At 42.4% G+C, this 87,740-nt stretch carries 76 protein-coding genes, 1 tRNA gene and 1 pseudogene (1 of these 78 only partly in view); 26 read left to right on the forward strand and 52 right to left on the reverse strand.

Annotation, left to right across the window (positions count from 1 at the left end):
• The 8 genes from PR799_RS15230 to PR799_RS15265 form a co-directional block, all read right to left on the reverse strand.
• A protein-coding gene (locus PR799_RS15230; RefSeq protein WP_154627904.1) for a fatty acid desaturase family protein crosses the window boundary here: on the reverse strand, positions 1-470 show its beginning. The gene continues 637 nt to the left of window position 1, outside the view; the window shows 470 of its 1,107 coding nt (coding positions 1-470); its start codon is at positions 468-470; its stop codon lies beyond the left edge, outside the window.
• The gene (locus PR799_RS15235; protein WP_272522636.1) at positions 457-1,581 is read right to left on the reverse strand and encodes a sterol desaturase family protein; all 1,125 of its coding nucleotides are present in this window, start codon (positions 1,579-1,581) and stop codon (positions 457-459) included. Before PR799_RS15235 ends, PR799_RS15230 begins: the two co-directional genes overlap by 14 nt.
• Positions 1,578-2,207, reverse strand: a complete 630-nt coding sequence (locus tag PR799_RS15240; RefSeq protein WP_272522637.1) for a phosphatase PAP2 family protein — start codon at positions 2,205-2,207, stop codon at positions 1,578-1,580. Before PR799_RS15240 ends, PR799_RS15235 begins: the two co-directional genes overlap by 4 nt.
• Positions 2,204-3,481 carry a F390 synthetase-related protein gene (locus tag PR799_RS15245; RefSeq protein ID WP_272522638.1) on the reverse strand — a complete coding sequence of 426 codons (1,278 nt, stop codon included), beginning with the start codon at positions 3,479-3,481 and terminating at the stop codon, positions 2,204-2,206. The genes PR799_RS15240 and PR799_RS15245 overlap by 4 nt, the downstream gene beginning before the upstream one ends.
• Entirely contained in the window at positions 3,478-4,278 is an 801-nt protein-coding gene (locus PR799_RS15250; RefSeq protein WP_272522639.1) for an MBL fold metallo-hydrolase, read from the reverse strand. Before PR799_RS15250 ends, PR799_RS15245 begins: the two co-directional genes overlap by 4 nt.
• On the reverse strand, positions 4,275-5,282 hold the full coding sequence (locus PR799_RS15255; protein WP_272522640.1) for an NAD-dependent epimerase/dehydratase family protein: 1,008 nt from the start codon (positions 5,280-5,282) through the stop codon (positions 4,275-4,277). The genes PR799_RS15250 and PR799_RS15255 overlap by 4 nt, the downstream gene beginning before the upstream one ends.
• Positions 5,279-6,277 carry a 3-oxoacyl-[acyl-carrier-protein] synthase III C-terminal domain-containing protein gene (locus PR799_RS15260; protein ID WP_272522641.1) on the reverse strand — a complete coding sequence of 333 codons (999 nt, stop codon included), beginning with the start codon at positions 6,275-6,277 and terminating at the stop codon, positions 5,279-5,281. The genes PR799_RS15255 and PR799_RS15260 overlap by 4 nt, the downstream gene beginning before the upstream one ends.
• Positions 6,278-6,423: 146 nt before the next feature.
• Positions 6,424-7,563, reverse strand: a complete 1,140-nt coding sequence (locus PR799_RS15265) for a glycerate kinase family protein (RefSeq protein WP_272522642.1) — start codon at positions 7,561-7,563, stop codon at positions 6,424-6,426.
• A gap of 534 nt (positions 7,564-8,097) precedes the next feature.
• On the opposite strand from PR799_RS15265, the gene PR799_RS15270 reads away from it, so the two are divergent.
• From PR799_RS15270 to PR799_RS15285, 4 genes are all read left to right on the forward strand, one after another.
• On the forward strand, positions 8,098-8,391 hold the full coding sequence (locus PR799_RS15270; RefSeq protein WP_154603522.1) for a helix-turn-helix domain-containing protein: 294 nt from the start codon (positions 8,098-8,100) through the stop codon (positions 8,389-8,391).
• A 191-nt stretch (positions 8,392-8,582) separates the two neighbouring features.
• Entirely contained in the window at positions 8,583-9,155 is a 573-nt protein-coding gene (dicD, locus tag PR799_RS15275) for a division control transcriptional repressor DicD (RefSeq protein WP_442959925.1), read from the forward strand.
• Between the two features lie 126 nt (positions 9,156-9,281).
• Positions 9,282-9,357 (forward strand) — tRNA-Phe (locus PR799_RS15280).
• A 272-nt stretch (positions 9,358-9,629) separates the two neighbouring features.
• Entirely contained in the window at positions 9,630-9,875 is a 246-nt protein-coding gene (locus PR799_RS15285; protein WP_442959924.1) for an Arm DNA-binding domain-containing protein, read from the forward strand.
• Positions 9,876-10,142: 267 nt separating this feature from the next.
• Here PR799_RS15285 and PR799_RS15290 read toward each other — a convergent pair whose 3' ends face one another.
• From PR799_RS15290 to PR799_RS15325, 8 genes are read right to left on the reverse strand one after another with little or no spacing between them, the layout of a single operon-like run.
• On the reverse strand, positions 10,143-11,261 hold the full coding sequence (locus PR799_RS15290) for a hypothetical protein (RefSeq protein WP_272522644.1): 1,119 nt from the start codon (positions 11,259-11,261) through the stop codon (positions 10,143-10,145).
• A 34-nt stretch (positions 11,262-11,295) separates the two neighbouring features.
• A complete protein-coding gene (locus tag PR799_RS15295) occupies positions 11,296-13,881 on the reverse strand; it encodes a fimbria/pilus outer membrane usher protein (protein ID WP_272522645.1) in 2,586 nt (861 codons plus the stop codon).
• Positions 13,882-13,901: 20 nt separating this feature from the next.
• Complete coding sequence (locus PR799_RS15300; protein ID WP_272522646.1) at positions 13,902-14,654, reverse strand: fimbrial biogenesis chaperone; 753 nt, start codon at positions 14,652-14,654, stop codon at positions 13,902-13,904.
• Entirely contained in the window at positions 14,651-15,334 is a 684-nt protein-coding gene (locus PR799_RS15305; RefSeq protein WP_272522647.1) for a fimbrial biogenesis chaperone, read from the reverse strand. Before PR799_RS15305 ends, PR799_RS15300 begins: the two co-directional genes overlap by 4 nt.
• A gap of 10 nt (positions 15,335-15,344) precedes the next feature.
• Positions 15,345-15,914, reverse strand: coding sequence for a fimbrial protein (locus tag PR799_RS15310; protein ID WP_272522648.1), 570 nt, complete (start codon positions 15,912-15,914; stop codon positions 15,345-15,347).
• Complete coding sequence (locus tag PR799_RS15315) at positions 15,880-16,434, reverse strand: fimbrial protein (RefSeq protein WP_272522649.1); 555 nt, start codon at positions 16,432-16,434, stop codon at positions 15,880-15,882. The genes PR799_RS15310 and PR799_RS15315 overlap by 35 nt, the downstream gene beginning before the upstream one ends.
• Complete coding sequence (locus PR799_RS15320) at positions 16,409-17,107, reverse strand: fimbrial biogenesis chaperone (protein WP_272522650.1); 699 nt, start codon at positions 17,105-17,107, stop codon at positions 16,409-16,411. The genes PR799_RS15315 and PR799_RS15320 overlap by 26 nt, the downstream gene beginning before the upstream one ends.
• A gap of 46 nt (positions 17,108-17,153) precedes the next feature.
• Positions 17,154-17,732 (reverse strand): fimbrial protein, encoded by a 579-nt coding sequence (locus tag PR799_RS15325; RefSeq protein WP_272522651.1) that lies wholly within the window; start codon positions 17,730-17,732, stop codon positions 17,154-17,156.
• A 1,337-nt stretch (positions 17,733-19,069) separates the two neighbouring features.
• Between PR799_RS15325 and PR799_RS15330 the strand changes: the two are divergent.
• A pseudogene (locus PR799_RS15330) lies at positions 19,070-19,168 on the forward strand (DUF932 domain-containing protein); the annotation flags it as partial.
• A 128-nt stretch (positions 19,169-19,296) separates the two neighbouring features.
• Here the strand turns inward: PR799_RS15330 and PR799_RS15335 are convergent.
• Both PR799_RS15335 and PR799_RS15340 read right to left on the reverse strand, forming a co-directional pair.
• Positions 19,297-20,220, reverse strand: a complete 924-nt coding sequence (locus PR799_RS15335; RefSeq protein ID WP_272522652.1) for an aminoimidazole riboside kinase — start codon at positions 20,218-20,220, stop codon at positions 19,297-19,299.
• Between the two features lie 39 nt (positions 20,221-20,259).
• The gene (locus PR799_RS15340; protein WP_272522653.1) at positions 20,260-21,255 is read right to left on the reverse strand and encodes a LacI family DNA-binding transcriptional regulator; all 996 of its coding nucleotides are present in this window, start codon (positions 21,253-21,255) and stop codon (positions 20,260-20,262) included.
• 235 nt (positions 21,256-21,490) lie between these two features.
• Between PR799_RS15340 and PR799_RS15345 the strand changes: the two genes are divergently transcribed.
• The 6 genes from PR799_RS15345 to pta all read left to right on the forward strand — a co-directional run bounded on the left by PR799_RS15345 (position 21,491) and on the right by pta (position 32,178).
• On the forward strand, positions 21,491-22,753 hold the full coding sequence (locus PR799_RS15345) for an MFS transporter (protein ID WP_272522654.1): 1,263 nt from the start codon (positions 21,491-21,493) through the stop codon (positions 22,751-22,753).
• Positions 22,750-24,195 carry a glycoside hydrolase family 32 protein gene (locus PR799_RS15350; RefSeq protein ID WP_272522655.1) on the forward strand — a complete coding sequence of 482 codons (1,446 nt, stop codon included), beginning with the start codon at positions 22,750-22,752 and terminating at the stop codon, positions 24,193-24,195. Before PR799_RS15345 ends, PR799_RS15350 begins: the two co-directional genes overlap by 4 nt.
• A 312-nt stretch (positions 24,196-24,507) precedes the next feature.
• A complete protein-coding gene (locus PR799_RS15355; protein ID WP_154603528.1) occupies positions 24,508-25,248 on the forward strand; it encodes a MurR/RpiR family transcriptional regulator in 741 nt (246 codons plus the stop codon).
• A 282-nt stretch (positions 25,249-25,530) separates the two neighbouring features.
• Entirely contained in the window at positions 25,531-27,087 is a 1,557-nt protein-coding gene (locus PR799_RS15360) for a PTS transporter subunit EIIC (protein WP_006658525.1), read from the forward strand.
• A gap of 11 nt (positions 27,088-27,098) precedes the next feature.
• On the forward strand, positions 27,099-28,469 hold the full coding sequence (locus tag PR799_RS15365) for a class-II fumarase/aspartase family protein (protein WP_272522656.1): 1,371 nt from the start codon (positions 27,099-27,101) through the stop codon (positions 28,467-28,469).
• Positions 28,470-28,944: 475 nt separating this feature from the next.
• Positions 28,945-32,178 (forward strand): autotransporter Pta, encoded by a 3,234-nt coding sequence (gene pta, locus PR799_RS15370; RefSeq protein ID WP_272522657.1) that lies wholly within the window; start codon positions 28,945-28,947, stop codon positions 32,176-32,178.
• A 347-nt stretch (positions 32,179-32,525) separates the two neighbouring features.
• Here the strand turns inward: pta and ugpQ are convergent, their stop codons facing one another.
• The 6 genes from ugpQ to PR799_RS15400 form a co-directional block, all read right to left on the reverse strand.
• A complete protein-coding gene (ugpQ, locus tag PR799_RS15375) occupies positions 32,526-33,269 on the reverse strand; it encodes a glycerophosphodiester phosphodiesterase (protein WP_272522658.1) in 744 nt (247 codons plus the stop codon).
• A complete protein-coding gene (locus tag PR799_RS15380) occupies positions 33,266-34,336 on the reverse strand; it encodes a sn-glycerol-3-phosphate import ATP-binding protein UgpC (RefSeq protein ID WP_272522659.1) in 1,071 nt (356 codons plus the stop codon). The genes ugpQ and PR799_RS15380 overlap by 4 nt, the downstream gene beginning before the upstream one ends.
• Before the next feature lie 2 nt (positions 34,337-34,338).
• Entirely contained in the window at positions 34,339-35,184 is an 846-nt protein-coding gene (ugpE, locus tag PR799_RS15385; protein WP_154627837.1) for a sn-glycerol-3-phosphate ABC transporter permease UgpE, read from the reverse strand.
• Positions 35,181-36,068: a sn-glycerol-3-phosphate ABC transporter permease UgpA gene (gene ugpA, locus PR799_RS15390; protein WP_154627839.1), complete on the reverse strand. Its 888-nt coding sequence runs from the start codon at positions 36,066-36,068 to the stop codon at positions 35,181-35,183. The genes ugpE and ugpA overlap by 4 nt, the downstream gene beginning before the upstream one ends.
• Positions 36,069-36,137: 69 nt before the next feature.
• The gene (ugpB, locus tag PR799_RS15395) at positions 36,138-37,451 is read right to left on the reverse strand and encodes a sn-glycerol-3-phosphate ABC transporter substrate-binding protein UgpB (protein WP_272522660.1); all 1,314 of its coding nucleotides are present in this window, start codon (positions 37,449-37,451) and stop codon (positions 36,138-36,140) included.
• A gap of 629 nt (positions 37,452-38,080) precedes the next feature.
• Positions 38,081-39,652, reverse strand: a complete 1,572-nt coding sequence (locus tag PR799_RS15400) for an AbgT family transporter (protein WP_272522661.1) — start codon at positions 39,650-39,652, stop codon at positions 38,081-38,083.
• Positions 39,653-40,109: 457 nt separating this feature from the next.
• Between PR799_RS15400 and PR799_RS15405 the strand changes: the two genes are divergently transcribed.
• Entirely contained in the window at positions 40,110-40,478 is a 369-nt protein-coding gene (locus tag PR799_RS15405) for a DUF1992 domain-containing protein (RefSeq protein WP_036949565.1), read from the forward strand.
• Positions 40,479-40,485: 7 nt separating this feature from the next.
• Here PR799_RS15405 and PR799_RS15410 read toward each other — a convergent pair whose 3' ends face one another.
• From PR799_RS15410 to PR799_RS15495, 18 genes are all read right to left on the reverse strand, one after another.
• A complete protein-coding gene (locus PR799_RS15410) occupies positions 40,486-41,187 on the reverse strand; it encodes a helix-turn-helix transcriptional regulator (protein ID WP_272522662.1) in 702 nt (233 codons plus the stop codon).
• Positions 41,188-41,257: 70 nt separating this feature from the next.
• Complete coding sequence (locus PR799_RS15415; protein WP_154627846.1) at positions 41,258-41,593, reverse strand: tRNA-binding protein; 336 nt, start codon at positions 41,591-41,593, stop codon at positions 41,258-41,260.
• A gap of 162 nt (positions 41,594-41,755) precedes the next feature.
• On the reverse strand, positions 41,756-42,082 hold the full coding sequence (locus PR799_RS15420) for a DMT family transporter (RefSeq protein WP_036949254.1): 327 nt from the start codon (positions 42,080-42,082) through the stop codon (positions 41,756-41,758).
• 18 nt (positions 42,083-42,100) lie between these two features.
• Positions 42,101-42,514: a DMT family transporter gene (locus tag PR799_RS15425; protein WP_154627847.1), complete on the reverse strand. Its 414-nt coding sequence runs from the start codon at positions 42,512-42,514 to the stop codon at positions 42,101-42,103.
• Between the two features lie 52 nt (positions 42,515-42,566).
• The gene (locus tag PR799_RS15430; RefSeq protein ID WP_272522663.1) at positions 42,567-43,250 is read right to left on the reverse strand and encodes a hypothetical protein; all 684 of its coding nucleotides are present in this window, start codon (positions 43,248-43,250) and stop codon (positions 42,567-42,569) included.
• A 22-nt stretch (positions 43,251-43,272) separates the two neighbouring features.
• Positions 43,273-43,917 carry a phosphate propanoyltransferase gene (pduL, locus tag PR799_RS15435; RefSeq protein ID WP_154627850.1) on the reverse strand — a complete coding sequence of 215 codons (645 nt, stop codon included), beginning with the start codon at positions 43,915-43,917 and terminating at the stop codon, positions 43,273-43,275.
• The gene (locus PR799_RS15440) at positions 43,914-44,306 is read right to left on the reverse strand and encodes a BMC domain-containing protein (RefSeq protein WP_154627851.1); all 393 of its coding nucleotides are present in this window, start codon (positions 44,304-44,306) and stop codon (positions 43,914-43,916) included. The genes pduL and PR799_RS15440 overlap by 4 nt, the downstream gene beginning before the upstream one ends.
• Positions 44,307-44,319: 13 nt before the next feature.
• The gene (gene cutD, locus PR799_RS15445) at positions 44,320-45,270 is read right to left on the reverse strand and encodes a choline TMA-lyase-activating enzyme (protein WP_154603192.1); all 951 of its coding nucleotides are present in this window, start codon (positions 45,268-45,270) and stop codon (positions 44,320-44,322) included.
• An 83-nt stretch (positions 45,271-45,353) separates the two neighbouring features.
• Entirely contained in the window at positions 45,354-48,785 is a 3,432-nt protein-coding gene (gene cutC / locus PR799_RS15450) for a choline trimethylamine-lyase (protein ID WP_272522665.1), read from the reverse strand.
• A gap of 59 nt (positions 48,786-48,844) precedes the next feature.
• The gene (locus tag PR799_RS15455) at positions 48,845-49,975 is read right to left on the reverse strand and encodes a 1-propanol dehydrogenase PduQ (RefSeq protein ID WP_036949247.1); all 1,131 of its coding nucleotides are present in this window, start codon (positions 49,973-49,975) and stop codon (positions 48,845-48,847) included.
• Between the two features lie 7 nt (positions 49,976-49,982).
• On the reverse strand, positions 49,983-50,246 hold the full coding sequence (locus PR799_RS15460; protein ID WP_036949246.1) for a EutN/CcmL family microcompartment protein: 264 nt from the start codon (positions 50,244-50,246) through the stop codon (positions 49,983-49,985).
• Between the two features lie 25 nt (positions 50,247-50,271).
• Positions 50,272-51,909 carry an acetaldehyde dehydrogenase (acetylating) gene (locus PR799_RS15465; RefSeq protein ID WP_272522668.1) on the reverse strand — a complete coding sequence of 546 codons (1,638 nt, stop codon included), beginning with the start codon at positions 51,907-51,909 and terminating at the stop codon, positions 50,272-50,274.
• 69 nt (positions 51,910-51,978) lie between these two features.
• Positions 51,979-52,257 carry a BMC domain-containing protein gene (locus tag PR799_RS15470; protein ID WP_006658501.1) on the reverse strand — a complete coding sequence of 93 codons (279 nt, stop codon included), beginning with the start codon at positions 52,255-52,257 and terminating at the stop codon, positions 51,979-51,981.
• A 15-nt stretch (positions 52,258-52,272) separates the two neighbouring features.
• Positions 52,273-52,557 carry a BMC domain-containing protein gene (locus tag PR799_RS15475; RefSeq protein ID WP_006658500.1) on the reverse strand — a complete coding sequence of 95 codons (285 nt, stop codon included), beginning with the start codon at positions 52,555-52,557 and terminating at the stop codon, positions 52,273-52,275.
• A gap of 16 nt (positions 52,558-52,573) precedes the next feature.
• The gene (locus PR799_RS15480) at positions 52,574-52,852 is read right to left on the reverse strand and encodes a BMC domain-containing protein (protein WP_004249182.1); all 279 of its coding nucleotides are present in this window, start codon (positions 52,850-52,852) and stop codon (positions 52,574-52,576) included.
• Positions 52,853-53,472: 620 nt separating this feature from the next.
• Entirely contained in the window at positions 53,473-53,973 is a 501-nt protein-coding gene (locus PR799_RS15485; RefSeq protein ID WP_272522669.1) for a FidL-like protein, read from the reverse strand.
• Positions 53,970-54,812, reverse strand: coding sequence for a transcriptional regulator (locus PR799_RS15490; protein WP_154627855.1), 843 nt, complete (start codon positions 54,810-54,812; stop codon positions 53,970-53,972). The genes PR799_RS15485 and PR799_RS15490 overlap by 4 nt, the downstream gene beginning before the upstream one ends.
• Before the next feature lie 42 nt (positions 54,813-54,854).
• Positions 54,855-55,427 (reverse strand): TetR/AcrR family transcriptional regulator, encoded by a 573-nt coding sequence (locus tag PR799_RS15495; protein WP_132496453.1) that lies wholly within the window; start codon positions 55,425-55,427, stop codon positions 54,855-54,857.
• Between the two features lie 316 nt (positions 55,428-55,743).
• Here PR799_RS15495 and PR799_RS15500 point away from each other — a divergent pair, with 316 nt between their 5' ends.
• Positions 55,744-56,301, forward strand: coding sequence for an NADPH-dependent FMN reductase (locus tag PR799_RS15500; RefSeq protein WP_154627857.1), 558 nt, complete (start codon positions 55,744-55,746; stop codon positions 56,299-56,301).
• Between the two features lie 73 nt (positions 56,302-56,374).
• On the opposite strand, the gene potD is transcribed toward PR799_RS15500, so the two are convergent.
• The 4 genes from potD to potA form a co-directional block, all read right to left on the reverse strand.
• Entirely contained in the window at positions 56,375-57,424 is a 1,050-nt protein-coding gene (potD, locus tag PR799_RS15505) for a spermidine/putrescine ABC transporter substrate-binding protein PotD (protein WP_154627858.1), read from the reverse strand.
• A gap of 119 nt (positions 57,425-57,543) precedes the next feature.
• Entirely contained in the window at positions 57,544-58,347 is an 804-nt protein-coding gene (potC, locus tag PR799_RS15510; protein ID WP_036949236.1) for a spermidine/putrescine ABC transporter permease PotC, read from the reverse strand.
• Positions 58,344-59,207, reverse strand: a complete 864-nt coding sequence (potB, locus tag PR799_RS15515; RefSeq protein WP_036949234.1) for a spermidine/putrescine ABC transporter permease PotB — start codon at positions 59,205-59,207, stop codon at positions 58,344-58,346. Before potB ends, potC begins: the two co-directional genes overlap by 4 nt.
• Positions 59,194-60,303, reverse strand: coding sequence for a spermidine/putrescine ABC transporter ATP-binding protein PotA (potA, locus tag PR799_RS15520; RefSeq protein WP_272522670.1), 1,110 nt, complete (start codon positions 60,301-60,303; stop codon positions 59,194-59,196). Before potA ends, potB begins: the two co-directional genes overlap by 14 nt.
• An 816-nt stretch (positions 60,304-61,119) precedes the next feature.
• On the opposite strand from potA, the gene PR799_RS15525 reads away from it, so the two are divergent.
• Entirely contained in the window at positions 61,120-62,766 is a 1,647-nt protein-coding gene (locus PR799_RS15525) for a fumarate hydratase (protein WP_154627861.1), read from the forward strand.
• Between the two features lie 86 nt (positions 62,767-62,852).
• Here PR799_RS15525 and PR799_RS15530 read toward each other — a convergent pair whose 3' ends face one another.
• Both PR799_RS15530 and araD read right to left on the reverse strand, forming a co-directional pair.
• Entirely contained in the window at positions 62,853-64,205 is a 1,353-nt protein-coding gene (locus tag PR799_RS15530; protein WP_272522671.1) for a polysaccharide deacetylase family protein, read from the reverse strand.
• Between the two features lie 300 nt (positions 64,206-64,505).
• Positions 64,506-65,204, reverse strand: a complete 699-nt coding sequence (gene araD / locus PR799_RS15535; protein ID WP_154627863.1) for an L-ribulose-5-phosphate 4-epimerase — start codon at positions 65,202-65,204, stop codon at positions 64,506-64,508.
• Between the two features lie 536 nt (positions 65,205-65,740).
• Between araD and PR799_RS15540 the strand changes: the two genes are divergently transcribed.
• The 10 genes from PR799_RS15540 to PR799_RS15585 all read left to right on the forward strand — a co-directional run bounded on the left by PR799_RS15540 (position 65,741) and on the right by PR799_RS15585 (position 78,504).
• Complete coding sequence (locus tag PR799_RS15540; RefSeq protein ID WP_154627864.1) at positions 65,741-66,553, forward strand: DeoR/GlpR family DNA-binding transcription regulator; 813 nt, start codon at positions 65,741-65,743, stop codon at positions 66,551-66,553.
• A gap of 239 nt (positions 66,554-66,792) precedes the next feature.
• Positions 66,793-67,785: a substrate-binding domain-containing protein gene (locus tag PR799_RS15545; RefSeq protein ID WP_036949290.1), complete on the forward strand. Its 993-nt coding sequence runs from the start codon at positions 66,793-66,795 to the stop codon at positions 67,783-67,785.
• Between the two features lie 142 nt (positions 67,786-67,927).
• Complete coding sequence (locus PR799_RS15550; RefSeq protein WP_154603179.1) at positions 67,928-69,433, forward strand: sugar ABC transporter ATP-binding protein; 1,506 nt, start codon at positions 67,928-67,930, stop codon at positions 69,431-69,433.
• The gene (locus tag PR799_RS15555; protein ID WP_211886965.1) at positions 69,426-70,415 is read left to right on the forward strand and encodes an ABC transporter permease; all 990 of its coding nucleotides are present in this window, start codon (positions 69,426-69,428) and stop codon (positions 70,413-70,415) included. Before PR799_RS15550 ends, PR799_RS15555 begins: the two co-directional genes overlap by 8 nt.
• 13 nt (positions 70,416-70,428) lie before the next feature.
• A complete protein-coding gene (locus PR799_RS15560; RefSeq protein WP_036949222.1) occupies positions 70,429-71,463 on the forward strand; it encodes an ABC transporter permease in 1,035 nt (344 codons plus the stop codon).
• Between the two features lie 17 nt (positions 71,464-71,480).
• Complete coding sequence (locus PR799_RS15565; RefSeq protein ID WP_154603180.1) at positions 71,481-72,350, forward strand: L-ribulose-5-phosphate 3-epimerase; 870 nt, start codon at positions 71,481-71,483, stop codon at positions 72,348-72,350.
• Positions 72,351-72,360: 10 nt separating this feature from the next.
• Complete coding sequence (locus PR799_RS15570) at positions 72,361-73,833, forward strand: FGGY-family carbohydrate kinase (protein ID WP_272522673.1); 1,473 nt, start codon at positions 72,361-72,363, stop codon at positions 73,831-73,833.
• A 992-nt stretch (positions 73,834-74,825) separates the two neighbouring features.
• Positions 74,826-76,244, forward strand: a complete 1,419-nt coding sequence (locus PR799_RS15575) for an NAD(P)/FAD-dependent oxidoreductase (protein ID WP_272522674.1) — start codon at positions 74,826-74,828, stop codon at positions 76,242-76,244.
• Positions 76,245-76,328: 84 nt separating this feature from the next.
• Complete coding sequence (locus PR799_RS15580) at positions 76,329-76,832, forward strand: RidA family protein (protein WP_036949217.1); 504 nt, start codon at positions 76,329-76,331, stop codon at positions 76,830-76,832.
• Positions 76,833-77,037: 205 nt separating this feature from the next.
• Positions 77,038-78,504 carry a hypothetical protein gene (locus PR799_RS15585; RefSeq protein ID WP_272522676.1) on the forward strand — a complete coding sequence of 489 codons (1,467 nt, stop codon included), beginning with the start codon at positions 77,038-77,040 and terminating at the stop codon, positions 78,502-78,504.
• Between the two features lie 37 nt (positions 78,505-78,541).
• Here the strand turns inward: PR799_RS15585 and PR799_RS15590 are convergent, their stop codons facing one another.
• Genes PR799_RS15590 through PR799_RS15605 form a run of 4 tightly spaced genes read right to left on the reverse strand, consistent with a single transcriptional unit; the run spans position 78,542 to position 82,230 of the window.
• Positions 78,542-79,297, reverse strand: coding sequence for an iron ABC transporter ATP-binding protein (locus tag PR799_RS15590; RefSeq protein ID WP_272522677.1), 756 nt, complete (start codon positions 79,295-79,297; stop codon positions 78,542-78,544).
• A 1-nt stretch (position 79,298) separates the two neighbouring features.
• Positions 79,299-80,282, reverse strand: a complete 984-nt coding sequence (locus PR799_RS15595) for an iron chelate uptake ABC transporter family permease subunit (protein ID WP_272522678.1) — start codon at positions 80,280-80,282, stop codon at positions 79,299-79,301.
• Complete coding sequence (locus PR799_RS15600) at positions 80,269-81,231, reverse strand: ABC transporter permease (protein WP_224059313.1); 963 nt, start codon at positions 81,229-81,231, stop codon at positions 80,269-80,271. The genes PR799_RS15595 and PR799_RS15600 overlap by 14 nt, the downstream gene beginning before the upstream one ends.
• A gap of 3 nt (positions 81,232-81,234) precedes the next feature.
• On the reverse strand, positions 81,235-82,230 hold the full coding sequence (locus PR799_RS15605; protein ID WP_272522679.1) for a siderophore ABC transporter substrate-binding protein: 996 nt from the start codon (positions 82,228-82,230) through the stop codon (positions 81,235-81,237).
• A 204-nt stretch (positions 82,231-82,434) separates the two neighbouring features.
• On the opposite strand from PR799_RS15605, the gene glgP reads away from it, so the two are divergent.
• Positions 82,435-86,142 carry a glycogen/starch/alpha-glucan family phosphorylase gene (glgP, locus tag PR799_RS15610; protein WP_272522681.1) on the forward strand — a complete coding sequence of 1,236 codons (3,708 nt, stop codon included), beginning with the start codon at positions 82,435-82,437 and terminating at the stop codon, positions 86,140-86,142.
• A 393-nt stretch (positions 86,143-86,535) separates the two neighbouring features.
• Positions 86,536-87,740: ESPR-type extended signal peptide-containing protein (locus tag PR799_RS15615; RefSeq protein ID WP_272522682.1), on the forward strand; the 1,205-nt coding region annotated here is incomplete at its 3' end.

Here is an 87,740-nt window from a genome sequence, read left to right on the forward strand (position 1 = left end):
TGGTATGGGGTTTGGCGCAATAAAAAATTCTCTTCAATATCCAGATCATAATCACGGACATTAGTATGGGAATGGTGAAAAACAATGTGCCGCACACGCCAACAATCGGGATCTAACCCTAAAGGAATAGTCACCCAAAAGTTCACAATCCGGTTAAGCGCCCCTCGCTGAAAAACAGCGTTGTGGGAAGCATCGTGCACCATATTAATCGCCAGCAATAAGGCAAAGAAAATAAACAGTGGGTAACCAATAAAAAAAGCCACACTCCCTTGAGAGCTCAGCATAACAAAATAAGCGCTAAAACAAGCAATAACCAATAACGCACTTTTCAGGAAGGCTTTTCCATTCGCAAAGCGGTGCTCCCCACATTCTTGCAAGTATCCGTTTGCGGCCCGCTGTAATTCACGATGGAAAGCAAGGTCATCTTTCTGACGAAACGCCAGCGGAGGTAATGGGCTAGGCTTGAACATCATCGCTATCCACAACAGTTGATCCAATGCCGATGAGCACACACACACTGTGTAGCCATAACAGTGTGCTAGCCACCAGCCAGAATGGCGTCAACCAACCTGCAATGATGATCAATAACAGCGTCATACTGGCAACCGCAAACCAGCTCCATTTTCCCCAACCATAACCGCTCGATAAGCCAGACAACGCAACAGTCCCCGCCGCCAGCAGCAGAAATAACCCAACTTGCTCAAGGGTCGTTCCATTAAAACCGTACCCATAGCGATACACATAGCCAATCACCAACGTGAACAGCAGCAATGTCCCACCCACTAGCCCTATTTTTCCGGTGTGATACCGAGGAGAATGGTTCGGTTTATTCACTTTTTTCACACCCAAGATACGCAAAAATGGGCGATTACTGTCAATCAGTGGGTTTTCGGTAGCAGCTTCTCCGCCGATACCGTATTGATGCGGCGTTTCAGGGGATTCAGAAAACGTCCCAAATAGCTTGTCCCAAATAATGAAACTGCCGCCAAAGTTACGATTGGCGTATCCGCCCGTTTTAATATGGTGAACCCGATGATGATGCGGTGTCACCATCCACGCTTCCAACCATTTAAAACGGGGAATTAACCCACTGTGGTTAAAAAATTGAATGGTGTAATGAAGCACAGATACCGTCATAAAGACGGTGAGCGGCACGCCCATCAACGCCAATAACAGAAAGAACGGAATCGAAGTGAGTGAGGAATACCACGAATTACGTACCCCTAACGAGAGATTAAAATGCTCCCCTTGATGGTGCACCACATGCACGGCCCACAAAAGACGGTAACGATGGTGCAAACGATGCAGCCAATAAAAACCTAAATCCCAAGCGATTAACGTAAACAACCACACCAGCCACATTGGCCAGCTATCGGTAAGACCAAAAGAAAAATGCGTGACCACAAAACCGTAGCAAAATAACTCTAACCCACGGAATAACCACAGCATGATATGCCCAGAATTAAGGTTAAAAACCACATCTTGCCAACTGAATGAAACGCGCTTTTGGCGAGCAATAATCAGCGCCTCCACCATCACAATCAACACCATAAAGATAATGGGAAATGTCAGTTCATTCATCGCACTCTCCGTGACGGATTAGCCGCCAATAAGCGAAACGTCAGTAAACGAACAACCGTTATCGCTATCCACGCACAAGCCGCGCCGCCAACCACATCAATAAACAGGTGCCGCTTCAGCATTAAGACAGAAAAAATAATCATCAACGCCCACAATAGCCACAAGAGGTTTCTCAAAAATTGGTCTTTTCGACACAAAGCCCTCCATGCAATTAACGTCAACGACACGTGGAGCGAAGGCAGCATATTTTGCGACGTATCCACCTGCAATAACCCGGCAAGCACCAGCTGAGTCAACCCGCTGCCTATATTTTGAGGAAATTCGGCTGTGGTTGGATAAATCAGATATACCGTGCCAGATAGCATCGCACAGAGGATCATCTGCCACATTAACGGCTTCACTTTTTCTGCGTGACTCAGCAGATAACCGCAAGGAATAAAAAGGAAAAAAGAGAGATAAAGCCATACCGCATTTGGCGAATAACCGATGGCATCATCAATCAGTGTGGGGGAAATGACATGCGCGGAAGAGTAAATATGCCCCGTCAAAGAGTAAATAAACCCAACACATCCCCAACCTAATAGTAAATACCCCACACGCTGCCATACTGACATCGACGTTATCATGACGCCTCCCGCGTGATCCGCCGACGTTTGATTGCCATTACGGTCACGGGCAAGGCTGTGTTGAGTTGCCAATGAAGATGCTCAGTCACTGCGCCTTGCAGTTCAAAGTAGTCAGTTAGTGCTTGCTTACATGCTAACAAAGCCGCGTCTTCACAATCCGCGGATAAGGTGAATAACTGCCCTTGTTGATGAAGTCGGTAATCTGCTTCCGTTGGTAAAGTATTACATATCACTCGGTTACAGGCGTCCGCAAACAGGGTTATTGGCTCACCTTGTTGGTTGGCTAACACCAATTGATCATCGCTACGCCCTTCGATGCGTTCAATAGCTATTTGCGCATCGCCGCAGGGGCATGGGGTCTCTCTAACGACCAAGATATCATCCAGTTGATAGCGCACAATGGGCTGAGTTTGCCGCGTAAAATCGGTGATAATCGGTGAAAAACGGCGCTCATCAATCCACTGTTTTTCAATATGCAAAAAAGCTTCATTCAGATGCAATGTGCCATGAGGGCAGGTGCAACCAAGAAAACCTTCCGTCGCTTGGTACACTTCGCCAACATCTGAAAAAACAGCTTTTAGCTGTGCTTTATCATCTGCATTTAGCACTTCCGCCACTGATATCACCCTTTTTGGGGTTAGTGAGCACTCATTTCGCTGCTGGCGTTTTGCGATTTCCACCAGCACCTGAGCAGGAGCAACAATAATGGTAGGCTGCCATTGATTAAGTACAGCGAGGTGTTCATCGAAATCCCCCAGCAAGTCGTAAAAGCGAAATGAGAGCCAGCGATTATTCACACTTTCGTATAAGTTATTGTTTGCACGTAGAAACAGTGCAACGCGTTCCCCTGCAAATAATCCATCCGGCAGCATTTTAGCAAGCATGGTTCCCGACCAGCGAGCTTGCTCGTCAGGGCTGACCACAAATACCCCGCGCTTTCCTGATGTCCCAGACGATAGCCCCACACTGAATTTTCCCACTGTTGGGGAGAAATCTCGGGAAGATTCACTCTGTTTTGCGCAGGCAAGCAGCTCATCCACTTTCAGCCCTTGGGTATTCATGCGGTCAAAATGCTGCATCATCAAGGCTTTATTCATCACAGGCCACTGAGTAAGTGCTTGCTCACAATATGCCGAAAAATAGGGACTGCGCCGTAAAAAACGCTGAGTAAATGCCGACAATTTTCGCTGTTGATATCCTTCTAGCGCTGCACGATCCGTAAAACGCAGTCGGCGAGCCTGCCAGTAATGCCACAGAATTTTCAGCAGTTTCACAGCTCGCCCTCATGACACAGTTGGATCGGTATCTGGCGTTTATCAATCTGATGCAATTTATTGAGCGTATCGTAATAGGCTTGGCGGTCATCCATAATTAAATTCGCTACCGCCATTGGTCCGCGTAATTCTCGGTAATTCGTTGGTGACCATGCCGCATCCCCCGCCAGCAAGATCCAGCCGTCATCCGTCGCGACACACAGCCCTGTATGCCCCGCGGCATGACCCGGCAGCGGTACTGCAATTAAGGTTTTTTCAGGGTTTATTGCATAACCAAATCCTAATTCGGCTAAAGCTTCGGGCAGCTCAATATGCTCAAAACCTTCATAAAACCGCGCTCTTTCTTCGAAATCTTCGGGTATCAATCCGCGCACAAAGGCTTTACGTAATGCGGAAAATCCGGTTAAGTCACGGTTTTTTTGCCACCCTTCCCCCGAACAGATCAACGGTACAGAGGGGAAATCCCGCAACCCCGCAATATGGTCACCATGGAAATGAGAAATAATCACCCCAGTAATATCAGCGGGCGTGATGCCATCTGCCTTGAGCTGAGAAACGAGAGCATCTTTGGTATCAAAATAAACAGGCGTAACCGCACGATACAGCCGCATAATCCCCTCACGGGTATGGTCATAAAAGTGGTCTGCATACCCCGTATCAAATAGCCAGCGCTGACCATGCCCCTCAATCAGCCATGCCCGCGCGGGGAATTTACACGCTTTCATACTGGCACCTTTGAGGGCAACACAACCGGGATGGGTGCAATATCCCACTTCAAAGACCCGAATGTTCATCATGGTTTGCCCTCTTGATTTTCGTTAAGCCATTTTGCTGTGCGTGCAATGCCCTGCGCCATGGAATAGCGAGGGTGGTAACCGAGTTCCTGCTGAGCGCATTCATTATTTAAAATCATCGTGAAATAAGCAGCACCGAGGCTATAACGGGTTAATAACGGCTCTTTTCGCTGCATAATCGCCAATTTTTCTAAGCAGAATGCCACACCGTATAATAGCGAATAAGGGGCTGATTTAATCTGACACGCCGTTCCAGTTTGTTCAAACAGCATTCTTAATGTCGTGGCTAACGGTTGAGGATCTTGGTTGGTGATATTAAATATCGAGCCACTTTTTAACGGTTTTTCGGTTGCCAACATCATGGCATCCACCACATTTTCAACGTAGGTCAAATCGAAGGCATTTTTGCCCCCTGCCGGCAGTACCAATTTGCCATGGCGGGTGCGGACTTGTGCCATCAAACGCGGCAATAAAACCCGATCATGAGGCCCAAATAATCCTCTAGGGCGCAAAATCACAAAGGTGGTTGAAGGATAATTCGGCACTATCTTGGCAATTTCTTGCTCGGCAAGGAACTTCGTTCGCGCATAATCATTGGCAAATTGCGTGTTATTCGTTGATTCGAAAATATTGTGCTGGTGAGTAAAATTAAAATAGATAGCTGGTGTGGAGATATGCACAAACCGCTCGATGCCCTGCTCTGCCGCGGTCTGCGCCAAGGTTTTGGTTGCTTGCCAATTAATGGCTTCAAATGTTTCACGCGCACCCCATGGCGCCGACAGTGCGGCGCAGTGCCAAACTGCCTGACACCCTGCCATCAATTCGTGCGCGGTTTCAGGGGTCAACTGTGCTAATTCAACGGGAATAAATACCGCCCCTGCATCCGTTAATTCCTGACCAATAACCAAATCACGCCCGCAAGCTACCACCTGATGCCCATCACGTAGCAAGATTTCTGTGGCATTGCGCCCAAGCCCACTGGTCGCGCCTGTCACTAAAATTTTCATGGGATCAAAACCAAGGCTGATAACGCCAAACCGGCTGCGGTTCCTACCAACATTACGTGGGATTTACCATAAAAACGGTCGGTGATAATGGCTTCATGTAGCGCGGAAGGAATTGATGCCGCCACTTGGTTGCCATGTGTGGCATAGATATCGACTAACTGTTCGGCTGTGACACCAAGACGTTTACGCATATGTTCCAAGGATAAGTGGCTCGCTTGATGGGGAACCACCGTGTCTATCTGCGCTAAGGTCACTCCCGCTTGAGACAGTATTCTCTCCATAAAATCCTCAACCATGGCGGATGCCATCTTGAATAGCGGTTTGCCTTTCATGTGGAATAAGAAATCGCTCGGCTCCATACCTGAGCGTGGATTACGGCGAGTCCCCCCCGCACGAATTTCACAGAGATCTAATCCTTCAGGATAGGTTTCCAAGCGAAATGCCAAAATGCCACTATGCCCATCACCGTGCTCAACAAGTGTACAAGCTGCGCCATCACCAAAGATCAGCGAAGATTCTTCATGCTCCCAATCGATCCCACGAGAAGCAATATCCGCAGAGACAATCGCAATTCGACGATACTGATGGGTTGCGAGTAGCCCACCCGCGATTTGCAATGCCGATAAATAACTCACACAGCTCGCATTCACATCAAAGCAGGCAATACCCGAATGAAGTGCTGAACTTGCAAGAATATGAGCTGCGCTACAAGGTAGGGCTTGAACGGGAATAGCCGAGGCACAAATCAAGGCATCCACTGAAGCAGGATCAATATGGTGGCGAGTTAATGCATCGTGAATTGCTGCTGCAGCTAATTCAGCTTGGCTATCCGTATTGGATGCATGGTAGCGCCAGCGGATCCCTGAGCGCTTTTCAACGTAACCGTTCGGCTTATTTAGCTGCTTATCCAAATCCATCGACAATATTTTATGTGTGGGTAGTGCGATGCCAGAAGCAATAATTTTCAGTGGCACAAACGTGTTGGGGTTAAGCATTTTTTACCTATTCTTGTAGTTTATTGCTTTATTACCCTTTCATTTATCAAATAACTCGTCGTCATGGTATCGGAAAAAGTGCATATAAAATAAATATTGGATAAGTTAGCTTATTTTCCATCAAATAAATGCGCTTCGCTTTTATTTCAAAGATGGCGCCCCATATTCAATACTCGAGCCACATTGAATGCTGTATTTTCTAAGTTTTCTGCACCCTGCTTAAGTGCCTCACTAAGCGAAGACAATCTTGGAAGAATACTAAATACCGCTGTTACACCTTCTTGGTGCAGCCCTTCCACCCCATCCCCTAACACACCACTTAATGCAATAACCGGAACCTGATGTTTTGCCGCGAGTCTCGCAATACCAAGAGGCGCTTTTCCGCCAGCAGTCTGCCCATCCATGCTACCTTCACCGATGATCACCAAATCGGCATCTTGTAAGTGTTGCTCAAACGCTAAAGCGTCCATCACAATCTCAATACCGGATTTAAGCTCACCGCCGAGTAGCGCAGCTGCTGCAACAGCAATCCCCCCCGCCGCGCCGCCACCAGCAAGATAACGATAGTCAGTCCCCGTTAACTGCTGAAGAAGCGCCGCAAACTGATTTAATCCGTTGTCCAACTCAGCCACCATTTCTGGCGTTGCCCCTTTTTGTGGACCAAAAACCGCCGCAGAGCCATGTTCCCCAACCAATGGGTTACTCACATCGCAAGCAATGTCGATTTTGCACTGAGATACACGCAGATCAAGCTGCTGAATATCGATATGCGCTATCTGCGAAAGGATATTACCTGTGCTTCCCAGTAATTGATGATTTTCATCATAAAACCGGACTCCCAGCGCCTGTAACATACCGACACCCCCATCCACTGTGGCGCTGCCGCCAATCCCTAGAATAATCCGCTCAACCCCTAGAGCAAGCGCATTGGCTATCAGCTCTCCCGTACCATAACTGTTCGTCAACATCGGGTTTCGCTTGGCTATAGGCACTAACATCAACCCACTGGCTTGCGCCATTTCAATCACCGCTGTCTTACTTTCAGCTAATAGTCCATAATAAGCCATGACAGGGAGTCCCAAAGGACCTGCCACGGTAACTGGTATTTTTTCGCCGTGCTGTGCCGCAATCAGCGCATCCACCGTTCCTTCTCCGCCATCAGCCACTGGCAGCGAAATATATTCCGCGTCAGGAAACACGCGTTGAAAGCCTTTTATCACTGATTGAGCTGCAAGCTCGGCGCTCATGCTCTCTTTAAAAGAATCAGGTGCAATGATAATTTTCATTAATCAGCATTCCTTATTTGCACGATGTCATATTTATTCTTATTTCTATAAACTATTTAAAATAATGCCGATAATCAATAAACAAATCTGTATATTTATGACGAAGTAAATATAAATCTTTCTCTCGAAACATATTTATGAATAATATATATATAAGTGTAACAGCCCATTACCTAATTCATACTTCATTATTATTTTTTGCATTATTTTTATAGAAAATAAGTCAGTAATTATCGCCATAATAAACCAATCAAAACCCCATAATCCAGATTATTGAGCTAATTAAATTAAAATAATCAAACATAAGACCCATAATCCTTCAGGATCTTACTCACTAACTGAGTGATCGAAATAGCTATTAACTATCGAAAATAGCCTATCAATCCGTCATAAATATTGGTAATTAGTTTAACTTAGCGGTTAAATACGCCTAAATTGATATAGTCAATTTTCGACTACTCTCGCCAATTAAAGATAATAATATTTAATTATCTTTGAATACTATTATCTCAATAAAACTCGCATGGAGGGATCATGCTAGCTAATCAACAATTCGATAACCATGAAGTATCCACTTACATTGGTTCATTTCTTAAACGACGACGTAAAGTTGTTGGGCTCACGGGCGCTGAACTCGCTTCTCGTTTAAGCATCAGCCAACAACAGATTTCTCGATATGAGCGAGGTGTCAATGCGATTACTATTCAAAATCTTTTGGGAATTTTGCATGCTTTAGAATTAAAAAAGCACGATATTGATGAGTTCCTACAAAATATTTTCAATTTTTATCATATCGATATTGATATGGAGAATAAGTTGTTTAACTAGGAATTAGTTTCTACTAAACAACTCGTTAGGTATAGAGAGGGTAACGCCTCTCTGCCTCTTCACTCTCTGGCTTCCCCGTAATTCCCCTCAACCTTCCTCATACTTGTGACAAAATCAACGCCTATAAATCAACTTTGAACATTGCTATGATGGAAAAATTAGCAAATCTTGTGATGGAGATAACGATGAGTATCCAGCGCGACACTATTTTGAGCCATGCGTTAAACCAGTTAGAGAAACAGGGGTTATCCGCCTCGACAGAAAGCTTGCTCACTGAAATTGAGTCCGATTTTACGACCTTACGCCAATTTTGGCCTGATGATGAAGCACTCGTTTATGATTCTCTACGCTATCACGGGCAGCAAATTGAAGTGTGGCAGCGCCAAACCTTATTAGATGAGCGACTCAGCCCACAACTAAAACTCATGGCTCGTTATCAACAACTGGCAGAGAAAGTTCGTGAAGGACGTTTCCCTGGCTGCCTGTTTATTTCTGCCTGCAACTATTACCCAAACCCAGAACACCCTATCCACCAATTAAGCCGACTGCAAAAATCCAACTCATTCAGCTTTACTAAGCAGCTGCTCGATGAGCTAGATATTGAAGATGCAGAACTCGTCGCCAATCAGATGGAGTTGGTCTTAGAAGGCTGTTTAAATCGCTTGTTGGTTAATCGTGATATCCGTGATGTGGAAATTGCTCAACAGCTTTCTGAAGATATTTTGACTATCGCTCTGTGCCGTAAAAAAGGCGCATTAAGTTAAAATTCGTACACTCGCGCGTTAAACAGGCGTTTTTTGTCGAAAAAGAAAACACTCAGTCAGAAAATGGTTTTTTTTATAAAAAATGCATTGACGGGAACAGCCTAATACGGTTTAATGCGCCCCGTTGCCCGGATAGCTCAGTCGGTAGAGCAGGGGATTGAAAATCCCCGTGTCCTTGGTTCGATTCCGAGTCCGGGCACCACTCATTTATAAGACCTCGCTGAAAAGCGGGGTTTTTTGCTTATAACGCCCGCTAAAATTCCTATTCTCCCAAAGTTTCAACTCAACTAAATTCTACTTAACTCTGCCCACATCAACTCTATTGTGCGGGAACATACGCTAGTGGTACGCACTTTACCTCTCAGGAAGCTTACAGAGGCTCTGATTGACACTAAAATATGAAGTCGCTAAACCCGATGCTAAGCCCTATAAATTAACCGATAATGCAGGTTTACATTTATTGGTTTACATTTATTGGTTTACACCAAAGTTTCTAAGTACTGGCGATTACGCTCTCGTCATTTAGATCAAGAGAAAACCCTAGTGCTAGGGTTATCCCCTGATACCTCTTTATCGAAAGCTAGACTAAAACGCGATGAGCTAAGAAAGCAGATTGCTAAAGGTATTAACCCATGTGAACATGAACCCATCTTAACGGGCGTTCACAATCCCTCTAAGCCCATGAGTGAAAATACCGTGAAGAATTTAAAATTTCGGTAGTAAAATAAATTACTGAAAAAGGCCATAGTGTGGTCGAAGTTTCTATATGTTTAGAAACTCCTCATAACCTATATGGTTGAATTGATTGTTTTGATCCACAATAACCTAAGATAAAGTAGTAGTTAATTATTACTATTCATTTTTTATCTCTGGATTAATAAGACCTCTGGTACGATGACTGAATTCCTCTATGATTGGGGAATTCAGTCTGCTTGCATACCAATTCTATTTGGTGATTATCTTGAAATACATAGCAATAACGCTTTTTTATTTAACAAATACAGAGAGATCTAAAGCTCCGTGATAAATACCAGGTTCAATATAGTGCTCGTCTTTGCATAAATTCCAATCAATGGTAAATTCACCGCTATAATCTCCATATTTAGAATCTAAATCAATATCAAAGATCTCACCATTAAATAAGACTTCTCCCTCGTCATCACAATCTGAACCATTCTGATTGATTATTCCTTCAATGTATAAACCATTATCTTCATAGTCTTCATTAATTAAATAGAATTTATTGGGCTCATCTTTAATTAATCCAGTTTGCAATCGAACCGAACCTAAAACAGTGTTTCCAATATTACTATCACAGTCGATTTCGACGGTAACATGCTCTTTATCCACAAGTCCTATATCTTCATCGGAAGCGAGGTGAAACGTCGGTGAAGTATTTCCATTGACATCAATGGTGCAAGCATCTAATACATTAATGTTAATAGTATTTATTAATACTTCAGAAAGGTCTCCGGGTGCCTGTCTTGATAATGATGCTCCATATAATGTCTCGACATCAGTGCCGTTTTCAAGTGCAATAGTATATTCACCAGGATCAGCGTAATCAGCCGATAAAAACTTTACTTCGCCGCCTGTCAGAGTAATATTGACTTCTCTATCTTCAGTGGGGTCGAAAAAATCATCACTACTTCCTGGTGGATTTAAGCAATATGGATTTCCACCTATAGCTTCTAAATTATCTATTTGAACAACTTCACCATTAATCACCCTAACAGAACCTTCCATTTCTGAACCATCTGCTTCAACCCAATTTGCCGTCGCAAAATAACTAAGAGAAAAATAACCAACATGGTCATGATTTTCATTCATTAATTGAAAGTAATATTGGTTATCTTCTTCATAAAGAGCATCTACAGAAATACAGTAAGCTCCGTCAGAACTAACCGATATCAAACCAAAAGACGGCCAATTCTGTGTCGCTTTTAAAGGACCAACAAGGTTAATCGAAGAGTTGGTCGAAACATAAGCCACTTCTGTATCTGGTGGAATAGTTACATCCAGAGTATTAGCAACTCCTAATGAAGTTTTCAGCAAACACAACGCTAAGATAGCTTTTGCAACACCCTTTTTCATCGTTAATGTCATTATTTCATTCCTCATACTGGCTATCTTGCGTTAATCACTGACACGTTAGGTTAATTTTTCTGACTGGGTTGTCTTCCGTTACTGCAATATCTTTTAAGTGAGTATAATGAGCACTACACGATGCGCTGTGGCTATTTCCCCATTGGATCAGTAATGTTCCGGAGTCTGGTAACCCACTCATATAAAGTTGGCCGTTATCACCCACAATACTGGTGTTCTCTTCAGTTGCGTCATTATCAGCCAGCTTAGCAATCGCCCCAAATGGGATAGTACCGCCTTCATAGGTCAACGAAATCAGGGCCTGCATCCCAACACGCGTTGGGAATTTGGCTTTCACCACCGCCCCTTTGGTCGGATAGACGTTTTGAGACGTTTTCGGTAGCGTCACATCATCGGGTAAGGTATTCACATTTAAGCCAATGGTGTTTTTGGCATACTCGTTAACGTTCGGTGCTACCGCATAGCCAAACATATCTATTTTGCCATTACCTTGGTTTAGCAAGGTACCGTCCGCATCCGGTGCTTCAACCAATACCACTGAATTACCTAACGTTCGCGCCAGTGTCACACCACCTGAATGGATCACCATCCCGCCATTAACACCCGCGTTGAAAGAAGAAGAGCTTGATGAGTAGTTATACCCTCCAGAAAGACTGCCTTTTGAAGTGTTGTAATTCATACTAATCGAGCTATTACTCTCTTGGTTGTTATTCCCCATACTTTGTGAAACCGAGTAAGATAAATCTCTGTCCAATAATGAACCGTGTAGTCCCATTTGCTGGCTATAGTTACCGCGGTTATTTTTCGAAATATAATAATTACTGCTCATATTTCGTAAGTGCTCTTCATTAGTAAATAAACTAAAAGGCACATTCACATTCAAAGAGATTTGATGATTTTTAGGCCAATCATTGCGACTATCGGATTTTCTGTAGTCAATGGCATAACTGACGTTATAATTCACCCCTTTAAAGTTACCGTTATACCCTGTCGATAATTGAGTGGTTTCCGTATTGGAATCCCAATAATCGGTACGACTGCCACTTAAATAAATCGAGCCATATTTACCCAGTGATTGTGAAAGTGCTGTTCGGAAACTGGAACGCTGACGTAGCCCTAACCAAGGTGCCACACCATCACTGAGCTGGTAATTATGGGTATTAAAATCCGAGAAACTGAAGAAATGGCGCGTTGAATAACGCAATGCCGTTAAATCAACATTGGTACCCGTTGAGGTTAAGCTTTTTGAATACTTAATCCTAAAGGATTGACCTTCTTTTCGATCACCAGAAATAAAAGAAGCCGCCGCATGGGTAATATCGACAGACAAGGCACCAAAGTTCCCTAAAGAAATACCCGTCCCCATCACCCCAGAAAAATAATCTTTAGAGAATAAAGAACCACCATATAAGGTCACATCATGAGGCAAACCATAAATCAAACTCCCCAACACAAATTTGGCACGTTTAGAAGAGCGGGTTAAATTGCCGTTATATTCCCCTGCTGTGACTTCATATTTTACGCCACCCGGTCTTAACATCACCGGTAATGAAGAATACGGATAGACAAAGGTTCTCTCAGAACCATCTTCTTCGCTGATATTGACCTGCAAATTCCCTGAAGAACCGGTTGGATATAAATCTCTAATACTAAAAGGTCCCGGAGCAACATAAGTTTGATACACGACATTGCCATTTTGACTGACCGTGATCCGCGCGTTGGATTGCGCAATACCATTAATTTCAGGAGCGAAACCACGCATACTAGAAGGCAGCATTTTTTCATTTGAAAACAGCTTAATCCCTTTAAACGGAATACTATCAAAAACGTTACTGCCCGTTGAACTTTCACCCACCAACACTTCACCACGTAACGCGTTAATTGCTCGCATCACATAGGTGTTTGAAAAAGTCGACGTTTGGTTACTGTAATTACGTCTTCCTTCTGAGTTCGAATAATAGTAACGATAGTTTGAGCGCAAACGCCAAGCCCCTAAATTGACGCCCCCACGCAAACTCAAAAAGGCATTATCATTATTTTGTGTTTCTCTCTGAGATTTATTACGACTGTGGTTACCATTAAGCTGATAAGAAAGCAGAATGGCAGGAATGCCATTTTCCAACATGCCTTCAGGTACATAGCCATTAGCGCGGTTATCCATATAAATTTGTGGAATACTGATTTCCATATTCAGTTTAGACAAATTGGTTTTCACAAACGCGTCAGGAATATAATCCCCTAATGCGGTGATCTTCTCATCATCAGAAAATTTTTGTAATGTAGGGATAGAAGCTAAATTCACGCCAAGCTCTCCTAACATAGGTTTAGTAAATTCAGCGGAAATATGGCCATCACTGCCTTTTACAAACGTGACATCCATACTTCCCATATCTCTTTTATTGATATAGACGGTAATATTGTATTTACCTTCAGGCACGCTATTGGCTTTTTCAAATTGAGATAAATCAATTGAATTTGGATCGATCCCTGACTGCAACGATAATAATTTGGGATCAAAAAAATCCTCTGCAGAAGAATAACTAGCAATGCCAAGACAATAAGAAATAAAGCTAAGATAAAAAATTTTATTTTTTATCTTAGACAAATTATATAATTTCATCGTTATCTCTCAGTTATTTTTTATAGTTTTTGAGTTTGTTCTGGCATTTCCAGCATAAATTCATTTAATAATCGCCAACTCACTATGGCATTGGCATAATTCCCTTTCGGTAATGGATAGCTTTGTTTGCTAAAAGGTGGCACTAATTTAAAAAGCTGCATATTGTTAATTTGATGCTGTCCTACCGCTATTTTCCCAAAAGTTAAATAAAGAGGAGATTGATTATCTACAATCAATTTTCCATCAGACACTGTAAATTTAAACTTATCTTTGACATTCGCCATTTTAATATTCTTAATCGTTTCAGGCCGATAATAAAATTTATAATGTAAGACTTTTGATAAAGTTAAATCGCCATCCATCTTTTTAAAACTCACTGTATTTTTCGTGCCTTTCGGTGGAATGGCTTTTAATCGAACAAAGAATACCGACTCCCGGTCTTGCGGTAATTTCTTTAAATTATCAATCTTTTTAATTTGCCAGCTATATTCTGACTTTGCCTCTAACCGATATAAGGGAGGTGTGATCATAAAAGGAATTGCGTTTTCCTTTTTCACATTCAGGCCTGTCGACTCATCAGGAATAGCAATATCCGCTTGAACAAGATAAGCATTTTGATCGTTATTCTTTAATAAGAATGAGAGTCCTCGGCTTTCTTGATGAAAAACCAAACGTTCACTAGGAAAACGTAAACCGCTACTGGTATTTTTTGCCGTCGCTTGGTGAAAGTTTAATAAACCTAAAAAGAATACAACCCATGAAATCATTTTCATTTTTTAGCCTTACTTTCAAATATAAATGGCTTGGTTGTTCCACCATAATCATTCATTATTCGCCATGAAAAAGAGTTAAGCCCAGCTATATCTGAGATCGTGATATTTGAATAAGGTGCAACCATTTTATTTTTTATTTTACGCGTATTATTCACCTTCATATCAACCAGAGTCGTATAATAAGGTGTTGGGTTATTGATGGTTAATGCATTATTCGCATAACTTACGGAAATTTTTTCATACGAATCTTTCGCTGTCATTGGTAAATTTTTAGGCCGGTAATAAAGCTTAATGACTAAATTAGTAACTATTGACAACTTTCCACTACTTTTTTCATCATTTCTTTTTGGTGGGATCGCCCTTGAACTAAAATAAAATACACTTTCACGATCTTTTTGTAATAAATTTAATGATGCTGGAAAAATACGCATCATAAAGGTTGAGTTTTTTTCGACCCTAAAAATAGACGGCGTAATAACAAAAAAATCACTTTTCTTATTATCAACATCATAAATTTCATTTTGAACCAGAAAAGGAGAATCCACATTATTTTTAAAGGTTATTGATGCTGACTTATCGCCTTCATTAAAAATGATCCGTGTCTTATTTAAACTTAAACCTGCTGAGTAAGCTAAGAAAGAGCTAAACAATAACAGAGCAGCAAACGTTATTTTTTTCATTATAGTCGCCTTAATCTGAGAAATAACTAAAAGTGACATGTGCCGTGAATTCACCTACATCATCTTCTGAGCAACTGTTACCCAAATTATAACAAGCTAGTACCGCCGTTAATATTATGTGTTCATCGCCATCTTCGATATCATCAAAAACAGTATCACCCACAGCAAAATTCTCTTGCTCATCTTCATCCATAATAGCGACACCAAAATAAGCATCAGGATTGCTATTAAAGACATAATCATTTGAGCCATCAACGGTGCTTCCAGAGGTTATTTTGATGGAGCTAGTTGAAAAGTCACCTTCGCAGTCTTGCAAAATAATTTCGAATTGCTTCTTCTGTGTTTGCTCAATAATTTCCTGCATTGATACAATGCCGAAATCAATTTCATCAGTAGCAGCATAAAGATCTTCGACAATAATTTCGCATGGCTCTTGGTCAACATAAGCCGTAAATTCAAACCGGATAGAGTCGTTATCCGCTTTTGTTTGCACAGAAAGCAATAAAGAAAACACCCAAGAAAAAATAATCAAATATTTTTTCTTGTTATGGTATTTGCAGTGAGAGTTCAATAGCAGCATCAATATCACCTGATGTTATGGTTTGATTATCAATTTTTGCAGCAACGACTTCAAAATAATGCTCGCCGGTCCCTGACTCGACAGTAGCTTCATCACCCGAGAAAATCACTTCCTCACATGCACCATTGTCATCACCACAATTCATCAATAAAAATCCCACATTGATATCGTCGTCTTCATACAACACATTATTTTTTATTTGCGTGCTGCTGACTGGCGTGATGATGATATCGATAGACTCTGTATCATCAGAGATGCCCTCACAGCTATATTCCACCATGAAGGATTTACGATAATCACTTTCTTCACCCGGCTGCAGCGCATTCAGCACACTACTGCTAAAAGGTTCATCAAATATCACTTCTTGATCGCTATCAGCGGCAAATTCACACGTGGCATTAGCCACTGTGCCACTAAAATAAATCGTTGCACTTTCATCGGCTAAACTGATATTAGGTAATAAAACCGCGGGCAATAATAACCCTAAAAAACATTTATTGAATTTCTGCTGAGTAACCATCATAGCCTCCTAAATCATTAATTGCGGTCCATTTTGCTATCGCTCCTTTTGGTGCTTTTAGGTCAAAATTAATACTTGAAAATGGTGCTATCATATTATTTTTATTGTCTGAATTAATGGCTATCGCTTTATTATTCAACGTCACGTTAAATAGACTGATGTAATAAGGTGAACGGTTGATAACCTCCGTTTTATTACCAGCATTTTTAAATACTAGCGATGACTGTGCTTCTTTAGCTGTTTGCTTTAAATCGGTAGGCCGATAAAATAATTTAATAATATTGTCAAAACCGATAATCACCCCTTCACTATTTTTATCTCTCGCTGGTACCATTCGGGCTTTAAAATAAAAAACCGATTCTCTATCTTTAGGCAGTTGATTATTAACTAACATAATACGCACATCTTGTCGGCTCATTTTGTCTAAACGGAATAAGGGTGGCGCGACTTCAAAAGCATCAGGATATTGCTCACTCGCTATCGCTATTTGCGTGAGATAATTCGTTTTTTCATCATTGTTTCTGAGTGTCACAGAAACACTTTTTTCACCTTGCGAGTAAATAATACGCGTGGCATCAATACCGACTCCAGCAGAATAAGCAAAGTTATTTAACAATAAGAAATTAGATAAAATAATCAACAGCCAAATTTTTAACGACAGTGTATTTTTCATAGGCTTTTATTAGGGTGATTACAAAACTGTAATCACCCTACTTTAATTAGTTATAAGCGACGCTAAAGATAACAGGTACATTCAAAATATCTGTATCGTTAGCACCATTAAGTGCGAACAAGTCTGCTTGCATTGGTAATAGATTTACTGCATTACCATCAACGTCCGTGACAGCACCTTCTCCATCCTTACTCATAACCAATGATTGATTAACACTAATTAATTGGTTTGGTTTAATTTCAGTCGCTGCACCTGAAGTCGGGTTAGTTTTAATTCCGACTGCTAATGTTTTTGCATCCGTGTTTGCGAACAGCGCTGGATTAAAAATACTTGCTTGACCATCTGCGTATAAACTTAATGCGCCAGAAGTAGTTTCAGCACCTGCACAGTTCGTTAATACTAAGTTGAAGTCTTTTTTAGCAATAGATGTTGTTGGATCTTGGGTAATGCTATCAGCAGTGAAAACCCCGAAATCAACAATAGCGCCAGAGCTTGTTGCAATATCACAAGTTCCTTTCTGTAATTGCGCTTTAAACGTAACCGTTGTTGTTGTTGCAGCCATTGCAGAGCTTGCAACACCAGCGGCTAACATTAATGCAGTAATAGATGCTAATTTAATTTTCATATTGAACCTCTTTTATAATGATATAAACGTACGACACCACATGGAGACAGAATTACTCTTACACTTAATTTTTATATAAAACTATTTAAAGCCTATTTATCTTCGCAAATTTCGATTGATTAAAAAAAACCAAATTTGCAATATTTATTCAAATATCGATTCAGAAAAGCAGAAAATAATAAATTAAATAAAATTATACAAAATTGCTATTTCGTATAATTTTAATTTTTTCTTTTCTATCATTTAAATGAAATGCATTCTCACTTAACAAGAATAATAATAAACCAACCACCTTTTACTCTTTTATTTAAATCTATTTTTAATGATGGTATTCTGCTATTTAATTACATGATGTCTTGTTGTTAAATCATTACTAAATCTCTAGTTCTTTTCTAAGTAATTTTTCAACCATACAATTTTACCCCTCATTAAATATTAATATTATTTAATTGAAATAAGATTTAGATATTTATTTAATAAAGAGAAAATTAATCTAACTATGATTTTTGAATTATAGGATTATATTTCTTAAATAATAAATTAAATTCACTGTTAAGCCCAGATAACTCAGCTTCTTTTTTTAAACTCATTAATAAACCTTAAAACATTAAATAAGAATCAATTTCAAAAATATTAAATAAAATAAATACATCACCATGAATCTGCTTTTATTTTTAAACAAATCAGGAGTAAAAAACAATAGGGCTAAATTTGGCAGTATTTTCATACAAGGCATAATTTACACATTACTCCTACGTTGATTTTGTTAAAATCAATAAATTACAATAGGTTAAAATATCCTTACTCATAATACGGCTTAAACGACCAGTCATAAACCCCATAAAATCTCAAATTAAGAGTAAGCTTTAGATTTATCTGTTGAAAAAAATATTTTTTCATAGTTACATTTTAAAAATTATCAAAACCGAAAGAATCATCGTGAAGAATATGAAAATACTAATAAACCTCAATAAGTTAACCTCTATTTTTTCATTACACGATTGGTAACAATTATGTATTCAACACATCGAAGTGTAAAAAACATGTCGAAATGTTATTTCGATGACATTTAATGACATTAAATTTAGCTTAAGTCATTGATGTTTTTTGATTTATATCACATTAAGTTGCATTAAAAATGAAACATACATTTAAGACTATGGTTTCATTTATGGCCTTGACACAAATTGAGATTGCTGTTGGCCACTCAGACATTTGGGATGTTGAGGAAGGGGCCCCAGCCAGTCCTTCCTCAGAACTGGACATGTATACTACCGCATCCGACTTCCGACAGACCCGTATGATGAGATTTAACTACAAGGAATTATCACAAAGGGTTAACCACCGAAGAATTATTTCGCACTATACCGAGTGTATTTTCAGAAGATAAACATGTCTCTCACAATAAAAAATACTACTATATTCCCACCATAGCATGACTCAATAGCCTTCAAAAAGAAGGCTTTTCCCCCTAGTGACGGTTTTTTGCTTTTCTGGCAAATCACGTTGATAAATATTTCCGTCCTTGCTGCATTTTCACAATATCCATAAAAACAAAATCATACTAAAGGCTCTTTTGTAGCGCTTGCCGATAAGGTAATGCCGTCATTGCTCCTTTCGCAGTCGTGGCTAACGCACCACAAATTTGAGCTTGCCCAATAATCACACCCAGCGTGTCTTCATCACGCGGCAGACCATACACCGCCAGCCCTGCCAGTAAACCTGCGACAAAAGCATCTCCCGCACCTGTCGTATCAACCACCACTACGGGTCTAGCAGAATAATGCAGGATATCTCCCTGCCAACACACCATCACCCCATTTTTACCTAAAGTGACCAGCAGCAAATCAAAAGAATACTGTGCTGAAAGCTGTGCAATACCTTGCTGAATATCAGTTTTTCCGCTTAAGAAAAATAACTCTTCTTCGGATAACTTCACCACCGAGGCGAAAGTTAGCGCTTTATGTAAACATTCACGTAGCAGATTTTCATCCTGCCAAAGATCCGTTCGGATATTAGGATCAAAACTAACGCGTCCACCCACACTACGGATTTTTTCCATGGCATAAAATGTGGTACTGCGGCTCGGTTCAGCACTCAGCGCGATAGAGCAAGCATGTAGCCATTCATTTTTCTGAAATACGGGTAAGTCCTCGACTTCTAAAAAAAGATCTGCTGCGGGACGAACCATAAACGTAAAAGTTCGTTCTCCCTCTTCATCCAGTTCAACCACCACCGTTGATGTACGATGTTGCGGGTCTAGCTTCATATAGTCGGTGTTCACTTTCTCTTGCTCTAACGTGCGGCACATAAAGCGGCCAAAAGGATCATCTCCGACACGACCAATAAACCCGCTTTTTCCATCAAGGCGAGCAATCCCCGCTGCAACATTCGCAGGCGCCCCGCCAGGAAGCTGAAGTAAGCAGCCTTCTCTTTCGGGGATCAAATCAACTACAGCATCACCGAGAACCCACACTTTATCGGTCATAAATAACTCCAAAGGCAATATTGAAAATGGTCAGTATGATTAAATTGAATCCCTTGGTAACCAAGGCGATGAAATATAGACGGTTTCTCGATGCGTCTCCCCATTAATGATATGTAGCGCGCTGCGCTTACCAATCTCATAATGGGGAAGTTGTACCGTCGAAAGCGGTGGAATAAATAATTCACCGATCCCAACCATATTGTCGTAACCCACAACGGCGACATCTTTTGGGATCTTCAATCCACTCTCTAACAAGATCTGATAAACGATGAATGCGATCCGATCGTTTCCACAAATAACTGAATCAAAACTCGCTTTTCCATGGTGGATCTGATTGCGTACAATCTCAGGAATATCTGTATAATTTTTTGTACTTAAAAAATGATGAGATAACGCATCCGCATTAATTCCATGCTCCTCACAAGCACGCTTAATCCCGAGAGCTCGGCGGAGAGTCGCTGGGTGGCTGGCTGGGAGATATAAACACAGCGGCTGGCGGTATCCCGCATTTAATAGCCCTTTCACCGCGTTATATTGGCCATCTTCATCATCAGGTACATAGCTAGCAGTTTGTACATTTAAGCTTTCACAGTTAGCAAGTACCAATGGCACTTTCATCATGTGCTTGGTAATTTCAACCTGTCGAAGTCCCATTGCCGTGTAAATAATGCCATCTGGGCGATGAGAAAAAAGTAGACTTGCGATGGCTTCAGGATCATCACCTTCTAGCATGTTCACCACATAGCTATTCCAACCGTGTGAACGCGCCGTTTCTTCAATAGACAGCGTGATATCGACAGAAAAAGGAGACGTTGCCGTATCTAGCGCCAATACCCCAATCGTTCGAGGCTTTTGTCCTGAACGTGTACCGCGGATCATGCGAGCTGAAAGATCAGGCGTATAACCCGTTTCATTAATGGCTTTTTGAATGCGCTCTAATGTCTCTTTTTTCAGCTTTTCAGGATTATTGATAGCTCTAGAGACCGTCATCATTGAAACACCAGCCAGCTTTGCGACATCTTTTAAGAGTACCATTTTGCCCTCTTTACTCTATTTTCAACGTCTTTGGATCCAACGTCTTTTCATCGGAGTATACCAACCAATAAATCGCCACATGATTGCGAGAATAAGAAACCTGTGACATCCCTCACATACCGCCAATGTTAATGTTAACATTGGTGATTAACATCATATTTATGCACTATACCGTCTTTTATAAAGTGAATGTTAACATTAACAATATAGACATTCTGACAGTAGGAGAATATCTATGGGCAAAAAAACACGCGCTAACATGCATGCCTATCTCACATTAAGTGGTTTGTTATTTACTTTCTTTTGGACATGGTCATCCGTGTTTTCCTTGGTATCTCTGTGGCTCAGTCAAAAAATTGGCCTAAAAGGCACCGATACGGGTATTATTTTTTCTGTTATCAGCCTAACCGCATTTTGTGCTCAGCCTCTTTACGGGTTTATCCAGGACAGACTTGGCTTACGCAAAAATCTATTATGGTTTCTGGGTGGATTGCTATTAATCAGCGGACCTTGGTTTATTTTTGTCTGTACCCCGTTATTAAAATGGAACATTTTTGCGGGAGCTTCCGCATTGGGCATTTATGTTGGCGCAACTTTCTTTGCCGGCATTGGCGCCCTTGAATCCTACACTGAACGTGTTAGCCGCATTGCGAGTTTTGAATATGGTCGTGCCCGTATGTGGGGTTCACTGGGCTGGGCAGGCGCCACCTTTTTTGCTGGGTTATTATTTAATATCGACCCCAATTTAAACTTTGCTATGGGTTCTGCCAGCGCACTGCTGTTCATCATCCTGTTATGGCGTTTACGCAATGTTCGCCCTCATACCATGAATGAGCTTGAGTTCGGCAAAACTCAGTCACTGACTATCACTGATGCGCTGGGGTTATTACGCATGCGTTCATTTTGGTCTTTGGTGATATTTGTCTGCGGAGTGAGTGTTTATAACGTCTACGACCAACAATTTCCGGTCTATTTTGCCTCGTTGTTTGCTAACCAAAACGAAGGCAATGAGATGTTTGGCTACTTAAACTCGCTTCAGGTCTTCTTAGAGGCGGGAGGGATGTTCTTAGCACCTTTCCTCGTCAATAGAATTGGCGCAAAGCGAGGCCTGCTTTTGAGCGGTGTCATCATGGCACTGCGCATTTTAGGTTCGGGGCTTGCCGACGATGCAATCACAATTTCATTTATGAAACTGCTACATGCAGTTGAACTCCCTATCCTATTAATTTCATTATTTAAATACATTACATCCGTATTTGATAAACGTTTATCTGCAACCATCTACTTAGTGGGTTTCCAGTTTGTAGCGTCGCTCTGCGCTTCATTTTTATCCCCGCTCGCGGGGTACAGCTATGACACTTTAGGCTTTGCAGATACCTATATGATCCTCGCCGCTATCGTCATTTTCATGACGATAATTTCAAGTGTTCTTCTGCAATCAGAGGACGCATCAACCGTCAATCGTATGACAACATCGAAAAAAACGGTGGAACTATGAAACAGAAACTTCAGCAAGCACAATTTGCCCTTAAGCAACTTAAAGCTCAACGTGGAAACACCTATTACCCTGACTTCCATCTTGCGCCCCCCGCTGGCTGGATGAACGATCCCAATGGCTTGATCTACTTTGATGGGTTATATCACGCATTTTATCAACATCACCCAATGAGTGCTGATTGGGGGCCGATGCATTGGGGTCACGCCACCAGCCATGACATGATCCATTGGCAACATCAGCCTATCGCGCTAGCGCCCGGTGATGAATATGATCGTGATGGTTGTTTTTCGGGTTGTGCTGTAAATGATAATGGAATCCTTTCACTCATTTATACAGGGCATGTGTGGCTAAAAGAAGCCGGTGACGATAGCGCTATCCGTGAAGTTCAATGCTTAGCAACCAGTACTGACGGTATTCACTTTGAAAAACAAGGTATTGTACTAACGCCTCCTGATGGCATTATGCATTTTCGTGACCCTAAAATTTGGCAAGAAAATGGCACTTGGTGGATGGTACTAGGTGCACGAGACGCAGCAAATTGTGGGCAAACACTGCTCTATAAAGGTAACTCGCTCCGCGAATGGCAACTTGATCGAATCCTCGCCCATGCTGACATTGATGGTGGCTATATGTGGGAATGCCCAGATTTCTTCTCGTGTGGCGACCACCACTATTTGATGTTTTCACCACAAGGCATCCAACAAAATACAGGTTATCAGTATCGTAATCGCTTCCAATCCGGCGTAATTCAAGGTCACTGGCAACAAGGAAGCGCCTTTATACAAAGCCAAAAATTTACTGAACTGGATAATGGACACGATTTCTACGCACCACAATCATTCACGGCAGCGGATGGGCGACGTGTCATTATGGCTTGGATGGATATGTGGGAATCTGCCATGCCATCCAAACAAGAAGGCTGGGCGGGCTGCTTAACCTTACCACGCGAGTTATTTGAACGAGATGGGCATTTATGCCAACGCCCAGTCATTGAAACCAAATCACTGCGCCAACAGAGCCAACCCATTGAGCCGCACTCGATCAGTAATACGGAAGTTTTACTCGACCATTCCAGTGCCATCGAGTTAGAACTCGTTTGGGATATAAGCCAAAGCAATGCAGAACGATATGGCATAGCGCTAGGTAATAAAGTGGGCGATGGATTAGAGCTGTATATTGATAGCCAATCCCAGCGCTTAGTGCTCTGGCGGCACTACCCAGAATATGAGTTGGACGGTTATCGCAGCATTCCATTACCTGCGAGCGATAAACTTTCATTGCGTATTTTTATCGACCGCTCCTCCGTTGAAGTCTTTGTCAATGATGGTGACGCCGCAATGTCTAGCCGTATATATCCCCAGCCTAATGCGCGCAAGCTAATGTTATTTGCTTCTCATGGCAGCGCGGTTATTTCTGAAGGAACGCTTTGGCAACTCAAATAATGATTGAGCAGGAATTGGGATAAACAAAAACGCCTCGTGATGTGCTTTATCACAAGGCGTTTTTAATCTTTTAGACTCTGGTTGAGGTCCGTCTCATTTTTATATTCTTAGCTTAAATAGATAAGTATTATTATCGACCTTATAAGTCATTCACATCAAAAAAACTCTCGGAAAACCTGCATAAAATACGGCTTTAACGTATAATCAACTCTATTGAGCTTTGGCTCACTTCACACAGTGTCGATATCATCATAAATAACACGCGAACCCAGACTAAAATGGGCTTTTGAGACTCTATTGATCAGGTGAGATATGCTGGATTTTCTAAAGAATTATGACAACTTAACCGTCAGTGAAAAAAAAGTATTAAAATATCTTACCGATAATATTGCCGATATTCCCTACTTAAATATTAATGAATTAGTCGCCAAAACGTTTGTATCTAAGACTGTCATTATTAATTTGTCCCAGAAATTAGGTTTTAGTGGGTTTAAAGAACTCAAATTCCAAATTAATAACCATATACTTTCGCAGAATAAAGCGGAAAAAAAGAACCCCGCTTCTTATAAAAAGCAGCTTGAAAATAATATCCATAAAACCTTCACCTTGATTAATGAAGAGCAAATTCGCGACTGTGCGAAAACATTACGCGGCTCTCGTAATATATTTTTAGTCGCACGTGGCACTAGTAAAGCCGTTGGTTATTATCTTGAACACTTGCTCTTCTCTCTTGGATTACACTGCTTTTTTATCAACGATTACAATCTCTCCGACTCTTTTACTCGTCTGGTTAACCAAAATGACACAGTGATTTTTATCTCGCTGTCTGGTGGAACCAAGAAAATCATCGAAACCGCTAAAATCGTGCAATTGAAAGAAGCCAACATCATCAGTATGACCGCCTTTCACACCAACGAACTCACTGCCTACGCCAATAACACCCTTTTCTGCTTCGCAGACAGCTATGACACCAAACGGGATGATTCTAAATCCAGAACCGGATTTTTTATTCTGGTGGATTTATTAATTAATGAATTGGAAAACCTGCTGTAAATAAACTCCCTCCCACCTTATTTATTTAACTTAAGGTTAGCTGAGTGCTTTTCATTCAATTATTTTTGTGATTTTTCAAATAATTATTTATTTAAAAAACCCATAACACATTTATAGCAAAATCATTATTAATATGATTTTTAAAGCTTTATTTAATTTTAATGACCTAGGTCTTAATCTGTGACCTGAGATAATATTTAAAACCGTAACATCATTTCATTTAAAAAACCCAGTGCTAGTATTCCAGTTAATTTCAATAATTCTTCGTCATTAGGAAAAAATATGGCTAAAAGAAAATTCGGTGAGTCAATCCAGCGCTTTGGTAGGACACTGCTCCTGCCAATCGGGGTTCTGGCTCCAATTGGTATGATACTGGGGATCAGTGGTGCATTAGTTCAAACCTATATGATTGCTCGATTCCCTTTCCTCGGCAATGAAACCGTTAACGCATTACTTGTCAGCATCCGTTCTATTGCGGGCGTTATCTTCGACAACATCCCATTACTGTTCGCCATGGGGGTTGCCTACGGCATGAGCCAGCGCGATAAGGGGATCGCGGTCTTCGCCTCCGTTGTGGGTTACCTTTCGTTGATCATCACCATGAATATTTGGTTGGTGCTCACGGGTAAATTGGCGGATCCAGCGATTATGGGTCAAGTGGGACAGATTAAAGTTTTAGGTATTCAAACCTTAAACATCAGTGCCGCTGGGGGGATTATTACAGGGTTAATTGGTGCATGGGCCACCGATAAATTCTATAACCTCGAGCTGCCGACCGCCTTCGCCTTCTTCTCGGGTAAAAAGTCAGTCGCGATTATCATGGTCGGCTTAATGATCATGGTCGGCGGAACATTACCGTTTATCTGGGAAGTGTTAGTGCAAGGCTTGATGAAGCTTTCCGCCGTATTCTTAAGCCCTGTCGGTCCATTCTTTACCGCTGGTGGTGAGCGTCTGTTTATTCCATTCGGGTTACACCACGTTTGGAACGTTCTGTTTAGATTTACCGAAGCGGGTGGTACCTATGTTATTGATGGACAAACCTTTGTCGGTGTCGTTCCAGCCTTAACGGAAGTGTTATTTAAGCAAGGTCCAAGTAGTGAATACTGGGCAATGATGCCAAGCCTGACGCGCTTTATGGCGCAGCAACAAATGCTGGTGACGCTGTTCCTGTTCCCTGCGATTGCATTAGCTATCTATAAAACATCGAAGAAAGAGAACCGTGCTGAAGTTAAATCGATGTTGGTGACCATGGTATTGACCGCGATGCTCGGTAACGTGACCGAACCGCTCGAATTTACCTTCGTGTTTATCGCACCGCTGCTGTACTTAATCTATGCCATTATCGTCGGTATTGGTGCAGTGTTACTGTCATTCGCTGGGGTTGCTATCGGGTATATCCGTGGAACCGTGTTTGACTTCACTATCTTTGGATTGCTGTACGAGCACACTAACTGGATATTCTTAGTCCTGATTGGTGGTGGTCTAGCGGTTGTAACTTACTTCATCTTCTACTGGGCGATTATCAAATTTGATATCAAAACCCCAGGTCGTGAAGAGTCGAGCAACCTGAAAAATACCTTAATTAAAGAAAAACGTTATGGCGAAATCGCTGAGATCCTTGTTGAAGCCTTAGGCGGTAAAGAGAACATTCGTAACGTAGATAACTGTATTACCCGTATGCGTATTGATGTCGCAGAAGTGAATAAAATTGATAAAGATTTAATGTTGGAATCAGGATGTACCGCATTCTTCTTTCCATCGGCAAACCACGTCCACGTAGTGTATGGACCAAAAGTTGAATTTGTTCGCAACGCTGTTGATGAGTTCATGAAGAAATAAAAGGATATATGATGAGAGCCTTATATGATTCTAAGAGTAAAACCATCGATGACCGCGGTATAAAAGCCCTGTTATCGGATGAAGCCAAATACAATACTTGGCTGATGTTTGAATCCATGTTAGCTCAAGCGCAGGCTGAAGCGGGGTTCATTCCCCAATCAGCGGCCGATGAAATTAAAGAAAAAGCGGTTATTGAAAACATTGATTTTGAAGAGATGAGCCGCATTTACCAAAAAATTGGGCACGGCTTCGTTCCCTTCTTAAAAGTGTTGGTGAATGCCTGTTCTGAAGAGAGTGGTAAATACATCCATTACGGAATTACCACTCAAAATATTCAGCAAAGCTCGCAGCTGTACATGATGAAAACGGTACATAATAAATTTATGTTGCTGTTAAGTGAGATCATCGAAAACCTGTCGGGTCTTGCTGAAAAAACTAAGCATATGGTGATGCCGGGCAGAACCCATGGACGCCACGCTATCCCAATTACTTACGGGTACAAAGTGTCCGTGTGGATCAGCGATTTCATCGACTGCTACCAGCGTATGAAAGAGTGTGAAAAGCGCGTATTTACCATCATGATGGGTGGTGCTGTGGGCGCGTTTAACTCTATGCCGGGGATTGGTTTAGAAGTGCAAAAACGCGTTGCTGAACTGACGGGTATGCATGCGATGGAAGTGCCATCACGTAACCTAAGCACCCATAAATTAGAGTACATGGCAAACTTAGCGCTGATGGCGAATATCTGCCATAAAATCGGGGAAGAAGTATACAGCACGACGCTGGAAGAAATAGCGGAAGTGTCTGAAGGATTCACCAAAGGCACTGTGGGCAGCAGCACCATGCCACACAAAATCAACCCGAAACTGGCGAAAGGGATTATTGCTAACGCCCAAAAACTGTATTCGTTACCGAGTGTTGGGATGTATTCTGCCGTCAGACCGTATGAAGGTGATAGCAGCTCTTATATGTTATTCGATGGGCTTATCGAAGAAGCGCTGGAACTGACCACTGAAATTTTATTAAGAACCGAAGAGCTTTCGAGAACTCTGGTACCTCACGAAGAGAGAATGCTGCATAACGTTCTGAGAAATAAAGGGTTAGATAATACCGAATACGTAATGATGAAAATGGCTGAGAAGCTAGGTAAAGATAAAGCGCACTCATTACTGTATGAAGAAGCTATCAAAACCGCAGCGGATGGCGAGGATTTCTACACTAACCTCACCAAGAACGAAACCATTACGGCGGCATTTAGCAATGATGAAATCAAAGCAATGCTAGACCCACGTTCGTATATTGGTCTATCGGTGGAAATCGCAGAAAAAGAAGCGAAACGTGGTTTAGCGGCAGCCCAAGAAATTAAACAGCTTTATCAGTAATTATTCGCTTAATAATTTAACGTAAAGTCGTTCTTTGAAGCCGTCATTTGAAAACAATGGCGGCTTTTTTTGGTTATAAAAATATGAATATTGCTAAATAATAGAAAGATAGTTCATTACTTTAAATTAGTCATTAATACTTAAAAAATAATTAGCAAGAATGACTGTTAATAAATAATATGAATTTGTTACCACATCTGATTTATTCTCAACAAATTTATCTAAATTTTAATTCTTGTATTCAAAAGCAAAAATTAATTTAATTCCCCACATAGAACTATCATTTAATTTGTTCTTTTCACGTTCTATTAATCTGCACTTCATGTGATTGACTAGTCAATAAATCTACTTTTTCGATAAATAAAAAGATTTTGAGATGTCGTTCAAGTATTTATTTTTATAAAACACAGATTATCTCTGCGATTCTGTTTTTGATTCTTAATGATGTTTTTTGATTGATAACAAAGGTATCAGAATGAACAAAGCACATAAATTTGCGTCATCTTCTCGTTATAAAAATAAAGCTGCAATCAATAAAAATATTTTTCAGCTGTCTATTATTACTTCTGCGCTGTTATTTTCTGGCTATACACTGGCTTACTCTGAAACAGGGCAGCTCGGTGATAAAAATAGCTGGGAAAGCCAAGAATATAAAAATGACTGGGGTTTAGCCGCCATGAATGCCTCCAGTGCTTATGCACTGGGATATCATGGGCAAGGCGCTAAAATTGGCGTAATGGATTCAGGCGCGCTGTTATCTCACCAAGAGCTAAGTGGTTCCCGCTTCCACGCCGTTAAAGCCAAAGGTGAGTACGGCTCCACGGGGATGCGTTATCCTCAAGAATTAGGCGGTCACTATGAAAAAGGCCAAGCTTTCGATGTGACTGGAGATTGGATCAAAGGCGTGAATGACACTCACGGCACCCACGTGACAGGCACCGTCGGCGCTAACCGTGATGGCGAAGGAATGCATGGGGTCGCATGGGGCTCTGATGTCTACGTTGGCAACACTGGAGCTACCGACAGCAATAACTACGGCCCTTATCAAGATTACCAATATTTCTATACAGGCTGGAAAGCCATGGTGGATGCAGGTGCCCAAGTGATCAATAACAGCTGGGGAACCAACCCAAGAATTATTGATGCAGGGAAAACAGTCGGCCCTGATGGCGGTAACACCACCGTACATTTACCAGTCGATACCACTCAACAAACTGAGTACGAATATTTCTACTTCAAAAAAATCTACGGGGATAATCCATCCTTTGTGGATGCCGCCTATGATGCCGTGAAAGGCACCAATGTTGTTCAAGTCTTCACCACAGGCAACCGCGATTTCAAAAACCCGTACTACCGCCCTCTTTACCCTTATTTCAATCCACAAGCTGAGAAACATTGGATTGCGGTTGCTGGATTAAAACAAACGGCAGACAAAACAGGCTATGAAATTGAAGGTATGTTCAACGAAGCGGGTAATGCCAAATGGTGGACCGTCGTTGCGCCTAGCCGCTATATCTATTCCAGCGTTGTGGATGAAAACGGTAATCCGGGTTGGGATACCTTTAGCGGTACTTCAATGGCAGCGCCGCACGTCACTGGTGCGATGGGCGTGTTAATGTCCCGCTATCAATCCATGAATGCCCTGCAAGTTCGTGATGTGATGTTCACAACTGCCAACCGTTACAACCCAGATGGCAGCCTCTATAAAGGTTGGACATCCGCTGATGGTGTACCTGATGAGCGCTATGGTTGGGGTACACCGGATCTCGAAAAAGGTATGTATGGTCCCGGTCAATTCTTAGGTAAATTCGAATATCAACTGGATGCAGTACCTCTCGATGTCTGGACAAACGACATCAACCAAGCCGCGTTAGATCAGCGTGAAACCGAAGATTTAGCATGGTTAGCCGATTATAAAGCCCACGGTATCGATGCCGGTGGCGATTATAATCTTGGTACCGATTTCGTGGTAAACGATGGCAACCCAGACCCGACGTCTCACATTGTCGATAAAGAAGATGCTAAAAAATGGCGTCAGGAATATTACCAAAAACGTGCTGAGGCCATCCAAGCCAAAATCGATGCAGGTCTGTATGATGGCTCTTTAGTCAAAGCGGGTGAAGGCACATTGGTAATGACAGGGGATAACACCTACCGTGGTGGTACAACCGTCGAACAAGGCTCTCTGTACGGTTTTACTGAATCCTTCGGTACTGCAGACGTGAACGTTAACGGCGGCTCGTTGAGTGTTCTTAATCGCTATAATGACCAATTTACGCAGAAAGGTCAGTTAGTCTCCAATGAAAGCCATAAAGCCAATATCAACATCAACGACAAAGGAACCTATTTAGTCACCGCAGGTCATGATGTGAATGTCGGTAATATGACCTTAAATCAAGGCGCTAAACTGGACGTTGCTGCTGATAATATTGGGCAACTGAAAGACGTTTATCTTAATGATAATTCAATCCAAGGTACGGTTAACGCAGATAATTTAGCCGACAACCGCGCTAAAACCAAAATGCTCGCAGCAAATACCAATAATGCTGCCGCAGATGATTATGCGCTATTCCAAAAAGACGTTTCCGTAAAAGACAACACCATTACAGGCTCTCTGAGCAAAAAAGCGGATACCTCATTTGCTTCATTTGCCAATAATGAGAATAGTCGTTCAATTGCCAATGCATTAGAAAGTAATGCTAAAGGTCAGCTGTTTGATGCAACACTACCGATGAGCGAACGTGACCTTCGTAATACTTATCAATCACTCGGTAGTGATATGTACCTTAATGCAAACAATGCCAGCGTGGTGAACGTATTAGGTCTAACTCGTACCGTGAAAGATCAGGCTATCGGCGTGGGTCATGGTCGTTATGCCAATATTGAAAACAGCAATGCGCGTATTTGGATGACGGGTGTTGGTCAATGGGGCAACCTTGACTATGGTTACAGCAATATGGACACCGATTTCTACGCAGCGTTAGTCGGTGCAGAAATTGATGTGGCCACTCACACCAAAGCGGGTCTGTTCTTCGGGGCTGGTTCATCTAAATATAAAGCCCATGAGTACGGTAAAATTGACAGCAATGACCTGCATGTTGGTGCCTACGGGGTGTCGAATATCAAGGATGTTGCTGCCATTAACTACGGTGTCACTCATACAAACCAAGACAGAGATGCAAAACGCACGCTGTGGGTAGGCCAAGAGTCCGGTTATAACTCCACCAGCTATGATGCGAAAATTACTCAGTTCTTCGTAGAAGGTGCCTATACCCAACTGAATAATGATCGTTATTCTGTTGAGCCTTATGCTGGATTTAACTGGCTGCATGTGACTAGCGACAATTTGCATGAGCAAGTGGGTAATATGCAATTCACCACCAAAACTGACAACCAAGATATCCAAGTCGGTACTGTTGGTTTACGTGGCGGCTATCCATTCAGCGCGGGTAATGTAAATCTCACACTGAAAGGTGACGTGTCTGCGAGCCATTTATTTGGTGATACTCGCCCTGAAGCGATGTTGTTCCTGTCTGACACTGGCGAAACCAAAATTCGTGGTGGCAAGTTAGATAACTTATTTGGCGTGGGCTTAGGGGTTGATGCTCAGCTGAATAAATCCACGACTTTCGGTGTTTCTTACCAAGGTCAATATAACAGTGACGTGAGCTCCAGCGGTGTGAACGCGACATTAAAAATTAACTTCTAATTCAGTTAATTAAAAAAGGGCGGAGTCAATTTTATGTTGATTCCGCCCTTCACCGTTTTTTATCAATACAGTTTTTCGATAAATACAGCGTATGTTAATTAACGCATAGCTTGAACTTCAGAATGGGATAAACCTGTAATTTGACTAATGATATCAATATCTAAGCCTAGTTTTAAACTGGTCAAAACTTGGGTATAAGTGCGTTGGTTAGTCCTAATTTCCGATAATGACTTGACTAACTAACTCGTTGCTTTTAATAAAATTATTTCCTTATTTTAGCCATAAAAAACACCTCAATCAGCGTATTGCTAATTAAGGTGTCATTCAAAATAAACGCATTTTTTAATTTACTCTGCGGGAAAATTTGGACCGATTAAATCAATACGATCAGTACAAATGGCATCAACGCCCCACGCTAATAATAATTTGGCGCGCTCAGGGGAGTTCACCGTATACACCAGAATATATAAGCCCGCTTGCTTCAATAGCTCGACCCGAGCTTTATCCAATAAGAGATGGTCTAAATGGATAGAGACACAGCCTAAACGCGTTGTCAGTTCACGCCAATCCTCTCGCCACTCTTCCAATAATAAACCGCGTGGCAATTCAGGCGTCGCGGCTTGAGCAGCTTCAAGGGACTCAATGGAAAATGAAGAGAGTAATGGTGTAGTTTGCCCTTGCCAGAGTTGGCGAGCCGCTAATGCCACCACGGTTCCTGTCTCAATCTCCAAGCCTGTGGTTGGCTTAATTTCAATATTCGCCATCATGCGATGTTGTTGACAACGCTCAGCCACTTGCGATAGTAGCGGCAAATGCTCGTTGGCAAACTCTTGGCTATACCAACTTCCCGCATCAATTTTAACCAGTTGGCTCCAGTCAAAATCCCCTGCAATTCCATACCCATTACTCGTGCGCTCAAGGGTATCATCATGCAGAAGGAAAATTTGACCATCGCGAGATAACTTGGCATCAAACTCAATCATGGTGTGACCATATTTCGCCCCGACATCAATCGCCGCAAGGGTGTTTTCGGGGGCTAATTTACCGCCGCCACGATGGGCGACAATTTTAGGATAGGGCCAAAAATTCATAAACGATGTCCGTATTGAGTATCAAAAAAATGCTGATGAGCAACAGGGAGATGAAGCCATAGCGTAGAGCCAATCGCAGGGCGATGCTCATGCCCTAAGCGTACAATGACTTTCTGCCCAGCCCACTGACCATGCACGAGATTATCAGCACCTAACATTTCAAGGGTCTCTACTATCAGCGGGATCCCCCCTGACGATTCAGAGCCTAACTGTAAATGTTCCGGTCGGATACCTAACGTTAGCGCATGCCCTACCCACTGTAAATACGTTTGACCTAGCGGTAGTTGCATTCCCCCCTCAAGCTCAAAATGAGAGCCATCCGTACTCAGTTTTCCTTCCAGCAAATTCATGGCGGGGGAGCCAATAAAACTCGCCACAAAACGGCTAGCAGGACGCTCGTACACTTCAACTGGGGAACCGATTTGCTCTGCTACACCTTTATTCATCACCATCACTCGCTGCGCCAAAGTCATCGCTTCCACCTGGTCGTGTGTCACATACAAGCTGGTGGTTTTTAAGCGACGATGGAGCTGTTGCAATTCAAGGCGCATCTGTACCCGCAACTTTGCATCAAGGTTAGAAAGCGGTTCATCAAATAAGAATACGGCTGGGTCACGCACGATGGCACGCCCCATTGCCACACGTTGGCGCTGGCCGCCAGAAAGCTCTCTCGGTTGGCGATTTAATAAGCCATCAAGCTCTAAAATCCGTGCAGCATCCGCCACTTTTTGTCGAATAATCTCTTTTCCTAGCCCACGAATTTTTAGTCCCCATGCCATATTTTCTTCAACACTCATATGGGGATACAGAGCGTAATTTTGGAATACCATCGCAATGCCACGCTCTTTGGGCTCGAGATGTGTGACCCGCTTTCGGTCAATCCAAATGTCACCACTCGTGACTTGCTCGAGTCCTGCCACCATCCGTAGTAACGTAGATTTACCACACCCAGAAGGCCCCACCATCACGATAAATTCGCCGTCCACCACATCCACTGTCAGCGGCTTAATGACTTGGTTTTTTCCGTCCCAGCTTTTGGTGACGGCTTGAAGTTTTAATTCTGCCATGGTTATTTCTCACTATCGACCAAGCCACGCACAAACGCCCTCTGCATAGCTAATACCACAAGAACCGGAGGAATAAGCGTGAGCAACATTGCCGCCATAACTTGATTCCATTGCGTCGTACCCTCACCCGATGCGATCATGCCTTTGATCCCCGCAACTGCGGTTCCTAAGCTGGGATCTGCAACGATCAAGATCGGCCACAAGTATTGGTTCCAACCATAAATAAAGGTGATCACAAACAGCGCCGCTAAGTTTGTTTTGGACAACGGCAGCACAATGTCGACGAAAAACCGCATAGGAGAAGCTCCATCAATACGTGCAGCCTCAATCAATTCATCCGGTAACGTCATAAAAAATTGGCGAAATAAAAAGGTCGCCGTGGCGGATGCCATCAATGGCAAGGTTAGCCCTGCGTAACTATCCACCATGTTTAAGTTAGAAATTACCTCGACCGTGGGAAAAATTCGCACTTCGACAGGTAACATTAACGTGATGAAAATCATCCAAAAAAATAAACTACGACACGGAAAACGGAACCAAACGATGGCAAAAGCCGATAACATCGAAATCGTCATTTTTCCAATCGCTATCACCAGCGCCATAATGGTGCTGTTCACCAACATCAACCAAAATGGGGCGCTATTCACTGCCACGCCGTTATTCCAAATATGCAGGATGTTTTCCCATAAATGAGAGCCAGGTATTAGGGTAATAGGGGTATCGAAGACCGCTTTATCGTCGAGTGTCGCGGCAACAAAAGCCACATACAGCGGAAATAAAATCACTAAAATCCCAATTACCAGCATTGAATGACTGAATACGCTCAGCCCACGATTTTTCTCAATCATTGGTAACGTACCTTACGCTCAATAAAACGGAATTGAATCACCGTTAGGATGATCACCAAACCCATTAAAATCACGGATTGTGCTGCGGATGAAGAGAGATCGAGCCCTGAAAAACCTTCACGGTAAATCTTATAAATCAGTGTCGTCGTCGCTTGTACTGGCCCCCCGCCCGTTGCCGCATCAATCACAGGGAAAGTATCAAAGAAGGCATACACCAAATTCACCACCAGCAAAAAGAAACTCACTGGAGTAATTAATGGTAAGGATATTTTAAAGAAACGACGGATAGGCCCAGCGCCATCAATAGCGGCTGCTTCCATCAAAGAGCGAGGAATAGACTGTAAGGCAGCGAAGAAAAACAAAAAGTTATAACTGATTTGTTTCCAAACTGAGGCTAAAACCACTAAAAACATTGCCTGACCGCTATTTTGGGCATGGTTCCAGTCATAGCCAATGGATTCCAAACCATAGGTTATCAATCCTCTGCCGGGACTAAACAAAAACATCCATAAAACTGCCGCAACAGCAGGGGCAACAGCATAAGGCAGCAGCATTAATGTTTGGTAAAAACGGCTTCCTCTTACCACATAATCAACCAAAGCCGCGAAAAACAGCGAGACTACAAGCCCACTTCCCGCCACCCAAGCACTAAAAATCATTGTGGTATAGAAGGAGTCTACATAGTAGCTATCGCTAAAGAGTTGAGTGAAGTTTTCTAACCCCACAAATTCACTGGATAACCCAAAAGGATCAATACTTTGTAATGAATACCACAGCGCTTGCCCAGCAGGTAAAATAAAGAAAATCACCGTAATGATTAGCTGTGGTAATACTAGCGCGTAAGGTAACCAGCGGGAGCGAAAGACGGGACGAGATGATGACATAAGCAACCCAATAAATCAGATGTGATGCAGCGCCCCTCTTAATTCCATCAAGAGGGGCGAAAGAACTCATTACTGAGTGGATTTTTCGAAACGGCGCAGTAATTGGTTACCACGCTCAACAGAGGCATCAAGGGCTTGTTGTGGGGTCTTTTTACCTGACCACACGGACTCTAGCTCTTCATCCACGATGGTGCGAATTTGCGGCATATTGCCTAAGCGTAATCCTTTGGTGTAAGGCAATGGAGCTTTGTTTAACATTTGGCGAGTCGCAATATCTGCTCCCGGGTTTTTGTCATAAAAACCGGATTTTTTCGTTAACTCATACGCTGCCGTTGTAATGGGTAAATATCCGGTATTTTGATGCCATTTCGCCGCATTTTCAGGTTCAGCTAAGAATTTCATAAACTCTGCAACGCCTTTATACGTGGCAGGATCTTTACCGCCCATCACCCACAGGCTCGCACCGCCAATGATAGCGTTTTGTGGTGCCGTTGGGATTTGTGCATCATAAGGCATCATGCCAACACCAAAATCAAACTTAGCATGCTTGCGAATATTCGCGAGAGAACCGGAGGAGCCAGTAATAATGGCACAATCTCCGTTATAGAATTTCTCAGTTGGCTCGTCTTTACGCCCTAAATAACTGAATGTGCCTTTTTTATTCATATCTTGCAGCTGCTCGATATGCCTTACATGGTCTGGAGTATTGAATTCCAATACCGCGTCTGCGCCGTCAAAACCATTATTCTTCGATGCGACAGGCAACCCGTTCCATGCACTGAAGTTTTCAATTTGGATCCAGCCCTGCCAACCGCTGGCATAGCCGCATTTCATTCCTGATTCACGTAATTTTTCAGTATATTGAGCAAGATCTTGCCATGTTTTAGGTGGGGTATCTGGGTTTAAACCCGCTTTTTTGAAGGCTTCTTTATTGTAATAAAGAACGGGAGTAGAGCTATTGAAAGGCTGAGATAACAGGTGTCCTGTTTTTGCATCACTATAATAGCCCGAAACAGTAGGCACAAACTGAGATTCATCAAAATCAATTCCGGCTTCTTGAAAAACTTCGTAGACAGGTTTGATAGCTTTGGATGACATCATCGTCGCAGTACCAACTTCATAAACCTGTAATATCGCAGGCGCATTGCCAGAACGAAATGCCGCAATCCCCGCAGCTAGGCTTTGCTCGTAGTTCCCTTTATAAGTAGGAACCACCTTGTAATCTGGGTGAGTTTCATTAAAGCGAGTGACAAGGTCATTCACTTCTTCGCCAAGCTGACCTTCCATTGAATGCCAGAATGGGATTGTGGTGACTGCCATTCCTTGACTACTAAAAGCCAAGCCTAACATCATTGCTAAAGCGGACTGTTTGATAGATGCCATGCCAATTCTCTCTTTTATAATGACTGAAGTTTATCCGCAGAGATTTACACTAAAATGTGCGAATTCACGCAGTTTATGTTCGAGAGAGAATTTATCACCGAGAAATGACAGAAATATCGCCAACACATGACAGATTGATGACGACCATATCTCTAGCAAATGACGTTTACATGACAATCGACGTGTTTTATTTTCACGCTATATCGAAAATAAACACTCCATTTAATTTAAATAATGAATTCTTGATTATTGAAAAATGATTAAATAACAAAAAATAGGAAAAATAAATAAAAAAGCAAAAAAAGATACCAGAAATAATTTTGCGGTCATTGTCATTCTATACATATTATTCACCTTATTTTTATTTAAAATAACACATAAATAAAAACAAACTTGAGAACAAGTCCATTCTTGACATAATCATGAAAATAAATTTAATTTCTCATTTAATTTTAGGGTAATAAAGAGATAACAACAAATATTTAATCCGATAAAATATACAAACTAATAATAACCTACCAAATAAGCCATTTTATGACTATCGTTTTATAGCCAATTATGAATGCACGTATCAATAAATAAAAAAGGGCAAATAGAAATCTATTTACCCTTATAGATTAATTATTAGATTAACTTCCAGGCGTAAAGTAAATTGGTGAGCCTGGCCCTACCGGTAATCCCAAAATAAACACCCAGATAATAAAGAACAGAGACCAACCAATAAAGAAAATAATCGAGTATGGCAGCATCATTGAAACCAAGGTACCAATCCCTGCATCTTTCTTATATTTGACGACGATTGCCATAATCAAGCCAAAATAGCTCATCATTGGTGTAATAATATTGGTCACAGAATCACCAATACGATAAGCCGCTTGGATAGTTTCTGGGGAATAGCCTGCCAACATTAACATTGGTACAAATATCGGTGCTGTCACAGCCCATTGAGCAGAAGCTGATCCGATCATCAAGTTAATAAAGGCGCATATCAGAATAAAGCCAACAAATAATATTCCACCGTGTAGGTCAATACTATTTAAGAAATTAGCGCCTTTGACCGCAATAACTTGCCCGATATTTGTCCATCCAAAGAATGCAACGAACTGTGCTGCAAAGAAAATGATGACTAAATAGAGACCCAAAGTGCTCATTGCGCTTGCCATCGCATCAACCACATCTTTATCACTGCGCATGGTTTTTGCAATATAGCCGTAAACAATCCCTGGAACCGCAAAGAAAATAAAGATAAACACCACAATCGCTTTTAAGAAAGGTGAATTACTCACTAACCCTGTTTCTTGATTACGTAAAATTCCACTTTCCGGTACCACCATTAAGGCTAATACTGCCGCTAATCCCCAGAAAGTCACTGATGCCCAGAACAGCGCTTTTTTCTCAAGCGGCGTCACTTCAGCTGAGGCGCGGAGCTTATCTTCATCTTCATCAACACCACCGCCTTGGTAAGGGCCTAACTGTGGCTCAACAATTTTCTCTGTGATGAAATAACCCAAGATAGTGATCAAGAAGGTACTGGCAAACATAAAGTACCAGTTTGCTTCTGCCCCAACGATATAGGTAGGGTCAATAATTCGAGCGGCTTGTTGAGTGATCCCTGACAATAACGGATCCACGGTTCCTAATAACAAGTTCGCTGAGTATCCACCGGATACCCCTGCAAATGCAGCTGCAAGCCCAGCTAATGGATGGCGACCTAATGAATGGAAAATAATCGCAGCCAGCGGAATCAGTACCACATAACCGAGTTCTGCCGCGGTATTAGACATAATTCCAGCAAAAACAATCGCAACGGTGGTTAATTTACGAGGTGCTTTGATAACAATCAGACGCATTGCTGCAGATAATAAACCGGCACGTTCTGCGATCCCAACCCCTAAAAGAGCCACTAATACCGTGCCTAGAGGCGCGAACCCAGTAAAGTTGGTGACCACGTTAGACAGAATTTTACGGATGCCTTCCGCATCTAACAGGCTAACAATATGAATAATCCCGTCTTCAGCACGACCTTTCGCACCCTCAGGGCGAGGGTCCGGCACACTAACACCAAAGTACTGACCAACGGCGGAAGAGACTAATAAAATCCCAATTAAGATAATGAATAGAATAACAGGATGTGGCAGAGCATTCCCCAGCCATTCAACCGTTCGTAAAAAACGGCTACCCTCTTGTTTTTTTTGTTCCATATATTCTCCTTATAAACAAGAGAAATGAACATTACACAATGTTTTTCTCTTCACCTAATTACAAGCATATAAATTCAAACCAACAAATTTGATACAAATTGAATACATTAACCAACAATCAGCATACTGGTAGTAAAAATATAATATTTACTTTATTAAATTTTATTTATGTTAAAATCTAAAACTACAAAAATTAAATATCATAAAAGTACGAAAATGTGCTCAAGCTAACACTTTAACCATATTAAATCGCCATTTCTTATTGTTTTTAACTATATAGATATCAAATTTCGTCAGTTTTATTTCATTTAATTCGCTTAATACTCATTTTTACAATTACAATAAATTTGAGTTAGATAGAACAAAGTAAAATACCAATTAGCCTGATTAATGTATGTTTTTAATCTAGGTTAATCAGCGCTATAATCGACGCCTGTTCACTACAAAGCGAGCCATAATGTCTGTCATTGATCTTTGGGCAGAGCGCCATATTCAAGACGCTTTAAATAAAGGGGAGTTATCCAATCTCAATGGTGAAGGGAAGCCTTTGCAGCTTGATGATGACAGTCAAGTTCCTGAAGAATTAAGGGCGAGCTATCGTATTCTTAAAAATTCTGGGTATCTGCCTCCTGAGCTGCAACAGAAAAAAGAAGCGCTGAATTTATGCCATATGCTGCAGCAGCTCTCTGCCGATGACCCCAATTATGTTGCCATCAGTAAGCAATTAGCCTTACTTGAATTAAAACTAAAACAAGCCAATATCAATACCGACTTTTTATATGGCGAATACGCAGTGACAATTTCAGAACATTTAGAGTCTAAATAGCGAAGAATTAACGTTTAGGTAGGGATTGCAGACGATATTCCTGAGGGGTTTTACCGTAAAACTTACGAAATGCTTGGCTAAAAGCAGAGTGCGAGTCATACCCCACCAAAGTGGCAATATGTTCAATGGTTTGGTGAGTTAATAATAGACTTCCCGCTGCCTCCATCCGTTTTTGCAATAAAAATTGCATGACGGTGATCCCCATTTCGGCCTTCACTTTACGTTGTAAGGTACTGACTGACATATAAAACGCGCTGGCGATATCTTCGCAGCTTATAGGTAAATGCAGACGTAACTCCACCCAATGAACCAGCTCATCCACCCAGCGGTTTTCAGGTTTTAATTGAGCCAATAACAGGCGAGCAACGGCAAAGTTTTGTTCCGGTGCTTGAGGAAAACGTTGTAACCAATTTAATAACCCCACCGCCGCTGGCGTCAGCGTAAAATGCGTCGTTTTTTCATTTAATGACCATTGCGCCGTTGCAGGCATTTCCAATACATAATTTTGATTACCATCTTGTCCACTGAAAGCATGGCTAACACTCGGCGGGATCACGACACCCTGACCTGCATTTAGCAGCCAGTGTTGGCGATGCATATTGATTTCCATCGCTCCTGATAACGCAAATACCACCTGCCATTGCCCATCATGCTGATGAGAAATAACCTCTTGGGAATATTGGCGATAGTGCAATTCAGGTAATAACAAGACAAGCTCCTACTGGGTGGCATACAGTAGGAGTATAACGGTTTTAATCGAGAAAATGCAGCCTTACGGCTTAAGCGAGGCGAGAACCATTCGGTACAGGTAGATTAAATTCAGCTAATACAATGGCACCCGTTTCATCGGGGGCACCTGTAATTAACACTTCAGATTTAATACCCGCAATACGTTTAACTTCAAAATTACACACACATAAAACCTGTTTGCCAATTAAACTTTCAGGGGTGTAATGCACGGTAATTTGTGCACTTGAACGCTTTACTCCCAATTCCCCTAAATCCACATCCATCACATAAGCGGGTTTTTTTGCTTTACTGTTCACTTCTGCACGAATAATCGTACCAACACGCATTTCCACTTTCGTAAAATCGTCCCACTCAATAATTTGCATATCTTTATTCCTAAATTAAACGATGGTAATAGCTTAAATTAGCATAGGATAGATAGAGGCTCTTAGCGTCAAACATGCATTTTATGTTGTGAAACCGTCATTGATTATCACCTGATAATCACAGGTAATAATCAATGGGTACAAGAGAGATAAAACGCGAGGTTACATATTTGAAAAAGTATTCATAATAATGCCGCCAGAGATAATTAATCCCATCGCGAAGACTGCGGGCACATCCGGTTTTTGTTTATATAAAATCATTGAAACTAACGTCACACCGACAATACCAAACCCACACCATAAAGAGTACGCAACACCCACGGGGATATAGCCCATTGCACGAGTTAACGCAAAATAGCATAAACAATAAGCCACAATCACTAAAATGGATGGACCCAATTTACTAAAGCTGTTGGTTTTTTTGATCATCGATGTGCCTGTAATTTCTGAACCAATCGATAATGCCAACCATAAAAATCCAGTAAACATACTATTCCTCTCTTCTTATTAGTGAGCAACTTTGTTGGTTGAAGACAGTGACGCATCCGAATTTTCAGCCGGTTCCGCCTCATCCGAGCCCATTTTAGAAAACAGGTTCATAATCACGATACCAGACGCAATAACCCCCATCCCAATCATTGCCGCCATATCTGGGTGCTGCCCATAAAACAGCATACCTAAAGTTGAAACCATCAAAATACCGGTACCCGACCAAGTCGCATACGCTAACCCAACTGGAATATATTTTACTGCTCGAGAAAGAGAGTAATAACAAATGACATAAAGAACGACGATTAAACCTAATAATAATGATTTAGTTGTTCCTTCACTATTATCGAACATTTTCAATGTGGATGTTGCTGAGGTTTCAGAAATAATAACCGCTAGCATCCAAAGCCATGATTTTGCTTTAGAGGACATAGATAATACTCCTACATAGATAGACGTTTAAAATATTAAATTGAAATAAAATTTATTTTTTTAGAGACTTTAAATAATCCATTGCCGAATCTGTTAATTTATTTTTATTTAGGGAATATTCCTTTGGGTCATTCATTACTTCTTTCAAAGTAATATAGCGATTCTGGTTTATTTTATTTTCACTCGATATCTCATCATTTTTAATGAGCATTTTATTTTCAATATTATTAAATGTATCGAATTGAATACCTAATGAGATAGCCTTATTCATATTCTCTTTAATAAGGCGGTTATAATGTTCATTTTTATTCAAACCTAATATTTGGTTCAAATCACTCTCAGGGCAGCAATGATATTTCAATGCCATGATAGGAATATTTCGAGAGAGTGTTTGGATGATAATTTCGCTCTCTTCGTTGGTTGCCAACCCATTCACGACTTCATTCAGTACCTTGGTTCCTATAAAAGGGAGAAAAACCCCGTGAAATCCTGCGAGTTTTTCCATATTAAAGGTATGAATATCAAAACATTGCCCAATTTCTTTCCATTGATTTATCGTCGATTGCGTTAGCATCTCCTTGGTGGCATAGAAAGAAAAAGACATTGAAGGTAACTGCAATAAACGCTGATAAACCGCCTGTTGATAATCTTGGCTTGGGGACAATAACACCAATACTCGCCGTTTCAGCTGTTGCAGTACCTGTAATACTATCTGCTCAATCATTTTTTCGTTCATATTGCCACCGCTCGTTTAGTCCTTAGCTGACAACAAACACGCTGTCACTGTTACGTAACCCTGCCGCATTCGCTTCATCTGTATCAATATGAAACTCCAGAGAAAACCTTGCATCCACTCGAACAACGACTTCATCAAATACGAGGCTACGCTCACCTTCCGTGCGAACACATACGCGCTGCCCATTGGAAACATTTAGCGACCTAGCATCTATTAAATTCATGTGAATATGGCGCTGAGCACAAATGACTTGCTCACAAAGATTAACATGCCCTGCGGGACCAATTAACAACGCACTCCCCGATTGATTTAAATCTCCAGATTCACGTACTGGCGCTTTAATACCTAATGCAAAACAATCTGCTTTCGAGACTTCCAACTGGGTTGTTGGTCTTGTGGGTCCTAACACTCGCACTTTACTGATCGACCCTTTAGGCCCAACCACCATCACACACTCTTTTGCCGCAAATTGACCAGGTTGCTTCAAATCTTTAAATGGCGTCAGTTGATAACCTTCACCAAAAAGTGCAGTAACATCTTCTTGTGAAAGGTGGACATGACGGTTCGAAACGCCCACAGGGATAGCAATGGGGCTATCAATCATTGAGGTTGGATTTGACATAGCTAAACGAGACAAAATCTTTCCCATCAACTGCTGGTTTATCATGATTTTTTCCCTTTACGCACATCAGTTTTTGGCTCCACAGTGGCAGTCTCGACAGCCATCACCACAGGTGCCTCAACGGTCGGTTTTTCAACACTGTTTTCTTCTTCACTCGCTTTATGCTTAGTGGATAGCAGCTGGGTGATCACTCGCTCTTCTGGGCGGGCAATGACTAATGTGCCTTTTAATAGGTCTTGATGGCTGATAACCGATGCACCATGGTCAACGGCGGTTCTTACTGCACTAATTTCTCCCTGAAAACAAACAGAAACTAAGCCAGAACCGATTTTACGGTAGCCAACAATCTCGACACTCGCCGCTTTGCATGCAGCATCCGCCGCTTGTATTGCTGATGTCAGCCCGTAAGTCTCAATGACGCCTAAACTTTTCATTTTTCTCTCCTACTTAGTGACGAACCAGTCGAATATCGAAATCGAATTTTTTAAAGAAAGCCTCTAATTGATCTAACTCTTCCGCGCTGTAGGTTGGGTCTTTCTTGATGGGATAAATCATGTCGAGCTTGTCGTATTTTCCGCGACCAAGCTGGTGATAAGGCAGAATATCAATTCGACTTAAATTGCCGCGTTTCGACAATTCCATGGCGTATTCAATTGCACCTGTTATTGCATCAAAAGAATCGTTATATCCGCGAACTAAAGGCATACGCATCACCACATTTGCCCCTAACTCCATTAATCTTTCGAGGTTGCGACGCACATTTTCATTACCAATACCAAACAGATTTTTGTGCTCAACGGTATCGATATGCTTAACATCAAACAGGAATAGGTCGACAACTTCGGCTAACTTTTCATAATTCGCTAATGATGTCGTACCTTGCGTTTCAACCGCTGTATTGATCATCATTTTTTTGCATTCACGCAAAAGCTCAACGGCAAAATCTGTCTGTAAACTCATTTCACCGCCACCAATCGTGACACCACCGCCAGAGGAAATATAAAAATCGTAGTCTTGCATGATGATCTCCATCATTTCAGAGACCGTGACATCTTTTCCCATAATGTCTAGCGCATCAGAAATGCACACTTCCTCACATTTACGGCAACCGATGCAGTCAATACTACGATTCACGCGGTGGACAGCTTCACCTTGTTCATTGGTGGTCATGTAATGAATCCCCGCAGGGCAAACATCCACACACTTCCCACACCCAACGCATTTATCGTGGGAAAACATCACTTGGAACTGGCTACTTAGCCCTTCAGGGTTAGCGCACCAAGGGCAACGAATATTGCATCCTTTAAGAAAGATCAGGGTTCGAATGCCATCACCGTCATAAATTGAGTACTTCTGGATATTAAATATCCGCCCTCTGATTTCTGCCGCTGTGTTCATCATTGCATCTCCAAAACAGTTTCAAACTTATTGTTTTTATTATGTATGGTGGGAATAGCCGCCTATCCCCACCCAGATTTGGTTTAGAATTTCTCAATCACGGTACGGCTGATGATTTCGTCCTGAACCTCTTTACATAACTCAACGAAGTAAGCACTGTAGCCAGCAACACGCACGATTAAGTCACGGTATTTCTCAGGTTCTTGCTGTGCTTTTTTCAGCATTTCGTTATCAACGTAGCTGAACTGCATTTGACCGTTACCCAAAATGGATGCCGTTCTTAACAACGTGATTAACCCATTGCGACCTTCTGGTGTATCCAATAAGCCTTTTAAGAACTTAAAGTTATGCACCATACCGATATTCATCGTTTCCACGTTCATCTTACTGATAGATTTAATAATTGCCGTTGGGCCCTGTTTATCCGCCCCTTGAGTTGGGCTAATCCCATCTGACAGCGGCATCCACGCCAAACGACCATTCGCAGTCGCGGCAGTTAACTCGCCAATCGGTGTGTTGTTAGAAATGGATAATGTGCCGTGACTCAATGTGGAATACAGCATGTCGTATTTGCGGCACTCGCGTTCAGTCCATTCAGTAATGTCTAAAGCATATTGGTCGACATAGTTGTCATCATTACCGAACTTAGGTGCATTTAGGCAATCACGACGTAACTCTTCATAACCTTCAAAGTTGGCAAGCAGGCCATCGCGCACTTGCTCTAAGGTATAGCGGCCCTCTTCATAAACCACTTTGCGAATAGCCGCCATTGAGTCAACGTAAGTTGCTAGACCAGAGAAAATCAGCCCTGGGCCGTGGTTAATCATTGCACCACCCGCCGCAACATCTTTCCCTTTCTCCATACAGCCTTCCACCAGTAAAGACATCAATGGTTTTGGCGCGACATCACGGTGAACACGCTGACTGATGACCGTACCAATCGCCGACAAACGAACAATATGGGCAATTTGCGCTTTCACGGCATTGTCGAAATCTTCGAACGTTTTCAGGTTACGCAGATCCCCGGTATCTAAACCTTGATGGCTATCGAACAGCACCATCCGACCACGGTTCAGAACAAACTCAATGGCGATTGGCCACTGGGTATAACCCGTTGATGTCCACTGATAAATTCGACCTGATTTTTGTGGTTCCACGCAACCCATTAAGCAATAGTCGCGAGCATCTTCGAAATCAAAGCCTTTACGCAGCATCATTTTGATATGGGAATCATCAAAGTGGCAGGCAGGGAAGCCCATACCGGCTTTCACCACATCCACGATTTTTTCCATATATTTTTGTGGAGATTGGTTATGAATACGGCATGCTAATGATGGCTGATAAACTTTCACGAAACGGACTGCATCCATAATTAAGTACGTTAAATCGTTACACGCATCACCACCAGAGCGTTTTTGACCACCCACAGTTAAGTTGATAAACGGCTGATATCCAGCGAAATATTTAGCACCCAGCTCACTGGACATCCACATTAATTCCGCACATTTGATGATAAACGCCTGCATCATTTCCAATGCTTGGTCTTGGGTTAAACGACCCGATTGAATATCGCTTTCATACATTGGGAAACAGTATTGGTCTAAACGACCTAATGATAATCCTGTTTGGTTTTCTTCAATTTCAAACAAGGATTCCACAGTCCAAATACTTTGCAGCGCTTCTTGCAATGTTTTTGGTGGGTTCGCGGGTACATTTTCGTTCACTTGAGCAATTGTCAGTAACTCTTCACGACGTTTCTGATCTGTCTCTTGAGAAGCCAGTTCACGAGCATGTTCAGCGATACGATGCGCATAAGCCACCACACCTTCACAGGTTTCAATTGAGGCTTTATAGAAATAGATGCGGTCGATGTCCTCTGGATTTTGCATGCTTAACTCAGCCAGTCTTGCCTGAGCATCCGCTTTAATGCCATTCATGCCTTTAGTGAAAAGCAATACGTCATAACCTGGGCAAGTATCGCCGCCGCCATTGATTTGGTGATAGGACAAGTCACTCACAAAAGTTTCGCCGCTGAATTCCCAAACCCCAGCTTCACGATATTGCGCTTCACAAATTTCATCCAGAGAACGACCTTCCCAGAATGGTGCGATTTCTTCACGAATCACTTTTTTATCTTCTTCAGCGATCACAAATGGATCTTGTGGGCGAGTGCTCATTGTATCGAGCTCATCCACCACCCAGCGCCATGCGATATCAGGTGAAAATGCACCTGCACGCGCTTTACCACATGGGTGACCGACAATCAGCTCTTCAGGCTGGATCAAGATAGGCGCGGTTTCACACGCACGACGGAATGCTTTTGCACGTAATAAAATCGGCGGTAAACCTGGGTTATTTTTCACGACTTCCGTAAAGGCTAATGCGCGATAGATAGACACGCTTGGGCGCGCTTCTAGATAACGGTTACGCAAACGCTGTAAGCGTGGCGTTAACCCTTCCATCACTTTGAATTCATTATCTTGTTGAGCCGTTGGTGCGACATAACTCGCTAAAGCCGCAGAATATTGAGGCTGCGTGCTTGCTTGACCACAATATAAACGGACTTTTAATCCAGCATTAATTGCGCTGATATTTTCATGAGCAGAAAGCATCATCGCGGAAAGTTCGTTGATGCAAACTTGCGGATCATTAAGATAGACACCGCCTTTCAGTGCATCAAACATTGGATAGCCATCAATGGCGCGTGTTGCACGGACTTCTGACAGCTCAGCCAGTTTTAACCATAAGCTTTCAACAATCTCGTAAGCCTGTTGTTGAGTTAATCGACCTTGCTCAATGTCGCGCTGATAGAATGGATAAACGGCTTTGTCGAAGCCCATTGGGTTCACGGCATAGCTGCCATTTTCTAAATGCAAAATCAGTTGTAATAGGTAGAACGCTTGGCAAGCTTCTTTAAAGGTTTGTGCTGGTTTCGCAGGCACTTGGCGTAATACTTCCGCGCTTTCTTGTAATTCGGCACGACGATATGGGTTAGCTTCTGTGGCCGCAAGATTCTCTGCTCGTACGGCTAAAGCATTTGCAAAATGGATGGCTGCATCACAGGCATAAATTGCTGCACGGCAGTTATTTGCCTCATCAATACTATTACGGCTAACGGCACTGCCAATATTTCTGACGCGGTTTTCTAGCTGATTTTTAATTTCCGCAAATCCGACATTGAGTACCACTAAATAATCCGGTGCGGCAATTGCGCTATCGCCCGCTAAAAATTCATAAATACTCTGGCTGTGTACTTCATCTTCCGTATGGAAAATTGCACCGCGAGGTGTTGAAGATTGGCTACCAATGATCAATTCATCTTGTGCAATAAAAGCGGGGAAACTACGAATAAACTCATAAAAACGCTGAGCGGGTTTAATCGCTTGAGGTGCCCCTGTTAATTGATTTCTGACAGTTTCAAGAATGTTGGCACGTTCGGTAATGATTGAGCAATTGCGAGCACTTAAACGTTCAGCCAGTGTTTTTACACGTGGGGTCAAAGCATATTTGGCCATGTTAGCCTCTCCTGATGTTCTTTCTAGTTCGTTATTCATCACATAAAAAGCGTTAACTATTAAAAAGACTGTCTGTACAGTGCTTCTAGCTGCTTTTCATTTACGTCCCGTGGATTAGTCGGAGTGCAACTATCGCGCAACGCTTGTCCAACCATTTCCCCTAAACGGGCATTAAAATCAGTTTCATTGACGCCTGTAGCGTGAATGCCTTTCGGCATATTCATTTCATCTTTCAATACGTTGATTGCCATAATTAAGCTCTCAACGCCTTCACGTATATTTGATGCGGGTAAATTAAGTTTTCTGGCTAAATCGGCATAACGCTTCGCCGCGTTGGTTTCACAACACCCTTCCAGCCCCGCGTTAAATGCCACCACTTGAGCCATCAATAGCGCATTGGCACGACCATGTGGAATGTGGAACACGCCGCCAAGTGCGTGCGCTAAGCTATGCGTGATCCCCAGAGATGCGTTGGTAAATGCCATTCCAGCAATACACGATGCGTTATGCATTTTTTCACGAGCCACTAAGTTACTGCCGTCGCGATAGCAATCAATTAAGTGAGCAAACACCAACTGAACCGCTTTCTCGGCAAGTGCATCTGAAAAGTCAGAGGCACTGCGTGAAACATAAGCTTCTAGGGCATGACATAGCACATCCATTCCCGTATCTGCCGTGATAGCGGCAGGGACTGACTTCACTAAAACAGGGTCTAAAATCGCCACATCGGGCAACATAAATTCATCAACCAGCACCAATTTCTCAGAGTGAGATTTGATCACTGAAAAAGACGTGACTTCAGAGCCTGTTCCGCTAGTTGTCGGAATAGCCACAAAATGAGGTTTAGCTCTATGGCTGTCTTGGCGGGTATGCCATAGGGAATAAATAACCGCTTTTGCCGCATCAATCACCGAACCACCGCCCAGTGCAATCACTAAATCTGGATATTGGCTATCCATGATTTTCATGCCTTTTACGATGGACGAGATTTCTGGATCCGGTACTACATCGTCATACAGAGAAAATGAAATTCCCTGTTGAGATAATCGGTGAATCACCTCGTCGGCTAACCCAAATTTCACCATCGCTTTGTCGGTTACGATAAACGCGTGCTGGGCGTTAACCTGAGATAAATAATCCAAAGCATTCGCACCGAATTGCACCCTTGGTTTAATCAAAAACTGGTTCATGCGTTATTTACTCCCTACCGTCTCGATACACTTTTTCAACAATGGCAACCACGGACATCGCTTTGTATTTGTCCTTATTCAATGCGAAGTACTCTTCCGCCAGAACAAGGTCATTAATACCTGCGCCTACACTGTCCACCGCAACATACGTTTTGTCCTTCAACGGTTTGAGATCATCGCCAAGCGCCGTGATCATCAGTAAATTACTGCCACTAAGCTCTTGGCATTTCTGCGTTGCGACAACATGCCCTATTACCTTTGCCAAAATCATGATTTACCCGCCTTATCTCAATAAATTACTTATTTAGGCGTCCGAGAACGGCCTTAATAATCTGCTCGACATTCTCTTCCGTGATATCCCCATGAGTGGCGACCGCTTCAGCAACATCAGCATGACTCACTGCATTAGCAAATCGGTTATCCGCAGCGCTATTACTTTGAGCTTTTACTGGTTGAGTCTGACGGAAACGGTCATCATCGAGAATGCTGACAGACGCTTGATTTCCATGCCCAGTCGATGCAATTGGCGATGTTGAGTAAGCCGGAACACTCACTGGTGCGGGTTGTCTCAAATCATCAATGGAACGCACGCCATAACCGACTTTACGGATATTGAGCAAGTTCATCGGACCGACGTTATCAGAACTAGAACCACCTCCAATCGCTCCACATCCTAATGTCAGTGCTGGCGTAATATTGGTGGTTGCACCAATTCCACCTAGTGCGGCTGGCGTATTAATCAAAATACGGTTAACCGGTTTTTCGAGAGAAAATTGGCGAATAACATCTTCATTTTGAGTGTGGATCACCAGCGTGTGTCCTAAACCTTCGTTAGTCAGTAAATCAACAACGCGGTGACATGCAGAACGCCAATCTTCCTCAACATACATACCTAAGATTGGGCACAGTTTTTCCCGTGAATACGGGTTTTTCGGTGAGACCGTATCTTGCAACGCAATTAACACTCGAGTGTTAGCTGGAACACTAAAGCCCGCACGTTGGCTCAACGTAATCGCGTCTTTTCCTACGACTTCAGGGTTAATCGTGCCATTCGCTCTCAGTAGCATGGAAGCCATGCGTTTCGCTTCATCTTCATTCATGAAGTAAGCGCCTTGAGCTAATAACTCGCGGTGTACATCGTTGTAAATGCAGCGTTCAACAATGATGGATTGCTCTGATGCGCAAATCACACCGTTATCAAACGTTTTGCTGGTAATGATGTCACTGACTGCTTTTTTGATATCTGCACTACGTTCAATGAAAGCAGGACCGTTACCCGGGCCACCACTGATTGTTGGTGTGCCAGATGCATAAGCGGCGCGTACCATGCCTTCTCCCCCCGTTGCCAGAATGAGAGAAACATCTTTGCTGTGCATTAATTCTTTTGTCGCTTCCAGCGTTAGCATAGTCACACCATCGACGATACCTGCTGGCGCACCCGCTTCAAGTGCCGCTTTTTTTACGATCTCAAGCGTTCTAAAACTACATGCTTTCGCGTTTGGATGGGGGGAAAAGACGATTGCGTTACCGGCTTTCAAGGCAATCAATGTTTTATAGATAATGGTTGAGGTTGGGTTAGTCGAAGGCACCAGCGCCGTGATCACCCCTAACGGAACACCCACATCCATAACTTTATTGATTTTGTCATCATTAATGATGCCAACTGTTTTCAGATCTTTAATATGTTCATACACACGCACTGAAGCGAACGTATTTTTCAGGACTTTGTCTTGCCACTTCCCAAAACCCGTCTCTTCATTCGCCATTTTTGCTAACTCTTCTGCATGACGAGCAGATTCTGTCGCAATGTGTTTAACAATACTGTCGATTTTCTCCTGCGAAAAAGTCGCAAAGATTTTTTGTGCTTGTTTCGCATTTCTAACCAGCTCTCTAGCCAGTTGTCTGGATTGCAGATCTTTATCTAATGCAACCATGTCTTCCCCCGTACCGGAGTCAAAAGATTAAACTTACTAATTTGTTGTTTTATCTAATACTTCTAATGATTACGCTTTATGCTGCTGCGCGATTTTGCCAATATCATTGTGTGGTCTTGCTATCACACGAGAAGTCACCACGGTGCCAACACGCTTCGCAGCTTCGACACCGGATTCAACCGCAGCATTAACAGCACCCACATCGCCTTTTACCATGGCGGTGACGAGTCCAGAGCCCACATTTTCATAGCCGATTAGCTCGACGTTAGCGGCTTTGCACATGGCATCAGCAGCTTCGATACACGCCACTAAACCTTTAGTTTCAATTAAGCCAAGAGCTTCTTTCATAAGTAAATTTCCTATTTATTCTGCGACTTTATACTGAGAGACAATTTTCTGGATGTCGCTGTGTGGACGAGCGATAACCAGAGAGGTCACGACGGTGCCAATACGAGATGCTGATTCAACGCCAGAATCAACCGCCGCTTTAACAGCACCAACATCCCCTTTCACCATGGCGGTGACTAACCCAGAACCCACATTTTCATAGCCAATCAGCACCACGTTAGCGGCTTTACACATCGCATCAGCTGCTTCGATACAAGCAACGAGTCCTTGTGTTTCAATAAGACCTAATGCATCACCCATATTTCCCCCGAAAACGCTATGCTTTATGTTTAATCACGATTTTGTTGATATCGTTATGTGGACGGGCGATGACTAACGATGTCACCACTTCACCAACACGCTGAGCAGATTCAACACCGGAATCTACTGCCGCTTTTACTGCGCCAACATCACCTTTCACCATGGCAGTCACGAGACCAGAACCCACGTTTTCATAGCCGATTAGCTCGACGTTAGCGGCTTTGCACATTGCATCAGCTGCTTCAATACAAGCCACCAAACCTTTTGTTTCAATAAGTCCTAATGCATCACCCATTGTTGTTTCCTCCAAGGAAGCCGTTACGTTTTTCTCTACCCGCAGCACCTAAGAGCCATGTTCCAGAACGTTGATGCCTCTTAACTGTGAGTAAACATTTATGCCAATTGAGTCTGCGTGGTGATTAATTGAACGCAGCTTTTGGCTTCAAAATCACTATAATCCCCAAAAAATAAAACAAAATATAAATCCATGAAGTGAAGATAATTAGAATAAAAACCCAGAATTTATACTTAACAGACAGTCAATTCACATCTCTATGCTAATAAAATGGAAAATTCACGTATCTATCTGGTGGAAGAAAAAACCATAAATGCGGATAACGGGTTTATTGGAGGAATGGTTAACAAGATGTGATTGAGCTGATGCGAGAAGGTAATTTGGTCAATAATAAGTGTGGCTTGCCTCACGCCCGAGCCATAAGCTAATGAGAAATGGGAAGATAAGAATATAAGTAGAAAGGGAATTACTGTGTTTTACGAGGCACTCCGCGTGATAGCACTGATTGCCAGACAGTAAAATCATATCAACGTGTTAGTTAACGTTGCCCAGTAAACCAATAGGAATGAATGTGTGGATAAGCCCCCAAGCAGTATGGACTATCAATCAAGCCCACGCGCTTATTTAGGCGTACAGATAAACAAAGGGGAATTAATTGAACTCAAGAGTAGCGCTTTATCATTGAGTTTTTGGGCATTGATAAATAAGCCGTCATGACTATCTGACATTTCCCGCATAAAATAATCAAAAATCACATTAGGGGATTCATCAATCGAGGAAGCACTGGCTTCCCACTGGCTAATATTATAGTGCTGTTCCGTTGGCGAAATACGTTTGCTGGTGTATTTGAATTTGACATATCGTTGTAAATAAAGCCATCCGGCGCTGGAGGTGGTATATCCTTCGACAACAATAGAGCCTTCGCCTTTCGCCCCAAAATTAAAGTGAATATTACCGTTAACGTTTTCATCTTTCATATTCTCAAAACGCATAATCCCCTTGGTTGAACACGCCATTTGACCGGAATTTTTATTGGCCAATACAACTGACTGTGTATAAATCACAACACACGCAAAGATCAGCGCACTCACGAGACATAATAGCTTTCCCGATATTTTCATTGTGGCTTCCAAGAATAATAAAAATAATTATCACAATAACTAAATGGGTTGGATTCATTAGCAGCGCAATGGGCGAGAAAGACGCGCCCCAAACCATTTTTTTGTAATTTATCCCCATAAAAGAAGACAAAACGCTCTTTATCATTACACGCCAAATTTAAGTTTTTCCTAACTTTATCAAAGTTTTGGACATAGTTATCAGCCACAAAAGCGTTAATCATTTTTTCATTAGATAACACATCGCAGCTGGTATGTTCTAGCGTTGGCAAAACCATTGGTGCGGAGGGCTGAGATGAGAAATAGCTCATCGCTGCCAATAAAATGGAGCAACATAAAAAAGCCGCACTCGCGAGATACCAGCAAATTTCACGTTTCTGTTTTGGTAATGAATGCGGTAATTTTTCAGAAGGAGATTCGGTAGGTTTAGTCTCTAAAGAAGGTGCCAGAACCACTTCGGCTTTTTGTATCTCACTTAAACTGTTTAATAAGCGAGTGGTATTGAGCGTCTCTTCATCGAGTAATTCCAATAAAATCTCAGAATTAAACTCTAAACGCCCACGTGCAACGGTGACAATAATATTTTCAATACCGTATTGTCGAAATGTTTTCCTTAGCAGGCTGAGATACTGATTTAAATTACTGTTTGATGAAACCAGACCATTATCATCCCAAACCGCCTTAAGTACTTCATCACGAGAAACTACGCCTTTTTTTTGAATCAAATAGAATAAGAGTGCATTGGCCGTAATAGACAACTGAGTATCCACCTCATCTTTTTTTAAAGATAAAGTGCCATCAACAGCATCATAAATAATGAAGGCATTGATTTTATATTTCATTATCGCCTCATTGTATGTTTAGACGTATTTTCCCTTGGAAAACTAACCCATTTCTTCAAACGAAATTTGTGTTAATCGCTGAATGATGGCATTACGCTCTTGGCTCGATAATGTAGGACCTTCCGTTAACGCAGATAACCACAGTCCATCGGCGGCATAGCGCACTAAAGCCCCCAAATAGCCATTATCAAATGCATCACCTTGGGCTAGATGCCCCAACATCCAATCACGCCAGCATTTACGCAAAACAGGCTCTGTGGGCATAGCCAATGATAAAAGTGCGAGCTGAAAACTTTCATCGGAGTCTTTAAGCTCGCCAACGTAGTGCAAATAGGCGCGAGAAAATCGCCCATAAGGATCGGAATCATTCGCCATAATGGCGGCAATACGCACGTCCATGATGTCTAATAGCTGGATAAACAATGCATGAATAAGTTCTTGTTTACTGGGGAAATGGTGCATTAGTCCCCCTTTGCTCACCCCCGCTTCTCTGGCAACAGCATTCAGCGAAAGCGCCGCAATACCTTCCCGACCAGCGATTATCCTAGCTGCCTTTAGCAACTCTTCTTGTCGTTTGATTGGATCTTTTTTTCTTGGATGCGCGAGTGTGTTCATGGAGATGAATAATACCGACCAGTCGGTATGTTCTATTTTGACTCGTATCAATGAAGAGAATATTGAGAGGAATTAAATACGAATAGTGTAATTGACGTCACAGTATTCTTTTTTAGCCCCCCTAAATCACAAAGTTAATTTGAAAATATAAACAAATAACGCAATGAATTTCCTGCAATTTACAATTGGAAAAAATTAAATTTAACTTAATTTATTTTTAATGAATTTTATTATGCTAAATTATTAAAGACATTCCTATTCCAAAGAAAATATGCGAATTCGTTGTATTTTCACAACATAAGAAGAGGTTTTGATTATGTCCAATCAGTATAATATCGGTGTGGTTGTGGGTAGTTTACGTGCTGACTCTTATAATCTCAAAGTCGCTAAAGCCATCACTAAATTATTCCCATCGAATTTTACCTTCAAATTTATCAGCATTGCTGATTTACCTCTCTATAACCAAGAAGCCGACCAAAATGTTCCCGCGGTAGTCGCTAATTTTAAGAGCCAAATCAAAGCGTCAGACGGTATTATCTTCGCAACACCGGAATATAACCGCTCAATGCCAGGTGTATTAAAAAATGCGATTGACCAAGGTTCACGTCCTTGGGGAGATAACTCATGGGATGGTATTCCTGCGGGCGTATTAGGGGTTTCGATTGGTAATATTAGTACGGCGATTGCCCAACAACATTTACGCAATAGCCTCGCGTTCCTCAATATGCCGACGATGAATCAACCTGAGTGTTATTTAAAATGGTATGACGGCATGGTGGATGAGCAAGACACTATTTCCCCAAAAAGTAAGGATTTCTTGCAGCCTTGGGCAGATAGCTTTGCCAAATTTGTTATCCATAATCGCGCGCGTTAATCACTGATTTTGTATGTAAAAAAGGCATCACCAAGGTGATGCCTTATATAATAATCGTCAAATAGAATCGATATTAACGCCCTGCTTTCAGCTTTTGGAAATACTCTTCATACAGAATATTGGTATTCCCCACATCGCTTTGCCATTCCCCTTTTTTCAATACCTCTTCTGATGGGTATAGAGATGGGTCATTCGCAATCTCAGCGGGTAATAATTTTTTCGCTTCTAAGTTTGGTGTCGGGTAACCGATAGACTCCGCCACTTGCGCCGCAATTTCTGGGCGTAATAAGAAATCAATAAGCTTGTGCGCCCCTTCCACGTTCTTCGCATTGGCAGGGATAGCTAAGCTGTCCATCCAGAAAATACCACCCTCTTTTGGCCATACAACTTCAATCGGTAAGCCCGCTTGTCTTGCCACAAATGCCGAGCCGTTCCACAGCATACCGACATCCACTTCGCCTTCAATATACGGGGTTGCAGGGTTGTCTGAGTTAAAGGCCAGAATATTTGGACGCAATTTTTGCAGTTCGTTATAGGCTTCTTCAATCTGCTTTGGATCCGTGGTGTTACCAGAATAACCCAGCTTTGTTAGCGCCACTTGGAACACTTCTCGGGCATCATCCATCATCAGTAAGCTGTTTTTGTATTCCGGCTTCCAAAAATCTGCCCATGAAGTGACGGACTTAGGATCAACCGCGTCACCATTAATTCCAATCCCTGTTGCGCCCCAAATATAAGGCACTGAATAGTCGTTATTAGGGTCGAATTCTTTATGGATAAGGTTTGGATCGAGGTTTTTAAAGTTAGGCAGTTTTGTCTTATCAATCTTTTGCAGCATGCCCTCTTTGCTCATTTTGTCGATAAAATAAGTCGATGGCACCACTAAATCGTAAGCCCCTTCTTTATAGGTTTTCAATTTAGTGTACATGCTTTCATTGGATTCATAGGTGGAGTAAATCACCTTGATCCCAGTCTCTTTAGTAAATTGCTCTAATAAACCGGGGGGAACATATTCTGTCCAGTTATAGAAATACAGTACGTTTTTGTTATCGTCAGCGGCAGTTGCCGTGCCAATGCTTGCAGCCATTAAACCTGCGGCTAGCAGATAGGACCATTTTTTCATCACTGATTTTCCCTCAACAAAGTGCTTTTTATCTATCTTCATAGGCCCAGTTAAAGCCTACCCTCTCGCCTGATGGCATGGAAAGATGGGGTGCCCAAATGACACCCACCAAGTACAACTTAACGTTTTGATGACTTCGCGACGGCATTTTTACCGTGTTTATCGCGCATAACCCACTGGCTTAAGCAGACCAAAACCAGCGACATCAGCAACAAGACCGTTGCCAGTGCATTCACTTCTGGGGAGACCCCTACTTTTACCATTGAGTAGATTTTCAATGGTAAAATTTCATAGCTTGGTCCCGTCACAAAGGAAGAAACCACCACATCATCCATTGATAAGGTAAAACTCAGCAGCCACCCTGCGACAATCGCAGGCAGCGCTAATGGCAGAATGATTTTCCGTAAAATGGTAAATTCCCCCGCCCCGAGATCCCGCGCCGCTTCCAACATTTTCACATCAAAATCTTTCAGTCTCGCGTAGACTGTCACCACCACAAAAGGCAGGCAGAAGGTGATATGTGAAAATAACAGCGACCAGAAACCTAATGAGACGCCAAGGATCATAAACAGGACTAGCAATGAAATCGCCATGACAATATCGGGGGACATCATCACCACAAACAGCATTCCACCGACAAATGGCTTGCCTCTAAAGCGATAACGAAAGAGAGCAACGGCGGTTAATGTGCCGATAATTGTCGCAAACGTCGCTGAAAGTACCGCCATGGTCAATGAATGCCCTGCAGCTTCAAGCAGGCTGTCATTATTGCTCAGTAACTCATACCATTTGGTCGAAAAACCTTGCCACTGAATACCAAAACGCGATTCATTGAATGAGTTCACAATCAAGATAATGATTGGAATATAAAGATACGCGTAGATGGTGGTCATAAAACCACCACGCAAAATACGTCCTATCATTCTTCATACGCCTTTTTATTCAAAAGCTTAGCAGCTCGGTAGTACACATACAGCAGCAGCCCCATCATCACCGTGAGGAAAATACTGGTTGCAGCCCCAAACGGCCAATCGCGAATATTCAAGAACTGGCTCTTAATGACGTTACCAATCAGCAGGTTTTTCGCCCCGCCCATTAAATCCGCCACGTAGAACAGCCCCATTGCTGGCAGCAACACTAATAAGCAGCCCGCAATAATTCCCGGCATGGTCAGTGGAATAATAATCTTCACAAAAGTTTGGCATTTATTGGCGCCCAAGTCCCGCGCCGCTTCTAAGTAGGATTTATCCAGCTTTTCAATACTGGAATAGAGCGGCATCACCATAAATGGCAATAAGATATAGATTAAGCCCAATACCACCGCTTCTGGGGTATACATCAATTTCAGCGGCTTATCAATAATGCCAATCCACAGCAAAAAGTCATTCAAATACCCTTTGGTACTTAAGAACACTTTTAAGCCATAAATACGGATCAATGAGTTGGTCCAAAATGGCACAATCAGCAGAAATAGCATCAGCGGTTGGATGCGCTTAGGCAACTTCGCCAAAATAAATGCAAAGGGGTAGCCGATCACAAGGCAGAAGAAAGTGGCGATTAACGCCATATTCAACGAATGCAGCATCACTTGGGCATACATCGGGTCTGACAGACGGATGTAGTTGTCCCAAGTAAACACCAGATCCACCAGATTCGTATCACTGCGCGTGAAGAAACTGGTACCAATGATCATTAAGTTTGGCAGAAAGACGAAGAGTAACAGCCAAGCGACGACGCCCGTGATAATCACATTCTGCAAGATTTTATGCTTACGAATGATCATCCAGAACTACCTCCCAGCTTTCAACCCAAGTCACAGCAACTTTTTGGTTAAGGGAGTGGTCGACATCAGGGTCATCTTCGTTAAAGAACTCGCTGACCATAATAATTTTGCCATCTTCCATCTCAACCACTGAGTCTAACGTCATACCTTTATAGTTACGTTCTCGCACGTAACCAATCAGCCCTGGGTGATTATCGGCGTCATTGACTTCTTCAACGCGTAAATCTTCAGGGCGCAATAAGACGTTTAAATGCTGACCTTCTGTGACCGGTAAATCGGTGAAAATATCACATTCATGCCCTTCAACGTTGGCACGAATACGTTGTTCATCAATACGATGTAGCACTTTTGCATCAAAAATATTGATTTCACCGATAAATTGAGCAACAAACAGGTTTTTCGGCTCTTCGTAAATTTCACGCGGCGTTCCATCTTGCTCAATTTTCCCGTCACGCATCACAATGATACGGTCAGACATGGCCAGTGCTTCTTCTTGGTCATGAGTCACAAAAATAAACGTAATCCCTAGCTTGCGCTGTAAGGCTTTCAGCTCATTTTGCATCTGTTTACGCAGCTTATAATCCAGCGCAGATAAAGACTCATCCAATAACAGAACCTTGGGACGATTGACAACCGCACGCGCAATTGCCACGCGTTGTTGTTGACCACCCGAAAGCTGGTTCGGCATACGCTCTGCAAAATCCGCCAATTGCACCATGTGCAAGGCTTGCTCCACCCGTTTTTGAATGTCCGCTTTGGGTGTTTTTTGCATGCGCAAACCAAATGCCACATTTTCAAATACGGTCATGTGTGGGAATAATGCATAGCTTTGGAAAACAGTATTCACGAAACGTTGTTCCGCAGGAATATCTGTAATGTCCTGACCATCAAGAATAATTTGACCGTCATCCACATCTTCTAATCCAGCAATCAGACGTAAAACCGTCGTTTTACCGCAACCAGAAGGCCCTAAAATGGTGAGAAACTCTCCATTTCGGATAGTGAGGTCAAGCTCAGAAATAATTTGTTTGCCATCAAAACCTTTATTTAAAGATTTTAATTCGACGAGTGGTGTGAGAGAAGTTGTCTCAGTCATTTATAATACACTCTATCCCTAGGAATAATGCAGATAGAACCGCCACCGTTAAAGACTGTTAAGCCCCCAGGAGAACCCCAGCAAAGCCCAAAACCAGTAGCGCCATTTTTAATAAAACAATAAGGCCAGCATAATAAACACTGTTAATGAAAATTGAAAGCCATTTTCAACACTTTGTTTGCCTTTCACTATGAATTTAAAACAAATAAAAGTGATTTATGATAAAAATAAGTGACATAGCCATATTTTTCATAGCTTTGTGCTTATCTATCATTTTTCATTATAGAACCAGAAATAAAAGAAACATTAAAAGAACATTAAATTCAATATGTTAAATAAAAAATCAAACTAAACTATCGATTAAGATAACTTGCTCAAGTAATAATAAAAACCCATTTTCCTTTTATTTTCACTCTGTCTTTTATTTATTATCTCCAGAATGCTAACCAACCATAAATGATTAATTAATCCGCTAACCTATTAGAGTATTTATGGAAAAATTGAATGCATAAAATCTAAATTAACTGCCCCTCGATAACATGAATAACAAATAGTTAAACCCAATACCCATAATTAATTTATGTGATTAGCTTCATACTTTGAATTTGAATATTAGTTTCTTGGCAAAGTTTAACCAAAGTCATATTTTCTTTTACATCCCTTTGAATATAATGGGTAATTATTCTAATTACATTCAGACTATTATCCCTATAAACGATTATCCCGCCTGACAAAACAAGCGGCATTTAGAACAAAAAGCCTATAAATAATTTATTTCTTATATTTTCCGCTAAAATTAATATGTGAGTGAGCAAAATGGCTAATAAAGAGTTTTTTTACCAAGAACCTTATCCGTTATCTGAGGATAAAACCGAATATTACCAAGTCTCTGATAAATATGTTTCTGTAGAGCAATTTGCTGGGAAGCAAATGCTAAAAATTGAGCCAGAGGCTTTAACCTTTCTTGCTGAACATGCAATTTATGAATCCCAGTTCTTTTTAAGACCAGCCCACCAAAAACAAGTCGCCGCGATTTTGCACGATCCAGAGGCCAGTGAAAACGACAAGTATGTCGCACTGCAATTACTGCGTAACGCCGAGATTTCTGCAAAAGGTGTTCTGCCAAACTGTCAGGATACGGGAACCGTTGCCGTCGTCGGGAAAAAGGGCCAACAAGTTTGGACTGGCTGTGATGACGAAGAATACCTCTCTCGAGGCATTTATAACGTTTTCCAACACGAAAACCTGCGTTTTTCGCAAAATGCCCCGCTGGATATGTTCAATGAAGTCAATACTGGCACCAACTTGCCCGCGCAATTTGATATTTTTGCCACCACAGGTGATGAATACCATTTCTTGTTTGTTAACAAAGGCGGCGGCTCTGCAAATAAATCCGCCCTTTATCAAGAAACTAAAGCAACGCTGACCCCAGCTAAGTTGAAAAACTTCTTAGTTGAGAAAATGAGAAACTTAGGGACAACTGCTTGCCCACCGTATCATATCGCATTCGTTATCGGCGGTACTTCTGCGGAAACCACGCTGAAAACAGCCAAACTGGCTTCGGCAAAATACTATGATAACCTGCCAACGACAGGTAATGAGTATGGCCGAGCGTTCCGAGATATTGAGCTAGAAAATGAGTTATTAGAAGCGTCACGCCATCTCGGCTTTGGTGCGCAATTTGGCGGTAAATACTTTGCCCATGATGTGCGTGTTATTCGCTTGCCTCGCCATGGAGCTTCTTGCCCGATCGGTTTAGCTATCTCTTGCTCTGCCGACCGCAATATCAAAGCGAAAATCACCAAAGACGGCCTGTGGCTGGAGAAAATGGAGCATAACCCAGCGCAATATATCCCTGAATCGATGCGACATCAGGCAGAAGGAACCGTCGTTCATATCGACCTCAACCGCCCAATGAAAGATATTTTGGCCGAGTTGAGTAAACACCCTGTATCGACCCGTGTATCCCTCAGTGGTCCACTGATCATCGCTCGCGATATCGCCCATACCAAGCTCAAAGAGCGCTTAGATAATGGTGAAGAGCTACCACAGTACTTTAAAGATCATATGGTCTATTACGCAGGCCCTGCGAAAAAACCTGAAGATATGGTATCGGGTTCTTTGGGCCCAACAACGGGTAACCGTATGGATCCATATGTTGATCTGTTCCAATCTCATGGCGGAAGCATGTTAATGCTGGCAAAAGGTAACCGTACCCAAGCCGTGACTGACGCCTGTAAAAAACATGGCGGTTTTTACCTTGGTAGCATTGGCGGCTCCGCGGCGATTTTGGCGCAAGAATTCGTGAAAAGCTTAAATTGCCTCGAATACCCAGAGTTAGGTATGGAAGCGGTCTGGAAAATGGAAGTGGAAGGGTTGCCAGCCTTTATTCTGGTGGATGATAAAGGCAATAACTTCTTTGATATTGTGCAGAATGACACCTGCAAGAAATGCGTTAAATAAATAGAAAAACAGGGTGAGCCATTTTTATTTGACTCACCCTGATTTATTTATCTACCGCTATGTTCAGTTTTCTATTTATCAACTTTTTATTTATCAACAACAACGTTCTTATTCACTACATCCTGCTCGCTATTGCCGACCATCAACGCAAATTTGCTAATCGGGTCAGTACTGTAGGCATACAGGCGTTTTAATGCGTATGGATTATCACCGAGCTTCACTTTTCCTTGGATGGTGGACACCGCAATATGTAAGCCCGCTTCTTTTGCCGCATCAATCGCCGTTTGGTTATAAGCGCCAAATGGGTAAGCCAAATAACGCTGGTCTCTTTCGAATTTCGCCAACACTTTCATTGAACGTTTAAAATCCAGCATGATGGTATGCTCTTTACGGCTAAAGATAATCGGGTTATTACGGTTATCTAAGCGATGTAAAAAATGCGTATGAGATTGAATGTTGAAAACATCTTGGCTCTCTTTAATTTCCTGCTTACTCATAAATTGCAGAGAATCCGGATCCCATTTTTGTGGCTGAGTTTTGATACGCGAAGAGATGACAAACAGCGTCGCCTGTTGCTGGTTATCTCTTAAAATAGGCAATGCATAGCGATAAACGGATTTTAGCCCGTCATCAAACGTGAGTACCACAGCACGCCCTGGTAAATTCGCACTCTTATTTAAATAACCTTCCACATCTTCGAGTGATAATGTTTGATACCCCATCTCTTTGAGGTAATTCATTTGCTCACGAAAAGCATCAACCGAGGTTGTCGTCGAAGTATGACGAAAGTTTTTATTTTCACCGTCTTCGAGAATATGGTGATAAGTAAAAATAGGAATGCCTTTATCAATCGCCACATCATCTAAGCGAACATAGCCCAGACGATCCCCGAGGCGAATGGTTAACCATGAAGTTTTGTCCCCATCTTCATCCGTTTTGATCATCCGAGCCAACACTGGATAGCGTAAATTTTCCCATAAAGAGGCGATTTGCCGCGAATCTTCATCAGTTGCACTGAATACAGGCGTTTTTTGGCTTGTAATCAAATAGTCATAGACTGGGTTTTTAAGATCATTTAAACGGTCATCTTCGGGGATATTTCGAGGCTTCTTTTTGGATATCTGAGTGCTTTTAACATAAGCGAAATCATTACCAAACTGTAAGGCATTATAGTCACCATTTGGACTATAGGCGTAAAAACCATTGTCTGGATTGATCTCTCCAACAATACGCATTTGACCGCCTACAATAGCAAAGATGTTTTCTGGTGCTTTTGTCTGAATCAATTTAGGAGGTACATCCACCAGCTCCCAATTATCAAGATTGATCGCTTTTGAACCACTGATAATTAAATTATTATTTTTTATATCCGCAGCATGTGAAACAGAAAAAAGATTAACGAAAAAGGTCAAAAATAGAAAAAGTACTCGATTAGACATGTCCTTTCCACTCAGTATCACCAATACACCGCGCCAGTTTAAACCGACTTACAATTTAACCCTATACCCTGATAAAAATATTTTTGCATGGCAAAGCCACGATAATATTTCCGTGGCTGTTGTTATAGATAATTTGTTATAGATAATTTGTTATAGGTAATTTGTTATGGATAATTGTGTATGGCATTCAATGGATACTGAGCGAGTTAAAACCTTTCAATTAAATGAAAAATAAATTTATCAACTTATTAACAACAAAATGAATAGTCTTAAAATAGCGTATTTAAAAAGAAATAAACTCTACTTTTGTCCGTAATACGCATTTTTCCCATGTTTACGTAAATAATGTTTATCCAGCAATTCTTGCTGCATATCGTCAATTTGTGGCGTCAACTGGCGCGTGAATAAATTCATATACGCAATCTCTTCCAGCACTACTGCATTGTGTACCGCATTATGAGCGTCTTTACCCCAAGCGAAAGGGCCGTGGCTATGAACTAATACCGCAGGAATATCCTTTGCAGAAATTCCGAGCTGCTTAAATGTCTCAATAATCACATGCCCAGTTTCTCTCTCATATTCACCGGCAATCTCACCTTCTGTCATTTTACGGGTACAAGGTATTTCACCATAAAAATAGTCGGCATGTGTGGTGCCTAATGCGCTTAGCGGTAAGCCAGCTTGTGCCCAAATGGTGGCATGGCGCGAATGGGTATGTACGATACCCCCAATCTCGGGAAAGGCTTGATATAACGCTAAGTGGGTGTCAGTGTCTGAAGAAGGCTTATATTTTCCTTCGACGACTTCACCGGTGGTTAATGAAACGACCACCATGTCATCCGCTTTCATGGTTTCATAATCCACCCCGGAAGGTTTAATCACCATCAAACCGGCGTCTCGGTCTACTCCACTTACGTTACCCCACGTAAACGTCACTAGCTTATGTTTTGGTAATTCAAGATTCGCCTCAAATACTTGCTGTTTTAATGTTTCCAGCATGATGACCTCCCTAGGTGTAAAAAGATGGCGTGAATACGAAATGAAAATAGCGAGTCATATCAACGACAAGGCTCTCTTTTATTCTCTATTTACTGTCGATGAATAGACGTTGTTCTGATTATTAAGGTAAACAGATTTAGCTGAATAAAAAAGCCTGACACTTTACAAACCATTAACAAATCAACATAAATCGGATGCATTCGGTCATAATCAGTCAAAATAAAACAAAAATAACGCCGATAAATATGCCCGAATATGATTAAGTTGATTAATGATACGTCTGTTTTCTGACTATATACCGCCATATTTAGTGATCTAATTAACGATAAAAATGAAAACATAAATATATATTTCATATAAACGTGACGAATAACTCTATAAATAGCTTTGTTTGTTTCTATCCGTTATTACATGAGTCGAGTCACGACAAAAAAAATCCATCACTGGCAGACTATTTATCGTGGAAAGAATGTTTATCGTGGACATAATATTTATCGCGGACAAAGTAGATTCGTGGACGGAATAGGAGTTTTAAGATGCTACAAGCTGAACGCCACAGATTAATTTGCTCCCATGTTTCTCAACATGGCTCAGCGTTAGTGCGCGATTTAGCCCAGCTTTGTCACGTTTCTCAAGAAACTATTCGCCGAGATTTAACGGTATTAGAACGTGAAAAACGTTTAATCCGCAGCTTTGGCGGTGCGGTTGCCACTGAGCACGATGAAAACCCAGTACTGAATGTGATGCCCTCTTCGGTCAAACTCAGTCAAATGGTGGATGGTGCAGAATCCTTTCGTAAAAGAACGGAAGAGAACCCAGATGCAAAAATGAAAATCGCCAAAGCGGCGTTGAAATTTATTCAGCCGGGTGACTGCATCATGATGGATAACAGCAGCACATGCTGGTTTCTGGCGAGACAAATACCCGATATCGATATTACGGTGGTCACCAACTCCGTCAAAATCATTCAAGCATTAGCATGCCGAGATCGCGTTCGCGTCATTGGCATTGGTGGAGAATATTCAGAACGCCATGATGATTTTCATGGTCCCATTTCTGAAAGTATCATCCGTAGCTTTCAAATTAAAACGTTATTTTTATCATGCCAAGGATTCAATATTGAAACTGGCGTTCGAGATGGCAGTGAAGTTAATGCCAAATTAAAAAATATTATGATTCAGGTGTCTGAGAATTGTGTGTTATTAGCGGATAATAATAAATTAGACCAATATGCTTTTAGCCAAGTTTGTACCTTAAATGATATTAACGTGTTAATTACCAATAAACTTAATGATAAAAATTTCAAACAAGTATTTCCAAAGTTAAACATTATTGAATGTGATAAATAGTATTCAGTGTGATAAAGAGTATTTATATCGATGATAGTCGCAGCGTAACTAAGTGAGTAAATTAAGCAATTTGTTTTTATTTTAAATAACCGAATTACACCAGGCAGCAAAGAAACCTATTAATTAAATTAACGATTAATAGAAATTAATTATATCTATCCGATTAAACAAAACATTAACCCTATGTTGATGAGTATGGCTATATCTGCACATCATCTCTGAGGAATATAACGATGAATATGAAAAAATTAGTTTTACCTTGCTTAATGGGCGCCGCACTGTTTTCCAACATGGCGATGGCTGAATCACAGAAAGCACAAAAACCATTTACCATGGGTGTCGTGGTGAAAGTGGGGGGGATTCCTTGGTTTAACGTCATGGAGCAAGGGATCACCGAAGAAGGTAAAAAACTCGGCGTTAATGCATTCCAAGTGGGTCCAACCACCGCGGATCCTGCGGAACAAGTTCGTGCAATTGAAGATTTAATCGCGAAAAAAGTCGATGTTATCGGTGTCGTTCCTAATGATGCAAAAGTCCTTGAGCCAGTATTAAAACGCGCCCAAGAAGCGGGCATCAAAGTGATTACTCACGAATCCCCAGATCAAAAAAATGCGGATTGGGATTTCGAATTACTGGATACCCAAAGCATGGGTGCTAACCATATGAAAGATATGGCTGCATGTATGGGTGAAGAAGGTAAATACGCCATGTTCGTGGGCAGTCTGACTGTACCTTTAGTCAACGAATGGGCTGATGCGGCAATCGCTTACCAAAAAGCACACTATCCGAAAATGCAAATGGTCGATGACCGCTTTGGTGTCGCCGAATCCGTTGATGATTCTATGCGTACTGCAAACGACCTCCTGTCAAAACATAAAGACCTGAAAGGCATCATGTCGTTTGGTTCTCAAGGGCCTATCGGTGCGGGTCGCGCTATCGATAAACGCCGTAAAAACGCAGAAACCTGTGTCTTCGGGACATTCACGCCGGGTCAAGGCATTAAATTGTTAGAAAAAGGCGCGATTGATGGCGGCTATATCTCTAACCCGAAAGTGGCTGGTCAAGTTTTCGTACAAGTCGCGACGGCAATGATGAATGGCGAAGAGATCAAAACTGGCGTTAGCATCGGTGATATGGGTGAGATCAAAGTGAGTGGCAACACCATCCTCAGCGATAATCCAGTTAACCTGAATATTGAAAACACCAAAAAGCTGGTTGAAGTCGGTCTGTAAGTTCGCACTACATAATAAAAATACGACAACAGTATTATTTTGTTCCACATAGTTTAAGTGACAGCAGCACCCTATTTACGTCTGATAGCGGTGTTTGTTGTCACTCTGAATCTGACGACACAGTCAACACCAGGACTCCACTATGACAGCCGAAAAAAACTCCCCATTGATTACGTTACGGGATCTTTCCAAAAGCTTTGGTGGTCATCGTGCATTACGCAATATCGACTTGACGCTAAACAAAGGTGAAGTTCACTGTTTAGCGGGCACCAATGGCTGCGGAAAAAGTACGTTAATTAAAACCATTAGCGGCGTTTATGCTCCCGATGAAGGCAGCGAAATTGAAATAGATGGCAAACGATACTCTCGCCTAACCCCAGACAAAGCGCGAGAGCTAGGCGTTCAAGTTATCTACCAAGACTTATCCTTATTTCCTAACTTAACCGTGGCGGAAAACATCGCCTTTGAACTGAATTTAAATGGTTATTTCGGTTGGTTTCAGAAAGGAAAAGTGAGGGAAAAAGCGTTACAAATTCTCAAGGAACTTGAGTTCACCATTGACCCTGATACCCCCGTGCAATTTTTGCCAATCGCCCAGCGCCAGCAAGTTGCCATTTGCCGCGCACTGGTAGCAGATGCGCGCTTAGTGATCATGGATGAGCCAACGGCCTCGTTAACGCGCACCGAAGTTAATCAGCTACTTTCTACCGTGAATTACTTGAAAAACAAAGGGATAACCGTTGTTTTTGTTAGCCATCGATTAGAGGAAGTAAAAGAGATTTCTGACCGTATTACCGTTATTCGTGATGGTCAGAAAATGGGCACATGGCCAGCAGAAGACCTGACCACGCGCAAAATCACCGAGCTGATGACAGGGCTTGATATTGTTCATGAGCGCAAATTACCCAATAACGCAGAAGAAACTCACACAGTCTTAGAGCTGAAAAATCTTAGCCGTGCTGGGCAATACCAGAATATTTCCCTGTCGTTAAAGCGCGGTGAAGTACTGGGTCTTTGCGGATTATTAGGTTCTGGTCGTACCGAGCTTGCCCTTTCTCTGTTTGGGATCACCCGTCCTGACAGCGGAGAAATGATCGTCGAAGACAAGCCGATTATCTTCAAAAACAATGCCCAAGCCATCAAACATGGGATTGGCTATGTCTCTGAAGACCGCCTGACTCTGGGGGCTATTTTGCAGCAATCCATCGCCGACAATATGGTGATTTCGATTTTAGATCGCCTGAAAACCCCACTGCATCTGATTGATGAGCAGAAATGCCAGCAAATCGTCCAAGAGTGGATCGCGGATTTGGATATTAAAGTGACCGACCCAAATAATGCCCTCTCCACCTTATCGGGGGGAAATCAGCAAAAAGTGGTGCTCGCCAAGTGGATCTTGACACGCCCTAAAGTGCTGATCCTTGATGCTCCTACCGTGGGGGTCGATATCGGTGCTAAAGACAGTATTTACAAGCTGATCCATCGCCTTTCTGGTGTTGGGATCGCCATTCTATTGATCACCGATGAAGCCTCTGAAGCTTTCTACAACTGCGATCGCATTTTACATATGAAGCAAGGATCTATCGTCAAAGAAATTGTGACGGATTCCATGACTGAGCAACAATTGGAGGAAATCATCAATGGCTAATTGGCAAAAACTTCGTCCGCAGTCTGTTGAAGGCTGGCTTATTTGGGTGATCCTCATCATGGTGGTGTTTTTCACCTTCATGAGCCCACAATTTCTCACTATTCAAAACTTGCTCGACTTAAGCGAAAGCTATGCGGTCACTGGTATTTTTGCACTGGGGTTATTCGTGGTACTCGTCACGGGTGGTATTGATATCTCTTTCGCCGCCGTTGCCTCAGTTGTCCAATATGTGATTGCCACTTTCTTACTGCAAGGATTACTCGAAAGCCCGACCCTCAGTATCGCCCTTGCGATTGTCATCGGGATCACCTTTGGGTTGATCAACGCGATTTTAATTTACTCCCTTAATGTGGTGTCGATCATCATCACCATTAGTATGCAATCTTTGCTGTTCGGCATGCTGATGTGGCTAACCAACGGACACAGTATCTACGACTTACCGGATTGGTGGGTGGATCCTGTCACCATCCTGCCTTTTGAAGTGGATGGTGAATATTACCAAATTGGTTTGCCATTGATCGTGATGTTAGGGATCGCGTTTTTAACGTGGATCTTAATGAACAAAACCCACATTGGTCGCCAACTGTATGCGGTGGGCGGCAGCCAAGAATCGGCTTCACGTATTGGTATTCGTGTTTGGGTTATCTACCTGTTCGCTTACGGCTATCTCGGTGCCATGGCGGCAATCGGCGGTATGTTGCAGACCTATCGAATGAGTGAAGTGGTGCCTAGCGCTCTAGTTGGTGGTGAGCTCGATGTTCTCGCGGCTGCAGTCTTAGGTGGTGCCAGCTTATCCGGTGGGCGCGGTAGCGTTATCGGCACACTGATGGGCGTTTTCCTTATCGGTATTTTGAAAAACGGTCTGAACTTAATCGGGGTTTCCAACTACTTCGTCAATATCGTCATCGGTATGGTCATTCTTATCGCGATTTGTATTACTCACTACAAAAAGCGTAAAGAAACGGACGTAGGCTTTGTTTAACAGGAATATCACCATGAAAAAACAAGATTTTTTTAAAATTGATGGCTCTGTTATCGGACTGCTTTCAATCTTTTTGGTCGCCATTGCGGCTTTCAGTATCGCCATGCCAGGGCACTTTTTTACCCAAAATACCTTTTTAAGTATTACGTTTCAGTTACCGGAGCTGGGTCTTCTGACCTTCGCCATGTTTGTTCCGATGTTAAGTGGCGGATTAAACCTCGCCATCATCAGTACCGCTAACTTAACCGGCCTATTTATGGCTTGGGTATTTATCAATTACTTACCTGTTGATGCCGGAACGGGCACGCAGCTAATGTGGTTGGTCTTTGCGTTAATCGGTGCCACTGTTATCGCCGTTATTATTGGCTGCTTAACGGGGCTGATGATTTCCCATATTGGTGCTCACCCGATTCTAGTTACCCTCGGTTCCATGACCATTATCAGCGGTATTGGCGTTTACCTCACCAAAGGCGCCGCGCTCAGTGGGATGCCGCCAGTGGTTCGCGCCATTGGCTCTGACACCGTTTTCGGTATGCCAATTGCCATGATTATCTTTATTGTGACCGCAATTATTTTGGCACTGTTTTTAGGTCGCACCCGCCTTGGCAAAAATATCTATATGAGCGGCAGCAACATCAATGCGACATGGTTTAGCGGCGTGCGTACCGACCGTGTGATGATCGCGATTTACACCATTTCCAGTCTGCTGTGTGTGTTGGCAGGGCTGATCATGATGGCGCGTTTTAACTCAGCACGCATGGGATACGGGGATTCTTACTTACTACTGACCATTTTAGCCATCGTATTGGGAGGCACAAACCCATTCGGCGGTGTCGGTAAAGTCAGCCGCGTCTTCTGCGCCTTGCTGGTTCTGCAAGTCATCGCAACTGGACTTAGCTTGTTGGGCGTCAGTCTCCACTTCAACCTCGCGGTTTGGGGAATTACGTTGATCCTTGCTCTGGCCTTCAAATTCTTTAAAGAAAAGTGGAGCGCTAAGCGTGCAATGACACGCAATCAACGCCTCAATAAAGCATCCGTACAAAATTAACTTACAGGGAATTAAAGATGACTATTTCACGAAAAAACCCGATTGGTATCTATGAAAAAGCCCTTCCAAAGCACAGTAGCTGGAGCGAAAAATTAGCTATTGCAAAGGCGGCGGGATTTGATTTTGTCGAGATGTCGGTTGATGAAACGGACGAGCGTTTAGCCCGTTTAGATTGGAGTTTGGAACAACGCTTAGAGTTAGTAACTGCCATCCAAAAAACCCAGGTACGCATTCCAACGATGTGCCTATCAGGTCACCGCCGTTTTCCATTTGGTAGCCATGATGAAGATACCCGTCAAAAAGCCCGTGAACTCATGACAAAAGCCATCAAATTGGCTCAAGATCTGGGTATTCGTACCATTCAATTGGCTGGCTATGATGTATATTACGAAGAGCAAGATGAAGGCACCATTGCCCGCTTTGAAGAAGGCATGAAATGGGTGGCAGAAATTGCCGCGGCTTCTCAAGTGATGTGCGCCGTCGAAATCATGGATACGCCATTTATGAATTCGATCACTAAATGGCAAGCGCTTGCCGATAAAATTCGCTCACCGTGGTTCCAAGTTTATCCTGATGTCGGTAACTTAACCGCTTGGGGTAGTGATGTGGCTGCCGAGTTAACCAAAGGCATCGAAAATATTGTTGCCCTGCATCTGAAAGATACCTACGCCGTAACAGACAGTTGCAAAGGTCAATTCCGTGATGTGCCATTTGGCGAAGGTTGTGTGGATTTCGTGGCACTATTCAAGCAGCTTAAGCAGCTAAATTATCGCGGTACTTTCTTAATTGAAATGTGGACAGAAAAAGCCGATGAACCGCTGATTGAAATCATCAAGGCTCGCCATTGGATTGAAGATAAAATGCAGCAAGCGGGTTGGGAAAACTAAGGAGCCGACAATGAGCACATTTTTCATGGGTGTCGACCTTGGGGGCACCGTGATCAAAGCTGGGATCTACAGCCCTGATGGCCAAGAGCTAGTGGTTGCTGAGCACCCTTTTCCCACTGAAAGCCCGCAAGCTGGGTTTAGCGAACGTAATATGGAAACCCTGTGGCAAGTCACCTGCAGCGTGATCCGTGAAGCCATCGCCAAAAGCCAGCTGTCTGCATCACAAATCGCGGGGGTCAGCTTTTCCTCTCACGGCAAAGGGCTATATTTACTGGATAAACACGGAAAACCTGTCAGAAACGGCATTGTTTCTTCGGATTCCCGCGCACAAGCGATTGTCACCCAATGGCACCAAAATGGTACCGCAGAACAAGCCTATCCCCTGAGCTTGCAGCAACTTTGGGCATCCCACCCCGTTGCCCTGCTAAATTGGTTAAAACAATATGAGCCAGACAGCTATCGCGATGGTCGCTATGTTTTGATGGTTCACGACTATATTCGTTATCGATTAACTGACCAGCTCACTTGCGAAGAGACCAATATTTCTGGCAGCCAACTCTATAACCCAACCACGTCCAGCTATGATCCTAAACTCTGTGAATTGTTTGGTATTGAAGAGGCTAACGACAAACTCGCCCCCGTGATTAACTCCGCACAGTCAGCGGGCTGCGTCACGACTCATGCCGCAAAAGAGTGCGGTCTTAAAGAAGGTACGCCAGTATTTGGCGGGTTCTTCGATGTGGTGGGAGCAGCGTTATCATCGGGGGTCAGCCAAAAAGATAAGCTCAGTGCCGTCGCTGGAACCTGGACTATCTCCACGCGTGTTTTTGATAAAATCATGCCTGCTGATTACCCTTATGTGTGGGGAAAATACTGTATTCCGGGCACCTATTTTGTTCATGAAGGCAGCCCAACCTCAGCCAGTAACCTCGCTTGGTTCACACGACACTTTTTCGACCAACGCTTGCAAAATTACAAAGTACTCAATGCTTATGTTGCCGAAGGGGCAACACGGCAAAACGATATTCTATTTTTCCCTTGGTTATATGGTTCTAACTACCACAGTAACCTGCATGGCGGGCTACTCGGGTTAAGCTCCCATCATACTGAAGGGGATATTGCCTACGCCATTTATCAGGGAATTGTATTTTCTCATTTGCTGCATCAAGACCGTATTGTGGGCATTGATGACTGCACTCAAGCTATTCGCTTTACCGGTGGCCCAACCAATTCAGCGTTGTGGATGCAGATGTTCTGTGATGCCAGTAATTTGCCTCTTGAAGTGGTAGATGTTCAGCAGTCAGGCTGCCAAGCCGCTGCGCTGTGCGCCGCAGTCGGCTCTGGGTATTATTCCGGATTTGATACCGCGATTGCATCCAGCACACCAAAAATCACTGCGTATCAGCCAAACCAAGCGGCTCACTTACAGTTACGGGATAAGTTTGCCCGCTTTAAAGCGGTAGCAGATGCATTGAGCCAATAACGTCAAAAATACCTCCTAAAATTCGTCACATTACGATGGAAGGCGGTATTTTTACCTACCATCCCCCCTCTAATGACACGTCCTCTTATATATATTTTTTCGTGACTCAAAATTTCATTTACTAATTTAACATTTCATTAACCATCCCTTTTTAGTTTAAAAACCAATCAAATGTTAAATACTAAAATAAATGAAATTTTTCCAAATTAATTAATTTGAACAAATTATCAGCAAGATAAAAAAATAAATTTGCTCTTAATGTGAAAAATGAAAATGCAAAAAATCAGCATAAATAAAAGCATTACATTTAGTGATGTTAATAACTGTATTTAAATATGAGCCATTAACAACCGAATACTCTCAAGAAGGGTGTGGGATTTATTTAGATTAAGGGATGGAAGCAAAAAAATCATCAAATAAATAATTAACTTATTATGTTAAGAAAATCACAGTAAAAATAAAAGATCATATTTTTCACATTGATACAAATAAAAAACCGCATAGAACAGAAAATAATCATCTATAACACCCTCAGTAAATATACGGTACGACTAAACGGAAATTAATTGAATGCAAATCCATCAAGTGATTATAAAATAGCTAAAAATTTAACTTAATCTTTATTTTTTTAAGATAAAAAACGAAATCAAACTTAATCTAAATTCAGCATAATCAACTGATATTAATTATTTAGCCTTCCCTCAATTTAACCACTAAAATATTTACCTTATCTGAAATTTAGATATTTACACCTGTACACTTTTTCTGACATTAACAATTAAAATTATCAATTTCTGCTATTGATAAAATAATCCAAATTGCGACAAACCCCCAACAACACTGACCAGATCAAATAACCCGCTCAAACTTTTCACTCAATTTTATTAACAAATACTTTCGATACTTAACAATTTCAAAATATATGATAAGATCATCATCTCAATTTGAAATTATTTACTATATAAAAAACAAGATTGTTATTGAGGTTATAGATGAAAATCTCGAGAAGAAAACTATTATTAGGGGTTGGTGCTGCTGGTGTTATTGCTGGGGGCGCTGCTGTTGTCCCTATGATCCGCAGAGAAGGTCGTTTTGAAGCGACGCCATCACGCGTACCTGCAGTCGCGGGTACCGAAGGTAAATTACCCGCATCTGCTGATGCGGTCGTTATCGGTGCTGGTCTGCAAGGCATCATGACTGCGATTAACCTGAAAGAGCGCGGCTTAAACGTTGTTATCTGTGAAAAAGGCGTTGTTGGCGGCGAGCAATCTGGTCGCGCATACAGCCAGATCATCAGCTATAAAACCTCCCCAGCTATTTTCCCATTACACCACTACGGAAAAATTCAATGGCTCGGCATGAACGAAAAAATCGGTGCTGATACTAGCTACCGCGTTCAAGGCCGTGTTGAAGTTCCTTCAAGCGAAGAAGATCTGGAAGTTGCAAGAGCGTGGATCAAATCTGCGTCTGAAAACCCAGGTTTCGATACCCCGCTGAGAACCCGTATGATCGAAGGTCAAGAACTGGCTAATCGTCTGGTGGATGCTCAAACTCCATGGAAAATTGGTGGTTTTGAAGAGGATTCTGGTAGCCTTGACCCAGAAACTGTTACCCCAGCAATGGCTAACTACGCAAAATCAATTGGTATTCCAATCTACCTGAATTGCGCAGTTCGTGGTTTAGAAACCGCTGGCGGTAAAATTTCTGACGTTGTGACTGAAAAAGGTGCAATCAAAACCTCTCAAGTCGTTCTGACGGGTGGTATTTGGTCACGTCTGTTCATGGGTAACTTAGGTGTTGATGTCCCTACTCTGAACGTTTACCTGTCTCAACAGCGTATTACTGGCGTTCCAGGCGCACCAAAAGGTAACGTTCACCTGCCAAACGGTATCCACTTCCGTGAACAAGCCGACGGTACTTACGCGGTTGCACCACGTATCTTCACCAGCTCTATCGTGAAAGACAGCTTCCTGTTAGGACCACGCTTCCTGCACGTATTAGGTGGCGGTGAATTACCATTAGAATTCTCTATCGGTAAAGACCTGTTCAACTCATTCACTATGGCAACTTCTTGGAACTTAGACGAGAAAACGCCATTCGAAGAGTTCCGTACAGCAACTAACACACCAAACAACGACCACTTAGATGGTGTTCTTGAGCGTCTGAGAAAAGAATTCCCAGTATTTAAAGAATCTAAAGTTGTTGAACGTTGGGGCGGTACCGTTTCTCCAACTGATGACGAGATTCCAATTATTTCTAAAGTTGAACAGTACCCAGGTCTGGTTATCAATACCGCGACTGGTTGGGGTATGACTGAAAGCCCGGCGGCTGGTCGATTAACTGCTGAATTGTTAATGGACGAGAAGACATTTATCGATCCAACGCCTTATAAACTGTCTCGTTTTAACTAATTAAAGCGAAACACAATTAGATGGAACCTATCGAGCACCTTACGGTCTTAATAGGTTCCTACTTTCATATATAAAGGAGTTATTATGCGCTACAAAACTTTACTGCTTTCCTTACCTTTAGTTTTAGGTGTAGCAACTGCAAACGCAGCAGACGATGTGAAACGTGTTCCAGTTAAAGGTTTCCCAATCGCTGAATCAGTAGAAATCAGCGCGAACAACAGCCTCATCTTCCTGAGCGGGAAAGTTCCTTCTAAAATCTCTAAAGATGCTCCAGAAGGCGTTTTAGAGTCTTACGGTAACACTGAAGTACAAACAATCAACGTTCTGAAACAAATTCAAGCGACTCTGGGTGAAATGGGTCTGACTATGAATGACGTTGTTAAAATGCAAGTTTTCTTAGTTGGTGGTGATGAAACTAAAGGCACTATGGACTTCGCTGGCTTCATGGCTGGCTACAACAAGTTCTATGAAACTGAAAAAGTGACCAATCTGCCAGCTCGTTCTACCTTCCAAGTCGCTAAACTGGCTAACCCAGCTTGGAGAGTGGAAATTGAAGTAACAGCAGTTCGCCCAGCAGCTAAAAAATAATTTTTAACTGACAACGAACGCCTAAAACGGCCGACTATTTATTTCCGCTTTGGCTTGGAAGTAAACATTAGCGGCCGTTTTGTTTTCCTGCTATTTGCCGCCCTTCTCTTTTATTGCCATCCACATTACTATTGTTCTTCCTTGATAAATACTTGCATTGTATTCACCTCATATTTGAATACGCTGAAACACCGGTAGGAAGGCTATGATTAAAGAATCTCTCAAGATCCACGGTAAAAAGCAGTTTGAAATCAAACAGCAAGTCTTTTTTCCTCGGAAATCAAAAGAGATCCGCTACCAAGTTGAAACCTTCTTTTTTCTTCCTGCATCGATGCAAGTTAACCCGGATCTCTACACCCCTTCAAATCTTCAGCGCAGCTTGAAAAACTATATTCGGCTGCGAGCGCCTACTGTGCAGCTCGCTTCTATTCCTGCAGAAGGTGGGCTAGTCGATGAATTAAAAAGTTGGTTGGAACGGCTAGATCCTGAATTACCACCAACATTAGATGAATATGAAAACCATCTAAAACGTTTTGCACTCACCTTTAAGCGCAGCGTGCGGCTAACCCTGAAGATGGTCGCCCAAAACGCTCAACGGCAAACTGAAGAGTATATAACAGGGATGTTGGCAGACATTGAGCATGGGCTCAAACGCTATCGAGAACTCAGCGCCTATGCTGCCCCTATTGAGAGCGTGATTCAATCCAACGCTTTCGCCTATTGCGATGAGTTTATGTCCCATTACACCCTGTTTTACTTACAGGATTTATTAAAAGACAAACAGCTTCCTCTGCGCGATGAAATTCGCCATCTGTGGTATCAAGAAATGCGTTACTTGAAAAAGCTAGCACCAGATAGCTTTCCACATGATGAAAACGATGCGGAAATGGTCACTTACCGCCGCAATTTGCTGAAAAAATATATTAATCGCTACCTCTACTTAGAGATCCGCCACAAACGAGGTCTACCGTTACTTTTGCACTCCATTTATGGGATTGCAGCTGCAATTTCGATGATTTTCGCCACATTTATCGCCTTTATGTGGCAAGGTAAATACGGTGCGCTCAGCGCCAATTTATTCTTAGCGATGGTGATTGGTTATATCTTTAAAGATCGTTTAAAAGAGATTGGACGAGAACAGCTATACCGTCTGTTTCAACGCTGGATCCCCGACCGCCAATTGCGTATTTATCGGGAAGGGGTCAAAGAGCCGGTTGGGGTTTGTAAGGAATCATTCCGCTTTCTGAAAGAAAGCACCCTATCCCCTGATATTCATGAAATGCGACAAAAATCCCACTGGGTAAATTTGGTCAATGTACAGCGCGTGGAAGATATTCTGTATTATCGCAAGGATGTCACCTTGCACAGCCATTCTGCGGCCTTTATGCAGACTCAATCGTCTATTGTGGATATTACGCGGATTAATATTTCAGACTTTTTGAAATATCTCGATATTAGCTATGAAGAGTTGATGGTTAATGATGATGAACCCGTCATCATCGGCGAAAAGGTTTATCATATTTACCTTTGCCGCCGCGTCATCATGAATAAGAAAGCCTACAATGAATTAGCGCGTTTAGTGGTAAATGCAGATGGCATCAAACGCTTGGAAATTCTTCAGCCACTTGATGAATTAGACAGCGACGAAGATATTACTATTCCGCCACAATAAAACACCGCTCCAATATCGCCTATTGGAGCGGATATCACTAGTAATACAGTGCAATACGTTGTCCATCCAGCTCTTTAACTTCAAGCGGCGTATCGAAAATTTCCTCTAAAATCTCGGACTTCATGATCTCTTGAGGCTCGCCGTGGTAAGACAAACGTCCATTTCTCAGCGCCACAATATAGTCTGAATACACAGAAGCAAAGTTAATATCGTGGATCACCAGAATGATGGTTTTACCCAGCTCATCCGCCGCACGGCGCAGTAATTTCATCATGATCACCGCGTGCTTCATGTCCAAGTTATTCAATGGTTCATCCAGCAGCACATATTCGGTATCTTGGCACAGCACCATCGCCACATACGCGCGCTGGCGCTGGCCACCTGAAAGCTCATCAAGATAACGATGACGAAATTCAGTTAAGTTCAAAAATGCCAGAGACTCATCGATTTTCTGTTTGTCATCCAGTGTTAAGCGCCCTTTGGTATAAGGATAACGCCCGAAACCAACCAGCTCTTCCACCGTTAAGCGGCTAGCAAATTGGTTTTCTTGGCGAAGTACCGATAAGCAGGTAGCGAGTTGGTCGCTTGGTGTGGTCGAGACATCCAAGTTATTCACTTTGACATAACCGTGATCAGCCGATAGTAAGCGACCAATAATCGACAACAGCGTTGATTTCCCTGCACCATTTGGACCGATGATTGAAGTGACACCGCTATTTTTAATATTGGCTGTAACGTTATCTAAGACCTTAGTATCTTGATAACTTTTCGATATCTGATGAATTTCAATCATACTAAAACCTTCTTAACACCATATAAATAAAGAATATTCCACCGACAAACTCGAGTACTACAGACAAGGTACCCGCTTTATTCAATCCATATTCAAGAACTAACTGTCCGCCCACTAATGCAATCACACCGAGTAGGAAAGAAACAGGCAATAAATAGCGATGCTGGCTGCTTCCTGCGATGTAGTAAGCCAAGTTAGCCACCATCAAGCCGAGGAACGTTAGCGGGCCCACCAGCGCCGTGGAAATTGCCACTAAGACAGAAATCAGTAATAAGATGACGGTGACTTGCTGACGGTAGTTAATCCCTAAGTTCACCGCATTGGCTTGTCCCAGTGCGAGCACATCAAAGCAGTAACGCATACGCCAAAGCAGAATGCCCACAATCACGGTGATCACCAACGTGAATAGAATCAGCTCCGGCGTTCCTTTGGTAAAAGTCGCGAACATCCGACTTTGCAAGATGGAAAACTCATTCGGATCCATTAATCTTTGCAGCAAGGTCGCCACACTGCGAAACAGTGTTCCGAGGATAATTCCCACCATCAACACTAAGTTGATATTCATTTTGACGGAGATAAACAGCCAGCGGTACAGCAGTACGGAAAAAATCACCAGCAGGGAAGATTCCAATAAAAACTTACCAATATTCAACAGCCATGATGCGGGAAAACTATCGGTATAAAACACAAAGATAGTTTGCAGCAAGATGAACAATGCCTCTAACCCCATAATGGATGGCGTCAGAATTTTGTTATTGGCGATAGTTTGAAACAGAACCGTCGACACCCCAGAGCCAAACGCCACAATGATCATTGTCAGAACGATATAACCACGATGGGGCAGGATATACGCAAGATTACTGCCCAAATTAATGGTCATGTATAAAATGATCGACAGCACTGACAGCCCAGCCAATAAACCGATGCGCTGGATTGGCGTGAACGTTCTTTTCACTGGCAAACTTAATGAATTAACTTTTTCCATAACGCTGATGCTTTAACAAGAGATAAAGGAAAATAACCGCGCCGACGACACCTAAAATTACACTCGCAGGAATTTCAAACGGATAACGAATTAAGCGACCAATAATGTCACACAGCAGCACTAAGCCGCCGCCTGCCAAACAGATCCACGGGATAGTTTTACGAATATTATCCCCCATCACCAAGCTAATCAGGTTCGGGACAATCAACCCTAAGAATGGCAACGCGCCGACAACGACCACGACCACACCGCTGATTAAGGCGATAATAGATAACCCGATGGTCATCACTTTCTGGTAATTCAAACCGACGTTAACGGAGAACTCACGCCCCATACCCGCCACTGTAAAACTATCGGCAATTAAACAGGCTGCCAGTGTTAAACCACCGACTAACCAAAGCAGCTCATAGCGACCTTGTAAAATACTGGAGAAATCGCCACTCATCCAAGCACTGAGGGATTGAAGCAGGTCAAAATAGTAGGCGGTAAAAATGGTGAGTGCGCTGATCACGGCCCCAAGCATAATGCCGACTAACGGCACGATGAGCGCGGATTTCAAAATAATCCGGCGTAAAATCAGCATAAACAGTGCGGTGCCTAGCAGTGCAAATCCGCTCGCCACCACCATTTTGGTCATAATAGAAGCGGTTGGATACAGGATCATCACGAACAGTAAACCAAGGCTGGCAGATTGCGTGGTACCCGCAAGGGAAGGTTCGATAAAACGGTTTTGGGTGAGTAGCTGCATAATCAGCCCCGCGACGCTCATGGCGCTTCCTGCAAGGATCAGGGCGGCAGTGCGAGGGATACGGCTCACGAAAAAGATATCTTGCATCTCGGGATCGGTGAAAAGCGAAACGGGTGACACGTCACCCGCTCCAATAAACAAGCTTAATACCGCTAATACCAATAACGCGATGATACCAAAAGAGAGATAAAGCGTTTTCATTGATTAATTCGTTTTTTTCTTCTCTAAAGCTTTGTTGACATCATCCATTAATTGGGAATAGGTTTGGATACCACCAGCGATATAAACCGCTGAAGAATCTAAATAAGCCACTTGGCCTTTTTCCCATGCGGAGGTTTTTCTAACTAATGCGTTGTCTAACACGTCTGCCGCAGGCTGCGCATCTTTCGCACCAATCGCGCCATCACGGTCGATAACAAATAACCAGTCTGGGTTCAGTTTTAATAACAGTTCTGAGTTCACGATATTACCGTGACGACCAGTATCTTCAGTGAAGACATAAGCCGGTTCGAAACCTAATACATCAAAGATAAAGCCAAAACGGGAACCTGGACCGTAAGCTGAAATTTTACCACCGCTCACTAAGATCACCATCGCCTTGCCAGCTTCAGGGGTTTTGCCTTTGATATCATTAATTTTGTTTTTGAAGTCAGAAACGAGTTTATTCGCTTGTTCTTCTTTACCAAATAAAGAACCTAACAGCGCAGTACGCTCCATCAGGCTATCAATAAAACGTTTGTTATCAATATCCAGAGAAATCGTTGGTGCGATACCGCTTAATTTGTCATAAGCGTCGCGAGCACGGCTACCACCTAAAATCACATCAGGTTTTGCACTGCTGATAGTTTCATAAGCCGGCTCAAATAAGCTCCCGCCATTAACATATTCTGAGGTGCTATATTTCTCTAAAAACTGTGGAAAATGGGCGTTAGTTTGTGGAACACCAATCACCGGAATACCCAGCGCATCGATGATGTCTAAGGTTTCCATGTTCATCACAAACGCACGTTGTGGATGGCTAGGAATTTCAGTTTTGCCTTGAGCATGTTCAACGACAATTGTTTGTTTTTCAGCTGCTTTTTCTGTTGCTGGCTGCTCGGTCGTTGGCGCTGCTGTTTGTGTTTGCTGAGCGTCATCACAACCCGCTAACGCAACAACGGATAATAGGGCAAACCCTGAAACTAATGCTTTTGCGAACATCTAAATTCCTCCACCTTTCAATGTGATTATCGTTAGTCACGTTACCCATGACCCGAAGATGGCGGATATCTTACATGAAACATAGCGCTAATGATATTAGTTTGCATTTGCATTTCGCAAAATAATGATACATCGCACAAAAACACACATTGCCTATATTTAAAGCAACTTACTCACATCTTATTTTGATTAGGGAGAAAACAAATGGCTCAAGCCTGGTGGAAATCTGCGGTGGTATACCAAATCTACCCCAAAAGCTTCTATGACCATAATGGCGACGGTATTGGCGATCTTGCTGGTATCACCGCCAAGCTAGACTATATCCAATCTTTAGGCGTAAACGTGATTTGGCTATGTCCAATTTTTGCATCGCCGATGAAAGATAATGGCTATGACATTGCCAACTATGACAGCGTGGATCCGGTTTTTGGCAGCAATGATGACCTTGATATTTTAATCAGCCAAGCTTCGCAGCGTGGCATTAAAATTCTGCTGGACTTAGTGCTTAATCACAGCTCAAACCAGCACCCTTGGTTCGAAGCTGCCCTTGCCGACCCAAACAGTCCTTACGCCGACTATTACCAATTTATTGAATGGGATAAACCCACTCCACCGAACAATTTACGTACCTATTTTGACTGCCCAGTCTGGACTCGAGTTCCCGATAGTAATCGCTGGTACTTCAACTCTTTCGGCCCCGAGCAACCTGATCTTAATTGGGAAAATCCACAATTGCGCCAAGAAATTATCCAAATGATCAATCGTTGGATAGCTAAAGGGGTTGCAGGATTCCGCATTGATGCCATCGGCAATATAAAAAAGTCCCCTGAAGCCCTCTCGCCTTACCAGTTCCCTCCCGATCGGGAAGATGGCACCGCGTTTTTAGTCCCTTGGGTGGTGAACCAACTGGGAATACACGAATTTTTAAAGGAGCTCGCGAGCCAAACCTTCCACCCTGCGAACTCAATGACGGTGGCTGAAATCGATGTTCCACCGCAAGATCTTGCGAATTATATTGGTGAGGACGGCTCATTCTCTATGGTGTTTGATTTCAGTATTGCGGATCTCGACATTGCCAAGCAGCCCCCGTTTTCCATTGTTCCAATCACTGGTGAACGTTTGAAACCTGTTTTTCTAAAAAGCCAGCTCACAACCCAGCAAGTTGGTTGGGGCGCGCCTTATTTAGAAAATCATGACCAACCGCGCTCACTGAACAAATTCTTACCGAAAGGCGCCATCTCCCCTGTCGCCGAAAAAATGTTGGCGATGTTCTTACTGACTCAGCGCGGCACGCCATTTATTTATCAAGGGCAAGAAATTGGCATGACGAACTGTCCAATGACGCTCAACGAGCACCACGATCTGCATCTCTTTAAACTCTACCAATGGGGTCAAACGCACGGATACTCTCATACCACCATGATGAACTATTTTACCCAACGCAGCCGCGACAATGCACGAACACCATTTCAATGGAATAACCAGCATCATGGCGGATTTACCACAGGCACCCCATGGTTGAAGGTCAATCCCAATTACCGAGAGGTTAATGCCGCCGCCCAACAGCAGCAACCCGATTCACTTTTCGCGTTTTACCAGCAATTAATTACCCTGCGCCGCCATTCGCCAATTAGCGATATCTTGGTTGAAGGCGAATTCTCAGAAATCAGCGCCCCTGAACCTGTTATTGCTTATCGCCGAACATTAGGCTCACGCACCCTCTCCAATACTTTATTAAATTTAGGCATGTATGAGGATGTGGCTGATGCTTTGAAAAAAATGGGCTTTGAACTGAGTGCTATTTTAGAGGAAGAGGATGATCCCGGTTTAGGCAATGGCGGTTTAGGGCGTCTTGCCGCCTGCTTTCTAGATTCTCTCGCTACCTTAAAAATTCCTTCCGTTGGGTTTGGAATTCGCTACGAATATGGCATGTTTCAGCAAAATATTATTGATGGTCAACAAGTTGAGTCCACCGATCGCTGGCTACAATATGGCAATGCATGGGAGTTTCCACGCTATAACCTTAGCTACAAAGTCCGCTTTGCCGGCCGCCTTCAGCAAGAAGGTAAAGTCGTTCGTTGGGTGGAAACTGAAGAAGTGCTTGCTCGCGCCTATGACCAAATCGTGATGGGCTATGGCTGCGACGCCACCAACACCCTACGCCTATGGTCTGCCCATGCCACGAATGAAATGAACATCAACAAATTTAACCAAGGGGAATACTCGGCCGCCGTTGAAGATAAAAATTTCTCTGAGAATGTCTCCCGTGTGCTCTACCCCAATGATTCTACGGAATCGGGGAAAATTTTGCGCCTTGGGCAAGAGTATTTTCTTGTATCAGCAACCTTGCAGAATATCCTCGATGTCCATTACCGAGTCCATGGCACGTTGAGTAACCTTGCCGATAAAGTGGCAATCCATCTGAATGATACCCATCCTGTTTTAGCCATTCCTGAACTGATGCGCTTGCTTATCGATGAGCACGAATATGAGTGGGAAGCCGCATGGCAAATGAGTGAAAGAATCTTTTCCTACACCAATCACACTCTGATGGGTGAAGCATTAGAACGATGGTCTGTGGACCTTCTCGGGCGATTGCTCCCTCGCCATCTACAAATTATCTTTGAAATAAACGACCACTTTCTCACTGAGATCAAACAGTGTTACCCCAATAACCCAGAACTTTTAACCCGCCTATCTCTGATTGATGAATCCCATGGACGCTATGTTCGCATGGCATGGCTTGCCGTCGTGGGTAGCTACCAAATCAATGGCGTGTCAAAGCTGCACTCTGAGCTTATGACGCAAGAAATTTTCGCTGATTTTGCCAAAGTATTTCCTGAGCGTTTTAGCAATATCACCAATGGCATTACCCCACGCCGCTGGCTGGCGTTGTGCAATAAACCCCTAGCAAGCTTGATTGATGAAACCATCGGTGAAAGTTGGCGGGAAGATCTCACAGAGCTTTCGCGCCTACAGCAACGCACCGATTTTCCGCTATTTATTGAGCGGTTAAAAACCTGCAAGTTAGAAAACAAAGTTGCTCTCGCCGACTATATCGCTAAAAACGTCAATATCATCGTCGACCCTCACGCTATGTTCGATGTACAAATTAAACGTATTCATGAATATAAACGCCAATTACTCAATATCTTGCAAGTCATTGGACGCTACCAGCGTATCTTGCAACTTCCCGAAAAAAATTGGGTTCCGCGCGTGGTGATTTTTTCAGGAAAAGCCGCCTCATCCTACGTTAACGCCAAAATGATTATCCGACTCATCAATGATGTCGCTAACGTGATTAACCATGACGCCCGAATCAAAAACCGCTTAAAAGTGATTTTTATTCCAAATTACAGCGTGAGCTTAGCGGAGTTAATTATTCCCGCCACCGACTTATCCGAGCAGATATCCCTTGCAGGAACTGAAGCTTCTGGAACAGGTAATATGAAATTTGCCCTCAATGGCGCATTGACCATCGGCACATTAGACGGTGCTAATATTGAAATTCGCGAACATGTTGGCGAAGACAATATGTTTATCTTTGGGCATACCGCCGAGCAAGTTAACGCGATTCGCACACAAGGCTATGACCCACGAAAGATTTACCAAAATCATGAAGATCTGCACAATGTCCTCAATTCCCTCGTTTCGGGCATTTTCAGCCCCGATGACCCTAACCGCTATTACCCGCTTTATGATTCTCTGATTAATTTTGGCGATCATTACCAATTGCTTGCCGATTACCACTCTTACGTTCAAGCCCAAGATGCCGTCGATAAGCTATATCAAAACCCAACGTTATGGACGCAAAAAACACTCAATAATATCGCCAATATGGGCTATTTCTCTTCCGATAGAACCATTAATGAATATGTTGAAAAAATATGGCGAATGAAACCCACTCAGTGAAATAAAAAAACATGATTAAACTGCCCAGAGATTTAACGTAAATACTCGCGTCAGGTTTAAAACTTTGAAGATCAAAAAAATGCATCAATACGCTGTATATGCGTATTTTTGCAGTTTTATCATTCGTTAATTTTATTTTTATATTTTTTTATATTGAAAATATACTTAATCTTATTTTCCACTTATTTAAATTTAAAAAAACTTAATTAATTAAAGCTTAATTATATAAAAAAAACCAAATTAAAACCCCTATTCATTATTTTATTAATGACATTCAATTACCTTTGCGATTAGTATAATTAAAACCTAATAATAAAAATTCAATATCTACGTAAACTTTACGTAGGTTAATAACCCTACACGCAGCAATGCTATATTTCATAGGAAGTCATTATGAATAAAGTTTATAAAACTATTTGGAACGACGCGATAAAGTCGTGGGTTGCCGTACCTGAAATAACGCAATCCGGTTCTAAATTAAAAAACTCAACAGACAATAAGATTAATCCAAAAAATAAAGGCAATAGTAAAAAAGAAAATATTTTAAGAATATTCAGTATAAAAAATATTGTCATTACTTTATCCGCTCTATTTCCATTAATTGCTAATGCAGTGGTTAGTGATAAATTAACAGTAAGAGTCGATGACGACGTAAATATGGTTGCCGTTTATAACATCGATATTTATAAAAAATATTTCCCTAATGCTAAATGGAATCCGAATAACTTATCTAACCTTTATTTATCTGAAACCATTGTTGTAGGAAAAGATTCATCTATAGCGAACTCATCAACAGATTCAAAAACGACCTCCACAGGCGGAACCGTGGTTTTCGGCCCAAACTCAGTCGCTTATGGTTTTGGTAACACGGCATTTGGCGCCGGAACTTATGTCAGCTCAGGCGGTACTGCGGTGGGAGTTGCAACCATCGCAAATAACTTAAGTACCAGCGTTGGGCGCAGTGCGGTTGCTGAAAATAATGGTGTCGCGATTGGTCGAGCTGCATTAGCATCCGAGAGCGCAGAAGGAGGGGTTGCTATCGGTGTTTCCAGTAAAGCTACCGCCAATAATGCCGTCGCGATTGGTCGTTCTTCCGTGGCTTCAAATGTTAATGAAGTCTCCTTTGGTAACGATACAATAAAACGTAAGCTCACCAATATTGATGCGGGTAGTGCAGATAATGACGCTGTTAACTTTAAACAACTATCCACCACCAATGCGAATGTTGCTAAAAATACTCAAGACTTAATTGATACGAATAATGTATTAAATACAGCAAAAACAGATTTAACTAAGCAAATCAGTGATAATAAAACCGATGCTAACAATCAAATAACTACCGTAAATAATAAAATAACCCAGATTAATAATGGGGAAATAGGCCTTGTTAAAATTAACAGTGCCAATAACCTTATTACTGTGGCCAGTGATAAACTTGGAAAAATAGTTAGCTTCACCGGCTTAAATGGCGATCGTAAATTAACGGGCATTGATAAAGGTACAGAAAATAACGATGCCGTTAATGTCAGCCAATTAAATGAAACTAATGCATTAGTCGCCAAGAACACGACCGATATCGCTGATAATAAAACCGCGAT

It is taken from the genome of Providencia sp. PROV202, from assembly GCF_028479565.1.
Lineage (GTDB): Bacteria > Pseudomonadota > Gammaproteobacteria > Enterobacterales > Enterobacteriaceae > Providencia > Providencia zhijiangensis.

Bases quoted from the DNA above. Each gene is read 5' to 3' on its own strand.
- PR799_RS15235 (WP_272522636.1), bottom strand. From the start codon at position 1,581: ATGAATGAACTGACATTTCCCATTATCTTTATGGTGTTGATTGTGATG.
- PR799_RS15240 (WP_272522637.1), bottom strand. From the start codon at position 2,207: ATGATAACGTCGATGTCAGTATGGCAGCGTGTGGGGTATTTACTATTA.
- PR799_RS15250 (WP_272522639.1), bottom strand. From the start codon at position 4,278: ATGATGAACATTCGGGTCTTTGAAGTGGGATATTGCACCCATCCCGGT.
- PR799_RS15255 (WP_272522640.1), bottom strand. From the start codon at position 5,282: ATGAAAATTTTAGTGACAGGCGCGACCAGTGGGCTTGGGCGCAATGCC.
- PR799_RS15260 (WP_272522641.1), bottom strand. From the start codon at position 6,277: ATGCTTAACCCCAACACGTTTGTGCCACTGAAAATTATTGCTTCTGGC.
- PR799_RS15265 (WP_272522642.1), bottom strand. From the start codon at position 7,563: ATGAAAATTATCATTGCACCTGATTCTTTTAAAGAGAGCATGAGCGCC.
- PR799_RS15270 (WP_154603522.1), top strand. From the start codon at position 8,098: ATGCTAGCTAATCAACAATTCGATAACCATGAAGTATCCACTTACATT.
- PR799_RS15290 (WP_272522644.1), bottom strand. From the start codon at position 11,261: ATGACATTAACGATGAAAAAGGGTGTTGCAAAAGCTATCTTAGCGTTG.
- PR799_RS15295 (WP_272522645.1), bottom strand. From the start codon at position 13,881: ATGAAATTATATAATTTGTCTAAGATAAAAAATAAAATTTTTTATCTT.
- PR799_RS15300 (WP_272522646.1), bottom strand. From the start codon at position 14,654: ATGAAAATGATTTCATGGGTTGTATTCTTTTTAGGTTTATTAAACTTT.
- PR799_RS15305 (WP_272522647.1), bottom strand. From the start codon at position 15,334: ATGAAAAAAATAACGTTTGCTGCTCTGTTATTGTTTAGCTCTTTCTTA.
- PR799_RS15310 (WP_272522648.1), bottom strand. From the start codon at position 15,914: ATGCTGCTATTGAACTCTCACTGCAAATACCATAACAAGAAAAAATAT.
- PR799_RS15315 (WP_272522649.1), bottom strand. From the start codon at position 16,434: ATGGTTACTCAGCAGAAATTCAATAAATGTTTTTTAGGGTTATTATTG.
- PR799_RS15320 (WP_272522650.1), bottom strand. From the start codon at position 17,107: ATGAAAAATACACTGTCGTTAAAAATTTGGCTGTTGATTATTTTATCT.
- PR799_RS15325 (WP_272522651.1), bottom strand. From the start codon at position 17,732: ATGAAAATTAAATTAGCATCTATTACTGCATTAATGTTAGCCGCTGGT.
- PR799_RS15335 (WP_272522652.1), bottom strand. From the start codon at position 20,220: ATGACCGATAAAGTGTGGGTTCTCGGTGATGCTGTAGTTGATTTGATC.
- PR799_RS15340 (WP_272522653.1), bottom strand. From the start codon at position 21,255: ATGGTACTCTTAAAAGATGTCGCAAAGCTGGCTGGTGTTTCAATGATG.
- PR799_RS15345 (WP_272522654.1), top strand. From the start codon at position 21,491: ATGGGCAAAAAAACACGCGCTAACATGCATGCCTATCTCACATTAAGT.
- PR799_RS15350 (WP_272522655.1), top strand. From the start codon at position 22,750: ATGAAACAGAAACTTCAGCAAGCACAATTTGCCCTTAAGCAACTTAAA.
- PR799_RS15355 (WP_154603528.1), top strand. From the start codon at position 24,508: ATGCTGGATTTTCTAAAGAATTATGACAACTTAACCGTCAGTGAAAAA.
- PR799_RS15360 (WP_006658525.1), top strand. From the start codon at position 25,531: ATGGCTAAAAGAAAATTCGGTGAGTCAATCCAGCGCTTTGGTAGGACA.
- PR799_RS15365 (WP_272522656.1), top strand. From the start codon at position 27,099: ATGAGAGCCTTATATGATTCTAAGAGTAAAACCATCGATGACCGCGGT.
- pta (WP_272522657.1), top strand. From the start codon at position 28,945: ATGAACAAAGCACATAAATTTGCGTCATCTTCTCGTTATAAAAATAAA.
- ugpQ (WP_272522658.1), bottom strand. From the start codon at position 33,269: ATGAATTTTTGGCCCTATCCTAAAATTGTCGCCCATCGTGGCGGCGGT.
- PR799_RS15380 (WP_272522659.1), bottom strand. From the start codon at position 34,336: ATGGCAGAATTAAAACTTCAAGCCGTCACCAAAAGCTGGGACGGAAAA.
- ugpE (WP_154627837.1), bottom strand. From the start codon at position 35,184: ATGATTGAGAAAAATCGTGGGCTGAGCGTATTCAGTCATTCAATGCTG.
- ugpA (WP_154627839.1), bottom strand. From the start codon at position 36,068: ATGTCATCATCTCGTCCCGTCTTTCGCTCCCGCTGGTTACCTTACGCG.
- ugpB (WP_272522660.1), bottom strand. From the start codon at position 37,451: ATGGCATCTATCAAACAGTCCGCTTTAGCAATGATGTTAGGCTTGGCT.
- PR799_RS15400 (WP_272522661.1), bottom strand. From the start codon at position 39,652: ATGGAACAAAAAAAACAAGAGGGTAGCCGTTTTTTACGAACGGTTGAA.
- PR799_RS15405 (WP_036949565.1), top strand. From the start codon at position 40,110: ATGTCTGTCATTGATCTTTGGGCAGAGCGCCATATTCAAGACGCTTTA.
- PR799_RS15415 (WP_154627846.1), bottom strand. From the start codon at position 41,593: ATGCAAATTATTGAGTGGGACGATTTTACGAAAGTGGAAATGCGTGTT.
- PR799_RS15420 (WP_036949254.1), bottom strand. From the start codon at position 42,082: ATGTTTACTGGATTTTTATGGTTGGCATTATCGATTGGTTCAGAAATT.
- PR799_RS15425 (WP_154627847.1), bottom strand. From the start codon at position 42,514: ATGTCCTCTAAAGCAAAATCATGGCTTTGGATGCTAGCGGTTATTATT.
- PR799_RS15430 (WP_272522663.1), bottom strand. From the start codon at position 43,250: ATGAACGAAAAAATGATTGAGCAGATAGTATTACAGGTACTGCAACAG.
- pduL (WP_154627850.1), bottom strand. From the start codon at position 43,917: ATGATAAACCAGCAGTTGATGGGAAAGATTTTGTCTCGTTTAGCTATG.
- PR799_RS15440 (WP_154627851.1), bottom strand. From the start codon at position 44,306: ATGAAAAGTTTAGGCGTCATTGAGACTTACGGGCTGACATCAGCAATA.
- cutD (WP_154603192.1), bottom strand. From the start codon at position 45,270: ATGAACACAGCGGCAGAAATCAGAGGGCGGATATTTAATATCCAGAAG.
- cutC (WP_272522665.1), bottom strand. From the start codon at position 48,785: ATGGCCAAATATGCTTTGACCCCACGTGTAAAAACACTGGCTGAACGT.
- PR799_RS15455 (WP_036949247.1), bottom strand. From the start codon at position 49,975: ATGAACCAGTTTTTGATTAAACCAAGGGTGCAATTCGGTGCGAATGCT.
- PR799_RS15460 (WP_036949246.1), bottom strand. From the start codon at position 50,246: ATGATTTTGGCAAAGGTAATAGGGCATGTTGTCGCAACGCAGAAATGC.
- PR799_RS15465 (WP_272522668.1), bottom strand. From the start codon at position 51,909: ATGGTTGCATTAGATAAAGATCTGCAATCCAGACAACTGGCTAGAGAG.
- PR799_RS15470 (WP_006658501.1), bottom strand. From the start codon at position 52,257: ATGAAAGAAGCTCTTGGCTTAATTGAAACTAAAGGTTTAGTGGCGTGT.
- PR799_RS15475 (WP_006658500.1), bottom strand. From the start codon at position 52,557: ATGGGTGATGCATTAGGTCTTATTGAAACACAAGGACTCGTTGCTTGT.
- PR799_RS15480 (WP_004249182.1), bottom strand. From the start codon at position 52,852: ATGGGTGATGCATTAGGACTTATTGAAACAAAAGGTTTGGTGGCTTGT.
- PR799_RS15485 (WP_272522669.1), bottom strand. From the start codon at position 53,973: ATGAAAATATCGGGAAAGCTATTATGTCTCGTGAGTGCGCTGATCTTT.
- PR799_RS15490 (WP_154627855.1), bottom strand. From the start codon at position 54,812: ATGAAATATAAAATCAATGCCTTCATTATTTATGATGCTGTTGATGGC.
- PR799_RS15495 (WP_132496453.1), bottom strand. From the start codon at position 55,427: ATGAACACACTCGCGCATCCAAGAAAAAAAGATCCAATCAAACGACAA.
- PR799_RS15500 (WP_154627857.1), top strand. From the start codon at position 55,744: ATGTCCAATCAGTATAATATCGGTGTGGTTGTGGGTAGTTTACGTGCT.
- potD (WP_154627858.1), bottom strand. From the start codon at position 57,424: ATGAAAAAATGGTCCTATCTGCTAGCCGCAGGTTTAATGGCTGCAAGC.
- potC (WP_036949236.1), bottom strand. From the start codon at position 58,347: ATGATAGGACGTATTTTGCGTGGTGGTTTTATGACCACCATCTACGCG.
- potB (WP_036949234.1), bottom strand. From the start codon at position 59,207: ATGATCATTCGTAAGCATAAAATCTTGCAGAATGTGATTATCACGGGC.
- potA (WP_272522670.1), bottom strand. From the start codon at position 60,303: ATGACTGAGACAACTTCTCTCACACCACTCGTCGAATTAAAATCTTTA.
- PR799_RS15525 (WP_154627861.1), top strand. From the start codon at position 61,120: ATGGCTAATAAAGAGTTTTTTTACCAAGAACCTTATCCGTTATCTGAG.
- PR799_RS15530 (WP_272522671.1), bottom strand. From the start codon at position 64,205: ATGTCTAATCGAGTACTTTTTCTATTTTTGACCTTTTTCGTTAATCTT.
- araD (WP_154627863.1), bottom strand. From the start codon at position 65,204: ATGCTGGAAACATTAAAACAGCAAGTATTTGAGGCGAATCTTGAATTA.
- PR799_RS15540 (WP_154627864.1), top strand. From the start codon at position 65,741: ATGCTACAAGCTGAACGCCACAGATTAATTTGCTCCCATGTTTCTCAA.
- PR799_RS15545 (WP_036949290.1), top strand. From the start codon at position 66,793: ATGAAAAAATTAGTTTTACCTTGCTTAATGGGCGCCGCACTGTTTTCC.
- PR799_RS15550 (WP_154603179.1), top strand. From the start codon at position 67,928: ATGACAGCCGAAAAAAACTCCCCATTGATTACGTTACGGGATCTTTCC.
- PR799_RS15555 (WP_211886965.1), top strand. From the start codon at position 69,426: ATGGCTAATTGGCAAAAACTTCGTCCGCAGTCTGTTGAAGGCTGGCTT.
- PR799_RS15560 (WP_036949222.1), top strand. From the start codon at position 70,429: ATGAAAAAACAAGATTTTTTTAAAATTGATGGCTCTGTTATCGGACTG.
- PR799_RS15565 (WP_154603180.1), top strand. From the start codon at position 71,481: ATGACTATTTCACGAAAAAACCCGATTGGTATCTATGAAAAAGCCCTT.
- PR799_RS15570 (WP_272522673.1), top strand. From the start codon at position 72,361: ATGAGCACATTTTTCATGGGTGTCGACCTTGGGGGCACCGTGATCAAA.
- PR799_RS15575 (WP_272522674.1), top strand. From the start codon at position 74,826: ATGAAAATCTCGAGAAGAAAACTATTATTAGGGGTTGGTGCTGCTGGT.
- PR799_RS15580 (WP_036949217.1), top strand. From the start codon at position 76,329: ATGCGCTACAAAACTTTACTGCTTTCCTTACCTTTAGTTTTAGGTGTA.
- PR799_RS15585 (WP_272522676.1), top strand. From the start codon at position 77,038: ATGATTAAAGAATCTCTCAAGATCCACGGTAAAAAGCAGTTTGAAATC.
- PR799_RS15590 (WP_272522677.1), bottom strand. From the start codon at position 79,297: ATGATTGAAATTCATCAGATATCGAAAAGTTATCAAGATACTAAGGTC.
- PR799_RS15595 (WP_272522678.1), bottom strand. From the start codon at position 80,282: ATGGAAAAAGTTAATTCATTAAGTTTGCCAGTGAAAAGAACGTTCACG.
- PR799_RS15600 (WP_224059313.1), bottom strand. From the start codon at position 81,231: ATGAAAACGCTTTATCTCTCTTTTGGTATCATCGCGTTATTGGTATTA.
- PR799_RS15605 (WP_272522679.1), bottom strand. From the start codon at position 82,230: ATGTTCGCAAAAGCATTAGTTTCAGGGTTTGCCCTATTATCCGTTGTT.
- glgP (WP_272522681.1), top strand. From the start codon at position 82,435: ATGGCTCAAGCCTGGTGGAAATCTGCGGTGGTATACCAAATCTACCCC.